Source organism: Pseudomonas sp. DSV-1, assembly GCF_035830915.1.
Taxonomy (GTDB): domain Bacteria; phylum Pseudomonadota; class Gammaproteobacteria; order Pseudomonadales; family Pseudomonadaceae; genus Aquipseudomonas.
On the sequence record NZ_JAYMYG010000001.1, the window covers coordinates 1,021,209 to 1,133,826 of the forward strand.

Annotated in this window: 111 protein-coding genes and 3 tRNA genes (2 of these 114 only partly in view); 70 read left to right on the forward strand and 44 right to left on the reverse strand. The window is 57.7% G+C overall.

Annotated features, from left to right (window positions below; all coding sequences use genetic code 11):
- From VSQ83_RS04830 to recX, 5 genes are all read left to right on the forward strand, one after another.
- A protein-coding gene (locus tag VSQ83_RS04830) for a LexA family transcriptional regulator (RefSeq protein WP_133075826.1) crosses the window boundary here: on the forward strand, window positions 1-39 show its 3' end. Its footprint begins 696 nt before the window's first position; only the last 39 of its 735 coding nucleotides appear in the window; its start codon lies beyond the left edge, outside the window; its stop codon occupies window positions 37-39.
- Between the two features lie 275 nt (window positions 40-314).
- The gene (locus VSQ83_RS04835; RefSeq protein ID WP_133075825.1) at window positions 315-659 is read left to right on the forward strand and encodes a phage holin family protein; all 345 of its coding nucleotides are present in this window, start codon (window positions 315-317) and stop codon (window positions 657-659) included.
- Window positions 660-713: 54 nt separating this feature from the next.
- Window positions 714-1,214 carry a CinA family protein gene (locus tag VSQ83_RS04840; protein WP_133075824.1) on the forward strand — a complete coding sequence of 167 codons (501 nt, stop codon included), beginning with the start codon at window positions 714-716 and terminating at the stop codon, window positions 1,212-1,214.
- Between the two features lie 83 nt (window positions 1,215-1,297).
- Window positions 1,298-2,404, forward strand: a complete 1,107-nt coding sequence (gene recA, locus VSQ83_RS04845) for a recombinase RecA (RefSeq protein WP_133075823.1) — start codon at window positions 1,298-1,300, stop codon at window positions 2,402-2,404.
- Between the two features lie 8 nt (window positions 2,405-2,412).
- The gene (gene recX / locus VSQ83_RS04850) at window positions 2,413-2,880 is read left to right on the forward strand and encodes a recombination regulator RecX (protein ID WP_219260777.1); all 468 of its coding nucleotides are present in this window, start codon (window positions 2,413-2,415) and stop codon (window positions 2,878-2,880) included.
- Between the two features lie 70 nt (window positions 2,881-2,950).
- On the opposite strand, the gene VSQ83_RS04855 is transcribed toward recX, so the two are convergent.
- Complete coding sequence (locus VSQ83_RS04855; protein WP_133075821.1) at window positions 2,951-4,066, reverse strand: TIGR00730 family Rossman fold protein; 1,116 nt, start codon at window positions 4,064-4,066, stop codon at window positions 2,951-2,953.
- Between the two features lie 229 nt (window positions 4,067-4,295).
- A complete protein-coding gene (locus VSQ83_RS04860) occupies window positions 4,296-4,706 on the reverse strand; it encodes a PA3611 family quorum-sensing-regulated virulence factor (protein WP_019827851.1) in 411 nt (136 codons plus the stop codon).
- Between the two features lie 220 nt (window positions 4,707-4,926).
- Between VSQ83_RS04860 and VSQ83_RS04865 the strand changes: the two genes are divergently transcribed.
- From VSQ83_RS04865 to VSQ83_RS04875, 3 genes are all read left to right on the forward strand, one after another.
- Window positions 4,927-5,682 carry a tRNA-uridine aminocarboxypropyltransferase gene (locus tag VSQ83_RS04865; protein WP_133075820.1) on the forward strand — a complete coding sequence of 252 codons (756 nt, stop codon included), beginning with the start codon at window positions 4,927-4,929 and terminating at the stop codon, window positions 5,680-5,682.
- Window positions 5,683-5,985: 303 nt separating this feature from the next.
- Window positions 5,986-6,636, forward strand: a complete 651-nt coding sequence (erdR, locus tag VSQ83_RS04870; protein WP_326425490.1) for a response regulator transcription factor ErdR — start codon at window positions 5,986-5,988, stop codon at window positions 6,634-6,636.
- Window positions 6,637-6,712: 76 nt separating this feature from the next.
- Window positions 6,713-7,075 carry a diacylglycerol kinase gene (locus tag VSQ83_RS04875; protein ID WP_133075819.1) on the forward strand — a complete coding sequence of 121 codons (363 nt, stop codon included), beginning with the start codon at window positions 6,713-6,715 and terminating at the stop codon, window positions 7,073-7,075.
- Here VSQ83_RS04875 and VSQ83_RS04880 read toward each other — a convergent pair.
- Complete coding sequence (locus VSQ83_RS04880; protein ID WP_219260776.1) at window positions 7,072-7,998, reverse strand: LysR family transcriptional regulator; 927 nt, start codon at window positions 7,996-7,998, stop codon at window positions 7,072-7,074. The genes VSQ83_RS04875 and VSQ83_RS04880 overlap by 4 nt on opposite strands.
- A gap of 117 nt (window positions 7,999-8,115) precedes the next feature.
- Between VSQ83_RS04880 and fpr the strand changes: the two genes are divergently transcribed.
- Window positions 8,116-8,895 (forward strand): ferredoxin-NADP reductase, encoded by a 780-nt coding sequence (fpr, locus tag VSQ83_RS04885; protein ID WP_019827846.1) that lies wholly within the window; start codon window positions 8,116-8,118, stop codon window positions 8,893-8,895.
- Window positions 8,896-9,015: 120 nt separating this feature from the next.
- Here the strand turns inward: fpr and tsaA are convergent, their stop codons facing one another.
- From tsaA to rimO, 5 genes are all read right to left on the reverse strand, one after another.
- Window positions 9,016-9,711: a tRNA (N6-threonylcarbamoyladenosine(37)-N6)-methyltransferase TrmO gene (tsaA, locus tag VSQ83_RS04890; RefSeq protein ID WP_133075817.1), complete on the reverse strand. Its 696-nt coding sequence runs from the start codon at window positions 9,709-9,711 to the stop codon at window positions 9,016-9,018.
- Between the two features lie 130 nt (window positions 9,712-9,841).
- The gene (locus VSQ83_RS04895) at window positions 9,842-10,303 is read right to left on the reverse strand and encodes a DUF1456 family protein (RefSeq protein WP_095003025.1); all 462 of its coding nucleotides are present in this window, start codon (window positions 10,301-10,303) and stop codon (window positions 9,842-9,844) included.
- Between the two features lie 71 nt (window positions 10,304-10,374).
- Window positions 10,375-11,085, reverse strand: a complete 711-nt coding sequence (locus VSQ83_RS04900; protein ID WP_133075816.1) for an rRNA pseudouridine synthase — start codon at window positions 11,083-11,085, stop codon at window positions 10,375-10,377.
- A 71-nt stretch (window positions 11,086-11,156) separates the two neighbouring features.
- Window positions 11,157-11,621, reverse strand: coding sequence for a GNAT family N-acetyltransferase (locus tag VSQ83_RS04905; protein ID WP_133075815.1), 465 nt, complete (start codon window positions 11,619-11,621; stop codon window positions 11,157-11,159).
- Window positions 11,622-11,725: 104 nt separating this feature from the next.
- The gene (gene rimO, locus VSQ83_RS04910) at window positions 11,726-13,048 is read right to left on the reverse strand and encodes a 30S ribosomal protein S12 methylthiotransferase RimO (protein WP_326425494.1); all 1,323 of its coding nucleotides are present in this window, start codon (window positions 13,046-13,048) and stop codon (window positions 11,726-11,728) included.
- Between the two features lie 124 nt (window positions 13,049-13,172).
- Here rimO and VSQ83_RS04915 point away from each other — a divergent pair, with 124 nt between their 5' ends.
- The 6 genes from VSQ83_RS04915 (at window position 13,173) to yejK (ending at window position 17,328) form a co-directional block, all read left to right on the forward strand.
- Window positions 13,173-14,792: a recombinase family protein gene (locus VSQ83_RS04915; RefSeq protein WP_326425497.1), complete on the forward strand. Its 1,620-nt coding sequence runs from the start codon at window positions 13,173-13,175 to the stop codon at window positions 14,790-14,792.
- A gap of 49 nt (window positions 14,793-14,841) precedes the next feature.
- The gene (locus VSQ83_RS26755; RefSeq protein WP_442800224.1) at window positions 14,842-15,108 is read left to right on the forward strand and encodes a DUF1654 domain-containing protein; all 267 of its coding nucleotides are present in this window, start codon (window positions 14,842-14,844) and stop codon (window positions 15,106-15,108) included.
- Window positions 15,109-15,225: 117 nt separating this feature from the next.
- Window positions 15,226-15,783, forward strand: a complete 558-nt coding sequence (locus tag VSQ83_RS04920) for a hypothetical protein (protein WP_326425500.1) — start codon at window positions 15,226-15,228, stop codon at window positions 15,781-15,783.
- Window positions 15,784-15,793: 10 nt separating this feature from the next.
- Window positions 15,794-16,018, forward strand: a complete 225-nt coding sequence (locus VSQ83_RS04925; RefSeq protein WP_326425502.1) for a hypothetical protein — start codon at window positions 15,794-15,796, stop codon at window positions 16,016-16,018.
- Window positions 16,015-16,296, forward strand: a complete 282-nt coding sequence (locus VSQ83_RS04930; protein WP_326425505.1) for a hypothetical protein — start codon at window positions 16,015-16,017, stop codon at window positions 16,294-16,296. The genes VSQ83_RS04925 and VSQ83_RS04930 overlap by 4 nt, the downstream gene beginning before the upstream one ends.
- 24 nt (window positions 16,297-16,320) lie before the next feature.
- Window positions 16,321-17,328: a nucleoid-associated protein YejK gene (yejK, locus tag VSQ83_RS04935; RefSeq protein ID WP_153367594.1), complete on the forward strand. Its 1,008-nt coding sequence runs from the start codon at window positions 16,321-16,323 to the stop codon at window positions 17,326-17,328.
- Between the two features lie 38 nt (window positions 17,329-17,366).
- On the opposite strand, the gene VSQ83_RS04940 is transcribed toward yejK, so the two are convergent.
- Window positions 17,367-18,005, reverse strand: coding sequence for a BRCT domain-containing protein (locus VSQ83_RS04940; protein ID WP_326425511.1), 639 nt, complete (start codon window positions 18,003-18,005; stop codon window positions 17,367-17,369).
- Window positions 18,006-18,032: 27 nt separating this feature from the next.
- Complete coding sequence (locus tag VSQ83_RS04945; RefSeq protein ID WP_326425513.1) at window positions 18,033-18,737, reverse strand: XRE family transcriptional regulator; 705 nt, start codon at window positions 18,735-18,737, stop codon at window positions 18,033-18,035.
- 103 nt (window positions 18,738-18,840) lie between these two features.
- Between VSQ83_RS04945 and VSQ83_RS04950 the strand changes: the two genes are divergently transcribed.
- The 3 genes from VSQ83_RS04950 to VSQ83_RS04960 are packed head-to-tail and all read left to right on the forward strand — an operon-like array spanning window position 18,841 to window position 20,611.
- Window positions 18,841-19,068, forward strand: coding sequence for a Cro/CI family transcriptional regulator (locus tag VSQ83_RS04950; protein ID WP_326425516.1), 228 nt, complete (start codon window positions 18,841-18,843; stop codon window positions 19,066-19,068).
- Entirely contained in the window at window positions 19,065-19,688 is a 624-nt protein-coding gene (locus VSQ83_RS04955) for a hypothetical protein (protein WP_326425518.1), read from the forward strand. Before VSQ83_RS04950 ends, VSQ83_RS04955 begins: the two co-directional genes overlap by 4 nt.
- On the forward strand, window positions 19,685-20,611 hold the full coding sequence (locus VSQ83_RS04960) for a hypothetical protein (protein WP_326425519.1): 927 nt from the start codon (window positions 19,685-19,687) through the stop codon (window positions 20,609-20,611). The genes VSQ83_RS04955 and VSQ83_RS04960 overlap by 4 nt, the downstream gene beginning before the upstream one ends.
- A gap of 617 nt (window positions 20,612-21,228) precedes the next feature.
- On the opposite strand, the gene VSQ83_RS04965 is transcribed toward VSQ83_RS04960, so the two are convergent.
- From VSQ83_RS04965 to VSQ83_RS04975, 3 genes are all read right to left on the reverse strand, one after another.
- Window positions 21,229-21,480 carry an ogr/Delta-like zinc finger family protein gene (locus VSQ83_RS04965; protein ID WP_153377683.1) on the reverse strand — a complete coding sequence of 84 codons (252 nt, stop codon included), beginning with the start codon at window positions 21,478-21,480 and terminating at the stop codon, window positions 21,229-21,231.
- A gap of 77 nt (window positions 21,481-21,557) precedes the next feature.
- Window positions 21,558-22,394 (reverse strand): phage portal protein, encoded by an 837-nt coding sequence (locus tag VSQ83_RS04970; protein ID WP_326427683.1) that lies wholly within the window; start codon window positions 22,392-22,394, stop codon window positions 21,558-21,560.
- Complete coding sequence (locus VSQ83_RS04975) at window positions 22,279-24,387, reverse strand: terminase large subunit domain-containing protein (protein ID WP_326425522.1); 2,109 nt, start codon at window positions 24,385-24,387, stop codon at window positions 22,279-22,281. Before VSQ83_RS04975 ends, VSQ83_RS04970 begins: the two co-directional genes overlap by 116 nt.
- A gap of 163 nt (window positions 24,388-24,550) precedes the next feature.
- Here VSQ83_RS04975 and VSQ83_RS04980 point away from each other — a divergent pair, with 163 nt between their 5' ends.
- From VSQ83_RS04980 to VSQ83_RS05110, 27 genes are all read left to right on the forward strand, one after another.
- A complete protein-coding gene (locus VSQ83_RS04980; protein WP_138738549.1) occupies window positions 24,551-25,474 on the forward strand; it encodes a GPO family capsid scaffolding protein in 924 nt (307 codons plus the stop codon).
- Between the two features lies 1 nt (window position 25,475).
- Window positions 25,476-26,495: a phage major capsid protein, P2 family gene (locus VSQ83_RS04985; RefSeq protein WP_326425527.1), complete on the forward strand. Its 1,020-nt coding sequence runs from the start codon at window positions 25,476-25,478 to the stop codon at window positions 26,493-26,495.
- Entirely contained in the window at window positions 26,492-27,208 is a 717-nt protein-coding gene (gpM, locus tag VSQ83_RS04990; RefSeq protein ID WP_326425529.1) for a phage terminase small subunit, read from the forward strand. Before VSQ83_RS04985 ends, gpM begins: the two co-directional genes overlap by 4 nt.
- Window positions 27,209-27,307: 99 nt before the next feature.
- Window positions 27,308-27,778 (forward strand): head completion/stabilization protein, encoded by a 471-nt coding sequence (locus tag VSQ83_RS04995; protein WP_326425531.1) that lies wholly within the window; start codon window positions 27,308-27,310, stop codon window positions 27,776-27,778.
- A gap of 41 nt (window positions 27,779-27,819) precedes the next feature.
- Window positions 27,820-28,257 carry a hypothetical protein gene (locus VSQ83_RS05000; RefSeq protein WP_326425533.1) on the forward strand — a complete coding sequence of 146 codons (438 nt, stop codon included), beginning with the start codon at window positions 27,820-27,822 and terminating at the stop codon, window positions 28,255-28,257.
- The gene (locus tag VSQ83_RS05005; RefSeq protein ID WP_326425535.1) at window positions 28,254-28,703 is read left to right on the forward strand and encodes a phage tail protein; all 450 of its coding nucleotides are present in this window, start codon (window positions 28,254-28,256) and stop codon (window positions 28,701-28,703) included. Before VSQ83_RS05000 ends, VSQ83_RS05005 begins: the two co-directional genes overlap by 4 nt.
- Window positions 28,693-29,373, forward strand: coding sequence for a virion morphogenesis protein (locus VSQ83_RS05010; RefSeq protein WP_271351040.1), 681 nt, complete (start codon window positions 28,693-28,695; stop codon window positions 29,371-29,373). Before VSQ83_RS05005 ends, VSQ83_RS05010 begins: the two co-directional genes overlap by 11 nt.
- A gap of 11 nt (window positions 29,374-29,384) precedes the next feature.
- On the forward strand, window positions 29,385-30,500 hold the full coding sequence (locus VSQ83_RS05015) for a DUF2586 domain-containing protein (protein ID WP_326425538.1): 1,116 nt from the start codon (window positions 29,385-29,387) through the stop codon (window positions 30,498-30,500).
- A 6-nt stretch (window positions 30,501-30,506) separates the two neighbouring features.
- Window positions 30,507-30,956: a phage protein gene (locus VSQ83_RS05020; RefSeq protein ID WP_326425540.1), complete on the forward strand. Its 450-nt coding sequence runs from the start codon at window positions 30,507-30,509 to the stop codon at window positions 30,954-30,956.
- On the forward strand, window positions 30,956-31,168 hold the full coding sequence (locus VSQ83_RS05025) for a TraR/DksA C4-type zinc finger protein (protein ID WP_127195793.1): 213 nt from the start codon (window positions 30,956-30,958) through the stop codon (window positions 31,166-31,168). The genes VSQ83_RS05020 and VSQ83_RS05025 overlap by 1 nt, the downstream gene beginning before the upstream one ends.
- Window positions 31,165-31,371 (forward strand): hypothetical protein, encoded by a 207-nt coding sequence (locus tag VSQ83_RS05030; RefSeq protein WP_237147017.1) that lies wholly within the window; start codon window positions 31,165-31,167, stop codon window positions 31,369-31,371. The genes VSQ83_RS05025 and VSQ83_RS05030 overlap by 4 nt, the downstream gene beginning before the upstream one ends.
- Entirely contained in the window at window positions 31,368-31,835 is a 468-nt protein-coding gene (locus VSQ83_RS05035; RefSeq protein WP_326425547.1) for a lysozyme, read from the forward strand. The genes VSQ83_RS05030 and VSQ83_RS05035 overlap by 4 nt, the downstream gene beginning before the upstream one ends.
- Entirely contained in the window at window positions 31,832-32,272 is a 441-nt protein-coding gene (locus VSQ83_RS05040; RefSeq protein WP_326425549.1) for a lysis system i-spanin subunit Rz, read from the forward strand. Before VSQ83_RS05035 ends, VSQ83_RS05040 begins: the two co-directional genes overlap by 4 nt.
- Before the next feature lie 31 nt (window positions 32,273-32,303).
- Window positions 32,304-32,591, forward strand: a complete 288-nt coding sequence (locus VSQ83_RS05045) for a putative phage tail assembly chaperone (RefSeq protein ID WP_326425551.1) — start codon at window positions 32,304-32,306, stop codon at window positions 32,589-32,591.
- A 23-nt stretch (window positions 32,592-32,614) separates the two neighbouring features.
- Window positions 32,615-32,755 (forward strand): DUF6890 family protein, encoded by a 141-nt coding sequence (locus VSQ83_RS05050; protein WP_165878347.1) that lies wholly within the window; start codon window positions 32,615-32,617, stop codon window positions 32,753-32,755.
- Between the two features lie 6 nt (window positions 32,756-32,761).
- A complete protein-coding gene (locus VSQ83_RS05055; protein ID WP_326425555.1) occupies window positions 32,762-34,744 on the forward strand; it encodes a phage tail tape measure protein in 1,983 nt (660 codons plus the stop codon).
- Window positions 34,741-35,058, forward strand: coding sequence for a DUF2590 family protein (locus tag VSQ83_RS05060; RefSeq protein ID WP_326425557.1), 318 nt, complete (start codon window positions 34,741-34,743; stop codon window positions 35,056-35,058). Before VSQ83_RS05055 ends, VSQ83_RS05060 begins: the two co-directional genes overlap by 4 nt.
- Window positions 35,055-36,230, forward strand: coding sequence for a baseplate J/gp47 family protein (locus tag VSQ83_RS05065; RefSeq protein ID WP_326425559.1), 1,176 nt, complete (start codon window positions 35,055-35,057; stop codon window positions 36,228-36,230). The genes VSQ83_RS05060 and VSQ83_RS05065 overlap by 4 nt, the downstream gene beginning before the upstream one ends.
- On the forward strand, window positions 36,223-36,813 hold the full coding sequence (locus VSQ83_RS05070; RefSeq protein ID WP_326425562.1) for a phage tail protein: 591 nt from the start codon (window positions 36,223-36,225) through the stop codon (window positions 36,811-36,813). The genes VSQ83_RS05065 and VSQ83_RS05070 overlap by 8 nt, the downstream gene beginning before the upstream one ends.
- Window positions 36,814-36,821: 8 nt before the next feature.
- Window positions 36,822-38,432: a phage tail-collar fiber domain-containing protein gene (locus VSQ83_RS05075; protein WP_326425564.1), complete on the forward strand. Its 1,611-nt coding sequence runs from the start codon at window positions 36,822-36,824 to the stop codon at window positions 38,430-38,432.
- 19 nt (window positions 38,433-38,451) lie between these two features.
- Window positions 38,452-39,372 (forward strand): hypothetical protein, encoded by a 921-nt coding sequence (locus VSQ83_RS05080; RefSeq protein WP_326427684.1) that lies wholly within the window; start codon window positions 38,452-38,454, stop codon window positions 39,370-39,372.
- Window positions 39,369-39,911, forward strand: coding sequence for a baseplate complex protein (locus tag VSQ83_RS05085; protein WP_326425566.1), 543 nt, complete (start codon window positions 39,369-39,371; stop codon window positions 39,909-39,911). Before VSQ83_RS05080 ends, VSQ83_RS05085 begins: the two co-directional genes overlap by 4 nt.
- Before the next feature lie 2 nt (window positions 39,912-39,913).
- Window positions 39,914-40,618 (forward strand): hypothetical protein, encoded by a 705-nt coding sequence (locus VSQ83_RS05090; protein ID WP_326425568.1) that lies wholly within the window; start codon window positions 39,914-39,916, stop codon window positions 40,616-40,618.
- Complete coding sequence (locus VSQ83_RS05095) at window positions 40,591-41,541, forward strand: hypothetical protein (RefSeq protein ID WP_326425569.1); 951 nt, start codon at window positions 40,591-40,593, stop codon at window positions 41,539-41,541. The genes VSQ83_RS05090 and VSQ83_RS05095 overlap by 28 nt, the downstream gene beginning before the upstream one ends.
- A gap of 1 nt (window position 41,542) precedes the next feature.
- Window positions 41,543-43,255 (forward strand): hypothetical protein, encoded by a 1,713-nt coding sequence (locus VSQ83_RS05100; RefSeq protein ID WP_326425571.1) that lies wholly within the window; start codon window positions 41,543-41,545, stop codon window positions 43,253-43,255.
- Window positions 43,256-43,319: 64 nt separating this feature from the next.
- Window positions 43,320-43,736: a hypothetical protein gene (locus VSQ83_RS05105; protein ID WP_326425573.1), complete on the forward strand. Its 417-nt coding sequence runs from the start codon at window positions 43,320-43,322 to the stop codon at window positions 43,734-43,736.
- A gap of 252 nt (window positions 43,737-43,988) precedes the next feature.
- Window positions 43,989-44,204 (forward strand): hypothetical protein, encoded by a 216-nt coding sequence (locus tag VSQ83_RS05110; RefSeq protein ID WP_326425575.1) that lies wholly within the window; start codon window positions 43,989-43,991, stop codon window positions 44,202-44,204.
- A gap of 356 nt (window positions 44,205-44,560) precedes the next feature.
- Here the strand turns inward: VSQ83_RS05110 and VSQ83_RS05115 are convergent, their stop codons facing one another.
- Entirely contained in the window at window positions 44,561-44,785 is a 225-nt protein-coding gene (locus tag VSQ83_RS05115; protein ID WP_326425577.1) for a HEAT repeat domain-containing protein, read from the reverse strand.
- A 522-nt stretch (window positions 44,786-45,307) separates the two neighbouring features.
- Between VSQ83_RS05115 and VSQ83_RS05120 the strand changes: the two genes are divergently transcribed.
- Entirely contained in the window at window positions 45,308-47,209 is a 1,902-nt protein-coding gene (locus VSQ83_RS05120; RefSeq protein ID WP_133075812.1) for a potassium transporter Kup, read from the forward strand.
- Between the two features lie 167 nt (window positions 47,210-47,376).
- Here the strand turns inward: VSQ83_RS05120 and VSQ83_RS05125 are convergent, their stop codons facing one another.
- From VSQ83_RS05125 to VSQ83_RS05145, 5 genes are all read right to left on the reverse strand, one after another.
- Complete coding sequence (locus tag VSQ83_RS05125) at window positions 47,377-48,657, reverse strand: virulence factor family protein (RefSeq protein ID WP_133075811.1); 1,281 nt, start codon at window positions 48,655-48,657, stop codon at window positions 47,377-47,379.
- Entirely contained in the window at window positions 48,657-51,299 is a 2,643-nt protein-coding gene (mprF, locus tag VSQ83_RS05130; RefSeq protein WP_133075810.1) for a bifunctional lysylphosphatidylglycerol flippase/synthetase MprF, read from the reverse strand. Before mprF ends, VSQ83_RS05125 begins: the two co-directional genes overlap by 1 nt.
- Window positions 51,300-51,558: 259 nt before the next feature.
- Window positions 51,559-51,635: transfer RNA gene (locus VSQ83_RS05135), tRNA-Met, on the reverse strand.
- A 162-nt stretch (window positions 51,636-51,797) separates the two neighbouring features.
- Window positions 51,798-51,874: transfer RNA gene (locus tag VSQ83_RS05140), tRNA-Met, on the reverse strand.
- Window positions 51,875-52,101: 227 nt separating this feature from the next.
- A tRNA-Met gene (locus tag VSQ83_RS05145) sits at window positions 52,102-52,178 on the reverse strand.
- Between the two features lie 289 nt (window positions 52,179-52,467).
- On the opposite strand from VSQ83_RS05145, the gene dinB reads away from it, so the two are divergent.
- On the forward strand, window positions 52,468-53,529 hold the full coding sequence (gene dinB / locus VSQ83_RS05150) for a DNA polymerase IV (RefSeq protein WP_133075809.1): 1,062 nt from the start codon (window positions 52,468-52,470) through the stop codon (window positions 53,527-53,529).
- Window positions 53,530-53,652: 123 nt separating this feature from the next.
- Here dinB and VSQ83_RS05155 read toward each other — a convergent pair whose 3' ends face one another.
- The 4 genes from VSQ83_RS05155 to VSQ83_RS05170 form a co-directional block, all read right to left on the reverse strand.
- On the reverse strand, window positions 53,653-54,606 hold the full coding sequence (locus tag VSQ83_RS05155; protein ID WP_219260772.1) for a hypothetical protein: 954 nt from the start codon (window positions 54,604-54,606) through the stop codon (window positions 53,653-53,655).
- 17 nt (window positions 54,607-54,623) lie between these two features.
- Window positions 54,624-56,339, reverse strand: coding sequence for a proline--tRNA ligase (locus VSQ83_RS05160; RefSeq protein WP_133075807.1), 1,716 nt, complete (start codon window positions 56,337-56,339; stop codon window positions 54,624-54,626).
- Window positions 56,340-56,442: 103 nt separating this feature from the next.
- A complete protein-coding gene (locus tag VSQ83_RS05165; RefSeq protein WP_133075806.1) occupies window positions 56,443-57,987 on the reverse strand; it encodes an AmpG family muropeptide MFS transporter in 1,545 nt (514 codons plus the stop codon).
- Between the two features lie 42 nt (window positions 57,988-58,029).
- Entirely contained in the window at window positions 58,030-58,383 is a 354-nt protein-coding gene (locus VSQ83_RS05170; protein ID WP_133075805.1) for an MGMT family protein, read from the reverse strand.
- 151 nt (window positions 58,384-58,534) lie between these two features.
- Here VSQ83_RS05170 and VSQ83_RS05175 point away from each other — a divergent pair, with 151 nt between their 5' ends.
- Complete coding sequence (locus VSQ83_RS05175) at window positions 58,535-59,548, forward strand: DUF481 domain-containing protein (RefSeq protein ID WP_326398362.1); 1,014 nt, start codon at window positions 58,535-58,537, stop codon at window positions 59,546-59,548.
- Window positions 59,549-59,614: 66 nt separating this feature from the next.
- On the opposite strand, the gene VSQ83_RS05180 is transcribed toward VSQ83_RS05175, so the two are convergent.
- Window positions 59,615-60,373, reverse strand: coding sequence for an SDR family oxidoreductase (locus VSQ83_RS05180; RefSeq protein WP_046808918.1), 759 nt, complete (start codon window positions 60,371-60,373; stop codon window positions 59,615-59,617).
- Window positions 60,374-60,426: 53 nt separating this feature from the next.
- Here VSQ83_RS05180 and VSQ83_RS05185 point away from each other — a divergent pair, with 53 nt between their 5' ends.
- From VSQ83_RS05185 to groL, 4 genes are all read left to right on the forward strand, one after another.
- A complete protein-coding gene (locus VSQ83_RS05185) occupies window positions 60,427-61,152 on the forward strand; it encodes a HugZ family pyridoxamine 5'-phosphate oxidase (RefSeq protein ID WP_219260771.1) in 726 nt (241 codons plus the stop codon).
- Window positions 61,153-61,223: 71 nt separating this feature from the next.
- Complete coding sequence (locus VSQ83_RS05190) at window positions 61,224-61,697, forward strand: FxsA family protein (protein ID WP_019827818.1); 474 nt, start codon at window positions 61,224-61,226, stop codon at window positions 61,695-61,697.
- A gap of 241 nt (window positions 61,698-61,938) precedes the next feature.
- Window positions 61,939-62,232 carry a co-chaperone GroES gene (locus VSQ83_RS05195; protein ID WP_019827816.1) on the forward strand — a complete coding sequence of 98 codons (294 nt, stop codon included), beginning with the start codon at window positions 61,939-61,941 and terminating at the stop codon, window positions 62,230-62,232.
- 49 nt (window positions 62,233-62,281) lie between these two features.
- Entirely contained in the window at window positions 62,282-63,922 is a 1,641-nt protein-coding gene (groL, locus tag VSQ83_RS05200) for a chaperonin GroEL (RefSeq protein ID WP_095038382.1), read from the forward strand.
- A 276-nt stretch (window positions 63,923-64,198) separates the two neighbouring features.
- Here the strand turns inward: groL and VSQ83_RS05205 are convergent, their stop codons facing one another.
- A complete protein-coding gene (locus VSQ83_RS05205) occupies window positions 64,199-66,148 on the reverse strand; it encodes an LTA synthase family protein (RefSeq protein ID WP_326398359.1) in 1,950 nt (649 codons plus the stop codon).
- 202 nt (window positions 66,149-66,350) lie between these two features.
- On the opposite strand from VSQ83_RS05205, the gene colR reads away from it, so the two are divergent.
- From colR to VSQ83_RS05230, 5 genes are all read left to right on the forward strand, one after another.
- Window positions 66,351-67,034 (forward strand): two-component system response regulator ColR, encoded by a 684-nt coding sequence (gene colR / locus VSQ83_RS05210; protein ID WP_019827811.1) that lies wholly within the window; start codon window positions 66,351-66,353, stop codon window positions 67,032-67,034.
- Entirely contained in the window at window positions 67,024-68,304 is a 1,281-nt protein-coding gene (locus tag VSQ83_RS05215; protein WP_133075799.1) for a sensor histidine kinase, read from the forward strand. Before colR ends, VSQ83_RS05215 begins: the two co-directional genes overlap by 11 nt.
- 197 nt (window positions 68,305-68,501) lie before the next feature.
- Entirely contained in the window at window positions 68,502-69,182 is a 681-nt protein-coding gene (locus VSQ83_RS05220; protein ID WP_133075798.1) for a class I SAM-dependent methyltransferase, read from the forward strand.
- Between the two features lie 3 nt (window positions 69,183-69,185).
- Window positions 69,186-69,902, forward strand: coding sequence for a lipopolysaccharide kinase InaA family protein (locus VSQ83_RS05225; RefSeq protein ID WP_133075797.1), 717 nt, complete (start codon window positions 69,186-69,188; stop codon window positions 69,900-69,902).
- A complete protein-coding gene (locus VSQ83_RS05230) occupies window positions 69,902-70,123 on the forward strand; it encodes a hypothetical protein (RefSeq protein WP_133075796.1) in 222 nt (73 codons plus the stop codon). The genes VSQ83_RS05225 and VSQ83_RS05230 overlap by 1 nt, the downstream gene beginning before the upstream one ends.
- A gap of 65 nt (window positions 70,124-70,188) precedes the next feature.
- Here VSQ83_RS05230 and VSQ83_RS05235 read toward each other — a convergent pair whose 3' ends face one another.
- From VSQ83_RS05235 to VSQ83_RS05265, 7 genes are all read right to left on the reverse strand, one after another.
- Window positions 70,189-71,286, reverse strand: coding sequence for a DUF1513 domain-containing protein (locus VSQ83_RS05235; RefSeq protein WP_326425581.1), 1,098 nt, complete (start codon window positions 71,284-71,286; stop codon window positions 70,189-70,191).
- A gap of 14 nt (window positions 71,287-71,300) precedes the next feature.
- A complete protein-coding gene (locus VSQ83_RS05240) occupies window positions 71,301-72,365 on the reverse strand; it encodes an imelysin family protein (RefSeq protein ID WP_133075794.1) in 1,065 nt (354 codons plus the stop codon).
- Window positions 72,366-72,391: 26 nt separating this feature from the next.
- Window positions 72,392-73,819, reverse strand: a complete 1,428-nt coding sequence (locus tag VSQ83_RS05245) for a di-heme oxidoreductase family protein (RefSeq protein WP_133075793.1) — start codon at window positions 73,817-73,819, stop codon at window positions 72,392-72,394.
- Between the two features lie 953 nt (window positions 73,820-74,772).
- Window positions 74,773-76,119, reverse strand: a complete 1,347-nt coding sequence (locus VSQ83_RS05250; RefSeq protein WP_133075792.1) for an imelysin family protein — start codon at window positions 76,117-76,119, stop codon at window positions 74,773-74,775.
- 160 nt (window positions 76,120-76,279) lie between these two features.
- Window positions 76,280-78,331: a putative bifunctional diguanylate cyclase/phosphodiesterase gene (locus VSQ83_RS05255; protein ID WP_133075791.1), complete on the reverse strand. Its 2,052-nt coding sequence runs from the start codon at window positions 78,329-78,331 to the stop codon at window positions 76,280-76,282.
- A gap of 257 nt (window positions 78,332-78,588) precedes the next feature.
- Window positions 78,589-79,185, reverse strand: a complete 597-nt coding sequence (locus VSQ83_RS05260) for a superoxide dismutase (RefSeq protein ID WP_019827796.1) — start codon at window positions 79,183-79,185, stop codon at window positions 78,589-78,591.
- A gap of 197 nt (window positions 79,186-79,382) precedes the next feature.
- On the reverse strand, window positions 79,383-79,985 hold the full coding sequence (locus VSQ83_RS05265) for a LysE/ArgO family amino acid transporter (protein WP_133075790.1): 603 nt from the start codon (window positions 79,983-79,985) through the stop codon (window positions 79,383-79,385).
- Window positions 79,986-80,092: 107 nt separating this feature from the next.
- On the opposite strand from VSQ83_RS05265, the gene VSQ83_RS05270 reads away from it, so the two are divergent.
- Genes VSQ83_RS05270 through VSQ83_RS05280 form a run of 3 tightly spaced genes read left to right on the forward strand, consistent with a single transcriptional unit; the run spans window position 80,093 to window position 82,895 of the window.
- Window positions 80,093-80,986 (forward strand): LysR family transcriptional regulator ArgP, encoded by an 894-nt coding sequence (locus VSQ83_RS05270; RefSeq protein WP_326398355.1) that lies wholly within the window; start codon window positions 80,093-80,095, stop codon window positions 80,984-80,986.
- A 52-nt stretch (window positions 80,987-81,038) separates the two neighbouring features.
- Window positions 81,039-82,037, forward strand: coding sequence for an NAD-dependent epimerase/dehydratase family protein (locus tag VSQ83_RS05275; RefSeq protein ID WP_326425584.1), 999 nt, complete (start codon window positions 81,039-81,041; stop codon window positions 82,035-82,037).
- Window positions 82,038-82,073: 36 nt separating this feature from the next.
- On the forward strand, window positions 82,074-82,895 hold the full coding sequence (locus VSQ83_RS05280) for an ATPase (RefSeq protein ID WP_133075787.1): 822 nt from the start codon (window positions 82,074-82,076) through the stop codon (window positions 82,893-82,895).
- Between the two features lie 51 nt (window positions 82,896-82,946).
- Here VSQ83_RS05280 and VSQ83_RS05285 read toward each other — a convergent pair whose 3' ends face one another.
- Together VSQ83_RS05285 and pobA are read right to left on the reverse strand one after the other, a co-directional pair.
- A complete protein-coding gene (locus VSQ83_RS05285) occupies window positions 82,947-84,464 on the reverse strand; it encodes an MDR family MFS transporter (protein WP_133075786.1) in 1,518 nt (505 codons plus the stop codon).
- A gap of 59 nt (window positions 84,465-84,523) precedes the next feature.
- The gene (gene pobA, locus VSQ83_RS05290) at window positions 84,524-85,708 is read right to left on the reverse strand and encodes a 4-hydroxybenzoate 3-monooxygenase (protein WP_326398354.1); all 1,185 of its coding nucleotides are present in this window, start codon (window positions 85,706-85,708) and stop codon (window positions 84,524-84,526) included.
- A 174-nt stretch (window positions 85,709-85,882) separates the two neighbouring features.
- On the opposite strand from pobA, the gene VSQ83_RS05295 reads away from it, so the two are divergent.
- Window positions 85,883-86,764 carry a helix-turn-helix domain-containing protein gene (locus VSQ83_RS05295; RefSeq protein WP_133075784.1) on the forward strand — a complete coding sequence of 294 codons (882 nt, stop codon included), beginning with the start codon at window positions 85,883-85,885 and terminating at the stop codon, window positions 86,762-86,764.
- Between the two features lie 316 nt (window positions 86,765-87,080).
- On the opposite strand, the gene VSQ83_RS05300 is transcribed toward VSQ83_RS05295, so the two are convergent.
- A complete protein-coding gene (locus VSQ83_RS05300) occupies window positions 87,081-87,986 on the reverse strand; it encodes a LysR family transcriptional regulator (RefSeq protein ID WP_326425586.1) in 906 nt (301 codons plus the stop codon).
- 112 nt (window positions 87,987-88,098) lie between these two features.
- Here VSQ83_RS05300 and VSQ83_RS05305 point away from each other — a divergent pair, with 112 nt between their 5' ends.
- Window positions 88,099-88,980, forward strand: coding sequence for an MBL fold metallo-hydrolase (locus tag VSQ83_RS05305; protein ID WP_326425588.1), 882 nt, complete (start codon window positions 88,099-88,101; stop codon window positions 88,978-88,980).
- Between the two features lie 38 nt (window positions 88,981-89,018).
- Window positions 89,019-89,633: an NAD(P)-dependent oxidoreductase gene (locus VSQ83_RS05310; protein ID WP_326425590.1), complete on the forward strand. Its 615-nt coding sequence runs from the start codon at window positions 89,019-89,021 to the stop codon at window positions 89,631-89,633.
- Between the two features lie 3 nt (window positions 89,634-89,636).
- Here VSQ83_RS05310 and VSQ83_RS05315 read toward each other — a convergent pair whose 3' ends face one another.
- Window positions 89,637-90,689 (reverse strand): Fic family protein, encoded by a 1,053-nt coding sequence (locus VSQ83_RS05315; protein ID WP_133075780.1) that lies wholly within the window; start codon window positions 90,687-90,689, stop codon window positions 89,637-89,639.
- Between the two features lie 138 nt (window positions 90,690-90,827).
- Entirely contained in the window at window positions 90,828-91,718 is an 891-nt protein-coding gene (locus VSQ83_RS05320) for a LysR substrate-binding domain-containing protein (RefSeq protein ID WP_133075779.1), read from the reverse strand.
- A gap of 112 nt (window positions 91,719-91,830) precedes the next feature.
- Between VSQ83_RS05320 and VSQ83_RS05325 the strand changes: the two genes are divergently transcribed.
- The gene (locus tag VSQ83_RS05325; protein ID WP_326425593.1) at window positions 91,831-93,462 is read left to right on the forward strand and encodes a 5-guanidino-2-oxopentanoate decarboxylase; all 1,632 of its coding nucleotides are present in this window, start codon (window positions 91,831-91,833) and stop codon (window positions 93,460-93,462) included.
- Here the strand turns inward: VSQ83_RS05325 and VSQ83_RS05330 are convergent.
- Window positions 93,457-94,386, reverse strand: coding sequence for an AraC family transcriptional regulator (locus VSQ83_RS05330; protein WP_133075777.1), 930 nt, complete (start codon window positions 94,384-94,386; stop codon window positions 93,457-93,459). The genes VSQ83_RS05325 and VSQ83_RS05330 overlap by 6 nt on opposite strands.
- Window positions 94,387-94,704: 318 nt before the next feature.
- On the opposite strand from VSQ83_RS05330, the gene VSQ83_RS05335 reads away from it, so the two are divergent.
- Both VSQ83_RS05335 and VSQ83_RS05340 read left to right on the forward strand, forming a co-directional pair.
- On the forward strand, window positions 94,705-95,019 hold the full coding sequence (locus VSQ83_RS05335; RefSeq protein ID WP_133075776.1) for a putative quinol monooxygenase: 315 nt from the start codon (window positions 94,705-94,707) through the stop codon (window positions 95,017-95,019).
- Between the two features lie 34 nt (window positions 95,020-95,053).
- Complete coding sequence (locus tag VSQ83_RS05340; RefSeq protein WP_133075775.1) at window positions 95,054-95,287, forward strand: hypothetical protein; 234 nt, start codon at window positions 95,054-95,056, stop codon at window positions 95,285-95,287.
- 52 nt (window positions 95,288-95,339) lie between these two features.
- On the opposite strand, the gene VSQ83_RS05345 is transcribed toward VSQ83_RS05340, so the two are convergent.
- The 5 genes from VSQ83_RS05345 to VSQ83_RS05365 form a co-directional block, all read right to left on the reverse strand.
- The gene (locus VSQ83_RS05345) at window positions 95,340-95,960 is read right to left on the reverse strand and encodes a flavin reductase family protein (RefSeq protein WP_133075774.1); all 621 of its coding nucleotides are present in this window, start codon (window positions 95,958-95,960) and stop codon (window positions 95,340-95,342) included.
- A gap of 149 nt (window positions 95,961-96,109) precedes the next feature.
- Window positions 96,110-96,523, reverse strand: coding sequence for a heme utilization protein (locus VSQ83_RS05350; RefSeq protein WP_326425595.1), 414 nt, complete (start codon window positions 96,521-96,523; stop codon window positions 96,110-96,112).
- Between the two features lie 347 nt (window positions 96,524-96,870).
- Complete coding sequence (locus VSQ83_RS05355; RefSeq protein WP_133075773.1) at window positions 96,871-98,193, reverse strand: MFS transporter; 1,323 nt, start codon at window positions 98,191-98,193, stop codon at window positions 96,871-96,873.
- Window positions 98,194-98,491: 298 nt separating this feature from the next.
- Window positions 98,492-99,826 (reverse strand): sigma-54-dependent transcriptional regulator, encoded by a 1,335-nt coding sequence (locus VSQ83_RS05360; protein ID WP_326425597.1) that lies wholly within the window; start codon window positions 99,824-99,826, stop codon window positions 98,492-98,494.
- Window positions 99,827-99,829: 3 nt separating this feature from the next.
- Window positions 99,830-101,584, reverse strand: a complete 1,755-nt coding sequence (locus VSQ83_RS05365; RefSeq protein ID WP_219260744.1) for a sensor histidine kinase — start codon at window positions 101,582-101,584, stop codon at window positions 99,830-99,832.
- A gap of 136 nt (window positions 101,585-101,720) precedes the next feature.
- Here VSQ83_RS05365 and VSQ83_RS05370 point away from each other — a divergent pair, with 136 nt between their 5' ends.
- The gene (locus tag VSQ83_RS05370) at window positions 101,721-108,338 is read left to right on the forward strand and encodes an NEL-type E3 ubiquitin ligase domain-containing protein (protein WP_326425600.1); all 6,618 of its coding nucleotides are present in this window, start codon (window positions 101,721-101,723) and stop codon (window positions 108,336-108,338) included.
- Window positions 108,339-108,349: 11 nt separating this feature from the next.
- On the opposite strand, the gene VSQ83_RS05375 is transcribed toward VSQ83_RS05370, so the two are convergent.
- The gene (locus tag VSQ83_RS05375) at window positions 108,350-109,093 is read right to left on the reverse strand and encodes a 4'-phosphopantetheinyl transferase family protein (protein ID WP_133075769.1); all 744 of its coding nucleotides are present in this window, start codon (window positions 109,091-109,093) and stop codon (window positions 108,350-108,352) included.
- 126 nt (window positions 109,094-109,219) lie between these two features.
- Between VSQ83_RS05375 and VSQ83_RS05380 the strand changes: the two genes are divergently transcribed.
- The 3 genes from VSQ83_RS05380 to VSQ83_RS05390 all read left to right on the forward strand — a co-directional run.
- Window positions 109,220-109,897, forward strand: coding sequence for a response regulator (locus VSQ83_RS05380; RefSeq protein WP_019827760.1), 678 nt, complete (start codon window positions 109,220-109,222; stop codon window positions 109,895-109,897).
- A complete protein-coding gene (locus tag VSQ83_RS05385; RefSeq protein ID WP_133075768.1) occupies window positions 109,894-111,240 on the forward strand; it encodes an ATP-binding protein in 1,347 nt (448 codons plus the stop codon). The genes VSQ83_RS05380 and VSQ83_RS05385 overlap by 4 nt, the downstream gene beginning before the upstream one ends.
- 394 nt (window positions 111,241-111,634) lie before the next feature.
- A protein-coding gene (locus VSQ83_RS05390) for a dicarboxylate/amino acid:cation symporter (protein WP_019827758.1) crosses the window boundary here: on the forward strand, window positions 111,635-112,618 show its 5' portion. The gene runs 351 nt beyond the window's last position; the window shows 984 of its 1,335 coding nt (coding positions 1-984); its start codon is at window positions 111,635-111,637; its stop codon lies off the right edge, out of view.

The following is a 112,618-nucleotide window of genomic DNA, read 5'->3' on the forward strand; positions in this document are numbered from 1 at the left end:
CTCGGGCATGTATTCTGGTGGGGCATGTACGCACGCTGACCCTCGCATTTAAGAAGCAACCCACAAGTCAGTGGGTTTTTTTTCGTCATCAAAAAGACCATTCACGCCGTAATTGTTGGCTTTTTCCGGCTTGCTGAAATCATCCGAATAAATATATGCACTGGTGCATTGACTGTATATCCATACATGCATAGTCTTTGCTGCATGGCGGTCCACGATGTAACTCAAGCAGGGATGTGGCGTAACAGAGGGCGCCCGCTGTACAGCCCGAGCCAGAAATTGGCGCTTATCAATAAGGACACAGGAGTGATGACATGATTAATGAGCCGCAGGTTTTGCTGGAAATGCCGGTTTTACTGGTCATCCTTCTTGCCTTGGTGGGCGGTGTTTTTGGTGAGATGTGGCGGGCGGACAAGGACGGAGCAAGCGGATGGTTGCTGTTGCGGCGCCTGGCGCTGCGTTCGGGGGCATGCATGGTGTGCGGTGTGTCGACCTTCATGCTGCTGTACTCGGCAGGGATGTCGATTCTGGCGGCCGGGGCACTGGGGTGCCTGACCGCGCTGGCCGGTGCGGATGCGGCCATCAGCCTGTACCAGCGCTGGGCCGCCAGGCGGCTTGGGGTCGATGGTTCGGCTGGCGACTCGCGGATCGAGCCATAGCAGACGCTATTTTGGTGTAGGTTATGGCGCAGACGCGCCCATCAGGAGAGGACCGTGGACCGAATATCTCAACTTGCGACTGAACTTGGGCTGCTGTTACAGGCTCTTAATGCCCAGGTGACGACCGCCGAATCCTGCACCGGCGGCGGCATCGCTGAAGCCATCACCCGCATCGCCGGCAGCTCCGCCTGGTTCGAGGCGGGATTCGTGACCTACTCCAACCAGCAAAAAACCAGGCAACTGAATGTCCCCGAGCCCTTGTTCACTCAGGTGGGAGCGGTCAGTCGCGAGGTGGTTGAGGCGATGGTGCGTGGTGCGCAGGTGCAAAGCGGGGCTCGATTTGCCGTCGCCGTGAGTGGCGTTGCCGGCCCGGGTGGCGGTTCGCCAGAGAAGCCGGTCGGCACTGTCTGGCTGGCGTGGGGCGATGGTGATCAGGTGACGGCCGAGCGCAGGCACTTCCCCGGTGATCGCGAAGAGGTCCGCCAGCAAACGGTGATTGCCGCTCTGGAAGGCTTAATACGCCGAACGGTACGAGAAATAAAAAATGAGGGGTAGGCGATCGTTTAACCCTGTGGAATAATACTGGCTACTTATACAGTTATCGGCCGTCGGGCCTTATTGATTACGAGAGGACTTTAATGGACGACAACAAGAAGAAAGCCTTGGCTGCGGCCCTGGGTCAGATCGAACGTCAATTCGGCAAGGGTGCCGTGATGCTGATGGGCGACCAGGAGCGTCAGGCAGTTCCGGCGATCTCCACGGGCTCCCTGGGTCTGGATATCGCACTGGGCATTGGCGGCTTGCCAAAAGGCCGTATTGTTGAAATCTACGGTCCAGAGTCGTCGGGTAAAACCACGCTTACCCTGTCCGTGATTGCACAGGCGCAAAAGGCGGGTGCAACGTGCGCTTTCGTCGACGCAGAGCACGCCCTTGACCCTGAGTACGCTGCCAAACTGGGCGTAAACGTTGATGACCTGCTGGTTTCCCAGCCTGACACCGGCGAACAGGCACTGGAAATCACCGACATGCTGGTGCGTTCCAATGCGGTTGACGTGATCATCATCGACTCCGTTGCTGCACTGACGCCAAAAGCTGAAATCGAAGGCGACATGGGCGATACCCACGTTGGCCTGCAAGCCCGTCTGATGTCCCAGGCGCTGCGTAAAATCACCGGTAACATCAAGAACGCCAACTGCCTGGTTATCTTCATCAACCAGATCCGCATGAAAATCGGCGTGATGTTCGGCAGCCCGGAAACCACTACCGGTGGTAACGCGCTGAAGTTCTACGCTTCGGTACGCCTGGATATCCGTCGCACCGGCGCCGTGAAAGAAGGCGATGTGGTAGTAGGCAGCGAAACCCGCGTCAAAGTGGTCAAGAACAAGGTGGCACCGCCATTCCGCCAGGCCGAGTTCCAGATCCTGTACGGCAAGGGCATCTACCTGAACGGTGAGATGATTGACCTGGGCGTGTTGCACGGCTTCGTTGAAAAAGCCGGTGCCTGGTACAGCTACAACGGCAGCAAGATCGGTCAGGGCAAGGCCAACTCCGCCAAGTTCCTGGACGACAACCCTGATATCAAGGATGCGCTGGAGAAGCAGCTGCGTGAGAAGTTGCTGGGGCCAAAGACCGACGCTGAGCTGGCAGAAATGAAAGTCATGCCAAAACTGAGCAAGGCTGCCAAAGAAGCTGCAGCACTGGCTGAAGCTGAAGAAATGGAAAACGCTACCGACAGCGATAACTGATAGACATCATGATCGCCGTTCTGGATACCCCCGTCGCAGTGCGACGGACTGCAATGGACCTGCTCGCGCGACGCGAGCACGGTCGAGTCGAGCTGACGCGCAAGCTGCGTCAGCGCGGGGCTTGCCCCGACATGATTGACGCCGCCCTTGACCGTCTGACGGAAGAGGGGCTGTTGTCCGAGTCTCGTTATCTCGAGAGCTATATCAACTACCGTGCCGGTTCAGGTTATGGCCCTTTGCGAATTCGCGAAGAGCTTAGCCAGCGTGGCCTGGTGCGTGGGGATATCGAGGAGGCGCTGCGAGAGTGTGGTTTCAACTGGCAAGAGCAGCTGGAAGATACCTGGCGCCGCAAGTTTTCCGGTCAGTTGCCTGTCGATGCGAAGGAACGTGCCCGCCAGGGGCGCTTTTTAAGCTACCGAGGGTATCCGCTTGAAATGATCGGCCGCTTGTTGAGCGGCCGAGAGTTTGAAGACTGACAGCCGCTGTGGGAGCGAGCCTGCTCCCGAAGTTCGTTCGCGAGCAGGCTCGCTCCCGCAGGGTGTATTTTCAGTCCGCTACGGATGCGGGCTGTGAGGACGTAATCGAACGGTCAACTGTCTCCCAGTTTTGCGGCAGGTTGATAAAATCGACCAGTTCGCGCAACCGCCCCTGATTGCGCCCGCTAAATGCAAAGCCCAGGCAGGTAAGGTGGTTGAACTTGGGGTCTTCATGCTCAAAGCTGCAATATCCCTGTTGATGGAAACCATCACTCAAGCAAATATCGGCAAAGTCTTTCTGTATCGCCTTGAGCGCCAACGCGCTGAGAGGTCGCTTCATGCGGATGACAAAGGTCTTGTTCAACCATCGGCTTGAATGAAAGTTGCTGTAGAACTGGTTGATTTCAGCAAGCGCCTCTTCAGCGCTATGTACCAAGCGCATCAACTTCAAATCGTTGGGCAGAATGTACTGGTGGGCCTCCAGTTGGTTGTGAATGAAGTCCAGCGCCCCCTGCCAAAACGAACCGCCTGGCACATCCAGCAAAACTACCGGTACCAGCGGGGTCTTGCCGGTCTGCATCAGTGTCAGCACCTCCAGCACTTCATCCAGCGTGCCAAAGCCGCCCGGGCACATCACCAGAGCATCTGCTTCCTTGGTGAAAAACAGTTTGCGGGTAAAGAAAAAGTGAAACGCCAGCACATTGGGAGTGCCGTTGATGGTGGGGTTGGCCCGTTGCTCGAAGGGCAGGGTGATGTTGAAACCCAGGCTATGGGCCAGGCCTGCACCTTCATGGGCTGCGGCCATGATGCCCGCACCGCCGCCGGTAATGACCATGATGTCGGACTTGGCCAGCACGCTGCCCATTTCCCGGGCCAGCGCATAGAGCGGGTGTTCGATAGGGGTTCTGGCCGAGCCGAAGACTGTGACTTTGCGTCGCCCCTTGAACTGCTCCAGAGTTCGAAAGGTTTTTTCGAGCTCGCGGATGGCTTGCAGAGTGATTTTGGCATTCCAGCGATCAAGATCGTCGTGGGCCATGCGCAACACGGTCAGCAACATTTCTCGGTAAAGCGCCCGGTTCGGGCTGTCGGGGGCGACCCGTTGCAGTTGCTCGTCGACTTCATGAGCAAGATCCAGCCCCTGTTCCTGGAAGTGCAGCGTCAGGGTGTCATTGGATTGATCAGGCATGTATTTCTCCTTCTACACAACATCCTTGAAGGCGCCGCAGGTGGGCAGCCGCAGAGACACAGAGTGTCACCATGATGGTTCGATGATGGTCCCGGTATGTCTTGGCTGGCAATAGCTAATTGCCTGACCTACATGGAGTTTGGTGCGAGGAGGTCATGCGGGGGAACGTAGTGTCGAGGCCTGTGGCAGGCTCATGCGCCGTACCGGGAGGTACGGCGTGTCAGTGAGGTTACTTTTTGCGCTGGCAGTTTTCAGCCCGAAAATCCTGGATCAGGACCGGACTGTTGGTTTTGTATTCCTTGAAGCTGTAGCGCAGCGTCGCACCTTGAGCCATCAGGGTGCGGAAACCTGCGTTGCTGCAAACACTGCGACCCAATTGCGGGACTGTTTCTTCAGGATTGGAGCGCATCTGGGCGGACAATGTAGGACTGGCCTCCAGATTGTTGATCAAAACAGTACCGTCTACCGTAAAGCCTTTGTCCAGCAGGTCCGCATTGATAGCCCGTGGTTTGCCTTCATTGCTTTTCGCGGCAACCTTGAGCAGGGTTTTGTTCAACTCAAAATCCTTGAGAGAAGCCGCTTGTGCAGCCAGAGGCAGTGCAAGCATAAGAGCGACGGTCGGAATGATATGGCGCAGCATGAAACTCTCCTGATTTCAGTGACCCAGGCTTAGACCGGCCACATATCTGTGCGTTCAGTGGCGCGGGAGTATAGGTCAGCATGAGTTGGCAGGAAATGCCAAAGGTCATGGATTCGCGCCCTGTTACTGCGCCTCTGTTAAACTTGCCGCCTTTCTCTTGTGAATCCGTTGGTGTGCCAATTCTGGCAAATGGACGGTTGGCGCCTTTAAGTAAAAATCCATGACCCTGACGACCTTTCCCCCGAATTCTGTAGCCCGTTTACGAGACGAGCGCGAAGAGGAGAGCACCAAGCCTTACCTGGCGCGTGGCTCACGAGCCCCGCGTTGCCATACCTGTCGCGTGATTGAAAGCCACTGCCTGTGCAACTGGCGGCCAAAGGTCAGCACGCGCTCGGGTGTGTGTTTGGTCATGACTAAAAAGGAAGTGTTCAAGCCCAGCAATACAGGTTGGTTGATTGCGGACGTAGTCAGCGACAACTTTGCCTTTATCTGGTCGCGAACCGAGACCGACGATGCACTGCTGGCATTGCTGTCCGATCCGCAGTGGCAGCCATATCTGGTGTTTCCCGGTGAATACGTCGCCCCTGAGCGGGTAACGCACACGGTGGACCTGGACAGCAGCAAGCGCCCGCTGTTTATCCTGCTGGATGCAACCTGGACCGAGGCCCGCAAGATCTTTCGCAAAAGCCCGTATTTCGATGCCTTGCCTATTTTGAGCCTGCTGCCTGAAAGGCTGTCGCGCTACCGGCTGCGGCGCTCCACACGAAGTGAGCATCTGTGTACCGCAGAAGTGGCCAGTTTATGCCTTGAGCTGGCCGGCGATACCGAGGCTTCAAGTGCGCTGGATGCCTATTTCGATGTGTTCAGCCAGCATTACCTGGACGCGAAAAACCAGCTGCCGATGAATGAATCCAGCGTCGCACACCAGGAACTGGGCGTTTTTGTAAAAGACCTTCCCCGGAATCGGGCTCAATAGACTAAAGAAGTAGCGCTACACTTTTCCGGCAGATGCAAGCGAGTGCCATTGTTCGTATTTGGATGATGGCGCCGTGATAGCTTCCCCTTGGACCCAGGCGTCAGGTTTTCAACTTGACCACCCCCGTTTCGCTGGGCATGCTTGGCGCCGATTCGGCTGAAGTAGCTGCTAAAACACTTATATTTGCCGACGTTTAGCGTAAATCGCGCCCTTTGACCCCTAGTCTTTGAGCTATTGCTCGAGTTGCCTTAGCGAGTGCTGGAATTCATCAGGGCTCGCCTGAAAAACAGGATCATTTAAAAAATGGCCACATACGAAATCCTGATTGCCGACGACCATCCGCTGTTTCGCAGTGCCTTGCACCAGGCTGTGAGCATTGGGCTGGGCTCTGATGTTCGCCTGGTTGAGGTTGCCAGTATTGCTGAGCTTGAAACACAGCTGGCAATCAAGGCCGATTGGGATCTGGTGCTGCTCGACTTGAACATGCCGGGCGCTTACGGTTTCTCCGGGCTGGTGTTGTTGCGTGGTCAATACCCGCAGATCCCGGTAGTGATGGTTTCAGCTCAGGAAGAAGCCTCGATCATGGTGCGGTCGCGGGAATTTGGCGCCAGTGGTTTTATCCCAAAATCCAGCTCGCTGGATGAAATTCAAAACGCCGTGCGCGCAGTGCTGGATGGTGATGTGAGCTGGCCGCCCCAGGCGTTTGAAGAAGTTCAGGTGTCGGCTGAGGCCAAGGCCGCCAGCGAAGGCCTGGCCAGCTTGACTCCACAGCAGTTCCGGGTGCTGACCATGGTGTGTGAAGGTTTGTTGAACAAGCAGATCGCCTATGAGCTGAGCGTTTCCGAAGCAACCATCAAGGCCCACGTGACAGCGATTTTCCGCAAGCTGGGAGTTCGCACGCGAACCCAGGCCGCGCTACTCTTGCAGCAACTTGAATCAATTTCGAGCCATTAACCTGCGAGCCTTCACGCTTTTTTGACGAGGCGTGAACTAGCGTCCCTTTCTCATTTTTTTGCGCAGTTGCCTATCTATGTCGCCTTTCAAGGGTAAAACCGGATTTAAACGGATTTTGAATGCCAGCGGTTACTCGCTGGACGGTATGCGCGCAGCCTTTACTGGCGAGGCGGCTTTTCGGCAGTTAGTGTTGCTGAACGTGATATTGATCCCGCTGAGCTTCCTGCTGAATGTGAGCCGGGTAGAGCGGGCCTTGCTGATCGCTGTATGCCTGTTGGCATTGATTGTGGAATTGTTGAATTCGGCGATTGAGGCAGTGGTTGACCGTATCTCCCTCGACTTGCACCCGTTGTCGAAAAATGCCAAGGACATGGGCAGCGCCGCCCAGTTTGTGGTGCTGACCATGATTGCCGTGGTATGGGCGGTCATTCTGCTTTAAGCGATGGTCGGTAATACGATCTCGTCGCTGCGCTGAACCCCTGCGGTGAAGGCGCGGCACAGTTCCAGAAACTCGCGCATGGCAGACGTCTGATACTTCTTTTTGTGCCAGATAAAGAAAAACTGTCGGGCCAGATCCAGGTCAGGTGTTTCCACGGCGACCAGGCTGCCGCGGCGAAAAGCGTCGCGCAACGCCAGGCGTGAGATGCATCCAATGCCCAGTCCCGACTCCACCGCCCGTTTGATCGCTTCAGTGTGCTCCAGCTCCAGGCGAATATTGAGCGCAGTTTGGTGATGGCGCATGGCTTGATCGAACGTCAGGCGGGTGCCGGAGCCCTGCTCGCGCAAAATCCAAGCTTCACGGGTCAACTCTTCCAGTGTGGCGTGACCACGAACCGCCAGCGGATGCTGCGGAGCGCAGAAAACCACCAGTTCATCCTCTACCCAGCTCTGGACTTCGATGTCCGGATGGGCGCAATCGCCTTCGATCAGACCCAGGTCAATTTCGTAATGGGCGACTTGTTGCACGATATGGGCTGTATTTTGAACCACCAGCTTGACCTGACTTTCAGGGTGCGCCTGCATGAAGCTGCCTATCAGCAGGGTCGCCAGATAGTTGCCGATGGTCAGTGTGGCGCCCACGGTCAATGAGCCAAAGCCGGATTTGCCGTTGAGCAGGTCTTCGATTTCCTTGGCCTGATCCAGCAGGGCGACGGCCTGAGGCAGCAGTTGGCGGCCCAGAGCATTAAGGCTTAAACGCTTGCCCGCACGGTCGAACAGCTGGCAGCTGGTTTGGCGCTCCAGCTCGGTAATCGAGGTACTGGCAGCAGATTGTGAAAGGGCCAACAAACCAGCAGCGCGAGACACGCTCTCTTGTTGGGCGACGGCAACGAACACCTGGAGTTGTCTGAGAGTAAATCGCATATCGATATAACCGATAACCCTTATCTTGATAATTCAGTTAACAGATATTGTCGCCGCCATTAGAATGCTGTGCAATCGCGCCCATAGTCAGCGCAGGCGAAATTAGGAGCCCCGTACATGAGCAACATGAACCACGAACGTGTCCTCAGTGTTCATCACTGGAACGACACCCTGTTCAGCTTCAAGTGCACCCGCGACCCGGGTCTGCGCTTCGAGAACGGTCAGTTCGTGATGATCGGCCTGCAACAGCCCAACGGCCGTCCGCTTATGCGTGCCTACTCGATCGCCAGCCCGAACTGGGAAGAGCATCTGGAGTTCTTCAGCATCAAGGTGCCGGATGGCCCGCTGACCTCCCAGTTGCAGCACTTGAAGGAAGGCGACGAGATCATCATCAGCAAAAAACCTACGGGTACGCTGGTGCTGGACGACTTGAAGCCGGGCAAGCATCTGTACCTGCTCAGCACCGGTACTGGCTTGGCGCCATTTATGAGCGTCATCCAGGACCCGGAAACCTACGAGCGTTTCGAAAAAGTGATCCTGTGCCACGGCGTGCGTTACGTCAATGAAGTCGCCTACCGCGAGTTCATCACCGAGCACCTGCCACAGAACGAGTTCTTCGGCGAAGCGCTGCGTGAAAAGCTGATCTACTACCCAACCGTGACCCGCGAGCCGTTCGAGAACGAAGGCCGTCTGACCGATCTGATGCGCAGCGGCAAACTGTTCAGCGACATCGGTCTGCCTCCAATCAACCCGCAGGACGATCGTGCCATGTTGTGCGGCAGCCCGAGCATGCTCGACGAAACCAGCGAAGTGCTGAACAGCTTCGGCCTTAAAGTTTCGCCACGTATGCGTGAGCCGGGTGACTATCTGATCGAGCGCGCCTTCGTCGAGAAGTAAACCGCACCGATCAAAAAAATGTGGGAGCGGGCTTGCTCGCGATTGTGGAGTTCCAGTCACCGCACAGGTGTCTGAAAGACCGATATCGCGAGCAAGCCCGCTCCCACATTGCGTTTCAGATCACTGCTTGGGAATTACCTCAAGCACCCGGATCGTGCCGGGTTCAGGGTAATGCCAGCGTACGTCCAGATCCCAGAACTGCGCGCCGTACTCTCGTTCGGGGGTGGGCGTCTGGTAGGCCGGGCGCGGGTCTTGCGCCAGGCATTGCTCAATCAGTGCCACCAGCGGCTCCTGGAGGCGTAGAGCCTGTGTATGAGCCTGTTGCAGGGCCGTATCGGCCCATGCCACGGGAATCAACACCGGTGCCGCGCTGGCCATGCCATTGCTGGCATCGGCAATGATGTCCGCGTAAGGCACATAGGGTTTGATATCGAGAATCGGCGTGCCGTCGAGCAGGTCGATTCCTGAAATCCACAAGCGATTGGCTTCAACCTTGTCCAGCTTGACCACAGACTGACCGATGCCATTCGGGCGGTGGGTGGCGCGGGTTGCAAACACTCCCATCGACTTGTTGCCGCCCAGCCGTGGCGGGCGTACTTTTAGTCGGGGTTTGTCTTCGAGCGCTTGATGGAACACGAACAAAAGCCAGACATGGCTGACCTGCTCCAGCCCTTGCACCGCATCGCCCTGATCGAAAGGCGCGACCAGTTCCAGCACGCCACGGGCGGCCGGAGCCAGTTGCGGCTGACGGGGGATCGCGAACTTCTCCTTGAAGCAGGAGCGCACAAATCCGATGGGGGAGACGGTATAGGTCATCGAAAGAAACCTTGTAGTCGCTGCCGCAGGCTGCGATGGGCTGCGGCAGCGGCCCTTGGTAGATAAGGACTTGAAGATCTTTCAGATCTTATCGCAGCCTGCGGCAGCGACTACAAAAGCGATAGTGTTTTCAGTCGCGAACGCGCAGGGTCAGGCCTTTCAGGAAGTTGCGCAGCAACTGGTCGCCACAGGTGCGGTAGTTGGTGTGGCCGAACTTGCGGAACAAGGCGCTCAGCTCAGGCTTGGATACCGGAAAACCAGCAGCCTTGAGGATGGCGTGCATGTCGTCTTCCTTGAGTTCGAAGGCCACGCGCAGTTTTTTCAGGATGATGTTGTTGGTCACCGGCAGCTCAACAGGCATCGGTGCACGGCTTTCGTCCTTGCCGCGCTTGAAGATCACCAGGCCATCAAGAAAGTGCGCCATCACGTCGTCAGGGCAACGAACAAAACCTTCTTCTTCGTCTTTTTTCAGGTAGGTCAGTACGTCTTCCTTGGTGACTTCAAGACCACCAAGCTTGATGATTTCGACAACCTTGTTGTCGCTGATGTCGAGCATGTAGCGCACGCTACGCAGTACGTCGTTATGAATCATGTGGGTAATCCTGATATTCAGCAGTGAGCACCGCAGGCATTGCTGCGGTGTCGAAATGTTCGGTGTGGGGCTTAGAACTTTTCTTTGGCGCTCATGTAGCGCCATTGGCCAACGGGCAATTTACCCATCGACACGCCACCAATACGGATCCGGCGGATAGAGATGACCGTCAGGCCGACGGCCTGGCAGAAGAGTGCAATGACCCCCGGCTGCGGATTTTTCATCGCAAAGCGCAGGCGGTTTTCACTCTGCCAGCTGGCCTTGACCGCGGGCAGCTCGCGACCCTTGTAGGTCATGCCATGATTGAGGCGGTTCAAACCGTGGGGTGCCATCTCGCCAGAGACTTCAACCACATACTCCTGCTCGATCTTGTTGGCATCGGCCGTCAGCTTGCGCACGATTTTCCAGTCTTGAGTAAACACCAGCAGGCCGCTGGCGTTGGCTTGCAGCTCGTTGCCAACGCTCAGGCGCAGGAAGTGGCCTTTTAGCGGGCGCTTGCCGAAACGGTGCTCCTCGCTCAGGGTTTCAGGGCCGATCAACGCCAGGGCGCTGTCAGTGTCCAGGCCCGCCGGGGCGTTCAACAAGATGGTCACCGGCTCTGGCGCAGTAGCCTTGGCCTCTGGGTCCAGCTCGACTTTTTGGTTGTCGACCTTGAATTGCGGCTCGTCGATGACTTCGCCATCTACCGTGACCCAGCCACCTTCAATGAACAGTTCGGCCTCACGGCGGGAGCAGCCGACGAGTTCGATGAGGCGTTTGGAGAGACGTATCGGTTCAGACATGACAGGGGCCGTATAGGAATTGGGCGGCTATTGTACCCGCCTGGCGCCGGTTAAGCCCGGCAACATTTGCCTTATGCACGTGCTGGGCGTTTATACCGCAGGTGCAGCAATGGATACGGTTGGCCCAGGCCGTCTTTTTCGCAGCGCCCGGTGACCTCAAAACCTTGCTTGAGGTAGAAGCCAATGGCTTGCGGGTTCTGCTCGTTGACGTCGAGGCGCTCGGCATTCAGTTCGTTGATGGCGAACATCAGCAGGCACCTGCCTATGCCTTGGCCCCGGTAATCGGGGTGGATAAACAGCATTTCCACCTTGCCTCCCGCTACGCCCGCAAAGCCGGTTATGCGTTTGCTGACGGGATCCTTGCAGCAGATCAGCATCACGGCATCCAGGTATTGATCTTTGACCAGACCCCGTAACAGTTGGATATAGCTGTCAGGCAAAAAGTCGTGGGTAGCCCGTACCGATGCTTCCCACACGTCGGTCAGTTCATCGAAGTCTGTAAGGCGTGGCGTATGAATAACCCATTGTTGTTGCATCAAGCGTGTCTCCTGACACAGGTTGGGATAGCGATGGATTAACGATAGTCGTAAAAAAAGCCCTGGCGCGAGTGCGGCAGGGCTTTTTGAGAGGCAGTTGCGGTTTAGATCACTTCAGCCCACAAGTCATACTCGTCGGCGTCGGTGACGCGACACATGATCTTGTCGCCCGGCTTGATGTCTTTTTCGGTAGCGATAAACACGTTGCCGTCGATTTCCGGTGCGTCGAAGAAGCAGCGGCCAACAGCGCCTTGCTCATCAACTTCGTCGATCAGGACTTCGATTTCCTTGCCGATTTTCATCTGCAGGCGTGCGGCGCTGATGGCCTGTTGGTGGGCCATGAAGCGGTCCCAGCGATCCTGCTTGACGTCGTCCGGCACGATGGCCGCGTCCAGCAGGTTGGCGGGGGCGCCTTCTACTGGCGAGTACTGGAAGCAACCCACGCGATCCAGTTGCGCTTCGGTCAGCCAGTCGAGCAGGTACTGGAAGTCTTCTTCGGTTTCACCCGGGAAGCCGACGATGAAGGTCGAACGGATAATCAGGTCCGGACAGATCACGCGCCAGTTTTTGATGCGGGCCAGGGTCTTGTCTTCAAACGCAGGGCGTTTCATGGCCTTGAGCACTTTGGGGCTGGCGTGCTGGAACGGGATGTCCAAGTACGGCAGGATCTTGCCGGCGGCCATCAGCGGGATCAGTTCGTCAACGTGCGGGTACGGGTAAACGTAGTGCAGGCGGACCCACACACCCAGCGAGCTAAGCGCTTCGCAGAGTTCGGTCATGCGGGTCTTGACCGGGGCGCCGTTCCAGAAACCGGTACGGTACTTAACATCAACGCCGTAGGCGCTGGTGTCCTGGGAAATCACCAGCAGTTCTTTTACGCCAGCCTTGACCAGGCGCTGGGCTTCGTCGAGGACGTCACCCACCGGACGGCTGACCAGCTTGCCGCGCATCGACGGGATGATGCAGAAGCTGCAGCTGTGGTTGCAGCCTTCGGAAATCTTCAGGTAGGCGTAGTGACGCGGCGTCAGCTTGATGCCTTGAGGCGGCACCAGATCGATCAGCGGGTTGTGATCCTGGCGCGGTGGCACCACCTGGTGCACGGCGTTGACCACTTGCTCGTACTGCTGCGGGCCGGTCACGGCGAGCACGCTTGGGTGCACGTTGCGGATGTTGCCTTCTTCGACACCCATGCAGCCGGTCACGATGACCTTGCCGTTTTCCTTGATGGCTTCACCGATCACTTCCAGGGATTCAGCTTTCGCGCTGTCGATGAAGCCGCAGGTGTTGACCACAACGACGTCAGCGTCCTGGTAGGTGGAGACGACGTCGTAGCCTTCCATACGCAGCTGCGTAAGGATGCGTTCGGAGTCGACCAGCGCTTTCGGGCACCCTAGTGATACAAACCCTACACGTGGATTATTACTCATATACTCATAGCCTGCAGGGTTCGCCCTGGTCGAATTTCGTGGCGCGCGATTCTAATCGCTGATCAAAAAATGCGCAAAAGCAATTGTTGCTATTGGTTGTTGTTCTCATTTATGGGTGGAAGTATTGAAGGCAGGTATCGGCAAGGTATTTAGTTATCTTCGTTTCTCAGACCCTCGTCAGGCAGCTGGCAGTAGTGCGGATCGCCAGCTTGCCTACGCTGCAACTTGGGCAGCTAAGCAGGGTATGGAGTTAGATGCCACGCTCACGCTAAAAGATGAGGGGTTATCTGCCTACCACCAGCGTCACGTAACGCAGGGGGCATTGGGTGTTTTCCTTCGTGCGATCGAGGACGGTCGAATCGCCAGCGGATCAGTTCTGGTCGTTGAGGGTTTGGATCGCTTGAGCCGTGCTGAACCTATCCAAGCCCAGGCTCAGTTGGCCCAGATCATCAATGCAGGTATTACAGTCGTTACCGCCAGCGATGGCCGTGAGTACAACCGGGCAAGTCTTAAGGCCCAGCCAATGGACCTGGTCTATTCGCTCCTGGTGATGATACGGGCGCATGAGGAGTCCGACACAAAGAGCAAGCGTGTAAAAGCGGCTATCCGTCGGCAGTGTGAAGGGTGGATGGCTGGCTCATTCCGTGGGTTGATACGCAATGGTAAAGACCCGCAATGGTTGCGTTGGAGCGAGCAGGGTTGGGAACTGATCCCTGAGCGCGTCAGCGCTGTACGTCGAGCTTTGGAGTTGTATCAGCAAGGTCTTGGTGCTGGGCGTGCAGCCAAAGTGATGCACGAAGAGGGGTACGAACTGTCCAGCTGGGGAGTTTCTGGTCAACAAGTTTACCGACTCATCAAGCTACCAGCTTTGCGCGGGGCCAAGCGGCTGGCAGTGGATGGGGAGGCTTACATGCTCGAGGAGTATTACCCCCGGATTCTTTCCGACACGGAGTGGGCCGAACTGCAGCATCTGGCTGGCCAACGTCATCGACGCCGTGGGGCTGGAGAGATACCCGGAATTATTACCGGCATCGGTCTCACCTATTGCGGTTACTGCGGTACCGCATTGGTGGCTCAAAACATCATGCACCGTCGGCGTGCGGACGGGAGCCTTTCCGATGGTCATAGACGCTTGCACTGCACTTCATACAGTAAAAGAGGAGGCTGCTCAGCAAGTGGCAGCTGCAGCGTAGTGCCAGTCGAGCGTGCGCTACTTAACTTCTGTTCGGACCAGCTTAACCTGCAGCGTTTGCTGCAGGTGGGCGACGATGGGCAAGGCATTCGCCAGCAGCTGGTGGTTGCCCGAGCAGCAGTAGAAAAAATCACTAAGCAGCTCGGCAAGATCACAGAGGCGCTTTTGGATGATGACAGTGGCGCAGCTCCCATCGCATTTGTACGCAAGGCACGCGAGCTGGAAGCGCAGCAGGTCATTGCGGAACAGAAGGTCGTGCAGCTGGAATACGGATTGGCAGCAGTGTCTGGGACTTCACAACCAGCGCAAGCAGAGCGATGGGAGGAGCTTTCGGAGCTGGTCTGCACTGACGATTACACTGCGAGAGAGAAGGTTCGCCAGTTGGTCATGGATACGTTCGAGCGGATTGTCATCTACATGAGGGGTCTTGAACCAGACGGCCGAAAAGGCCAATTCATTGATGTGCAGTTGCTCTCTCGCACGGGACAGCAGCGGCTGATTCAAATTGATCGACGCAGTGGCGAGTGGGTATCAAGTGAAGATTGGGATTAAGGTCGGCCTGTGTTACTGTTCATATATACAGTGATAGCTAGGTGCCGTTATGGTTTTTCATCCCGTTCCCCTTTTTCATTCGTCCACACATTACGAAGAACTGAGTCGACGAGTTCATCGACAGATTAATAGTTCGGCCGCGCAGGCTTCACGACGGACGATAATTGTCCGGCAGTCCGGAGAGCGGATAGGTGATTGGGATAAATTTATCGAGCAACTGGACTCAGAGGAAAGCGTGCGAGTAACTCGTCTGGATGAGGGTTCTGTGTATTTGAACTGGACCAACCAGCACTCTGGCTGCTATGCCTGCGGTTAATTAATGTTTTATTTAATAACCCGCGGGCATTGACTCATGCTTAGCCTGCGGCTAACGTATCTCCATTAGTTCAGGTGAGCGTTTCTAGCGATCCTGATCGCAATGGAGGCTCACCACATGTACACCCTCATCCTTTCCCCTGATGCTCGGTCACAGCTGGCCGGGCAGGTCACTCAGAACGGCACCTTTATTCACTCACTTCACGCCGGAAACGGGGTGATCTGCGCTATGGCCTACGTGGTGATCGAACAGTGCGCCAATACCGTATCCGTGCGGGTCGAATTGGGCGATAGCGTCAACAGCACCACATTAATCCACCGTGAAGATACTGCTGAGCAGGTCGCCCTTTTCTTGGAAGAACTGGCAAACGGTGTTTCTCTGGGCAGCGTGCCGGAGGTCGACGAGCACCTGGTGGTGGGTGATGTGGAATCAGTGCTGCGTGACGCGGTTCAACTTGGTCAAGGTACCTACTACCTTCCTGCTGACGGGGTCGAACAACTTGGCCTTTTGCTGCGTCCCAGCTGTAGCGATCCTGCGCGCACAGTCTTTCGCTTTGAGTTGGACAGTGTCGGGCTGACCCTACCGCTGCTGCTGCCCAGTGATCGGGTGCTGGCCTACGAGCTGCTTTCTGGTTGCGTGCAAGAGCTGGTTGCCAACTACCGCTGCGCGGCTTGAGGGGGCGACTATGACTATGACCATCACTATTTCGGAGCCGGACACCAAGCGATTGTTCGACCGAAGCATTGCCGGCTACAGAAGTGCAAATACTGACCTCGATGTAGCCATCAATAACGAAAACTGGGGTGCGATAAATATTGCGCAGAGCAATCGAGAACTGCACGCCAACACTATCGCGCTAATCGTAAACATGTACGCAGACACCACAGCAGAACAAGGGGCACGGCCATGATCGGTATTCCCAAAACAGGCACCCTGGAACATGGCTTTATCAGCGCCAATGTCACTAGCGGTTACCAGTTCACTACCATCGACGGTCGCCCAGCGCGACTGGCTATCATCGACGACCAGGGCAATGTCGTTGAGTCCGGCGATGCAGTGGCACGGGAAGCGTGGAACGTGTGCATTGCTGTGATTAAGAACTTCAAGATTGGCCAGGGCCATATCGTGGTGCATAGCGCACCACCAGGCTTAGCCAAGCGGAAAGCACCGAAACCCAATCGTCTTTAATTCCTAATCACGAGAATTACCTCCATGCCTATTCGCCACATGACCATGCACATGATCGACAAAAAGCCCGACGGCCTACCCGCGATCCTTCATATCCGTGACTCCGAACTGCCGGTGTCGACTGCGACTGAAAGCCTGATGTCGGACCTAAACGAAAGCTACAACGCGAAGGCTGGCAAGTCGTGGGGCTTTTTCCATGTTGAGTCTGGCGCATACCCATTCAGCGGGTGGTTGGCCAAGTATCTGGCCGGTACCGAAGACTTCACCGCGTTTAGTCGTGTAGCGGTGGAGCACCTTACAAAACTGATGGAAGAATCCAACCTTTCTGTAGGTGGCCACGTACTGTTTGTGCATTACCAGCAAGGCATGACCAATTACTTGGCCATTGCCTTGTTGCATCAAAGTGAGGGCGTAACTGTTAGTGAGGATCTAGACGTTGCCCCATCGCGACATCTGGATCTGAGCAAATTGCACCTGGCTGCACGGATCAACATTTCCGAGTGGCAGAACAACAAGCAGTCCAAGCAGTACATTTCCTTCATCAAGGGCAAGAACGGGCGCAAGGCTACGGATTATTTCCGTGACTTCATCGGGTGTCAGGAGGGTGTCGATGCACCTGGTGAGACGCGCACGCTGCTCAAGGCATTCAGTGACTTTGTTGAAAGCGAAGATTTGCCCGAAGAGTCTGTTCGTTATCGCACCAAAACTCTGATCGATTACGCCACCACCATGGCCAAGCTGGGTGAGCCAATGGGGCTGGAGGAGCTTTCGGGACTGATCGACGAAGAGCGGCCTAAGGCTTTTTACGATCACATCCGAAACGTGGACTACGGCCTGTCGCCAGAGATCCCGGCAGACAAGCGAACTATCAACCAATTTCGACGATTCACTGGCCGGGCCGAGGGCCTGTCGATCAGCTTCGAGTCGCACCTGCTGGGGTCGAAGGTTGAGTTCGACGAAGAGGGCGGGACGCTGACCCTGCGCGGGTTGCCGAGCACGCTGATGGATCAACTCAAGCGTGCCAAAGCCTAACGCTGGCCCCCTACGCCGGTACTTTGGCAGATGGTCAATTACCCCAACAGCACGCGCTGCCAGTGTTCTTCACCAATGATGGCGATGGGCATGCCTTCCTCACGCAGCTCTACCGCGCGGAGAATTTTGGTGCCGTAGCTGCTGTGTAGCCATTGCTCATTACCGATGCTGCCGACTACCAGGTAGTCAACCTTCTTGCTGACGCCGGGAGCGATATTTGCACCAAGTTCGCGCACTAGACGCTCGCATTCCTTACGCGGTCCAAAGGCCATGGTGCCGGTAAATACGAATGCGCGGCCCTCACAGACGATGTTGGGCTCTGGTCGGTTAAGAGGCAGGGGGTTGGGGGTGCTGTAGGCTTTGGCAGTGGGACCCGCAACACTGAGGCCGGCGAAGCCACGGAGGGTATCGAGCAGCTCGGCAGATTCTTCTGCGTCCAGCTCGCCGTCTTGGAGCATCAAGTTGATGCGTTTATACAGCAAGTTGATCACTGGATCATCTAGATGTGCCAACTGAGTTTCGATCCATTGACGCAGGAACTTGGCCTCGTCAATGGTAACTACGCCGTCAGCAGCGATGCCCGCGGCCAGACCAGCTAGCACGTCGGCGCTACGGCGATCCATGCGATCAGCATTGAAGAAACGGCTGTTCTTAAACTCGTTGTGCAGATCAGACATTATTCACGTTCCTTGTGGGGAGGTGGACTACATGCCGGTTATCTTGGCGTCAATCGCCCGGCCGGTGATTTCCCAAGTTCCATCTAGTGGAACGGTCTTGTACTCGGGGTTTAGAGGGACTAAATAGCCGACACCAGCGTCCTGAATATATTGCTTGAACGTGTGCTCACCGCTGACGGTGTGCTGGGCAATGTAAAACTTGCCGCTGATGAGATCAAAGCCCTCGGGACGGATCAGGATCGGGGTGCCTTCCGGAAAGCTTGGTGGCGTGTCCGATGTCATCGACCTACCTTTAACTTTCAGCCAATAGCCATGCGGGCCGGCATTTTCGGTAGAGCTCAACCATTCGTCGGCAATGCCAGTTGGATAGCTGTTTGAGGATTCTAGTCTTTCACCTGCAGCCACCCAACTGATTAGAGGGTACTCCCTGGCTTCTCGATGCGGCTGAAGCATTGGGCTGACGTTGGCCATCTCTGCAATTTCGGCAGCTAGGCGCGGGCTGAAGCTTTCAATTGGTTCTTTAAGCAGTTTCGCCAGAGTTGCGGCAAAACGAGCATTCAACGGGTTTATGCCCTTCAAATAGTGATTGACCGAAACTGGTGTAATGCCAGCGGCGTCAGCAATTTTTCTTTGATTGAGCTTGAGCGCGTTCTTTTTCGAGAGATAGAGATCGTGTGCTGCTTTGCATTCAGCAAATAGTGCCTGGGGGAGAGGTTTTTTTTTGGTCATCATAAAAGTATAAGCCGCTAGCTAATGCTAAAGATTAGCTAGCGGCATTGATAAATAGTATGTCTGCGGTTAATATCCTGCCATTCATCACGTTGAGGTGTGTGGCATGGAAAACGTTCCCTTGGATGACTTGGTGTCCAGGTTAGGGCAGGCACGAGTGGCGCGGGCACTTGGTGTCAAGCCTGCATCAATTGCAAAGGCTATTCGCACGCGTCGAAACATCGTGGTTACGGTTAATGACGACGGCTCATGCATCGCTAAAGAGATCCGCCCCTTTCCATCCAAGGCGCAAGGCCAAGACGTTGCTGAGGCTATAAGCAGTAGCCCTGTATGACTATGTCCAATTCAGGACAACAGACCATCTCCCGTGATCAGGTACTTGTGGCTCATGCCGCCGAGATGATTGCGCGTACGGGATTCAGCCAGGATGACTTCGCCCAAGCGCTAAGCAGCCATTTGCACCGTCTGATTCCCGAAAAGGCCACCTGCAAGGATGTGCCTGACTTCAAGGAGTTGGCGAAGGGCAACGACACTGCGGCCTTCCTAAGAGCATCAGGGGCCTGGCTGCGGCGTGTTGGCCGTTGGCTCAGTGGTGAAGTTGACCTGCCGAGTTGGCTTGAAGAGGCTTGGGTTGATGCTCTGGAAGGTGACTTTCAGGAGTCCTGCCTAAACGAACTGGCCAGCCGCCACGGGCTGAGTGGTGCGCGTGCGCTGATCGGCGACGCCAACCCTGTTGGGGTGTTCGGTGCATTGGTTGCACGTCTAGGCAATACAGTCGCCCTGGGTAGCGAAATCCTGGCTGATGGTCGAATCGACATCGAGGACTTGAACAAGCTGCCTGAGTTTGTCGATCGCTTGCGTTCGGTCGAGGCCCGCTGCAGCGAACTGCGTTCGCGTGCTGAGGACGTGCTGCACGAAGATCCCGTCCTTCACCAGGTGAATGCGCCTCTGTGAATCTCCAGGATAAGGACATCAAATCGCGAACGGCAAGCAGCCGCACGGACAGCCCCAAGAAGGGCCGGCCTGCTGCTGTCCATCGCGACAAGAAAGATCCTCACGCAGCGCTCCGAGCCCCAATCCGAGCGCCGCGGTACTCAGCCCCGCGCCGACTGACGAGCCAGCAACTGAAAAACCCGCTCCTGCGCATGGCATTCTCGAGACTGAGCCAAATCGGCGACCTGCGCGGGCAGTACCTGCGCGACCTGGACACGATCCACGGTGGCCGCCGCACTCGCTCCGAGAAATACGACGCCCTGGCCAAGGCAGCCGAGCAACTGTTGCTGCGCTTGGACTTGGCCACCGGCGTGCTGGGATGGCTGGATATTGAACGAGGGCAGTACTTCCTTAACACCCAGTGCGGTGTAGCTGAAGACTGCGATATGTCCCCTGCGTCTCTTAACCGGCTCATGCACAGCTTGGACTTGGCCGGATATGTCTATCGACGCATCGAGAAAGTGCGGTTGGATGAAAAGGATGAGGCTGGACTTAACCTGGTGCGGACCCGCGTCCTGGTGCGCTTCACTGAAAAGTTCTTTGCTGACCTTGGTGTTCGCTACCTTTGGTATCGGGCCAAGAAGGCCGCGATCAAGCGCAGGGAGAGGGAATTACAACAAGTCAGCGGGCTTCGTGCGGCACGTCAAGAAAAGGCATCCCTGGAGGAGTTCCGCAGGCAGCAATCCCGTAGCAATTGGGAAAAGAGCGAGACGCGCAAGGCGGCTCACGCTCATAGCGAGTCAGAAATACTGACCCCGTCTCGCGGGTCAGGCAGGGGCGCCAAACCTGCCCTTGAACCTGACAAGAGCTCAGGCGGACTGGGCGAATCCATGGCGCGGCTACTGCGCAACGTCCAGGTCAAGAAAGACACCCCCCCGAAGTAATCGCATCCCTTGCGAGGCCAGGCTACGTCTGGCAGTCGAAAAAACCTATCCCTACCATCTGAATTCTGCCGGCATGCATCGTCATGCAGGCCTGCGGGTACTTTTACGCCCATTTTTCAGCGTCATTTCCCGGCGCCGCCGGCGTGCGGCCCGGGCATCCAAGAGCCCTTTTAATTAAATGGAATTTTAAACCCTACTCAGCATCCCCAAAGGGTAAAAAAAAGAGGTTTCCGAGGTGTCCACAGGGTCAGTGTGTTGGGTACCAGATGATGCCTCGCGCACTTCGCGCCAAGGCGCGGCGCGAGAACACGTCGCGGGCTACGCGCCCGCCCCGCGGCAGGGCGGTGCCCTGCACCCATGCCGGATACCCTGCACTCCGTGCCGGGGATCCAACGGGCTCAAAGCGGTAATTGGGCGCGCCGAGGCGAGGTGTAAATTTCACTGGCAGTGGTCGCGGGCTCGATCGGGCGGCGCGCCTGCTATTTCTTGGCGCGATGTTGCCTGACTACGGGCCGCTGCGCGGGTACCGCCGCTTTACTATGTGGGCTATTCAGCTGGGATTGTGTAGGCGGCTTATATGCCTGCGCTGCAGGCATGGTTGCGCAAGGATACGATTGTCACGTTGCCCCCAGTTGATCGAACAGCTCTCTTTGTTTCGCCCTGGGCATATCTTTCAAACGGTCAAATAGGAGTTGATCGACGGACTGAGCTGACGGGCTCAATGTATGTGAGAACTCAACAGTGGCAACCCATGTATGGCCGCATGTCACCGAATTGCATCGGCAATAGATCCGCGCAAACTGCAATGTCAGATGATCCGGTTTAGTTATGTGGCCCTTGCCCCCACATTCTTTGCAATAGACCCGCATAGCTCCCTCCCCAGGGCATTCTATTAGCCACTATTTTGCCACAGCGTGTATGTATAAACAGTTGTTTCGGCGCTGTTTTACTGGCTGGTGACCGTCGGTGGTGCCCTCCATGAAATCCTTCGATCCTCCCGTAGCGTCTCGTTCAACTGATCAAATAACTGACAGATCGGGCGGATCTCGTTGCTGGTGTAGACCCGATCAATCTTTTCGATATCGCCAAAGCCGGCGCTGTTTTCCGGGATGATGCCGGCCAGTGCGGGGTTCATACGCCAAGCGGCGATCACGTCGTTGCGCGTTATGTTCTTAACCTTCTCCAGTTCGTCTTTGGCCTGGAAGTCCCCGACTGGGATGATCTGGATGGCGTTTTCCTTGCCGTTGGGGATGTTGACGAACATCGAGCGGAAGTTACCCACACCTTTGCTGGAGCTGATCTGGGCACGCAGATTGTCTTCGTCCTCCTCGGTCAGATCCGGGTCGTTGGTGTAGAAGATGTAGCCCGCGTGCGCGCCGTTGCTGTAGTAGCGCCGGCGGAAAAGGGTGGCCGCTTCGTTGAGCAGTAGCGCCTGCAGACCGCCCAGGTAGTCCGGGATGCCATAGATGTTCTGTTCCACGTCGTAGTCCATGACGTGCTCGATCTCATCCTGTTCGAAGTCCATAAACTTGTTGTCCGGCAGTAGCATTCTGAAACCGCCGTCTACCTTGACCCGCATATTGATCGCGGAAAGATGCTGCAGCTCCAGGACTTCACCGAAAGCGTTGATATCCCGGTAGAAGTACGCTTCGCCAAACACCATGTAGTCAAGACCTGCGCGGCCCATGGTTTGAGCGCTGCAGCCCTCCGAAGGAATGAACTCTCGCAACAGCAAGTTGCGTTTGAACTTCGGAATGGCGCCGTGGTGTGCGTTGGCCCGCAGCAGTTTGGCCAGACCCGTGCGTGACACCGGCGGCTTGTAGATCTCGCCGTCGTCGCTGGGGAAAATCCCCAGGTACTCGCCGATGTTGCCGCTGAGTACCTGTTCTGGTTCCCCGAACGTAAACGCTCGCATGGCCTGTTTTTGCTGCTCTCGTTGCTGAGTGACCTGCTGCTTTTTGCGTCGTGGTTTGGGCATTGCTTTCGCTCGTCAGGTAGCGGCTACGGCGCCGCTTGTTCGTGTTCAGGGGTTCGTTTGCCAGGGCATGCATGATTGCCCAAGCAATATCGGCGTGACCGGTGGCTTCGGTACGCGAGGCGCTGTAGGTGATTTGGCCGCTGCCGGTGGTGCCGCGCTTGATGGTCAGGAATGACTGGGCGACATCCGTCCAGCCGGCATCCCACTCGATCCGGCTGCCTTGGATCGTGTCCTGCGCCTTGAGAACCAGGGTGTTTTTTGTTTCCAGGCTGTAGTGAATCGGCGTTGTTCGTGGGTAGAAGTCACGCACCAGTTCGAATACGCCATAACCGATGCCGGTTATATCGATGCCTATGTGTTGCACGTTGAAGCGCTCGGTAAGTTTCTTGACCTCTCCGGCCTGGAACTTGAACGACTGCCCGCGCCAACTGTGCTTCTCCAGAATGCGGAATTTCGCCCCGGGCTCCAGCGGTGGCGCGATGACCACGCACGTTGCGTCATCCCGGGTGCGGCTTGGGTCGTAGCCGATCCAGACGGGGCTGTTGCCGTAGGGGCGGTCGTCGTCGGGCTTGTAGTCTTCCCACAACGTCAGGTCGGAATAGCAACGCTCCAGGTCTTTGAGGCCGAACGCGCTTTGCGAACTGTCGATGAACTTGCAATAGAACAGTTGTTGGAACTTGTCCTCGTCGTACTCCATCTGCAGCTGCGCGAGGTCGAACAGATCGCAGCCACCATCAATGGCATCCTGGATGGTGATGGTCTTGCGCCATTGGCCGTCCGGACACAGAGCACCTTGGGCGTATGCCGCTTCGGTAGGCCAGGTGCCGCCTGCCTTCTTGCCGCGCTTGCTGTTACGGAACTCTTCTCCTGACCAAAACGGGTATGCCTGGTGTGACACCGCACTGGGCGTCGAGAAGTAGGTTTTGCGCCACTTCTTGTGTGTACCCATGGCGCTGGCCACGGTGCTGAGTTTTTCGAAGTCACGGATCCAGAAGTATTCGTCCACATACACGTGCCCGTGGTAGCCCTGGGCGGTGCTGCTGTTGGTGCTGAGGAAGCGCAGCTCGGCGCCGTTGCTGAGTACGATCGGGTTGCCGGTAAGCTCGATGCCAAACCACTTCTGGGCAAACTGGATTATGTAGCTGCGGAAAATCTCCGATTGCGATCGGCTGGCCGACAGGAACACCTGGTTGTCGCCAGTCAGCACCGCGTCCATGAAGGCTTCGCCGGCGAAGTAGTAGGTCAGGCCGACCTGACGACTTTTAAGGATGTTGCGGATCCTGCAGGTGAGCGGGTTTTGCTTTGCGGCGAACAGCTCTTTTTGGTAGCCGTACATGCTGCCGATGAACTTATCCAGGAAGTCCACTTCGGTCAGGCCGCTGATATCGTTCTTGGCCTTCTTCTCCCGCTTCTTGTCGCCACTGTCCCTACGACTGGAGCGCTCCCCACGCGAGCCCTGACGGCGTTCCTGGGGTTCTGCCGGTTCTTCTGCGTTTGTTGTCTGTACCGGTTTGGCGGCTTGTTTCAGAAGGCGCTCGCGGACGGACGTCAGGCGATCCAGTTCGTTCAGATCGTCTTTGGTCAGGCTACCGGCCTTGTCCAGCAGGAGAGTGATTCTCCGGCCTACTGCGGTCAGCGGTTCTTCATCCGACAGCATGTCTTCCCAACCGCCCTGGCGAATCCAGTAGTAGACGATCCGAATGTTGGGCAGGTTGAGTTGCGCCTGAATTTCCTTTGCCTTACAGCGGCGCAGAAACAGGCGTTTGGCGGCTTCTTTAACTTCGGTCGAGTAGTACATAGGCCGCAGTCTATGCGGCGAAAACGCTTGAAACGCGAGGTTAAAATACGCGTTCTTCTGATATTTATAAAATCAGAATGCAACAGAATCTAATCGTTTGTTTGGAGCTCAACGGCTCCATATCGTGGCGGCTCAAATCACCGATTGAGCGCAGTTATCGCCTATGCCCCGTTCCCTTGTTTCGTACTGGAAACGTGTCGCCACCAGCGGCCCGACCGTTGATGGTCGCGTCATCCTTCCCCAGGAACTGCGTGATATCGCTGATACCTACAAGCCGTCTCTTTACACCGCAGTGATCTGGTGTGACCACGAACGCTGGTCAGGTTCCCACGGGACTGTATTCGCTGTGCGCCTGTTGGAAGAGGGAGAGGACATTGAGCCTGGTCAAGTTGCCCTGGAAGCACAGCTCAAACCAAACGACCGACTGCTTTACCTGAATGACCAAGGCCAAAAGCTGTTTTCCAGCATTGAAGTCACTCCGGATTTTCGTGGCACTGGCAAAGCCTACATGACCGGTATAGCAGTCACGGATGAGCCAGCCAGCGTCGGTACTCAAGAACTCTATTTCTCAAAAAAAACCAACAAGTCCGCGTTCTACGCAGCCTCTGTAGAGCTGGGCGACTTGAACGAAGAAAAGCCACAGGGCGAGGTGAACAAGCTGATTGGTGCGCTCACCAACCTGTTCAAGCGTTTTTCCCTGGACAACAAACCCGCCGAAACCCCCTCAACTTTCACTGAGAGCAAAACCCCTATGGATGAAGCTACCGCAACGGCTCTAGCAGCCCTGCTGGAGCAGCTGTTAATCGTCGCTGCCGGTATTAAGGCAGTAATCGATCCGGCTGTTGAAGACGCCCCCGATCCCGATCAGGAGCCGATCGACAACGTGAGTGCGGCAGTAGACGAAATCGTCACCACTGCCGAGGAAGAACGTGAGTTCCGCCGCAATGGCGGTGTGTCGAACAAGGCTGTGATGGCTGCTCTGTCGAATCTGGAAAAGCAGTTCACAACTTTGCAGAACACCGCTACCGGTCGCCAGTTGCCAAAAAACACTGGTCCAGCTGCGACCATCAAAAAGCGGGTGTTCTGACATGGCCCAGCCACTTAGCGCCAAGGGCGCCAAGCAATACGCAGCGTTGCAGGTAGCGATCGCCGAAACTTACGGTGTTGAAAGTGCCCGCCGCATGTTCAGTGTAGAGGCGACAATCGCTCAAGAACTGAACGACGCGATCACCGCCAAGGCTGACTTCCTGCAGCGTATCAACGTCGTCCCGGTCAGTGAGATCAAGGGCGAAAAAGTTTTCATCGGTGTTAATGGCCCGGTCACTGGCCGGACTAACACCAAGACTACCGATCGCGAAGCCAAGGATTCCTCGGCGCTGGAAAACACGCTCTATGAACTGGCTGATACTCAGTCGGACGTTGGCCTGCCGTACGCCAAGATCGACGCCTGGGCGAAGTTTCCGGACTTCCAAGAGCGCTATTCCGCTGCTGTGCAAAAGCGTATCGCCCAGGATCGCATTGTTATCGGGTTCCACGGTACCAGTGCGGCAACCCAGACCGATCTGGCAGCAAATCCAAAGCTGCAGGATGTAAACAAGGGTTGGCTGCAGCAGTTGCGTGAGCAGGCTCCGCAGCAGGTTCTCAAGGAAGGTGCTGTTGCTGGAAAGGTTACCTTGGGCGCCGGCGGAGACTACGCCAACCTGGATGCACTGGTACACGACACCAAGCAGATGGTCGATGAAGTCTTGCGCGAGGATGGTGACCTGGTCGCGATCATCGGCAGTGATCTGTTGGCTGCTGACAAGGCCAAGCTGTACACCAAACAGGGTGACACCCCGACCGAAAAAGAGCGGATCGAGGACGCCCAAGTCATTGCCACTTATGGCGGTCTTCCAGCGTTCAGCGTGCCGAACTTCCCGGTAAACGCCGTGCTGGTCACCAGTTGGGACAACCTGTCGATTTACTTCCAGGACACCAGCTGGCGTAAGCAAACCGTGGAAAACCCGAAACGCTCCCGCGTCGAGGACTACAACAGCCGCAACGAAGGTTATGTGATCGAGCAGTTGGAAAAGATCGCACTGACCGAAAACGTGGAACTCGCAGCGTGAGCCTGGCACTGGCGCACAAGCGCAGCACCTTGGCATTGGGTAGCGCTGCAGTAGCGGCTGCTGCAGGCGCACCGGTGGCGTATTCGCCTGCCGATGCCCTGAGTAGCCCAGCCAATGCCCGCAAGCATCTGATGCTGCAGGAAGCAGCCTTGGACCAAGACCTTGAGCGCGTGAGTGCAATCAATGGGATGGCCATGCGTCAGGCGCTCAAGCGTGACGAGCTTTTGCCCAAGTACCAGGACTATGTGCAGCGTTATTGCGCGTCGGGTTTGAACTTCCCGAATCGCGTCCTGGTGCAGGTAATGATCTGGCTGTTCGATACCGAAGAGTTCGAAGACGGCATGGAGCTGGCCCACTTCGCGATCGGGCAGGGGCAGCAGATGCCTGAGCGATTTAAACGCGACATTCAGACCTTTGTTGCTGACGCCGTGTGCGATTGGGCCTATGCGGAATACAAGGCCAAGCGCAGTCCGGAGCCTTACCTGTCCGACTTGTTGTCACTTGTTGACGGTGAGTGGGAACTGACGGAACAGATCCCTGCCAAGTATCACAAGTTAGTGGGTATCCGTGCCATGGAGGACAAGGACTGGGGGCTGGCTCTGCTGCACTTCAATCGTGCCACTGAGTTGCATCCGAGCATCGGCGTGGGTGTACGCGTTGAAAACTGCCTGCGCGCCTTGAAAAAACAACAGGCCAAACCGGCCACCGAATAACCGACTACCCCCCCCGGCGAGAAACTGTGGATGTGAGCCAGCCATTTATGGCCCTGTCCCACTGAAACAGTTTTCCCGCCCCTATTCGAGCGGCCAGCGATGAGCTTTTCAGGTAACCCCACCACGTCTGTGGAGCAGCGGATCGAGAACGATGGCTTCTGGCCTGACCTCTCTCTGACTGAGTTTCAGAAGGCCTATCGCCTTCCAGGGGAATACCTGGTTGAAACGCTGGTCGACGGTTTAACCACGGCGATGATCGAGGTCGACGATGACCTGGCTGGCGTGAAAACCACACTGCAGGCTGCAGGCTTATTGAACCTTGAGGCTGCTGCAGGTGTAAGTACCCCCGCCGAATGGGCCTATGCCTACAAAGTGAAGCTGTACAAGCGCGCTGTGTATTGCCGCGCCAAAGCCAACCTATTGACCCAGTTCGCCACCATCACCCGCCGCGAAAGCGCCGAGAACACCGGCAAGGAAGCCCCGGAGCGTGGCGAAACCTTCCTTGAGTTCAGCCAGCAGGCCGTTCGTTCGCTGCAGGGCCGTGGCCGCATCACGGCGGTGCTGCTATGAGTCAGCCAGTGAAAATCGCATACCTGGAAATTTCCCCACGGATGACTGGGAAAACCGCGCGTCTGTGCAAGTTCGCCAACGACCTATCAGCCGCCGGGCAAACGGTTATTTATGTTTGCCCTCGCGGCCTGGCACCTGAGCTGCGCGTAGAGATGCCTACCGTCACTGTTCTGGCTGATGGTCAGCCGGTGCCGGAGACGCTAGATCAGACGAATGCGATCTGGTTTTACGACGAATTCGACTGGCTTAAATCCACAGTTGTGCGTCCAGGCGGTTACTACGCCACCACCGCCGCCCATCTGCGTGACCTCGGTGCCACCGACCCTGACGACATGCTGATGAAGCTTGTGAAGGCCAACGGCTATCTCGTTGAGAGGCATCTGTGGCCGCACGGTGATCGCGAGTTTGTCCGTGATCACCGTGCGTGCATGTCGGCCAAAGCCTTCCGCTTGAGCATTCTGGGGGAGTTTCTGTCGTGATCAAACTCATCGCCCTGACCCAGTATCTGAAAGAGCGCCAACTGGTGCTTCCGGAACAGCTCGACAGCTGGACCGACCAGGTGAACCTGGAGCTGATTTGGAAACCTGACGTCGACGGCATGCGCATGGGCGATATGCGGTACAGCGCGACGATCGCTTTCGAGCGTTTCGCCGATCACCCGGGGCGTCTGATGGCGTTGGTGGGGAGCTGGCTTGAGGTCAATGACCCGAGCCGCGATCGCGACGAACTACCAGCGCCGAAGTTCGAAATCAGCATGCTCGACAACGTCCTGTCCGATGTGGACATCACCCTGGAGTTCAACGAACCGCAGTACCTGGCCGAGGATCCAGCCGGCGAGATCGAGGCCTTCGGTAAGACCTGGGCATTTGTCCCGTTCGACCTTTGGATTGCCGAGCACGGCGAGGTGGGCAGCAATGGCCGCTAATCCGCTCGACCTCGATGTCAGGGGGTTGCTCAGTGTCGACGCCCAACTGGCCCTGCTTGAGCTGCCGCCCCAGCTGCGCCGCCGGCTGCTGAACAACGTCACCAAGCGTGTGCGCTCGATGAGCCGCAAGCGTGTGCGTGAACAGCAGAACCTGGACGGCACCCCCTTCGCTGAGCGCAAGGGGTCGGCCAAGGGCAAAAAGAAGATGGAAGCCGGGTTGGCCAAGCTGCTGCAGGTCACCCGTGTCAGCTCCGACGAAGCGGAACTGGGCTGGAAAAACGCCCTGACTCGCTGGGTCGCATCACAGCAACACAACGGGGCCAGCGAGCGGCGTACCGCTGCACAAATGCGCCGCTGGAACAAAGTCCCGCCCGGTATCGCCTGCACGGACAAACAAGCCAAGCGCTTGCGCCGTCTGGGCTTCCGCACCCGGCAGAAGGGCAAAAAAACACTGACCCGTCCCTCGGTAGCGTGGATTCAAGAACATGTGAATTACGCCAAGGCCGGTCTGTTGATCCGCATTTTGAACGATGAACGAACCGAGTCGTCGGGCGCGCAAAGCTGGGACATCACCTTGCCAAAACGCCAGTTCCTCGGTGTGAGCAGCGGCAACGAAACCAGCGACCTGGTTAACCAGGTCTTTCAACAAATCCTTAATTCACCCCGCTAGCGAGGCACTGCATGGCACTCGGCAAAGTCAGCGTTAACAATCTCAATCTGGGCCAGGGTGCCGTGACTGAGATCGAACGCTATTTCCTTTTTATCGGCACCGGCGCTAAGAGCGTCGGCTCGCTGATCCCTTTGAATAACGACAGCGATCTGGACGTCTCGTTGGGCCTTCCGGCCAGTGATCTGAAAACCCAGATCACTGCCGCCAAATTGAACGGCGGCGATCGCTGGGCCTGCTTGGCAGCGCCGATGGCAGCCAATGGCGACTGGGCCGAAGCGCTGGAGAATGCCCAGCAGCAGGGTTTTTCGGTCGAGGCCGTGGTGATCACCACGCCGGTGGAGGAAGGCTCAGATCTGTCGGCCATGCATGACGCGGCGATCGAGCTGAATAACATCTACGGCCGTCGGGTTTTCGTGATGGCGGCGAGTGCCGGTATCACTCCGCTGCAGACTTGGGATCAGTACCTGGTCGAGCAGCGGGCTATCACCGCAGATCTTGCCGCGCCGCGTGTCCTGGTCGTGCCTCAGTTGCACGGCAATGACCTGGGCGTACTGGCCGGTCGCTTGGCGAATGCTGCCGTGAGCATTGCCGACACCCCCATGCGTGTGGCGTCCGGCGCTCTGTTAGGTCTGGGCCCCGTACCTGTCGACCTCGACAAAGTGCCGCTGCCATCGGCGATCCGTGCCGAGCTGGACAAGGCGCGCTTCTCGGTCTCACAGACCTATCCGGATTACCCGGGCGTGTTCTGGGGCGACGGCAACATGCTCGATGCGCCGGACAGTGACTTCCTGGTGGTGGAGTACTTGCGCCTGGCTGACAAAGCCGCACGTCAGGTGCGCCCGCTGCTGATTCGCCGCGTCGGTGATCGCCGACTCAACAACACCCCCAACAGCATGACTGCTGCTGTCAGTGCGTTTATGAAGCCGTTGCGTCAGATGGCCAAGTCCGCCACGTTCGCCGGCCAGGTGTTCCCAGGTGAAATCGAGACGCCCAAGGATGGCGACATCGTCCTGGTATGGCTCAGCAAAAAGAAGGTCGAGATCTACATCAAGATCCGGCCGATCGACTGCCCGAAAGACCTGACGGCCAACATCGCCCTCGACCTTTCCACCGACGATTCGGAGTAATCCCCTATGTCACGTATTGGCGGCAAGAACTTCGACGTGAACCTGGGCGATCTGCTCATTCACGTTGAAAACTGCACCCTCGATGTCACGGACAACACCGCCGTGGCACAGAGCCGGGGCGTGCCTAACGGGCACGTAGACGGCGACGTCTCGGCCAGCGGTGAAATGGAATTCGACACCAGCAACTTCAACCTGTTGATCGAAGCGGCACGCTCTGCCGGCAGCTTTCGTGCACTCGAACCTTTCGACATCGTATTTTTCGCCTCGACACCCTCCGAAGAGTTTCGTGTCGAGGCGTTCGCTTGCAAGTTACGGGTGTCGAGCCTGTTAGGCATCACTCCGAAAGGCGGTGAGACGTCCAAGCACAAGGTGCCGTTTGACGTCACCAGCCCGGACTTTATCCGCATCAACGGCGTGCCGTACTTGGCCGCTGAAGAGATCGAGGGCTTGCGCTGATGTCTTGCCCGTTCGATCGCGCCCAGGCAACGGAGCAACGCCAACGTGACCAAGCGATTGCCGTCCAGTTGGCCCAGTCGCGCCCGAGCGGGCCAAGCCGTAACGAATGCCTGGACTGTGACGGTGAAATCCCTGCAGCACGCCAGGCACTGGGCGGGATCCTGCGTTGCGTGCCATGCCAGACCATTTTTGAGAAAGGAGCTCTCCGATGAGCACGAATCAGGCCGCTCAGGACACTGCCATTGCCTTCGCCAAGGCGGCACCGGCAATCGGCGTGGCCGCTACCGGTGCGACAGGTGCTGTCGACTGGTCAGCGGTCGCTTACATGCTGACCGCGCTCTACATGGTGCTGCAGATTGTTCTGTTGGTCCCTAGATACCGCCAGATGCTGCGCGACTGGAAGAGCAAGCCATGAGCCTGCGCAACAAGATCGCCATTGGCGCGTTAACGGGTGTGCTGGGCATGACCGGCGCACTGGTGACCTGGTTCGAAGGTCGCTCACTGGTGGCCTACCTCGACCCGGTGGGCATTCCAACTATCTGTGAAGGCGTCACCCAGGGCGTAAAGCTTGGCGATCGGGCCACGCCGGCACAGTGCGATCAGTTGCTGCAGCGTGAATTGCGTATCGCACTGACCGCGGTGGATCGCCAGGTGCGTGTTCCGCTGCCTGATACCCGGCGCGCTGCCCTCGGGTCGTTTGTTTACAACGTCGGTGAGGGGCAGTTTTCCAGCTCGACACTGCTGCGCCTGTTGAACAGCGGTGATGTACGGGGCGCTTGTGCCCAGCTGTCGCGCTGGATCTATGCCGGCGGCAAGCAACTGGCCGGATTGGTCAATCGCCGCGCCGCCGAGCGCGAACTGTGTGAGGTCGGCCTATGAATTCGCTCATCACCAACTTTCTTTCGTTACTGGTGTTCTTGGCTGCTTTTGCTTTTTTTGACCACCTCATCGATGAGCGCAACAAAGCTCAGCTGGAGGTGGCCGGACTACGCGAAGCGGCCCGTATCAGCGGTGAAATGCTGGCTGATCGCGACGAAAACGACCGTACCCGAACCGAGGCACTGAACCATGCACTGTCTGAAAACAATGATCTGCGCCGTTCTGTTGACGATGGCCGTCAGCGGCTGCGCGTCAAAGCTATCTGCAGCAGCCCCAAGCCCGACCAGACCGGCGCCGGCGGCGTGGCTGATGCAGGCACCGCCGAACTCGCAACAGACGCTCGACCGGATTATTTCACCCTCAAAGATCAACTCGCCCTGAGTCGAGAAATGATCCTGGGCCTGCAAGACCACGTCCGCAGGATCTGCCTGCGTTAACCGTTACCCCAACCCTGACTGGATAAAAACGATGACTGAACGCCGCGAAATCACCCTGGAAATTGGTGATAAAGAATTCACTTTCACCCTGACCCCGCAGGACGTGACCAAGTACTTCAATGGCCTGACTGCCAACAACAAGGTGTCGCCGGCCAACAACCTGTTGGTCAACACCGTCGACCAACAGGAGCGCGCCACGCTGAAGCCCTTGCTGGTCAACCCGGTGATGGTGATGCAGCTGGCCGGTGCGCTGCTGGAAGAGTACGGGCCAGACGTTGAAATCATCGTAAAAAAGCCCTCGAACACGCAGAGCGACTGAGCGAGGACGGGCTGGGCCAGCTGATGGCCCTGACCAACCGCTGGCTGCCCGGGGCTGAACCCTCAATCGAGAACATGGGCACGGCCAAGTGGCTGGAAGACGAACACTGGAAACGCATGGAAATCGCGGTGGCCAACGCCATCGCTCTTGCATTGAACGGGTAACGACACATGGCAGATCGCAGCGCCCGCCTGGCCTTTATCTTGAGCCTGACCGACAAGATCACCGCGCCGTTAGGCAAGGTTAAAACCAGCTTTTCGGACTTGGCAGAGCAAGGTCAAAACAACATCAAGACCATGGGCCTTGGGCTCGCGGGCATGGTGGGCGCGGGTGTTGCGATTAGCCAGTCCCTGGAACCGGCGTTGGAGATGAACCGTGCCCTGGGCGAAGTTCGTTCACTGGGCGTGGCCGAGGACGCGCTGACCGCGCTGAATCAGAAGGCTTTAGAGTTCTCGGTGGCTTACGGTGAAAACGCCCGGGACTTTGTTGCGTCGGCGTACAGCATCGAGGGCGCCATCAAAGGCCTGACCGGCTCACAGCTGGCCACCTTCACCAACACCAGCAACCTGTTGGCCAAGGCGACCAAGTCCGACGCTGAGACCATGGGGGCCTACGTCGGCACCATGTACAACCTGTTTAAAACCCAGGCGGATGCCATGGGCAAAAGCGAATGGGTCGAAAAAATGGGTGGCCAGACGGCATTGGCGGCTCAACTGTTCCGTACGGACGGCGCACAGCTCAAGGATGCCTTCAAGGAAGTGGGCCAGATTGCGAACACGGCCGGCGTTGACCTGGCCGAACAGTTCGCGGTGATCGGTACGTTGAGCAGCACCATGGAAGGTGGCGACGCCGGTGGTCTGTACAAATCGTTTTTCGAGAACATCGGCGCAGCGTCCGAAAAGCTGGGGATGAAATTCAACGACCAGAACGGCCAACTGATGCCAATGGCCGACATTTTGGCCAAGCTTGAGGGCAAGTTTGGCGACCTGAACAGCGCCGCCGCCGGGGCCAAGCTGACTGAGGCCTTCGGCGGCGAAGGTGCGCGAGTCATTACCGCCTTGTCCAAAGACACCGACCGCTTCAAAAACAGCCTGGATAAGCTGGGCAAAGTCCGGGGCCTGGAGGACGCCGCGAACATGGCCAAGGCCATGGTGGATCCGTGGCAACAGTTTGCGAAGGCCGTTGAAGCACTGCGCATTGCGTTCGGTCAGGCACTGATTCCGATCTTGGCGCCTTTAATGGACCGCCTGGTCGGTATCGCAGGCACGCTGACGCGCTGGACTCAGTTGTTCCCCAATATCACCCGTGTGGTTGGCATCACCGTGTTGACGATATTGGGGCTTACGGCGGCGATGGCGGCTATGACGTTCCTCGTCGGGCTGAGCAAGATGGTTTGGCTGTCCCTGGTCGTCGTCTGGCAGGTGCTCACGTGGACCGGCTGGAAAAGCATTGCCATGTTCCTGTACCACGCCGTCATGGTCACCGCGTTTGTCGCCGGCATGATCCTGATGGTGGCGTGGATGGGGCTGGTAAAAGGCGCCATGTTGCTCTGGCAGGGCGCGATCTGGCTGGTCAACGCTGCCATGTACGCCAACCCGGTGGGGCTGATCATCGCGGGTATTGTCGCCCTGGTCGCGATCGTCGGCGCCGCAATCTATTACTGGGACGACTTGAGCAGCGCACTGATGAACACGGTCGCGTTCAAGTGGGTCAGTGATCAGCTCTCCGCGCTGTCGGACTGGTTCGGCTCAATGGGCGGCTGGTCAGGCATGGCCAAAGCCGCCTGGGACGGCATCGTTAGAGTCTTTAGCCAAGCCATCAACGGCTTGATCGAGATGATGAACAAGATCCCGGGCGTGAACATCGAAACCCGCTTTGGCGATCTGCCCCAGGTGCCCGGCTCCGAAGCGGCGATAAGGGCGGCAGACACCGCCAGTTCAGCGCAGAAAGCCCAGCAGACTATCAACGCGGCAATCCCCAGCCTTTCGCCCTCACGGCCTTCGGCTGTGCCTCCGGGTGGGCTGCTGACCAGCATCCAAAACACCAGCAGCCAGGACAAGGCCATGCGTGTTGAGAAGGTCGAGATCCACACGGCCAAGCCCATGAGCCCGCTGGAAATGGAAAACGCGATAGCCATGGCGGTGGGCGGATGAGCCTCTATATCGATCTGTTGATCACCCATAACGACCTGACTCTGGATCCCTCAAACCAGCCTTTGCTGGTGGACGATCGGACCAGTATCGCCCAGGACATCGGCCACATGATCCGCGAAAGCGGGTTGCTAGTGACCTTGGTGGCCGAGCGTGATCGCTTCCGTCGAGCCGACTGTATTCAGCAACTGGAGCTGCTGGTGGAGGCCGACGTGCGCCTGGTACCGGGCACGGTGCAAATTCTTGAAGAGGAGAAGGGCAGGTACCTGTTGGTGGCTAAAACCGTTGAATTTGGATCTGTCGAGGTAACGCTGTGAGTGATGTGGACTTTAAAAAGGCGCTGAGTGACGCCGGGATACCGACCACAGAAGCCAAACTGCGTGCGGCCTGGGAACTGGAAGTGGTCGCCCAGGGCAGCAAGGTGAGCAACACCAGTGCCTGGTCGCCGTTCTGGCGGGTGATTACTGCGCTGGTGACTAAACCTGTCATGTGGCTGATCGAGTTCATCGCCGGCACCGTTTTGCCGAACTTCTTTGTTAAGACCTCCACCGGTGCCTGGCTGGATATGTTGGCCTGGGCAGTCAACGTCACTCGCAAGCCTGCGACCAAGGCCGAAGGGCTGCTGTTGTTCACCCGTAGTGCGCTGGCCGGTTTGTTGGAAGTGCCCGCCGGTACGCGCGTGCAGTCGATTGCGATCAACGGCAATGTGTACGAACTAGTGACGGTGGCAGCGGCCAGCTTTGCCGATGGCGAGTCGCAGATCCGCGTACTGGCCCGTGCCAAACAGGCGGGCAGCGGATTCAATCTCGCACCAGGTTACTTTTCGATTCTGCCGGAACCGGTGCCCGGAGTGGTCCAGGTGGTGAACGCTGACAGCTGGTTGACCCAGCCCGGCGCCGATACCGAGCCCGACGATGAGCTGCGTCTGCGCGTGCGCAACCAGTTCTCGGCGGTCAACCAGTGGCACACTGACGCGGTCTATCGCGCCATGATCTCGGTCTTTCCGGGCGTGCAGCCGGATGGCGTCTACTTTGAGCACAACGCGCCTCGGGGGCCCGGCAGTGCCAATGCATTTGTGCTATTTGAAGCTGATTCGCCGGCGGACACCTTTCTGGCCGAGATCAACAGCTATATCCGTGACCAGGGCAACCATGGCCACGGTGACGACCTGCTGGTGTTGGAGATGCCCGCCACGCTGCACACCGTGAGTGTTACGGTCTGGACCAAGGCAGAGGTAGGGGTCGAGCGTTGGCCAGCGTTGAAGGCTGACATCGAGTTGTTTATCCGTGCCGCGTTTCGCGAGAGCACGGCCAGCGACTACCAGCCGACGCTAACCCATCCCCAGTCACGCTTTTCTTTCAGCCGCCTGGGCGAGGAACTGCACCAACAATTCGCCGGGATCGAGTCGCTGCACTTCGACAACGTCGACATCATTTCAGAGCTGACCATCCCACGCCTGTCCGGGGTTGAGGTGGCGCTGAATGCTTAAGTTGAGCCTGCCTTTTTGGCTCGACGGGCCGGAGCTGGCCAAGCTAAAAGCCGCCGCACAAGCCTGGTGGGGCAAGGCCGAGAGCTGGCTGAACTGGCCGCTGTTGCAGATGGACGCCGAGAACTGCCACTTGAGCGTGCTCGATCTGCTGGCCTGGCAGCGTGACATTCAGCGCTTCCACGGCGAGCCCGAAAATCTGTACCGCCTACGGGTGAAGTACGCCTTCATCAATGCGGTGGATGCCGGCAGCACCGCCGGCATGGTTCGCATTTTCGAGCGCCTGGGCGTCGGTTATGTAGAGATCCAAGAGCGCTTGCCCGACCTCGATTGGGACGTGGTGCTGCTGCATCTATCCGACACGCAACTGAGCGAAAACCCGGTGTTGCTGCGTGTGTTGATGCAGCAATACGGCCGCACCTGCCGGCGGTACGACTTCGTCACGATCACCCCGGTGAAATTGAACATCGGTGTGGCTGACTTCAACGACGACCAGCAGACCCTGATTGCCACGCTGGACGATAGCGCAAGCCGATTGGTCGTAATCAACGAGCTCGCAATTCTCACCTTTTTGAACCCACTTTAGGAGCCCCCATGGGAGCTAGCATTACCCTTGCCGGCGAGAGTCTTATTGCCCAAAAGCAAGGCGCTGGGGAGAAGCTTGAGATTGCTCGCTTCGTTCTGGCTCTTGTACCTGGTCTTGATCCGAACGCACCGGTCGATCGCGCAGCTGGAAAGCCGCCGGCGGCTCAAATCGTCTTCACCAAAGTCTACGACCGCAAAGGCTACGTTAGCCCCAACCAGGTGATCTATAGCCTGATGGTCGGTTCAGATGTCGGTGACTGGGACTTCAACTGGATCGGCCTGGAAGCCGCCGGCGGCGAATTAATGGCCGTCGCGACCGTGCCGGTGCAACAGAAGCGCAAGAACATCCCACCGCTGCAGATCGGTAACAACGTCACCCGCAACTTTTTGGTGGAGTTCAACGGTGCCCAGGCTCTGACGGGCATCACCGTCGACGCCAGTACCTGGCAGCACGACTTCACGGTTCGGTTGAACGGTATCGATCAGCGCGAGCGCATGAGCAATCGTGACGTGTTTGGTCGTGCCTGTTTCCTGGCTGACAGCCTACAGCTGGAACGCAGTTTTGGTCTGTACCAGGTCAAAGCGGGTACTGCTTACGTTGAAGGGGTCCGTGTCGATCTGGTGGAGCCCGTTCACGCGCAACTGCCGGCGTTGCCAGTAAAAGCCTGGCTTGACGTCGCACTGGCCCGGGAAGGCAGCGAAACCGTTGCCACTTGGAAAGTGGTGTTTGGTGAGGTCAAAACGGACTACGTCGACAGCAACGGAACAGCCCATTACGTGGTGGAGCTGGCCAGCGTTGCGGTCTCGGGAGAGATCACGGACCTGCGCGAAAGCGTGCCCATCACCGGTGCCCTGGTCAAACAATACGCTCTGCGCAATGGCGACTACGAAAACCTGCGCGCCCGGGCCACGACCAAGGACGACGTAGACCTGGGTAATCTGCCCAACGCCAAAAGCGACGACCCTGGAGCTGACAGCAGCGAGATTCTGGCCACGACCAAGGCGCTCAAAGCGTTGCACGAGCTTATTGCTGACGAAGCAGTAGGGGAAATCTTCACGGTTGCGATGGACACACCTCCGACTAGGTCGTTGCGCGCCAATGGTGATGCAGTATCCCGTACGGTTTACGCCAAGTTGTTCGCCAAGATCGGTACCACCTACGGCGCTGGTGATGGTGTCAGCACTTTCAATCTGCCTGACCCACGGGGACTTCATCCTCGCTTTCTGGATGATGGCCGGGGAATCGATATCGGCCGTGTTCTGGGTAGCTACCAGGCTGACGATATGCGCAGCCACAACCACAACGGCAGTTCTGCCAGCGCTGGCGGCCATACACACACTGCTTCAAGCGACACCCAAGGCGCACACAGCCACAACGTTCACTATGGCAACGTCACTCCGGATGGCTCTGACCTTGGCACTCCTGGCGAGCCACGAAACCCGATAAACGGGACCGAGCCCGCTACTGTTGCAACCACCACCACTACGGCCGGCGAGCACGCACACAACATCACCATAAATTCCGGGGGCGACCACTCGCACGCTATCACCATCACCTCCACGGGTGGCACAGAAACACGCTCGAAAAACATCGCCTTCCTTGCGTGCATCAGGTGCTGAGACTGCCATGAACATCAATATGACCTGGGCACCCATCACCCTGCGCTGGCCGGAGCAGTCCACCCAGTGGTTGAGCGACCTCGATGTTGCCAAGGGCTTGGCCGGCAGCGAGCTGGCCAGCACCGGGCAGCGCCTTGCCTCTCTGACTGACTTGGCCACGACCTCACCCGGGCCAGTCGGCGCCGCTGCAGAAGCCGCCGTGGCTGCTGGCCGTGCCGGTCTGGCTGATGCACTGGGCGAAGTGCCGGCCTGCCTGGTGGTGACGCCGTTTCAAAGTGGAGTGGGGCAGGGCCGCGGCTATCAGCGCTACCTTTCGGCGCCGAACTTGCTGCAGCAGCTGGGCGAGAAACTGGAAGACACCGGCGACGACAGCCGCCCAGCGGGCTTGCAATACGCCCTGGTGGTGATGTTCCTGGGCACGCGCTACGACAAGTTCGCTGCGACCTTGGCCCGGTTCAATGCCGTGTTGCCCATGCCCGACCTGCAGCGCGCCGAACGCCGGGCGAAAAACCTGTTCGCGCTGGACGCTGAAAAGTGGGAGCTGCCCACCGCCGGCACACTGCCGCGCTGGGGGGCGTTGCCGCTTGAGCGTTGCACCGTGACCAAGGCAGCCACCCAGGCCCTGAACAGCCAGCTGTCGGCACTGGAGAGCTACGCCGACAGCTCACCCATGGCTGACATGGCCAAGATGGCCACCCGTAAAGCCAGCCAGGCACAAGCACAGGCGCAGAAACTGGCCGACCTCAAATCGATGTTCACCGGCGGCGCCGCTGACGACAGCATGCGCGCGCGGTTGATTGGCCCAGGCAATGCCGCCGAGTTGCGCCGGCAACTGCTGCAGGGCGATGCACCAGGTCACGAATGGGGATTGTCCGCTGGGGTGCTGCTGGTCGGCTCCCTGAAAGGGCTGAGCTTTGTCCGCGAGTTGGTGGGCCTATGACCTTATTGCTCGATGGCGAACAGGTGCGTGGCAAAAACATCAAGGTCACGGCCAACCTGCGGATCGAAAGCGACGACCTGTCCGGCCAGACCAGCAACACCGACTCCGCGCACAAAGGGTTTAAGCCAAAAACACTGGCGGTCACGCTGCAGATTCCCTTCGTCGACAGCACGTTTTTGCGCAACCTGATGCGCCTGGCGGAAGCGACCGGCAGCGGTGGCCAACTCAAAACCTACCGGGTCGTCAACGACACAGCGTCCGCGTTTGGCGTGCGCCAGGTGCAGTTCACTGACGGCGTTAGCGCCCGGGAAGACGACACGCTGCGGGCCTGGCTGGTGCAATTCACCCTGTCGGAAAAGCTCTCCAATCCTGAGCGGGTAGAGACGCGCCGAGCGGGCCAGGGCGTGACCCAGCAAGGCGCCCCGGGGCAATCCGTGACTGCACCAGGTGCAGGCGAAAACGGCGAGCCGGGGCAGGAACTGACCGGCTTTGAGGCCACCCTTAAAAAACTGGATAACTACCTGGGCGGTGTCTTGTGAGCATGAAACTGCACAAGGTGCTGACCATCGGAGGGGTGGTTTATCCCCTGGTCAGCGATGACGTGCGCCTTGAACTGCGCACCCCGGGCCGGGCCACGCTGACCATCCAAGCAGCAGCGCCGGTGAAAGGGCTGGTGACGCTCGATATCGGCTACAACGACAGCCCGCTGCAGCGCCATTTTATTGGTTACGTCGAGCGCTGCACCCCGTCCAACGCGGTCGAGCAGGTGCTGTTCTGTCGCGAGCTGGCCGCGATCCTTGCCAACCCGCTGCCGCTCAACCTGCGTCATGCCGATCTGGGCACGGTACTGGCCGAGATCAACCAGAAAACCGGGCTGAGCTTTCGCGTTCCAGACAAGGCTTACGCCAAGGTCAAGGCCCCGTTCTTTTACAACCTGGCTGCCGGTTACCAGGCCATGGACAGCTTGCCCCGGGTTTTCGGCATTGCTGACTTTATGTGGCAGCAGCAGGGCGACGGCGAAGTGTTTGTAGGCAGTTGGGCTGACAGCTTCTTTGGCGCCCGCTCACCGTTGCAGCTGCCGGTCGAGCTGTTCAACGACTACCAAAACAACCAGAGCGCGATGATCGCGGCCCTTCCCGGGTTGCGACCAGGTGCATCCATCAACCAAGGCGAGCGCATCACCCAGGTGACGCTCACCGGCAACCAAATGGCGATCCGATGGAAGAAGCAATCCGCCGCAGTGTAGAGCGGCAATTTCCCGAACTCACCGGCGGTTACCACCTGCCACGCTTTGCCCGGGTTATCGGCGTGGCGGATGCTCCGGCCAGTGCCGGGATCTGCGACGACTTTCGCCCGCGCTATGCCGTGGATCTGCAGCTGCTGGACGAAAACGACGAACCGGACCCGGCGTTGCCGGTACTGGCCGGCGTGCCGCTGCCGCTCTCTGTGGGCGGCGATGAGATGGGGTTCCTGGGCTTTCCCGAGGAAGGCACCCGGGTTGTCGTGTGCTTCGCCTACGGCCTTCCGAGCAAGCCCTACGTCCAGACCGTTCTCCCGCACGGGTTGAGTCTGCCCAAGGTGCCCAAAGGCGACCAGGTGTGGCAACACAGCGAAGCCGCGCAGCAACGGGTTGACGCCGACGGCAACTGGCTGCGCCAGACCGATGGCCGGATCCGTGACAAGTCCATCGATCGGGAGGTTGAAAGCCTAACCAATGTCGAACGCCATCAGAGCAGTACGGTGGAGATCGATGACCACTCGAAAGAGTCAGTCGGGGGGATCAAGTCGATTGAGGCGCTCGGCGCGCTCAAGCTGCTGTCGGGCGGATCCGTGAGCCTTGCGGCACTGGACGATTTGCATCTGGCCAGCGGTCGTGACCTCAACCAGGTAGTTGCTCAAAAACTCAACCTGAGCGTGGGCGGCGAGTTGTTGGAACGGATCATGGGCGCCCGCAAAAGTGTGGCACCCACTAGCTGGATCGGTTCTGAGAGCGTGAACGTGCTGCAGGTGTTGTGTGACGTGATCGATCTGGTGATCCAGATGAACACCGACATCGCCGGCCACCAGCACGCGTCGAGCCCCATCCCCACCAACGCGGCGAGCTTCGCCGGTCATGCCGGTACCGGCACACAACTCTCTGGGCAGTTGAAGCCCATCACTGGAGCATAATTTGGAACTCAAGAACTTTTTTGCCCAAGATGACCAGGGCAACATCCTCGGTGGTGCAATTTGTTATTTGTATCAACGAGGGACTGAAAGCCTTGTGAGTGAACTGCAGGCCTCCAATGGCTTGGCTTTGGACAACCCTTTTGCTGCTGATCAGCACGGCCTTATCCAGTTTGCAGTGCCGAACGGCATCTATGATCTGCGGGTGGTAAAGGGTAGCCGAGATTATCGGCTTCAAGTGCAGTGCAATGACGTCACTGAGACTGCTGAAGCAGCTGAAGGTGCCGCCCGAGCATTAGAGGAAAAACTCGCTGATCCGAGCAGCGGAGCGGGGATAGTCAAATATAAGAACCATGGCCTGGCCGGCATCGCAGGTATAGAAAGCGTAGATGTAAATAAGAAGCTTACCGAAACCGTCAGCTTGTATGACTTTAGGGCAAAGGGTGGTGGCCTGGATGATTCGGTGCCGTTACATGATGCTCTTTCTTGGGTCTATGGCGGCGATAACAGAACACTCCTGCTGCCTCACGGTGGTACGTTCAGAGTCCCAGAGAAACTCAATATCCCAATCACCGGGATGGTGAGGAATTGCCACCTCACAGGTTATGGCGCCACCCTACTATTTGAAGCCGCTGGTGGCATCAAGGTATACCCTACCGGGACCGGCTTGCTCAGTGAGCTGACCGTGAAGGGGATCCGTACTGGGGGCGGAGTAAAAGCTTTTGAATTTGTGGCTGACGACGATTTAAATTTTATCTACAACTTGGTCGTTGAAGATTTAGATGTTAACGGGTTTTCCGAATCTGGCTTGGTTATGGGGGGGAACGTATTCGAAAGCTCGATTAGAGATTACTCAGCATCGTCCCTCAACGCTACTGGATACTGTATCCATCTGCGCAACGTCGGTGATGGAATTGTGTCCTCGGTTGATGTTTGGGGCGGCAATACTCGGGGTGGTAAACATGGCCTGTTTGTAGAGAATCCGGTCAGTGATGTGGGGATTTATGGCGGCACTTATCTCCAAGCCTTGAACGAAGGCGTGCGCATTGATAACGCCATCGGCACAACGGTTTTCAGGGCTCACGTAGAGCACAACTGGCGCTCTGCTGGCAGCTTGGCGGCAGGTGGTGCAGGGCTGCATATGTCTGGCCGCGGTACGATCATTGGGGTGGTTGGACAAAACAGCGCAACCACCTTCCAGCAATACGTGGTATCCGCGTTTGCCAATGACATCACCGTGATGGGGGGCGGGGCGGGTGGCACCTACACCAAATACGGCCGCTATCAGCAAAGTCCTGATGGGACATTAGTGCTGATTGGTGAAGCTGCTTCAAATTATGACGTTGTTAAAGATACGCAGCTGTTTCCTACTCAGATTGCGTCGATGATTAAAAGTAAGAGAGTTGCGAAGACTGAAAACTTACGAGATTTTTTCTCGGTAGTTTCAATTGATTTGAACCGAGGAAATTTCATCCGAGTTAAAGAAATGACCGGCCCCGTGCAAATTGCCAACCCAACTAACAGGGCAGGCGTAACGGGCGAGGAAATTATGGTCGAGTTAGTACAGGATGCGACGGGGGGCAGGACCGTTAATTGGGGTGTTGATTTCGCTGAAGGCATGACCGCAATCAACGGGGGGGCATACCGAAGTAATCGTTGGACGTTTGTGTGGTCTGGCGGAAAGTGGAAACAATCAACCTTCGCGTCCACGTTTTGACGCGTCCCTATTATTCCTCCCGAATGCCTGCCCTGTGCAGGCTTTTTTACGCCTGGAGAAAAGTATGAAGTACTACCTGATTAAACTCGCGGAAAGCCTGCCTAATGGGTTTGGCGGCACGGCTCAGGGGCCGCTGATAAAGCTACTGGCGAAATACCAACATGACGCTGGTTTGCTCGAGCACGAAAAAACGCATGTGCGGCAGTGGTATGCCGTGCTGGCTACTGGGTTGCTGCTCTGCACGCTGCTGACGCTGCTTGTCTCGCCATCCCTCTGGCCGCTGTATGGGCTGGCACCGTTCCTTCATCAGCTGCTGTACAAGTTCATTCGGCCGTACCGGCGCTGGTGTGAGGTGAAGGCCTACCGCAAGCAAATCGCTGTTGGTGGCTACACCGGTAATGACTTTGCAGTATCTGCCCTGGTTGAGAAGTACGACCTGGGCCTGTCCGTCGATGAAGCAAGAGCGCTGCTTATCGACTGAGAGCTGTACTCTCGAGCCTGCCCGCCATTCGCGGGCTTTTTTATGTACGTAGGAAATGCAGAAGGCCCGCGACTTAGCGGGCCTTATCTTTTGATTGGTTGTTCTTAGTATCGTTACCCTCTAATTATACGCCTGTGAGTAAGCTGTTGGGAGTGCTTTTGCGTTCACCCTGAAAATATATCTGATCGGACTCAAATGCACCGGTGCGGGCTTTGCCAGGGCCTGAGGCGGATCATATGCACCTGGTGCGGCATGGATTTGCTCGATTGGCCGGAAGGCGATGAGAGCGGGCTGAAAAATCGTCACGGGAAGAAAAATTTCAAAGAAAAAGCACTTATCCCCCTCCCGCCGACGGGCCTTGCGTCCTTTTTTTGTGCAAATCCGGATGTAGTGCAAACGATCCTGCAGCCCAGGCGGGCCGTGGGGCTCTGCAGCCGATCGGCAATTGCACAGAATGTAAAGTTTTGAAGGGAAGTGCAGCGCGGTTGCACAGCGGCCCATGGGGCGGTCACAGAGTGGGTTGCGGCCAAGTGCCCGGAATCATTGGGCGAAAAAATGGAAAACCAGCGTAAAGGCTTACTTTCAAAATGGGCCCTTCTCATGGAACTGCGCCGCAGGTCGTTGATGGCTGAATTGCACCAGATGGCTAGAGGTCAAGTAGAGCCTGGCCTACAGGGAAACTTCAAAGAATCGACTGTTTGCACACCCTAGCCAATTGGTAGAAGCAGCAAGTGAATTGACGTCGGAGAGTTCGCGCTGTTCAAAAAGCCACCCAGTTAGTGGCTTTTTAAATTTTCTCAGGCTTAAGGCTATTTCGGGCCTTGCTATTTACGCGTCGCCACACCTACAGCTCGACCGAGTGCCTTAGCAGCAGCAGCACGCACAGCTGGCGGGTACGCGCTGCTTTTCATAACAGTGTCTAAGGCTTCTCTTGCTGCCGTAAAGCCGGTATAGCCCAAGCCTTCTGCTGCGCCAACCCGCACATCTGGTGGGTAGGCACTACTCTGCATAACTGTAATCAGAGCTTTGACTGCATCCAGGTTTTCCATATGACTCTCCCTATGACATGAAGGGGGAGTCTACCGTTTGCCTTCTTGAATAGGGAGGCGAGTGGCGAAATCAGTAGGGGAAATAAGGGAAAGCTAAATTATAGTTTGGCTATCGTTCGGGCAACCCAGGGAAACAAAGCCAACCTTCGGGTTGGCTGGCTTGGTGGTAACGGTGGACATGGCGAACCTCGGTATGTAGTGACGTTACATGCCCGTAAAGGCTGCACGACGAACGGGCGCTTTGGGCCTGCTGGCGCTCTGTTGAAATGATCAACCAAGCGGTAACAGGCTCTTGTGCGCCTCTGATCAAAAAAAGTGCGCAATTTTAGCTATGGTCAACGTACTTGACCAGCGTTATACGGGGATTTACGACGAGTGCTGCGCTATGCTGCGCGCCGTCGCGAAAACAGGGTTTTCAATCACCCGAATTTCGTGGATCAGATTCGCAAAATCAGCGCATGCTGCTGATCAAATGTAGCGCAAACCATTAAGAAACGCGGTCCATGGTCGTAGGGGTGGTTGATGGGGCAGGCAAGTAGTCAGGCGGCAGAAGACGGTCACTCAAAGGCCAGGCCCATAGGGATGCTGGTTGCAGCGGTCGGCGTGGTGTACGGCGATATTGGTACCAGCCCCCTGTACACCCTCAAGGAGGTGTTTTCCGGCGGGTATGGAGTGCAAGTCAACCATGACGGTGTGTTCGGAATTCTGGCGTTGATTCTGTGGTCGCTGATCTGGGTGGTCTCGATCAAGTATGTGCTGTTCATTCTGCGGGCAGACAACGAAGGTGAGGGCGGCATAATGGCCCTGACCGCATTGGCGCGGCGTGCTGCTTCGCCCTATCCCAAGCTGCGTTCGGTGTTGGTGATCCTGGGGCTGATCGGTGCTTCGCTGTTTTACGGCGATAGCATGATTACTCCGGCGATCTCGGTATTGTCAGCGGTCGAAGGGCTTGAACTGGCGTTCAGCGGGCTGGAGCGCTGGGTCGTGCCGCTGGCCCTGATCGTGCTGGTGGCGCTGTTTTTGATCCAGCGCCGTGGCACAGCCACTCTGGGCAAGCTGTTCGGTCCGATCATGGTGCTGTGGTTCGTCGTGTTGGGCGGGCTCGGTATTCATGGCATCGCTCAACATCCTGAGGTGCTCAATGCGCTGAACCCCGTGTGGGGCGTGCGTTTCTTCGTCTCGCACCCCGGTATGGGCGTGGCCATTCTGGGCGCCGTGGTGCTGGCGTTGACCGGCGCTGAAGCGCTGTATGCCGACATGGGCCACTTTGGGCGCAAGCCGATTGCCCGGGCCTGGTTCATCCTGGTGTTGCCTGCGTTGGTGCTCAATTACTTCGGGCAGGGTGCTCTGCTTCTGGAAAACCCCGAGGCTGCCCGTAACCCGTTCTATTTGCTGGCACCCGCCTGGGCGCTGATTCCTCTGGTAGGCCTGGCCACGCTGGCCACGGTGATTGCCTCCCAGGCAGTGATTTCCGGGGCCTTCTCCCTGACCCACCAGGCGATTCAGCTCGGTTATATCCCGCGCATGCATATCCAGCACACCTCCAGTGCCGAGCAGGGGCAGATTTACATCGGTGCGGTGAACTGGTCGCTGATGGTCGGGGTGATTTTGCTGGTACTGGGATTTGAATCCTCGGGGGCCCTGGCGTCGGCCTACGGGGTGGCGGTGACCGGCACCATGCTGATCACCAGTATTCTGGTGTCGGCGGTGATGCTGTTGCTGTGGAAGTGGCCGCCGATTCTGGCAGTGCCTGTACTGATTGGCTTTCTGTTGGTGGACGGTCTGTTCTTTGCCGCCAACGTACCCAAAATTGTGCAGGGTGGGGCCTTCCCGGTGCTGGCGGGGATTGTGCTGTTTATCCTGATGACCACTTGGCGTCGCGGCAAGCAACTGCTGGTGGATCGCCTTGACGAAAGTGCGCTGCCGTTACCGCTGTTTATCAGCAGTATCCGGGTGCAACCGCCGCATCGGGTTCAAGGGACTGCGGTGTTTCTGACGGCCCGTCCGGACGCGGTGCCCCATGCGCTGTTGCACAACCTGCTGCATAACCAGGTGCTGCACGAGCAAGTGGTATTGCTGACGGTGGTCAACGAAGATTCGCCCCGGGTCCCTGCTTCGCGGCGTTTCGAGGTGGATTCGTATGGAGATGGCTTCTTTCGGGTGATCCTGCACTTTGGTTTCATGGACGAGCCGGATGTGCCTGAGGCGTTGAAGCTGTGCCATCTCGATGAGCTGGATTTCAGCCCTATGCGTACCACTTACTTCCTTAGCCGGGAGACGGTGATTGCGTCCAAGCTGGTGGGTATGGCGCGTTGGCGAGAAGGGTTGTTCGCGTTCATGCTCAAGAACGCCAACAGCAACTTGCGCTTCTTCAAGCTGCCACTTAACCGGGTTATCGAGCTGGGGACCCAGGTCGAGATGTAGTCGCGTTCAGGTCGCCAATAAAAAGCCCCGGCTCGTGAGAGTCGGGGCTTTTTTGTGCAGGAGGGAGGCGTTTTTGTGGGAGCGGGCTTGCTCGCGATACAGGCGCCGCGGTTTGCCTGATAAACCGCAGCGCACCCATCGCGAGCAAGCCCGCTCCCACAGGTTGCTTACTCGGCAGTCGTCTGATGCTTCTTGATCAGGTCTACGAGGCGCTGGGCCAGGGCCGGGTAGTTTTCGTCGAAGTGGTGTCCGCCGGGCAGTTTCAGGCTTTCGCCTACGGCTGTCTTGGCGGTGCAGCCGCTTTCATCCACCTCTTCTGCGCCATAGATGCATACCACTTTGCTGGCAGGCAGCTTGGACATTTCCTCGCCCGTATCGGCTTCAGCGCCGGCTTTGCCGAGCCAGCCATCGACATGGATCTCAAAGCTGCCACTGCGGGCAAATGCCAGGAGCATGATGGCGTCGACCCGCTTTTGCTCGGCTTCAGGCAAGCGATTGTAAGTGGCAGGCAAAACGTCAGCACCAAACGAGTAGCCCACCAGTACAAAGCGCTGGGTGCCCCACTTCTGACGGTAATGCTGCATCAGTTCGGTCAGGTCGGTGGCGCTTTGCTCGGGTGTTTTGTGCTGCCAGTAGTAGCGCAGCATGTCGATGCCGACCACCGGGTAGCCGATCTTGGCCATTTCACCGGCCACATCGCGGTCCAGGTCTCGCCAGCCACCGTCACCGGACAGGAACAGGGTTACGGTGCTGTTTTGCTGGCCTGCGGGCACTTCGACCACCGGCATGCTCAACCCGCCGTTTTCATCGCCTACCAGTATTTTGCGCAGTTCGTTGCTCAGTACCTGCGGGTAATGAATGTCGTAGTCGCTGATGCTGGTCTGAGCGTTTGGTTGATCACGTACGAACGCAGCGCTCGGGTCGTCAGGGTTGTCGTTCCAGGCCACCAGCCAGTTGCCGTGGGCAGCGGTTTTTGGAACGGGCAGGGCGCAGCCGGGCTCTTCAAGTTTGAAACCGACCGACACGGCCTGGGCCTTGTCATTGGTCTGCTCGGCCAGCCAGCGCCAAGCCAGGGTTGCACCCGGACCGATACCGCTGACCAGCGTCGCTGGGCCCTTGAGTTGTTGCAGTGCAGTTTGCAGGGCTTGCTGCTGCAGGGTGCAATCATCTTTGGGCAGAATCACCTGCACGACCTGTGCTTTGCCGCCACGGCTCAAGGCCACTAACTGCTTGTCATTGAGCGCTTCTTCGGCGGGGGTGGCGATCACCACCCGGGCCAGGGCTTTCTGACCGGGAGTGACGTTGGTCAGGGTCGAGCCATCGGTTTGACTCAGGTGTTCAATTGTTGGCTCAGGCGCGGGGCGATTCCAGAACCAATAGCCGCCTGCAGCCAGTGCGACCAGAACTATCAAGGCAAGCAACAAAAACCGCCAGGAACGATGTTTCATTAACGTTTCACCAATCCAGTCAAGCCGCCTGCAATCAGGGCGGCGGTATCAGCCAGCGCTACCAGCGGATCAAGTCCGGCGGGCACGGCCATGTAACGAGGTTCCCAGTCGGGCTGGAATTTATCTTTGAAGCGGCGCAAACCCTGGAAGTTGTACAGGTGCTCGCCGCGCTGGAACAGCATCGACCCCAGACGCTGGGTCAACGGTGCGCCGCGTCGGGGTTGCAGGCCGGACAGAGGTACCATTCCCAGGCTGAAACGTGCGTATCCATGCTTTTTATAATGCTGAATCAAACCCACCATCATGAATTCCATGGTCAGTTTTGGCGCTTCGGGGTGCGAGCGCATCAGGTCGAGGCTCGACAGCTCATGGCTGTGGGTTTCAAGCAGGTTGGCGAAGGCTACCGGCTTGCCTTCAAAGCGAATAATTGCCACGCGAAAGTGCTTGATGTAGTCCTCGCTGAAGCGACCCAGGGAGAAGCCTTTTTCCCGTACGTTTTTGCCGGTAAGCCAGGCATCCGAAATGGCCTTGAGTTCATCCATCGGGGCCTCACCCGGTTCGTGGATTTCCAGTGACAGACCGTCACGGGTGCCACGGTTCCAGGTGTAGCGCAGGTCTTTCATCTCTTTGCCCTTGGCTTCGAGATCAAAGCGGTGCAAGTCGACCCGGGCTTCTTCTCCGAGCTTGATCGCGGTCAGGCCAATGTCCATGTAAAACGGCAGGTTCTCGGCGCGGACCTGATAGAACACGGGGCGGGCGTGAAAGGTGTCGCACAGGTCGCGAAATTGCCAGATCAGCTCGGCACGCTGCTGGGGTGGTCCAATCGGGTCGTACAGCGCTACCAGGCTGCGCCCGCGGCGGGCGTACATCAGGAAGGCATTTTCATCCGGGTGGAACAGCAGGGCCTTGTCGCCGGTCAGGGCCAGGCCACCATCGGGCTGGTCGGAGGCCAGGATGATTTTCCCGGCTTTTTCCAGCTCTGCGGCATCGGGCAGGTGAATCACCGGGCGTGCGGTACGCAATAGCCAGGTCAGCGACACGATCACCAGCAGCACGGCTGCGCCCAGCAACGAGCGCAGGCCCCGTGGGGCGTCCGAGTCGAGGGTGAACTGCCACCACAGTTGATGGCTGTAAGGAACGTCCTGATAGGCGAACAGCAACAGCCAGATCGAGGCGCCCAGCACGCAGACACTGGCCACCAGATACAGGGGTGAAAACGGCAACTCGGTCAGGCGGCTCGGACGGTAAAACGAGCGGCGGAACAGCCCCAGCAGGCTGGCGGTCAGGACCAGGATAGTGGCTTCTTCCCAGTCAAAGCCTTTGAGCAGGGAAAGCACGGCGCCGACCAGCAGCAGAATCGTGGTCAGCATCCAGGCAGCGGACAGGCGCCGGCGCAGGCCTTGGGCAAGCAACAGACACAGCACGCCGATAAGGCTGGCGCCAAAGTGTGATGCGTCAATCAGGCGGTGCGGGATCAGAAAGCCGATGTGCTCAAGGCGTGTGTCAATTTCGGGAGTGGCCCCGGAAAACAGCAGCACCACGCCGGACATAAATACCAGGACCGCCAGAACCGGAGCGGCCAGGCCCGAGGCAACCCGCAGGCTTTGTCGGGTATGGATCAGGCGTTGGGCTTCGTTCAGCAACAGCAGCAGGCAGGCAATCAGCAGCGGCAGGATCACATAGATCATGCGGTACAGCAGCAGGGCAGCCGCCAGAGGTGCTGCGCCGAGTTTGTCGGCAAAGGCGGCCAGCAGGATGGCTTCGAAAACCCCGACACCGCCGGGCACGTGGCTGAGTACGCCAGCAGCCAGCGCCAACAGATACACCAGCATAAAGGCGCCAAAAGGTGGCGCTTCGGGTAGCAGCAAATACAGCACGGTGGCCGCTGCAGCGACGTCCAGGGCTGTAATGACTAATTGCAGGAAGGTCAGGCGCGGGCTTGGCAGGCGTAATGTGCGACGCCCGGCCTTTACCAGCAGGTTGTCCGGGATCGGTTGCTCAGGAAGGCGGCGGCGATAGATGCCCAGTGCCAATAACCCGAACAGGGCCAGAACTGCGAAAGCAATTGCACCCAGTATATAAGCAGGGATGTGCAGGGCTGCGGAGGCGGCGGGCAAGTTGCTCAACGTTGCCAGTGCTGCCAGTGGCGGCAAGGCACAGCCCAGTGACAGGCTGGCGAACAGCGTCATGTGGGCGACTTCTGATGCGCCTACGCCATGACGTGCATACAGGCGATATCGCACGGAGCCGCCGGACAGCAGCGACAGGCCGATGGCATTGCCGATGGCAAAGGCGGTGAAGCCGCCCAATGCCAGGGTTTTAGGTGGCAGCTTGACCCCGGCATACCGGCTGGCGGACCACTCATACCCCAGCAGTATCACAAAGCCCACGGCAGTCGCGGCCACTGCACCGAGGAGGGCGGGCTTGGGGACTTCCAGGATCGAGTCGTGCAGGGCGTACAGGTCAAGTTCGCTGAGCAGGTGGCGACAGGCAATCAGTGCTATCGCAAACAGCAACAAAGTGATTGCCAGACCAATGGGTTGGCGATACTTGCTCAGCAAATCCAGCCAGCGCAAACGAGTTGCGGCAATCGGGTGGGCTGCTGTGACGGCTTCTTTAAGTTCTGGCGAATTATCGGGCATCAATCACCTCGTGGATCGTGCGCGATAGGATGGAGGCATAGGCTCAAGTTACCAATCCTTTTGGTGAAAATATTTCTAAATATGTTTGGCTGTTTGCCTGAGGTTCAGGTTGGGCCTGTACAAAAAGGGTAATTATTGCCAGACAGCATAGACGACGGGACTTTCAGGAATATGACGTTGAGCGTCAATAACCGTTTTCCCCATACTTTTCGAGCGCGCACAAAAAAGGCCACTCTTTCGAGTAGCCTTTTTTGATGTTTGGTTGCGGGAGCCGGATTTGAACCGACGACCTTCGGGTTATGAGCCCGACGAGCTACCAGACTGCTCCATCCCGCGTCTGTGTGGGCGCATTCTACAGAGGATCGTGCGGGTGTCAACCTTAAATGTCGTAAGCGGTTGAAATACCCGGTTTTAATTCCTCCGGCTCGTGACGTGCAGAAGGCGGGTAAAACACCCGGGCACAAAAAAGGCCACTCTTTCGAGTAGCCTTTTAATGTTTGGTTGCGGGAGCCGGATTTGAACCGACGACCTTCGGGTTATGAGCCCGACGAGCTACCAGACTGCTCCATCCCGCGTCTGTGGGGCGCACTCTACAGTGATGAGTGGGGGAGTCAACCTTTAATGCATAAATGACCTGAATAAGATCAAAACAGGCCTGTTTTTGGGTTGGGGGCAGTTCGGTCTGTAGCAGCTGCCGAGGAACGAAGGCTGCGTTCGGCGGCGAAGCCGTCGCAAGTCAGGCGAGCTACAAAACAGGCGCGCACAAAAAAGGCCACTCTTTCGAGTAGCCTTTTTCGATGTTTGGTTGCGGGAGCCGGATTTGAACCGACGACCTTCGGGTTATGAGCCCGACGAGCTACCAGACTGCTCCATCCCGCGTCTGTGGGGTGGATTCTACAGCGATCCGCTGGGCTGTCAAACCTTAATTTAGAAAAATTCGTTCTGCGTCAATTGGTTAGATAGAAAATCCGGTTATAAAAAGGCCTGCAGGCCATGTTCCATATGGGGTGTAGCTCTATTGACGGGCAAGATTCGATTGAAAAAACAAATTCAATGGCGATATTTCCCACGTCTGTCGGGGAGAGTCGAGACCACTGGTGCTATATACAGTTGGTGGTGACATACTGGCAATCCGCATTGCCTACTCCCCTGAAGAACGTCGCCTTACATGACGCAGCGCAAAATCATCCACGTCGACTGTGACTGTTTCTATGCCGCTATTGAGATGCGCGATGACCCGAGCCTGGCAAACAAGCCGATGGCAGTCGGGGGTTCGGCTGACCGTCGGGGGGTAATCTCGACCTGTAACTACGAGGCGCGGGCTTATGGTGTGCGCTCGGCGATGGCGTCCCGGCATGCACTCAAACTGTGCCCGGATCTGATCATCGTTAACGGCAGGATGGATGCCTATAAAGAAGCGTCGAAAGAAATCCACGGCATTTTGCGCGATTACACCGACTTGATAGAGCCGCTGTCATTGGATGAGGCTTACCTGGATGTGTCTGATAGCCCGCATTTTTCGGGCAGTGCCACGCGCATTGCCCAGGAAATTCGGCGCAGGGTCTCCAATCAACTGCACATCACCGTCTCGGCGGGTGTAGCACCGAACAAGTTTCTGGCCAAAATTGCCAGCGACTGGAAGAAGCCCAATGGGCTGTTCGTCATTACTCCGGATCACGTTGAAGATTTCGTGTCGGCGTTGCCAGTCAACAAGTTGCATGGCGTGGGCAAGGTCACGGCGGACAAGCTGGGGCGGTTGGGGATTGAGACCTGCCTGCAGTTGCGTGACTGGAACAAACTGGCACTTGTGCGTGAGTTCGGCAGTTTCGGTGAGCGATTGTGGGGGTTGTCGCGGGGGATTGATGACCGTCTGGTGCAGAGCGACAGTCGACGTCAGTCTGTTAGCGTGGAAAATACCTACGATACCGATTTGCCGGATCTGGCCAGTTGCCTGGAAAAACTACCGGAGTTGCTGGAGACGCTGACTCGCCGCATTGCGCGTATAGACAGCAGTTATCGTCCAGGCAAGCCGTTCGTCAAAGTCAAATTCCACGATTTTACCCAGACCACGCTGGAGCAGTCCGGTGCCGGGCGTGACCTTGAGAGTTATGAGGGATTGTTGAGCCAGGCGTTTGCACGCGGCGCCAAGCCCGTTCGATTGCTCGGGCTTGGCGTGCGTTTGCAGGATTTGAACAGCGGGTTTGAGCAGCTGGAGCTGTTCAAGGGGTAGGCAAATAACTGTAGTCGCTGACGAGGTACGAGACTGCGATGAGGTGGGGGGCGAGGCAGCCCCAGAACACGAAGAGCCTGCGGCCCTTCTCGCAGCCTGCGGCAGCAACTACAAGGGCATGTGTCAGCTGACGCCCGGATCCGCCACCAGCCGCCCGGCATCCTTGGTCAGAGAATGAAGGAACTCACGTTGTAGCTCGGGATCGTTGCGTGTGAGTTCGATCAGGCTTTGTTCCAGCTCGCTGGCTTCTTCTTCCAGTCCCAGTTCTGACAAGCGCTTGACCCGATGTACCCATTGGGTGACGTCGTCGCCCTCCAGGTCGTCGTAAATCAGGTTGTGCGCTTCAAGCAGCTTGCCACGCAGGTTGCTGCTGATCGACAGGGTTGAGTTCGAGTGGGTCTCGTCCTGAGCGTCTTCAACCATGATGGTCAGCTTGCCGATGTGATTGAGGTCTTGCTCGGCAAAAGGGCTGTCCAGCAGGTTGAGGCGCAATACACCGTTGCGATCAGTCGTCAGCTCATGAGTCTGCTTGCCAGCCTTGACCACAACCGGGCGTTCCGACCAGGGCAAGCTTGAATACTCCAGGCGCTTGTCGCGCTGAACATCATCAATACCGGCCAGGTTCTGTTCGGCGCGACCGTGGGACTGCACGTTCATTGCAGGGTTGATGCCCGCAAAGCCGTAGTTGATCCAGTCTTTGGTCACGCTGTCAGGAAGTTGCCCGAACATGAACACGTTAAGCACATTGGCACCCACCCCTGCGACGATAGCCACCGCCCCCAGCGGAATCTCATAGACTTCGCGCCAGGGCTGGTACGGGGTGTAGCGGTCGTAATGGCGCGTGACATCGAACTCGGTGACCTCAAAGGTCTTCTGTTCATTGATGCGCACACGGCGTTGCGGCAGCTCAAGCACTGCTGGCGAGCCAACATCGATCAGGAGGCTGTGGGCGAGCAGCTTTCGCTCGATTCGCTCCTCGTGCTCACTGCGTTGCGACATGTGATTGGCACAGCCGCTCAGCAGCAAGGTGCCGCACATGGCGGCACCTGCGAGGGTTAAGGTACTTCGCTTGAACATGACGCCTCTATCTGGTTTCAGCGAGCGATACGGGCTTGAAGGAAGGCAAGCACATCAGCAACGGGCAGGGCTTGAGGCTCTGCTTCGGTGCGGCTCTTGTATTCCAGATTGCCTTCTGCAAGGCCACGGTCACTGACCACGATCCGGTGAGGGATGCCGATCAGTTCCATGTCGGCGAACTTGATACCCGGGCTGGTTTTCTTGTCGCGGTCGTCCAGTAGCACTTCAAAGCCTGCGGCCGTCAGTTCGGCATAGAGCTTGTCGGTGGCTTCGCGTACGGCTTCGGTCTCGTAGCGCAGTGGAACCAGTGCGACCTGGAAAGGTGCCAGGGCATCGCTCCAGATAATGCCGCGCTCGTCGTTGTTCTGCTCGATGGCTGCTGCCACGACGCGGGAAACACCGATGCCGTAGCAACCCATTGCCAGGGTTACCGGCTTGCCGTTTTCGCCCAGCACTTGGCACTTCATCGCTTCGCTGTACTTGGTGCCCAGCTGGAAGATGTGACCCACTTCGATGCCGCGCTTGATTTCCAGTGTGCCCTTGCCATCCGGGCTCGGGTCGCCAGCGACCACGTTGCGCAGGTCGGCAACGGTCGGAACCGGCAGGTCGCGTTCCCAGTTCACGCCGAAGTAGTGCTTGTCATCGATGTTGGCGCCCACGCCGAAGTCGCTCATCAATTCGACCGAACGGTCAATGATGCACGGCAGCGGCAGGTTCAGCGGGCCCAGGGAGCCTGCACCGGCGCCGATGGCGTCACGTAGTTCTGCGTCCGAAGCCATGACCAGCGGGCTTGCTACCAGCGGGTGGTTGCCAGCCTTGATTTCGTTAAGTTCGTGATCACCGCGAATAACCAGAGCGATCAGCTTGCCTTCTTCGGCGGCGTGAACAATCAGGGTCTTGACGGTTTTTTCGATGGCCAGGTCATAGCCATCGACCAGTTGGGCGATGGTCTTGGCATCTGGCGTGTCGACCAGGCGCAGCTCCTGGGTGGCAGCAGGGCGCGAGGTTTCGACTGGAACGGCTTCGGCTTTTTCGATGTTGGCCGCGTAGTCGGAACCATTGCTGAACACGATGTCGTCTTCGCCAGACTCGGCCAGAACGTGGAACTCGTGGGAACCGGCGCCGCCGATGGAGCCGTTGTCAGCTTCAACCGGACGGAAGTTCAGGCCCAGGCGGGTGAATACATTGCAGTAGGCCTGGTGCATGCGGTCATAAGTGACCTGCAGCGAAGCGTTGTCGACGTGGAAAGAGTAGGCGTCCTTCATGATGAACTCGCGGCCGCGCATCAAGCCGAAGCGCGGGCGGGTTTCGTCACGGAATTTGGTCTGGATCTGGTACAGATTGATCGGCAACTGCTTGTAGCTGTTGAGCTCGTTGCGGCACAGGTCGGTGATGACTTCTTCGTGGGTCGGGCCTACGCAGAACTCGCGACCATGGCGATCTTTCAGGCGCAGCAGTTCGGCGCCGTATTCTTCCCAGCGACCGGATTCCTGCCACAGCTCAGCTGGCTGGATGCTCGGCATCAGCACTTCAAGAGCACCTGCAGCGTTCATTTCTTCGCGAACAATGGCTTCGGCCTTGCGCATGATCCGCAGGCCCATGGGCAGCCAGGTGTACAGGCCGGAAGCAAGTTTGCGAATCATGCCGGCGCGCAGCATCAGCTGGTGGCTGATAACGACCGCATCGGAAGGCGTTTCTTTCTGTGTGGCGAGCAAATATTGGCTGGTGCGCATGGTTAGTCGTGGCCGTTGCTGATGACTAGAAATGACCTCGCATTGTACGGGCGAGATCAGTTTGCGTACAGCGCGGGCGGGGGAGAGTGCTTCCCCCGCAGATTTATGGCTGTTTTTCGAGGTCTACAGCGGGCTTCTGGCGGGCCCGGCGGCTTTCCTGAAACCAGTGCAGGCTGATCAGCAGCAAGGTAGGGATGCCCATCAGTGCCGTGATGATAAAGAAGTTGTGATAGCCGAACTTTTCCACCAGAACCCCTGAATAGCCGCCCATCAGGCGTGGCAGCAGTAGCATGATGGAGCTGAGCAGGGCGTACTGGGTGGCCGAAAACTTGAGGTTTGTCAGGCTGGACAGATAGGCGACGAATGCAGAGGTGGCGAGGCCGGAGCTGAAGTTGTCGAGAGAGATAGTGACGATCAGCATGTCCAGGTTCGGGCCCATGTCTGCCAGCAACATAAATAGCAGGTTGGTGCTTGCTGATGCCGCCCCTCCAATCAGCAGGATCGGCAAAATGCCGAAGCGCACGATAAGCAAACCGCCCATGCCAGCGCCAACGAGGGTCATGATCAAGCCGAAAATCTTGCTGACCCCGGCGATCTGGTCCTTGGTGAACCCTTGGTCGATATAGAACACGTTGGCCATCACGCCCATGACCGTGTCAGACATGCGGTAAGTGGCAATCAGGCCCAGCAGCAGAAGGGCTTGCCAGCGATAACGCAGGATAAAGTCATTAACCGGTGTCAGGACTGGCGCCAGCCCGCGTCGTCCAAAGGTCGAGAGGCACAGCACCGTGAGCAGCGTGTACAGGATGGCGCGCAGAAATGCCCTGTCTTCAAGCACCAGTGTCATCGGGCTGACGCCCTCGAACAGGACGCCTGCAAAATCGGTGTTGTAGAGCTGCGTGAACATCGCCGGTACTGAAACAAGCAAGACGATCAGTACGAATACAGACGCCAGCTGATGGCCAAAACTGTAGCGCCCGGCCGACAGTTGGGTGCGCAGCGGTACCGGGGGCTCGCGCATGAACAGGGTGGTGAGCAGTGCTGGCACCATGAGCAGGCCGAACAGTACATAAGTACCGGTCCAGGCCGAATGTTTGTAGTTAAAGCCCGTCGAGCCGAAGCCCTCGGCAAAGAACAGGGCGCCTGCGGTGGCCAGCAGGGCTGCCACGCGATAGCCGGACATATAACTGGCAGCGAGCGCAGCCTGACGATTGTCTTCTGCGATTTCCAGGCGGTAGGCATCGACGGCGATGTCCTGGGTCGCCGAGGCGAAGGACACGACCACCGCGATGGCAATCAGCCAGGAGAGGTGTTTTTGCGGGTCGCAAAAGCCCATGCCGATCAGGCCCAGGATCACCAGCGACTGCGACAGCACCAGCCATGAACGACGCCTGCCAAGTTTTCCGAGCAGCGGTAAACGCCATTGGTCCAGCAGCGGGGACCACACCCATTTAAAGGCGTAAGCCAGACCGATCAGGCTGGCATAGCCAATGGTTTCACGGGCCACACCGGCTTCGCGCAGCCACACGGAGAGCGTTGAAAAAACCAGCATGTACGGCAAACCGGCGGCAAAACCGAGCAGTAACAGCACAAGGGTTGAGGGGCTGGAATAGGCAGCTAGCGCTTCGCGCCAGGTTTTACGGGGCATGGACTGGAGTCTGCCTCTGGTTGCGGAAACAAAGGGCGCACTCTAACCGCAGTGCTCTATCGGGCGCCAGCCATGACGTTGCATATCCACGCGATTATTCATGATGCTCAGGCCCTCGGCGCGCAAACGCGCACGCTGTTCATCACCGGACGGGCTACCTGCTGGCAAACTGATACGGCCACCAGCGGCAAGAACCCGATGCCAGGGCAGGCGCGTGCCTTCAGGGAGTTGGCTGAGCGTTCGCCCAACCCACCGTGCAGCTCGACCCAGACCAGCCAGTTCGGCAAGCTGGCCGTAGGACACCACATAACCTGCGGGCACCATCATCAAGGTTGAATACAGTGCTGTACGGCGAATTTCGGCGGGGCTTTGAGGGGTGTCGATGAGTGTGCTCACGGCGGGCTTCTGGTCGGCGGAAAGGGGGCTTGCGCTGTTAACTCAACTATAGAAGGAACTCCAGCACAATGAGCCGGTCTTTCTTTCTCAAGGGCGTGTCCATGGGGATAATGCCGGCATTCTTTCGCACTCCTGAGTTTCGCATTTGCTTATGCTGTCCAGAACCCTGTTATGCCTTGCTGCCCTGAGTCTTACTGCGCCCGTGCTTGCCGATACGGTGTGGTTGAAAAATGGCGACCGTCTGACCGGCAAGATCAAAGTATTCGACGGTGGCAAGTTGCTGATCCAGACCGAATACGCGGGTGCCGTGCCCATTGACTGGAAACAGGTCAAAACCCTTGAGAGTGATCAGGAACTGCTGGTCAAGCAGGATGCCTACACCGGAGAGAAAGCCAAGTCGTTGCAGGCAGCCGAAGATGGCCACGTAACCCTGGCCAATGGCGAAGCGCCGAAAACCGTAGAGCTGGCCAGTATTCAGCAAATCCTCAAGCCCAAGCCAGTGATTGAAGACCTGGTCTGGAAAGGCAATGTCGATGTGGCGCTGGACTACAAGCGGGCCGACAAGGATACCGACGATTACGACATCGACTTCAAGACCACTGCTCGTCACGGTGCCTGGCGCCATCATGCAGAAGGCGAATACAACCGCGAGTTTCAGAACGATGTTGTCACGACGGACAACTGGACTGCCGAATACGCGCTTGACCACTTCATTGATGAAAAGTGGTACTGGCAAGGTCGTCTGACTTATAACCGTGACCGGGTCGAAGACGTTTCACGCCAGCGCACGATCGGTACTGGTCCGGGCTATCAGTTCTGGGATGACGAGCTGGGTGCGTTCTCCCTGGGGTCGCTGATCAACCGCACGGACTATGAATATTCTGACGGCAAAAAAGATAACTTCTATTCGCTGGCCATGAAGTGGGATTACAACCGCTACTTGCTGGGCAAGACAGTGTCGATCTTCACCAATGGTGAGTTGGGCAAGTCGCTGGAGAGTACGTCGGACTACAGCCTCGATTCCGAAATAGGCTTGCGTTACAAGGTGACCGAGTGGGCATCGCTCAATCTCAAGGCCGAGAAAGACCTGATTGGTGGTTCAAGCGGCTCTGATAACTCCCTCAACAAGACTCGCTACACCATGGGGTTTGGCGTGACCTGGTAATAGCTCACACCGTGGCCGCTGCGAAGGAACGCAGCTTCGTTCCTTCGGCAGCGGCTACAGGTTGCTCTAGATCCGCAAGCCGCCATCAAGCTCCAGAATCCGCCCGGTGTAGTAGTCGTTCTCAAAAATGTAGGCCGCGGAATGGGCGATTTCTTCAACCTTGCCCATGCGCTTCAACGGGATGCCGGAAGTCATCTTTTCGAGGGCTTCGGGTTTCATGCCCAGGGTCATTTCGGTTTCGATAAAGCCTGGGGCAATCCCGGCCACCCGAATGCCGTAGCGTGACAGCTCTTTGGCCCAGGTCACCGTGGCTGCGGCAACTCCGGCCTTGGCTGCCGAGTAGTTGGTCTGGCCTACGTTACCGGCGCGCGAGATCGACGAAATGTTGATAATCGCGCCCTGACTGTTGAGCTCGATCATTTTTGCCGCGACCTCACGGGTGCACAGGAAAACGCCCGTCAGGTTGACGTCGATCACCGCCTGCCATTGCGCCAGGCTCATCTTGGTCATCACCCCGTCCTTGACCTTGAGCAGCAGTCCGTCGCGCAAAATGCCGGCGTTGTTTACAAGACCATTGATCGCGCCAAAATCTTCTGCAATCTGGGCAACAGTTTGCGTAACCTGTTCTTCATCTGCGACGTTACACAGGTAAGCGCGGGCCTCTACACCGTGTGCCTGACAAGCTGCGACCGCCAATTCAAGCTTTTCCGGATTGAGGTCGACCAGTGCCAGCCTCGCGCCCTTGGCAGCCAGATACTCAGCCATTGCACGGCCCAGCCCTTGGCAGCCGCCAGTGATAATGATTACTTTGTCTTTTAGTTGCATGGGTGCCCTGATCTCGACCGTTATCGACGGATTTTTTATTAAGGAGTCATAAGTTGAGCGTTGAAGCTGCCAAGCATGCCCGAGAATTACTGCTCAAGGAATACCGCGGAGCCCTGTCGACCCAGTCCAAGGCCATGCCGGGTTTCCCCTTTGGTTCCGTGGTGCCTTATTGCCTGGATGAGCAGGGGCGCCCGTTGATTTTGATCAGCCGTATTGCCCAGCACACCCATAACCTGCGCAAGGACCCCAAGTGCTCGCTGATGGTAGGCGAGCGGGGGGCTGAAGATGTCCAGGCCGTTGGGCGCCTGACGTATCTGGCCGAAGCCGAGCAGTTGACCGAGGCTGCAGCGATTGCCGCCGCAGCTGAGCGCTACTACCGCTATTTCCCTGAGGCCAGGGGCTATGACACGGCCCATGATTTCGACTTTTGGGTGCTTAACCCGGTCAGGCACCGTTATATAGGTGGTTTCGGGGCTATTCACTGGCTGGATCAAGTCACGCTGGCCAACCCCTTTGCCGGGCAGGTCGAGGTGCGCATGGTGGAGCACATGAACGCCGACCACGCCAACGCCATCGAGCATTACGTCAAATTGACCGGTCTACCGCTAACAACGCCAGCTACGCTGGTGGGTATCGACAGCGAAGGCATGCATTTGCGTATCGGTGAAGGCCTGCATTGGTTGGGCTTTCCCGAGCCTTGCAATACTTCGACACAGGTGCGCGAAGCGTTGGTTTTATTGGCGCGTGCAAGTGAATGGCCGAAAAAACAGACGACCTGACCTTGAATTTTCACAGGCGCGCCGTCATCTAGGTTTGGTTGGAAGATATTCTTCCGGAGAGGAATCATTTGATGCGCGCTTTTCTATTGCTCTTTCTGTTATTTCCAGTGCTAGAGCTGTACGTCTTTTTCAAGGTCAGCACCGCTATCGGGTTTTTCCCTGCGTTGCTGCTGATCATTGCCGGCTCCATGCTGGGTGTTCTGGTGGTTCGCGTTGCAGGTCTGGCCACTGCGCTCAGAGCGCGCGAAAGCCTCAATCGCGGCGAGCTGCCTGCTCAGCAAATGCTTGAAGGTCTGATGCTGGCCCTGGGTGGCGGCCTTCTGGTGCTACCGGGCTTTATCAGCGATGCGGCCGGTCTGTTGTTGCTGTTCCCGCCGGTTCGTCGTTTCCTGGTCAACCGTCTGCGCAAGCGTGCAGAAGAACAAGCCATTCGCCAGCGTGCGTTTGCCGATGACTTCGAGGCTGCAGCTCGCCCTCGATCCCAGCAGCCTTTGGGGCGTGAGCCGAATGTGATCGAAGGCGAGTTCGAGCACCGCGACAAATAAGGCTTTGGCGTTATCAACACGGCACCTTGGGTGCCGTGTTTGTTTTTCGGTCAGGCACAAGGTTAAAAATTTCATGGGCGTGCCCTTGTAATAAGTGGATGCGCCCTTATGTAACGGACACCGCAGGGTTTTACTGGCAACAGCACATCCCTTCAGCGAATAGCACCCGGCATTTCCGGATTTGCAAACCCCGCCGGTATTGACACCGGCCGATGAACACCACAATTAGGAGAGATCGACAATGAAGCTTCGTCCTCTGCATGACCGCGTCGTAATCCGTCGCAGCGAAGAAGAAAAGAAAACCGCTGGCGGTATCGTTCTGCCGGGTTCTGCTGCCGAAAAAGCCAACAGCGGTGAAATCCTCGCTGTCGGTACTGGCCGCGTTCTGGACAACGGTGAAGTACGTGCGCTGGCCGTGAAAGTGGGTGACAAGGTTGTGTTCGGCCCTTACTCCGGCAGCAACACTGTGAAAGTCGACGGCGAAGACCTGCTGGTTATGGCTGAGAACGAAATTCTCGCTGTAATCGAAGGCTGATCTCCCGCTCCTTTTCCCGTTACTACAAAGTATTTAAGGAAGAACGAACATGGCTGCTAAAGAAGTTAAATTCGGCGACTCCGCCCGTAAAAAAATGCTGGCCGGTGTAAACGTCCTGGCTGACGCAGTAAAAGCGACCCTGGGCCCTAAAGGCCGTAACGTGATCATCGAGAAGAGCTTCGGCGCTCCGACCATCACCAAGGACGGCGTTTCCGTTGCCAAAGAAATCGAGCTGAAAGATCGCTTCGAAAACATGGGCGCGCAGCTGGTTAAAGACGTTGCCTCCCGTGCCAACGATGACGCTGGTGACGGTACTACCACTGCAACCGTTCTGGCTCAATCGATCGTCAACGAAGGCCTGAAAGCCGTCGCTGCCGGCATGAACCCGATGGACCTGAAGCGCGGTATCGACAAAGCGACCATCGCCATTGTCAAAGAGCTGAAATCCCTGGCCAAGCCATGCGCTGACAGCAAGGCGATCGCTCAGGTAGGTACCATCTCTGCCAACTCCGACAGCTCCATCGGCGACATCATTGCCGAAGCCATGGAAAAAGTCGGTAAAGAAGGCGTGATCACTGTTGAAGAAGGCTCGGGCCTGGAAAACGAACTGTCTGTTGTTGAAGGCATGCAGTTTGACCGTGGCTACCTGTCCCCGTACTTCGTCAACAAACCAGAAACCATGACTGCCGAGCTCGACGGTCCGCTGATCCTTCTGGTCGACAAAAAGATCTCCAACATCCGTGAACTGCTGCCAGTTCTGGAAGCTGTTGCCAAAGCCGGTCGCCCACTGCTGATCGTATCCGAAGACGTTGAAGGCGAAGCCCTGGCGACTCTGGTTGTGAACAACATGCGCGGTATCGTGAAAGTCGTTGCTGTTAAAGCACCTGGCTTTGGTGATCGTCGCAAGGCAATGCTGCAGGACATCGCTGTTCTGACTGGCGGTACCGTTATCTCCGAAGAGATCGGTCTGAGCCTGGAAAGCGCTACCCTGGAACACCTGGGTAATGCCAAGCGCGTTACCGTAACCAAAGAAAACACCACCGTTATCGACGGTGCTGGCGTTGAAGCTGACATCCAGGCTCGTGTGACTCAGATCCGTGCTCAAGTGGCTGATACCACTTCGGACTACGACCGTGAAAAACTGCAAGAGCGTCTGGCCAAGCTGTCTGGCGGCGTAGCAGTGATCAAGGTTGGCGCTGGCTCTGAAGTAGAAATGAAAGAGAAGAAAGCCCGCGTTGAAGACGCCCTGCACGCAACCCGTGCAGCCGTTGAAGAAGGCGTGGTACCTGGCGGTGGCGTGGCACTGGTTCGCGCTCTGCAGGCAATCGCTGATCTGAAAGGCGACAACGCTGATCAGAACGTTGGTATCGCACTGCTGCGTCGTGCTGTTGAAGCACCTCTGCGCCAGATCGTTGCCAACTCCGGTGACGAGCCAAGCGTAGTTGTCGACAAAGTTAAGCAGGGTTCGGGTAACTACGGTTACAACGCAGCCACTGGCGAATACGGCGACATGATTGAAATGGGTATCCTTGACCCGGCTAAAGTGACTCGTTCGGCTCTGCAAGCGGCTTCGTCGATTGCCAGCCTGATGATCACCACTGAGGCGATGATCGCTGAGATCCAGGAAGACAAACCAGCTGGCGGCATGCCAGACATGGGCGGCATGGGTGGTATGGGCGGCATGATGTAAGCCAGCCTTACCCCGTTACGCAAAAGCCCCGCCTGAGTCATCAGGCGGGGCTTTTTTGTGGCTGGTCGTTATCTGGCAGGTATTGAGAAAAGTACACGTCTGATACTGTGCGTCGTTCGCCATCGCGAGCAAGCCCGCTCCCACGACAGATCCTGTCAGCATCCAGTCTTGGGTTTACCCCCAAACCAGTGGGAGCTGGCTTGCCTGCGATGGTATCAGCCGCAGGTTGACTGACACTGCGCGTCGCCTCAAGCCCGCTCCCGCAAAAGCGATGGTTTACCGCTGGGAAAGCTGCTCCGGGATTCCCTGCGTTGGCTTCCAGCCCAACAATTGCTGTTTATAGCCGTGGCTGGCGCCCTGATAGTAGGCAATCGCCCGTTCAATCAACGGATCGGTCGCCGGTACGCGGGACTCAACACTGGTGGTCAACGCTTCGTCGTGGCGACGCAGGCCCTGACGCGGGCTGAGAATGGCCAGGTCTTTACCGTCAAACAAACCCAGGTGCTGGTAGTTGCCCACTACCACCCGTGGTGGCAACGGATTGTCCTGGAGCAGGTTGCGACCGAAGAAAGTCGACTGGTAGTCCAGGTTCAGCAAGCCGAGCAAGGTTGGGGCAAGATCGATCTGGCTGGCCAGTTGCGCGTTTTCCCGCGCTTCGATCAGTTTGGGCGCATAGATAAACAGCGGGATCTGATAGTTGGTGATCGGCAAGTCTTCCTTGCCCGCACTGCCTGCCGTGTGATCGGCCACGAACACAAAGATCGTGTTATCGAACCAGGGCTTTTTGCGCGCTGCGTCCAGGAATTGGCCGATGGCGTAGTCGGTGTACTTCACTGCGCCGTCGCGACCATTACCCGACTTGATGTCGATCCGGCCTTCCGGGTAGGTGTAGGGGCGATGGTTCGAGGTGGTCATCAGTTGCAGCAAAAAGGGTTTTTGTTGCGCATAGTCTGCATCGGCCAGCTTCAGGGTTTCGCGGTACAGGTCTTCATCGGCCATGCCCCACGCGTTCTTGAAGTGGATATCGGCTTCATTCACGCTGCTTTGGTCAACCACGCGGTAACCGTTGCCACTGAAAAAGGCGTTCATGTTGTCAAAGTAACCGCGTCCGCCATAGACGAACACGCTGTCGTAACCCACACCTTTAAGCTGCTGGCCCAGGCTGGCAAAACCGCTTTCACGGCCGATGCGCTTGACGATGGAGCGCCCCGGCGTCGGCGGAATGGCCAGGGTGATGGCTTCCAGGCCGCGGTCGGTGCGGGTGCCGGTGGCATAGAAGTTATTGAAGTACAGGCTTTCCTTGCGCAGTTGATCCAGATTTGGCGTCAGGTTGCGACCATCGCCGTTGCTGCCCAGGTATTTGGCGCTGAAGCTTTCGATCGTCACCAACACAATGTTGGGCTGACGCGCAGTGCCCGGATTGTCGATATTGCGACGGATATCCAGCGGGTCCTGGCCAACAAACGTAGCGTTGGGCTCCGTCAACTCTTTGCGCAATTGTTGGGCCACCACGTCGGTCGGCAAGCTGGCATAAAACTGCTGGTAATCCAGCTCGTTGTTACGGAACGCGGCGAAGAACTGATACGGGCCATTGCTTGCCAGTTCATGCTGATAGGCATTGCCACCCTGACCCCGTGGGCCGTCCTGATCGAGCAGTTGCAGGCTCAGGCCAGCTACCAGCAACAGACTGGCGAAGGCAGCGATGCGAGAGCCAAAGGTTGGCAGCGGAGCATTCATGGCCGCGTTGAACGGTTTGCGCAGAACAAGGCTCAACACAATGGCAGTCAGGGCAATGGCACTGAGCAGTATGCCAATGGGGTAGGACTCCAGTACGTTGTTCAGCACTTCATCGGAATAGACCAGATAGTCCACGGCGATAAAGTTGAAGCGCACGCCGAACTCATCCCAAAACAGCCACTCGGCGACGGCCGTGAACAGTATGGCAAACAGACTGACGGTCAGCAGGCCTTGCAGAAACCACTGATGGCCTCGACGACGCCACAGGCCGGGCGGGCATAACAGCAGGTACAGGCCCAGAGGCAGGGCGGCATAGGCCAGAAAGCCGAGGTCATAAAGCAAGCCAATGCCAAACACCGGAAGCCAGTTGTTACCAGCCTCTCCCAGGTGGGTGACCAGCAGAACGCCTCGGGTAATTAGAAAAGTCGCCAGCCAGCAGCCAGTCAACAGAAGGAGGTAGCGCATTGGCGCAGTGTGCAGCAGACGCATTGTTGTTTTTCCTTAAACGCGAGGGTGCGGGAGTGTGCGGGCGCCACTGTATTGAGTTTGTGAACCGATAGTAAAAAAAATGTCATTTTTGCAGATGCGACAACTAAATTGTCTGTGCGCCCTGCGGTGCTGGCCCTGCGCGGTTCTTGGCCTTAAGCTGCGCGGGCCAAGACGGCCGTAACTGTGAACGGAGAGAATACCCATGCGAATTCTATTGGTTGAAGACAACCGCGATATCCTCGCCAACCTGGCGGACTATCTGGGGCTCAAGGGCTATACCGTTGACTGCGCCCAGGATGGTTTGTCAGGTTTGCACCTGGCGGCCACTGAGCACTACGACCTGATTGTGCTCGACATCATGTTGCCGGGTATCGACGGCTATACCCTGTGCAAGCGCCTGCGTGAAGACGCTCGTCGCGATACGCCGGTGATCATGCTGACTGCCCGCGACCAATTGGACGACCGCCTGCAAGGCTTCAAGTCCGGTGCCGATGACTACCTGCTCAAGCCGTTTGCCCTGTCCGAACTGGCGGCGCGGATCGAGGCGGTATTGCGTCGCGCCCAAGGCGGAGGTCGACGGGAGTTGCAGGTCGCGGAGCTGCGTTACGACCTCGATACCCTCGAAGTGACCCGTGAAGGGCGTTTGCTCAAGCTCAACCCGGTGGGTCTCAAACTGCTAGCGGTATTGATGCAAAAAAGCCCTCACGTGCTGCGCCGCGAAGTTCTGGAAGAGGCCCTTTGGGGCGACGACTGCCCAGACAGCGACAGCCTGCGCAGCCATGTGCATCAATTGCGCCAGGTGATCGACAAGCCTTTCGACAAGCCTCTGTTGCAAACCGTGCATGGTGTTGGCTACCGCCTCGCCGAGCTTCGCGATGGAGTTTAAGCAAAGCCTTTCCCAGCGGATCATCATTGCCTTTGCCTTGATGAGCGCCCTGGTGGCAGGGACATTTGCGGTGGGCATTATCGCCACCGTGCATCTGGTTGAAGAAAAACTCATATCGGCCGGTCTGGGCGGTGATTTGCAGCGCCTGTTGCTGATGGACAACGGCGCAGAGTGGAACCACAGGCCTAAACCGAGTCAGCTGTTTTATTTCAGTGGCGGGCGTGGCGATTTTGCTTTGCCCAAGGACCTGCGCCATCTGGACCCGGGATTCCATGAGGTATTTCGCGATCAGCTGTCGTATCACGCGATGGTTGAAGTGGTCGATGGCCGGCGTTATGTCCTGCTGCAAGACCAGAGCGATTTTGAAGAGCGTGAGCGCGTGCTGTTTGCTGTGGTGGTGGTCGGTTTTGTCCTGGCCCTGGCATTGGCCGTCTTCCTGGGCTGGACGCTTGCACGTCGCGTAATGGCGCCGGTGGTGCGTCTGGCGCGTCAGGTTCGCCATCGAGATCAACTGCTGGGGCTGGCCCCGCCTTTGGCCCCGGACTATGCCGCTGATGAAGTGGGCGAGCTGGCCGTGGCGTTCGACGCTACCCTGGGTCGCCTGCGCGACACCCTGACCCGCGAACGTCTGTTTACCAGTGACGTAAGCCACGAATTGCGCACCCCGCTGATGGTACTGGCCAGCTCCTGCGAACTTCTGCTGGAAAGCCCGTCGCTGGATCAGCGCAGTCGCTCACAGGTCGAGCGCATATCCCGTGCGTGCGAAGAAATGCGTGAACTGGTGCAGACCTTCCTGATGTTGGCCCGCGCGCAACATGAAGATGCCAGCATGTCGCCCACGGTCACGCTCACCACCGTGGCCGAAGGCCTGATCAGCCTGTGGCGAGAGCCCATCGAGGCCAAAGGCCTTGAATTGATTTACGAACCCGGCAATCCGCTGGATACGCGCTATAACGCGACCTTCCTGCACGCGGTGATGGGCAACTTGCTGCGCAATGCGTTGCACTACACCGATAAGGGCTTTATCCGGTTGACCCTGGAGCCCAGCGGGTTTGTGGTGGAAGACAGCGGCGTTGGTATCCCGGAAGAAAAACGCCAGGCCATGTTTCAACCCTTTGTGCGCGGTAGTGAAAAACGTGGCGAAGGGCTGGGTCTGGGGTTGTCGCTGGTGCAGCGAATCTGCGATAGCCAGGGCTGGCGCGTGACCCTCACCACAATGGAGCCAAACGGCTGCCGTTTTCGCGTCGAGCTCGGCCCGCCCGACGCCTGAAGTCCTTCCCGCGGCCTGCGTTCTGCAGGCCGCTTTACGTCATGGTTGATTCGTATATGGCCCCGCGCCAGTATTTGCGCGATGTAAAACCCTGCAACATTTGTGTGGGACGCATAGACGGAATTTTCACCTGATGATGACCTGACGCTTACGTTCTCCTGAATAAGGTAGCGCCTATATGCTTCAGGAGCACCGTCATGAATCCCATCATCAAACTCAAGTTCTCAGAAAAGTATGACCAGCAGCACGCGGCCGAATACCTGATCAAGCACCAGGATGGTCTGGCTCGCCGTCTCTCGCACAAGCGCGATGAGCAACTGGCCCGCCGCGCTCTTCACCTGGCCGGTGAACCTCGGGTTGTCCTGGATTTGCCCTGTGGCGCCGGGCGTTTCTGGCCGTTGCTGGCGCAAATGCCTAACCGGGAAATCATTGGCGCCGACAACTCGGCCTCCATGCTGGAGGTCGCGGCACTGGCGCAACCGGCCGAGGTGGTGAAACGGGTACGGCGCTTGCAGACGTCTGCATTTGAAATAGATATGCCGGACAACTCCGTTGACAGTATTTTTTGCATGCGTCTGCTGCACCATATTGGTGATGCAAGTCACCGGATGGCTCTACTGCGCGAGCTTCATCGTGTCAGCCGGGACAGTTTGATCATTTCGCTCTGGGTGGACGGCAATTTCAAGGCCTGGAAACGCAAGCGTCTTGAGCGTGAGCGCGCTGTGGAACAAGGGCAGGAGGGTTACCAAAACCGCTTCGTGTTACCAGCTGTTACAGTGGAGTCTGAGTTTAAAAAGGCTGGTTTCGTCATTCAGGATCATTTGGACTTTATTCCGCTTTACGCGATGTGGCGGGTTTACGTACTAAGAAAGAGATAATTCATGACCGTTGATTTTGTACAGCAATCCCCCTCTGCGACTGAAGACCGATTTGAGTTTTACTGGAATCAAAAAGGCGAATGGGTTGAAGAGCCCAACCAGCGTCGCGGTGGCGAGAGTGGTGTACAACGCATTCACGATGCCAACGAGCGTTTGCTCTATGTAAAACGTCAAGTAGGGCACACCTACCGCAGCTGGCGCTATCCGTTGGGTCGCCCGACGGTATTGCGTGAACGCGATGCGTTACTGGCCATGAACCGGCTATCGGTTGGCGTGCCAGAGCTGGTGTACTGCGGGGCCCGGCAAGGGGCAGACAAGCAGTGGCGAGCATTGCTCGTAACCGTCGCTCTGGACGGCTTTGTTGAAATCGACAACTGGTATGCCGCTGGCGAGCGTGAGCGTTGGGGGGAGGCGGTACATGATCGTGTACTTGAGGCCATTGGCCAGACCCTTGCGCGCATGCATCTGGGCCGCTGGCAACATGGCTGCCTGTACGCCAAGCATGTGTTTGTGCGAGTGACAGGGCAGGGTGAAAACCCACAGGTAGAGGTGGCTTTGCTGGACCTTGAAAAAAGCCGGCAACGACTGACTGCTCATAAAGCAGCCTCCCACGACCTTAAGCAGCTTCGCCGCCATTCGTCGTGGAACGCCACGGAGTGGGACAGACTGATCTACTTTTATAAGACGGTGTTTGGCAGCGCCATCAAAGGTTTACGGTGATGAAGCGAGAAATAGCACGAAGTTTGTTTCTGCTGGGAGCTCTGGTCATTGCTGGCGTGGCAGTGGCCGCATGGGAACAGCCAGTGACCCAAGTGTTAAGTGGGCCCCCGACAGGGGCTCACTGCCCGCTGCCGCGGGTAGTGAAAGTGGCAGTAGCGACAAAGCCCGATCACGATCTGCTGCTGTTCATGTTTGGAATGAGCCAAGGGATGAAGAAGTAACGGCAAAACCCCTGTAGCCGCTGCCTCGTTCCTTCGGCAGCGGCTACACAGATTTTTGTCATCTGCTACATCACATGCAGATGGTTGTCCCACAGCCCGGACGGTAGATCCAATGGCTTGGCGCTCAGATCGCTCTGACGGCAATCATAGAATCGGCAACGGCCCTGGCCGGACGTCACCACAAATCCATCCTGTACCGCACCCACCCCCGCACAGTCCGGCAATGGCGCATCCAGACGCAAGGTACCGCTGTCCAGATCCCACACGAAAAATCGATTGCCCCGCGGAGCGGTCAGCGCAACCAGCCGCAATTCACTGTGGACCGCGACACTGGCCGTGTAATGGCCCATGGCACGCAGTTGCTGCTCGGCCACCGGAAAGGGCTCAAATGGCTGGCCAGGACGCTTGATGGCCAACAATTCGGAAAGCTCATGGGCGTCGCCCATGAATTGCTGGCAGGCGACGATTGTGCCGTCACTGGCGATGCCCAAATGGCGCACGCTGTTCATCTGCTGGCTCAGGGTTTCCTTGCTGAGCAAGGTGCCGTCGCGTTGCATCAGCACCAGGCTGGGCTCCATCGCATTCAGGTTCATCTCGACCCGGCTTTCGGCTTCGGTGCGAATGCCGCCGTTGGCCACCACCAGCGTTTCACCGTCAGGCATCCAGGACACTTGATGCGGACCCACGCCGTGGGTAGGGATTTCGCCACTGTGGACCAGACGTGCGCCCTCAAAGCGATAGACCCCCAGCAAGCCACGGCCCGGGTCAGAGGTGTCGTTTTCGGTGGTGTAGAGCCACTCGCCATCTTTGTGGATGACTGCGTGGCCATAGAAGTGGCGGTTGGGCAGGGAGGTCAGTGTTTGCAGCAACTGCCCGTCTGCGAGGTTGATCAGGTAGCTTTCGGTGCCGGGGCGCCGTGCTACAAACAACGCAATGGGCAGTGTCGGGTGGTTGATGATGTCATGGCAGCGCTGGCCTACCTGCGTGCTAAAGACCTGAGTGCCATCCAGGCGATAACCGACAGCAAAGTGATTGCCGTCCACATCGTCGCGGGCACTCAAGAGCAAGGGACTACGGTCTTTTTGCTTGAACAGGGACCAACCGCCCAGCGTGATCGCGCTGAGCAGTAAACCGCCGAGCTTGAGAGCTTGCCTGCGCATCATCGAACCCTCCTTCATCAATCGCCGTCGTTGGCGTTAAAGCCCAACTGGATGCCCAGCGCTTTGGCCAGCTCGCCTTCGTGCAGGCGATGAACCACGTTCAGGCTGTCATAGATAGCGTTCAGTTGAGCGCGCCCGGCGTCGTCTGCCAGCAGCTCATTGAGTGTGCGCTGGTTGTCATTGAACAGCTTGAGCGAGGTTGCATAGGCCGCATCGATCTTGTCAGCCAACGGTTTTTGCTCGGCAGGCAACAGGCTGCGCAACCCTTTGTTGTCGACACCCGCCCACACGCTCTGAGCGGCAGAAAGGCTGGCGGCCAGGCTTTTGAGCGATGACTCGCTGCGCCATGCATCAGCCTGGAATGGCTGCGGAATGCCCTTGCTCTGACGGCCCATTGGGGTGCCGAGTTTTTTCTTCAGGGTATCGAGGGCCGTGACCTGTACACGCAGCACATCTGCAATGGCTTCGTGGGAGTCGGCATAACGCTGGTTAGGGAACTTGCTCATTTGCGCGAGCATGCCATCGGTGCTGTTCCAGCTGGCGAGGATTTCTTCGGCCAGTTGCTTCTGACGTTCGCCAATGGCGGTCAGCAGCGGGCAGTAGCGCGCTTTTTGCGAATCGTCAGCGAGGTTGATATTGCTGTCGAACAGAATGTATTCGTAAGCCGACAGGCCTTGCACCACAACGCTGGATTTGGCCAGGGCTGCTGCATCGATCTGTGGCTGGGCAATCACCAGTTGCTCAACCTGACGGCCGACCAGATTCTTTTTGTCTGGCCAGAACTGTACCTGCCACGAACGATTGCCTTCGGCCAATGGCCCGATCAGCAAAGGCTGCAGCTCGGCCCAGGCTTTTTGCGCATGCAGAAAGTCGGCTCTGGCAGTCTCCAGGTTTTCCTTGCCTTGGCAGTAAGCCAGTGCGCTGACGGCCAGTTGGCGGTCGGCTTCAACCCAGCGGCTGTACGTCGGCAAGATCACTTGCTTGGCGATGGCTGCCGAGGTGACGGCCTGAGGGTCTTGTGGTGAGCATGCGGCCAGGGCGATAGCGGCAAGGCTGGTGAACAACAGCTTGGGTCGAAACATGTCGGGGTCCCCGATCTTGTAAAGCGTTAAAGAGAGTTCAGGAACGCCAGCAACGCAGCGCGCTGCTCGGCATTAAAGCGTAAAACCTGCTGCTTGGCCGGTTCGGCTTCGCCGCCATGCCAGAGCACGGCTTCCATCAGATTGCGAGCACGTCCATCGTGCAAAAACTGAGTATGACCACTCACTGCCTGGGTCAAACCAATGCCCCACAACGGTGGCGTGCGCCAGTCGCGGCCGGTGGCGGCGAACTCGGTGCGGTTGTCGGCAAGGCCGGGGCCCATGTCGTGCAGCAGCAAGTCGCTGTACGGGCGAATGACCTGATTGGCCAGTTCGGGCTCGGCAGCGTTGGCGGATGTAGTGAACACAGGGGTGTGGCATGAGGCGCAGCCCGCCTGGAAGAACAGGTTTTTACCGGCCAGCACCTGGGGCGCGCCGACATCACGGCGGGCAGGTACGGCCAGGTTACGGGTGTAGAACTCCACCAGGCGCAGGATGTTGTCGCTGACCTCGGGTTCGCCATCAGGGCCGTTCCCGTTGGGCGCTTCGAGACAGGCGGTTTGAGCCTTGGTGCAATCATCGAAGGGTCTCAAGGAGGTCGTGAGCCCCATATCACCAGAAAAGGCGTGAACATTTTGTTGATTGAGGTTCGGTTGGCCCGCTTTCCAGCCAAATCGACCCAGAACCGTCTTTTGCTGCGCGTCATCCCAGACCCAGTTGGGGCGCCCGGCGATGCCGTCACGGTTTTTGTCCTGTTCATCGGCATTGGCCAGGATCGCCTCGTTCGGGATGGCTTCGAGCAGCCCCAGGCCTATCATCGGCGGCGCGATGCGAGCCGAAAAGCGTGTGTCGGGGTGCATTGGGCCATAACCCAGCTGGGTGATCTGCAGCGTGGGTTTGCGCAATTCGACTTCAGTGCCGTCCTTGAAGCGCACGGTAACGGGTTCGTAGTCGACCCGTACCTTGCCCTCGGGAGCTACGCCGGGTACGGACATGTCCTGCAACTGACCGCCATAGACCGGCTCGGGGACGATACCGGCCTGCTCGATGAGCGTGGCGTAAGCGGGATCGTTGGGGATCGATAACCGAACCAGCATCGACACTGAGTTCTTTGCGCCGGGCGCTGGCGGGTGGCCGCGGCCATCCTTGATGTGGCAGTTTTGACAGCCATTGGTATTGAACAGCGGGCCCAGGCCATCACGTGCGGTGGTGGTGGACGGTGCTATGACCCAAGGGCTGCGAAAGAAACTGTTGCCGACGCTGAAATCCAGACGCCGGGTGGGCGAAAGGTTGGCCGAGGGCATGGAAAACGCATTGTGATCGGTTTTACGCACCGTAGCAGCCCCGCCGGAGCGGGCTTCGCCGGGCTCGGGTTTGGTAAAGCGCGGGGCATCATCACAACCGCCAAGGCCAAAGGCCAGTAGCAGCAGGGACAGGCGAAGAGGCAACGAAGGCATCAAACGTCCAGATCAGTGAGCTAAATCGAGGGCGCAAAGTTTATCAGGGAAGGTGAATTGAAATAAGAGGGATTAGCGTTTGGATTGATATGTGGCAAGCAAGCTCATGGGAATGGGCTTGCTTGCGATGGCAGCCAGTGCGGTCTGGAGGTTAAATCCTGCATGGCATGGTAATACAATAGGTATTTCCCACGGAGTAATCAGAGATGAACGATATGAGGTGTTTTCTTTGAATACTATGCTCTCCAAAAAAACGGAGCAAATATGAAAATACTTATAGTCGTGTTTATAGCGGGTGCGATTTCTGGCTGTGCAAACGGCCAGTTATTACCTAAAGCATACAGTCCGGAACTTGCTTATAAGTGCCAGACAGATCCGTATGGTAATTATTGTCTGCACCCGCCATCGGTAATTAAGAATTAATGATTCCGCAAAGGGTAGGCCAAGATTGGGGGCTGGTGAGTTAAAACTCCCATAGGGTGAAGGGCACTCCGTCCGGTAGGATATTGATCACTTTGAATGTTCTTTTCTCATGCGATCGGGTGTATGTCCAGGCAGTGTCCTGTATAGGTTTGCTGTGAACCTGATTGCTATCGGTCGACCAGGCAACAGCTTTATTCTCTTGAGTTAACAAGTTTCCATCTAGTAGTAGTGTCAATCTAAAACGCTTTTTCGGATATGAGATGTTGTCCGGTGGGCATCATTTTATTTGGCGGCAGCAAGGGCGTGTCGCTGGCTTGGAATGGAGTGTAATTAATAGCTATGTTTTTGGCTTTGATTTAGTCAAGTTTAAGGGCGGTGATGGCTATGTATTTATTATTTACAGAGGCGTTAGCAGTTTGACTGCGAATGCGTTATGTCTGTTTTGCAAAAGCACTTCTGTATAAGGGCGAAACCCACAAAAAAGGCGACCCGAAGGTCGCCTCATTGTTCACTCACTCAAACCCTGCAGATCAAAACTCGTGATCGGCGTTGTCCGGGTTCAGGTCGCTGATGCCCAGCTTGCCAGCGGCTTGCTCGATGGCACCGGTTTGCTTGACCAGGGCAGCAATGGCATCACGAACCACCTGGTTGCCCGCTGCGTTATCCGCTGCGATCAACTGGTCGTAGTGCTCGCCCTTGTTGGCGCGGTCAACCATGACCTGGATCTTGGCTTCTGTGTCGGCCAGATCGGACTTCAGTGTCGCGTCTGCAGCCGGGTCAATCACGACCACCAACGACGACAGGCTTGGGCCGGTCATTTTAGTGCCGTCAGCGCGCAGGTACTCGCCCAGGTACACGTTACGAATGCCCTTGGCATCGTAGAAGTGCGAGTTGTGGGTGTTGTCGCTGAAGCAGTCCTGCTCGTCTTCAGGGGAGTTGGCTTCCAGTGACACTTTCATACGCTCGCCGGCCAGTTCGCCCAGCGACAGGCTGCCCATGCCGAACAGCATTTTGCGCAGACCGTTTTGTACCGGCTCGGCTTCAAGCGTGGCGCGGTAGTTGTCGGCAACGTTGGGTGCCCAGTTGCCGACCATTTCGTCGAGGTCGTTAACCAGCAGTTGGGTCACGGCTTTCAAGTAAGCGCGACGGCGTTCGTTGTGGCCGCCAGTGGCGCCTTCGCCTTCCAGGTAGTCGGAAGCAGGGCGGTTGCCTGCACCCGGGCCTGTGCCGTTGAGGTCCTGGCCCCACAGCAGGAATTCGATTGCGTGATAACCGGTAGCCACGTTGGCTTCGGAACCACCCAGCTCGTTCAGGCTGGCCAGGGTTTCCGGAGTGATTTCGGTGACGTCGACCTTGTCTTCGCCGATCTGAATCTGGGTGTTGGCGATGATGTTGGCGTTGGCACCCGGGTTGCCCAGTGCGCCTGCATAGTTGGCGTCAACGTAATCGATCAGGCCTTCGTCCAGCGGCCAGGCGTTAACTTGGCCTTCCCAGTCATCAATGATGGTGTTGCCGAAGCGAAACACTTCGCTCTGCAGGTAAGGCACACGGGCTTCAACCCATGCAGCGCGAGCGGCTTTCAGAGTGTCGTCGTTGGGCTTGGCCAGGAACGCATCGATAGCGGTTTGCAGTTTTTTGGCAGTGCTTTCAGCATCGCTGTATACGGCGTGAACCATGTCGGCGTAATGCGCAACGACGGCCTTGGCGGCAGCTTCGTCGACTTTGGCTGCGCTGATGTCAGCGGCTGGCGTCGCGGTGCTGGTGGCGGCTGCTGGCGTAGGGGCTGCGGCGGTTTTTTCCTTGTCCTTGTCGCCACAACCGGCGAGTGAGATAGCAATGGCCAGCAGACTGGCGGTTGCCAGAGGCATACGAATCATGGCGAAAATCCTGCTTCGAGAGGTGGGACAAGCGTGCGGCTGCACGCGAAACTGCCACATAATGCGAAAGATATGCATTTTGTGTAAAGAGATACTGTTGGAAATATTTCTTATTTACCGCAGGCCGCACCGGGTCTTTGCCGATTTTTGAAATATGGTTTTACATATTGGCGGCCTTGTCACGTTTGGCCTGCTTCAGATAAGCGACCAACTCCCGCGAGCCAAGGGGTTTGCTGTACAAATAGCCCTGGCCTTCATGGCAGCCTTCGCCGATGACGTAGGCTTCCTGATCAATGGTTTCAACCCCTTCGGCAATCACCTGCATGCCAAGGCTTTTACCCAGCTGGATGATGGCGCGCACGATAGTGGCATCGTCGCCGTCGTCGATCAGGTCCTGAACAAAGCTTTTATCGATCTTGATTTTGTCCAGCGGCAGGCTTTTGAGGTAACTCAATGACGAATAGCCTGTGCCAAAATCATCAATCGCAATCAACGCGCCGGAGCGGCGAAGGCTCAGCAGGTGTTGGGCGGCAGTGCTGATATCTTTCATCAGGCTGGTTTCGGTGACCTCCAGTTCCAGGCTGCGCGGCGGCAAGCGGTGGCGCTGCAGGAGGTTGTTGACCACTCGCGGCAGTTCGACGTGGTGCAACTGCACCGTGGACAGATTGACCGCCATGCGCAGTTCGCTGAAGCCTTGATCATGCCATTCGCGCAGTTGGCGGCAGGCTTCGTCCATTGCCCATTCACCGATGGCAATGATGCTGCCGTTTTTCTCGGCCAGCGGGATAAACAGATCGGGAGGAACCAAGCCGTGTAGCGGGTGCCGCCAGCGCAACAGGGCTTCGACACCGACCACCCGGTGGTCGCTGTAACGAATTTGTGGCTGGTAGACCAGGGAGAGCTGGTTGCACTGCAGGGCTTCACGAAGGTCTTTTTCCAGCTCGCGCATACGCCGCATCTCGCGGTCCACGCTGGCAATATAAAACTGATAGCGGTTGCGCGAGTAACTCTTGGCCAGCGTCATGGTTTGCTCGGCTTTTTGCAGCAACTTTTCAGTGGTGTCGCCATCTTCGGGAAACAGCGTGATACCGATAGTGGCGCGCAAGCGGATGTTTTGCTGGTCAAGACAGAAGGGTGATTCAAGGTCATCCAGAATACTCTGGGCCAGTTCGGCAGCTTCGTAGGGCTGTTCGATATGGGCCTGAATCAGCGCAAACTGATCGCCACCCAGGCGTCCCAGAGCGCCCAGGCTTCCACTGTGGGCGCGCAAGCGATCGGCCAGAGCCTGCAGCAGTTGATCTCCCGCTTGATAGCCGAACTGCTCGTTGATGCCTTTGAAGTCGTCCAGCCCCACGCAAAGCACAGCGACGCGGCGTTGCAAACGGCCAGCATCGGTCAGGATCTTGCCTAATTGCCCCTGCAACTGCTGGCGATTGGGCAGGCCGGTCAGAAAGTCATACTGGGCCATGCGCAGCAAGGAACTTTCAGCTTCGTGACGCAAACGGTTGTTGCGTTCAATGGATGCGAGCAACTGGTTGGAAGTGTTGACCCAAACACCCAGTTCATTGTGCTCGTGACCTTTGAGCAGGGGGATCACGTGCTCGCTGGGGCGGTCCGGATTAATACTGGTCAGGTGGCCGATGACTTTGGAAAGCGGCTTGGTCAGCAGCCACTGATACACCGAATACAGCACCAGCCCCATCAGCAGGGCACGCAACAGTCCGGAGAGCAGCATGACCGCTGAATCGGCCAGTAACCCTTCGCCGTAACTGGCGGTGTCGAGCGTGATGCTCAGGTCGCCGTAGTACTCGCTGTAAGGCCCCTTGCCTACTAGAGGAATACTGAACGTGTGCTCCTGACCCAGAATCATGTCGGTCACCCAGCGGCTGGATGAGTGTTGCAGCGCCCGTGATTTTTCGGCGAGGGCCGTCTCATTGGGATGGCCGATGGACGCGTTGCGCACGGCTCCATCCTGGAACATGCCTTCGATGACCTGCATGGCCATGTCGCGGTCCAGGCTATACAGCGCTTGAGTCGACGGGTCGCGAAACATGTCCAGGATACGTCCGGCATCTACCGTGACGGCTTGTCGAACCCGGTAGGCGTCAAAGACAATTTGCGCGCAGCTCAATACTCCACCTACGACCACTGCTGACAGCAGTGCGATGCGGAGCAACTTCAGTGACAAGCTGTTCTTGAATTGCAGCTTCAAAGCACTATTCCCTGTTCCTTGCCGGTATTGCCTGTGGCCTTGTAGGTTGACGATTCACGACAGGTGCGAAAGCAATAAATCCACAACGCTCACAATCGCTACTGTGTCGGTATTTTCACTTCGAACTTGAGGTGCGCTATTAAAATACACAACGCTTTCATACTAGCTGGCCCGGACTCGGCGAGCGGCTCTTTTGAAACTTTAAATCAGACCAAAAAAAACCCGGCAATGCCGGGTTTTTTTACCTGGAGTCAGGCTCAGGCAGTGAAGGCTTTACCTTCGAACTGCTCAGCGACGAACTTCCAGTTAACGAGGTTCCAGAACGCCTCAACATACTTCGGACGTACGTTGCGGTAGTCGATGTAGTAAGCGTGTTCCCAAACGTCGCAGGTCAGCAGCGGGGTGTCGCCGCTGGTCAGCGGGTTGCCGGCGCCGATGGTGCTGGCCAGGGCCAGGGAACCGTCAGCTTTCTTCACCAGCCAGCCCCAGCCGGAACCGAAGGTGCCGATGGAGGTTTTGCTGAATTCTTCTTTGAACTTGTCGAACGAGCCGAAGGCAGCGTTGATGGCATCCGCCAGCGCGCCGGTTGGTTCGCCGCCGGCGTTTGGCGCCAGGCAGTTCCAGTAGAAGGTGTGGTTCCAGACCTGAGCGGCGTTGTTGAAGATACCGCCCGAAGAGGTTTTAACGATCTCTTCCAGGGTTTTGCCTTCGAACTCGGTGCCTGGCACCAGGTTGTTCAGGTTCACGACGTAGGTGTTGTGGTGCTTGTCGTGGTGAAACTCCAGGGTTTCTTTGGAGATGTGCGGCTGCAGGGCATCGTGTGCGTACGGCAGCGGCGGCAATTCGAAAGCCATGATGATTCTCCTAATCAGGTCAGTTGCGATGAGCGCAAGGCCGATCACGGGCGGCCAAACACGCGCCGATGAGTTTTTACTCTTTGCGGCGCAGGGGCTGGATCATAGCACCGGGGTGAAGGCATAACCACGCGACAACTGTGTGGGATAGACGTTTCAGCACTTTTGGCGATGTTTTTTGTGACCTGCGCGCGGGCTCAGCCAGAGACGATCAACTGCACCGCCACCGCATACATCATCACCGCCACCAGCAGGTCCAGCACACGCCAGGTATTTGGCCGTGCCAGCCACGGCGCCAGCCATGCGGCGCCCAGTGCCAGGGTGAAAAACCACATCAGCGAAGCACTCGCCGCGCCCACTACATAGGCCCCTGGCACGCTTTGCTGCGCGCCGAGCGAGCCAATCAGCAAAACCGTATCCAGGTAAACATGGGGGTTGAGCAGGGTGACGGCCAGCGCGCTGAGCATCACGGCCTTGAGCGAGCGTGCAGTCTGGCCGGCGGATTGCTCAAGGCTCGACTTGGCGAACGCACGACGCAACGCCTGCGTGCCGTACCACAGCAGGAACACCGCGCCACCCCATCGCGCCACGCTGAGCAACAACGGGTTCTGCGCCAGGAGGGTCGCCAGGCCGAAGACCCCGGCCGCCACCAGCAGGGCATCGCACACTACACAAAACGCGGCCACGGGCAGGTGGTGTTCACGACGCAGGCTTTGTGCGAGGACGAATGCATTCTGGGTGCCGATGGCCATGATCAGGCCGAACGCGACCAACAGGCCATTGAGGTAGCTTTGCCACATAAGAATTACTCGTCGTGTGCAGGCGGGAGAAGGTTGTTGCTGGCTATTGTCCGGCCCTTGGATGTATAAGAAAAACCAATATTGTTGATCGCTCATTAGGAAAACTGATGTTCGACTATAAATTGCTCTCGGCCCTGGCCGCGGTAGTAGAACAAGCCGGGTTTGAACGGGCCGCTCAGGTACTGGGTTTGTCACAATCGGCCATCTCCCAGCGCATCAAGTTGCTGGAAGCGCGCATCGGTCAGCCGGTGCTGATCCGCGCCGCGCCACCGACGCCGACCGAGATTGGCCGTCGCCTGCTCAACCATGTGCAACAAGTGCGCTTGCTGGAGCGTGACCTGCAAAGTGCAGTGCCGGCGCTGGATGACGAGGGGCTGCCCGAACGCCTGCGCATTGCCCTGAATGCCGACAGCCTGGCCACCTGGTGGGCACCGGCGGTGGGTGATTTTTGTGCCGAGCAGCACCTGTTGCTGGACCTGGTGGTTGAGGATCAGACCGTTGGCCTCAAACGCATGCGCGCCGGTGAAGTGGCTGCCTGCCTGTGTGCCAGTGAGCGGCCAGTGGCCGGGGCCCGTAGCGTGCTGCTGGGCGCCATGCGCTATCGGGCACTGGCGAGCCCGGCTTTTATTGCACGGCATTTTCCTGAGGGTGTGAGCCCGGCGTTGCTGTCAAAAACACCAGCCCTGGTGTTTGGCCCGGATGATTTTCTGCAACACCGCTACCTGGCCGCACTGGGCGTAGACGGTGGATTCGAACACCATTTGTGCCCGTCCTCCGAAGGGTTTATCCGTTTGGCCGAGGCGGGTCTGGGATGGGGGCTGGTCCCGGAGTTGCAAGTGCGCGAACAGCTTGAATGTGGACGTCTGGTGGAGCTTTTGCCAGATAAACCCATCGACGTGCCACTGTACTGGCATCATTGGCGTAATGGCGGACAACTGCTGAGTCAACTGACTGAACATTTATCTCGTTCGGCAGCCCGCTGGTTAGTGCCTTTGGCCTGATAACCGGCGTTTAAAGAGCAAGCAGCAAGAATTACAGCATTTGGAGTGATTGATGAAGATTCTGGTCACCGGCGCGAGCGGCTTTATCGGTGGACGCTTCGCGCGCTTTGCCCTGGAGCAGGGCTTTGACGTGCGGGTCAGCGGGCGACGGGCTGAGGGTGTTGAACACCTGGTGCGGCGTGGGGCTGAATTTATCCCGGGTGATTTGACCGATGGCTTGCTGGTGCGTGACCTGTGTGTCGATGTCGACGCTGTGGTGCATTGTGCTGGCCATAGGGGCGCCTGGGGGCGTTATCAGGACTTCCACCGTGACAACGTGCTAGTGACCGAGAACGTGGTTGAGGCCTGCTTGAAGCAGCGGGTGCGCCGCCTGGTGCATTTGTCCTCTGCATCCTTGTACTTCGATGGCCGTTCCCACACCGACCTCACCGAAGAACAGTTGCCCAGGCGTTTTCGGCACCCCTATGCCGCGACCAAAAACCTGGCGGAGCAAAAGGTGTTCGGTGCCCAGGAGTTCGGCCTTGAAGTGATTGCCCTGCGTCCGCGCTTTGTCACGGGGGCCGGGGATATGAGCGTGTTCCCGCGCTTGTTGAAAATGCAGCGCAAAGGTCGCCTGGCCATCGTGGGCAACGGCCTGAACAAGGTCGACTTCACCAGTGTGCAAAACCTCAACGAGGCGTTGATGAGCAGCTTGTTGAATACGGGTTCGGCCTTGGGCAGGGCCTACAACATCAGTAATGGCACGCCCATCCCGTTGTGGGATGTGATCAATTATGTGATGCGCCAAATGAACGTGCCGCAAGTAACCCGTTATCGCGGCTACGGCCTGGCCTACAGTCTGGGCGCGCTGAGCGAAGTCGGCTGCAAGCTGTGGCCGGGCCAGCCCGAACCGTCACGTTCGCGTTTGGGCGTGCAGATCATGGACAAAGACTTTACCCTCGACATCAGCCGTGCCCGGCATTACCTGGACTACGACCCCAAAGTCAGTCTGTGGGCCGCACTGGATGAGTTCTGTGGCTGGTGGAAAGCTCAGGAATCGCCGTACCGATAAATGCTTATAACTGAGCGCTATTTTTGAAGGTTTACCATGCGTAACGATGCCCGCGACGACTTTGAACATGTCCCGACCTTGCGCGCCGATGCCCATGATCATGATGAGCTGGCGCCCACGGACGCTGCTCGTGAGCGCACCACGGTTTATTCACGCAATACACCGGTGATCAAGGTCAAGGGTCCGAGTACCGGGCCTTTGTGGACGTTGATCTGTGCCTTGCTGCTTGCCGTGGGCGGGCTTGCCTGGTGGAGCTTTCAGCAGATCTCGCTGATGGAGCAGCAACTGGTGGCGACCCAGGAAAGCTTTGCCCGCATCAGTGAAGATGCGGCGGGGCGGTTGCAGGCCATTTCCGGCAAGGTGGTGGCCAGCGAGTCGAGCATCAACAATGGCAGCGAAGCCCTGAAGTTGCAGATCAAGCAGCTCGAAGAGCAGCTTCTTGAGCAGAGCAAACGTCAGCAGGGTGTTGTGGCGGGGCAGCAGGGCGAGCTGGATCAGCGCTTTGAGCAGATCAATGCGGCGATGGTGCTGCAGGTGACGGCGCAAAAAGAAACCCAGGCCAGGCTCGAAGCCGAGTTGAAAGCGTTGGGTGCTGAGTTGTCGACGCTCAAGACCGGTGTCGCGCAACAGGCTGTAGACGTGGCCGCCCTGAAAAAACAAGGTAATCCGAGTGTGGCGCTCGAGCGTCTGGAACAAGACATGATCGTGCTCAAGAGCGAACTGGAAAACCGCCCGGCACCTGCCCAAGGCGCCAATGCAGCGGAGTTTGACGTGTTTCGCGCCCAGATGACGCGCAACATCAATACCCTGCAAAGCCAGATTCAGAACTTGCAGAAGCAGATCAGCGCCCGCCCGTAAATCGCAACACTGAACGTGTGGGAGCGGGCTTGCTAGCCCCCACACGTCCCACTACTTCGCCTTGTCTTCACGCCCACGCAGCACCTGATTGGGCATCGCCAGCGCCGCAGCCAGCCCCAGCAACGACACCGCAGCGCTGATGGTCAGCAGGTGGCGGAAAGTCAGCAGCAGTTCTGCCCGCAGGCTATCCAGCGCGGGGCCCTGGACCGCGTTCAGGCTGTCGAGCAACACATTCCCCGAGCTGCCTTCACCGATCAAGGGTTGCCCCATGACCGGTGACAGTATCGAGTCGTGCAGCAACGCCAGCAGCAGGGCCGACATCAAGGCGACCCCCATAGCACCGCCCAAGGCGCGAAACAGATTGGTGGTGCTGGTCGCCACGCCAATGTCTTGCTGCTGCACCGAGTTCTGCGCGCCCACCAGCGAGGTTGGAAACTGCATGCCCGAAGCGATCCCGCTGAAAAGCATGAATACGGCGCTCAACAACTCTGCGCTTGGCGGGCTGAAAGCCATTCCCAGGATGGACAGGGGCATCAGCACGGCACCGGCTAAAATCATCGGTTTGTAGCGTCCGGTTACCGAAGTCCTGCGCCCGGCAAAATAGGCCCCGATCGGCAAGCCTATGGCCAGAGGCAGCAGGTGCAGGGCCGCGCTGTCGGCCCCCGCGCCGGTGATGCTCTGATAACGCAACGGCATGAGCACAATCAGGGAAATGGCCTGGAAGCTGGTGAAAAATACCGTGCACCAGCACAGCACCGCATTGCGATTGGCAAACAGGTGCATGGGCAGCAACGGTTCAGTCGTGCGACGTTCATGCCACACAAACAGCCCCAGCGCGATCAGTGCAACCGCCAGAAACCCGGCGACCTGATCATCGCGCCAGCTATGGCCCTGGCCGATAAACGTGATGCTCAGCAGCAGCGACGTCAGGCCCACGATCATCAGCATCGTGCCCAAGTAGTCAATAATCGGCTTGCGTTGCGGGACAGGTAGCCCGACCAGCGTGCGATAGGAGATCCACCAGGCCGCGAGACCCAGAGGCAAATTGATTAAAAATACCCAGCGCCACGACAGATACTCGGTCATGTAACCGCCCAGTACCGGCCCCGCGACGCTGGCCAGTGCATACATGCTGCTGAAGTAGCCCTGATAGCGACCCCGTTCGCGTGGTGGAACGATGTCGCCGATGATCGCCTGGCTCACCGATATCATCCCGCCAGCACCAATCCCCTGAATGATCCTTGCCAGGACCAACTGCTCCATGTTCTGCGCGAGCCCGCAAAACAGCGAGGCGAGGGTAAAGAGCCCCATGCCGAACAGCATCAGGCGCCTGCGCCCGTACAAGTCGCCGAGCTTGCCGTAGATTGGCACGGCCACTGTCATGGCCACCATATAGCCCGAAATCACCCACGCGAGCTGACTGACATCTTTGAACTGGGCGGAAATGGCGGGCATGGAGACGGCGACAATGGTTTGATCCAGTGCTCCCAGGAAAATCGCCAGCATCAGGGCGATCAGGATGCTGCGAATTTCAGGCTTGGTCTGGGGTGGCTGATTCAAACTGGTCACGAAAACACCTGTGGGCGGCAAACCTATGGCGGAATGCCGTTAGTCTACTCGATAGCCTGCTATTCGATAGCCTCGTAAGGGAGCCCCACGTAATTTTCTGCAATGGTCGTGCGCCCCGCCCGGGAGTCGACGAAGTACGCCAGTTCACTGTCAGTAATACGCTGGCTAAAGCCGTCACTGTCGGGGAAACGGTGCAACATCGATGTCATCCACCACGAGAACCGTTCAGCCTTCCAGACGCGCCTCAGGCACACCTCGGAATAGCGTTCCAGCAGATCGGTGCGACCTTCGCCGTAGACCTTGAGCAGAATATTGAACAGTGTGCTCACATCGCTGGCGGCCAGGTTCAAACCCTTTGCTCCGGTCGGCGGCACGATATGCGCGGCGTCGCCCACCAGAAACATGCGCCCGAACTGCATCGGCTCGACCACAAAACTGCGCAGTGGCGCGATGCTTTTTTCGATGGACGGCCCGGTGATCAAGCGCTCAGCCAACGCCTTGGGCAGGCGGGTTTTCAGCTCGTCCCAAAAGCGTTGATCAGACCAGTCCTCGACCTTTTCCTGTACCGGGACCTGCAGGTAATAACGGCTGCGGGTAGCCGAACGCTGGCTGCACAGGGCAAAGCCGCGTTCGTGTTTGGCATACACCAGTTCGTCGTTGACCGGCGGCGTATCGGCCAGTACGCCGAGCCAGCCGAAGGGATACACACGTTCGAAGATTTTCAGGACATCACTGGGAATCGACTGACGCGCCACGCCGTGAAAACCATCGCAGCCGGCAATGTAATCGCAGTCCAGGCGCCAGCTTTCGCCCTCTTTATCGAATGTGACGTACGGCGTATCGGTTTTCATCCCGTGTGGTTGAACGTTGCTGGCGCTGTAGAGGGTCTGCGCCCCGGCTTCCTCCCGAGCGGCCATCAGATCGCGGGTCACCTCGGTCTGGCCGTAGACCATCACTGTTTTGCCGCCGGTCAGGCCTTTGAGGTCGATATGCACCTGACGGTTATCCAGGGCCAGTTCAAAGCCGTCATGGACAAGCCCTTCAGCGTCCATGCGCTGACTGACACCGGCCTGGCGCAACAGGTCGACCATGCCTTGCTCTAGCACTCCGGCGCGAATCCGCCCCAGGACGTATTCGCCGGTCTGGCGTTCGATGATGACGTTATCGATACCGGCGTTATGCAGCAGTTGACCCAGCAGCAGGCCTGAAGGACCGGCGCCGATAATAGCGACTTGAGTTCTCATTATTGTTCTCTCGCGCAGCCTCGTCCGCAGGGAACGAGTGGGTTCTTATTAATTTATGCTTGTATTTTTCGCTTGCGAGAGAAGCAATAGAAGGTGATTAACACGTTAATACCGGTACTTTTCGCTAATCGGTGCGATTATCGGCTTTCAGGAATAACTTCAGAGCGGGCGCCCATGAATCCTTCAATCCCGGTGTTCAAGCTGTACGGCGAGCAGCAGGACTGGCTTGGCCCCGACCTGTTGCACTGCGAAACCATCTCGCTGCGCAGCCGCGTCCACGACTGGGAGATCCATCCCCATCGGCATGCCGACCTGTGCCAGTTGCTCTATGTCCACACGGGCAGGGCGCGGGTTGAAGTCGAAGGCCAGTTTCATGTTCTGGAGCAATCCGCCATCCAGATCATCCCGCCGCTGTCTGTACACGGGTTTCAGTTTTCGCCGAACGTTGAGGGTTTTGTACTGACGCTGGCGGCTCCGTTGGTGGCTCAACTGCAAGCGCAGCTGGGCGGATCAGTGAGCTTGCTGCAACGGGTCGCCAGTTACCCGGCTGGCAAGGATCGCGATTACCTCAACAACCTGTTCAGTGAGCTGCAAAGTGAGTATGTCGGCGCGCAACCCGCCCGCGACATGCTCTTGCAATCGCTGATCAGTGTGCTGCTGGTGTGGGTCACTCGCCAGGTGATTCAGCGCCGTGAAGCCAAGCAGGTGCCATCACGGGGGCGTGAGTACCTGAGCGTGTTCAATCAACGGGTCGAGACACAGTTTTGCGAGCAACCGAATGTCGAGCAACTGGCGCATCAGGTGGGCATTTCAGTGGCGCACCTGAACAGTATCTGCCGCGAGCTGGCGGGGCAGTCGGCGTTGCAGATCATTCATCAACGGATTTTGCTGGAGGCAAAGCGGCATTTGATTTACACGCCGATGACCATCAGCGAGGTGGCTGACAGTCTGGGCTTTGCTGACCCGGCGTATTTCGCGCGGTTTTTCCGGCGCCTGAGCGGAACATCACCCAGCGCCTTTCGAACAGGTCGGGCTGACGGCATCAGCCCGACCTGATGCTCCGGGGCTTCCTTACCTCAGAGCGCTGAACATGGCATTGCAGTGCGCGCCATTGCAACTGGCGATCAATCCGGATGCTTGCCGGGTTTGCTCAGCGCGGTAGCAAGCGCCTGCAAACAGTACAGCGGCAGCGAAAACGACAAACACGGTCATGCATCTTGTTTTTGTTTTAGTAGTCATGGCATTTGCTCCCTGACGTCACAGACTTGAGGCTAGTTCAGACTTAGGTTCTTGCCATGCCAGTTGTACGAGGGGTTGTGCCCGATTTCATCCTTCAAATGGACTAGATGCGCCAGCGACTACGGGGCTCGGTTTACAAGTCTTTATCCCACGCCGGTTCATCGGTGAAGCGTTCGACGAGAAAGTCGAGCATGCTGCGCAAGGTTGCAGGCATGTGTTTGCGTGAGGCATACACCGCGTAAATGTTCATCAGGCGCGGTTCTGCTTCGGGCAGCAGGCGCACCAGTTCACCGCGTTGCACATACACCCCGGCCTGGTAGCTGGGCAGCAGCGAAACCCCCGCACCCGCCAGAGTGGCGCTCAACAAGGTGCTCGCTTCGTTGGCGCTGATGTTGCCTTGTACCGGGACCGACACGTCCTCACCGTGGTGGGTGAAGTGCCACAGGCTCTTGCCGTAGTAGGAGTGGGTCAGGCAGTTGTGTCGGCTCAGTTCGTCGACCTGCTGCGGCGCCGGGCGTTCGCGCAGATACGCCGGGGATGCACAGAGCACCGAGCGACAAACGGTAAGCTTGCGGGCGATCAGGTTCGGGTCCAGGTCATTGCTGGTGCGAATCGCCAGGTCGATGCGCTCGTCTACCAGATTCACCGTGCGGTCGAGCATCTGCAGATCAATGCTGACCTGCGGATAAAGCCGTACGTAGTCAGTCACTGCCGTAGCCAGTTGCGCCTGTCCGAACGAGGTGCTGACACTGATGCGCAACAATCCCCGTGGTGCATCGGTGGGCGCATCCACGGCGGCCTGCATGTCGTCAGCCAGCTCCAGCAGTTGTCGGCAGCGGGGCAGAGTCTCATTGCCCGCAGCAGTCAGGCTCAACTTGCGCGTGGTGCGGTGCATCAAGCGTGCACCTACCCATTCTTCCAGCTCCGCCAGGTAGCGTGACACCACCGGGCGTGACAGATCCAGATGATCGGCCGCCGCTGACTGGCTGCCGAGGTCGACAACGGTAACAAACACACGCATTGCAATAAGACGATCCATGATCTGCCCGATATCTGAAACAAACTATGTTCAAGCATCGCATTTTTAGTTCGCGATCGTGCAACTAAGCTCTGTCTATCGCCGACCCTGGCCACTGACTCAGGAATCACCCATGACTGGATTTTCGACCCTTCGCCGTTTTGTCCTCAGCGCTGTTGTGCTGGGCTTTGCAGCCCATGCTGCCGCTCAGGCACCGTTGACCCTGGACGTGTACAACCCTGGAGAGGCGGCGATTTTCCCCGTGTCTTCGGTGCTGGTCAGTGGTGACAAGGACGCCATTCTGGTCGATGCCCAGTTCGGCAAGGCCCAGGCCCAGCAGGTGGTCGACAAGATTCGCGCCAGCGGCAAAAACCTCACCACGATCTACATCAGCCACGGCGACCCGGACTACTACTTTGGCCTTGAAACCCTGACCCAGGCATTCCCCGACGCGAAGGTCGTGGCCTCGGCGCCGACGGTTGCACATATCAACGAAACCAAAGATGCCAAGCTGGCCTTCTGGGGTCCGAAAATGGGCGCTGATGTTCCGGGCAAGGTGATCGTGCCGCAGGTTCTCAAGGGCAATACCCTGGACCTTGAAGGGCGTGAGCTGGATGTGGTCGGCCTCACCGGGCGCCAGCCGGATCGCACTTTCGTATGGATTCCATCGCTTAAAGCCGTGGTCGGTGGTGTGGTAGTGGCCGACAACCTGCACGTATGGATGGCCGACACCAAGACCCCGCAATCGCACAAACAGTGGCTGGCCACCCTCAAGCGCATCGACAGCCTGCAGCCGAAAGTCGTGGTGCCGGGTCATTATCTGGGTGAAAGCGATCGCTCGTTGAAGGCCGTGTATTTCACCCGCGACTACATCAAGGCGTTTGATGAAGAAGCCCTCAAGGCCAGCAATTCGAGCGAACTGATCGCCGCCATGAAAAAACGCTACCCGGACCTGGGCGAAGCGTCTTCGCTGGAGCTCAGTGCCAAAGTGGCCAAGGGCGAAATGAAGTGGTGAAAGATCCCAACGTTATTCCCAACACACTGGAGAGCGTCATGAGCAAAATTGCAATTATCGGAGCGACTGGTCGTGCCGGCAGCCAACTGCTGGAAGAAGCCCTGCGCCGCGGTCACAGCGTTACGGCCATTGCCCGCAACGCTTCCAAATTGAGTGAGCGTGCCGGTGTCGTGACCAAGGACGTCGACATCAACAATGGCCAGGCCCTGCAAGACGCAGTGGCGGGGCATGACGTGGTGCTCAGCGCGGCGCATTTTTCGACCCAGCCAGCCTCGACTATTATCGATCCGGTAAAAAAATCTGGCGTTAAACGCCTGCTGTTTGTTGGCGGCGCGGGTTCCCTGTTGTTGCCTGATGACAGCAAAGTCATCGACAGTCCGGGCTTTCCCGAAGAGTACCGGGCGGAGGCCTCGGCTGGCTGTGTGTACCTCGACATCCTGCGCGCCGAAAAAGACCTGGACTGGAGTTTCCTGTCGCCGTCTGCCGAGTTTGTCGAAGGTGAACGCACAGGCACGTTCCGCCTGGGTGCAGACCACCTGCTGATCAGCGCTGAAGGCAAAAGCTGGATCAGCTTTGCTGACTTCGCCATCGCCATGCTGGATGAAGTCGAACAACCCAAACATTCCCGCCAGCGGTTCACAGTGGGGTATTGAGCCTTACGGTTGGGGGCAACTGCGCCATTTCGCGCTTCGCCCCTTACCTGTGGATTCGATCAAGCCTTCAGCTTTCAACGTTCGTAACACCAGGCGCACCGTGTCGCGGCTCGTGCCCGGGCACGCAAGTTCGATGTCACTGATTGAAAACGGCAGTGAACGGTTCAATACGGCAATACGGACACGGCTGCTTTTGTTGCCGTGTTTTTTCTCAATGGTTCCCACTCGGGCTTCAAACTCTTTGTAAGCCTTGATGAGTGCGCCCCAAAAGTAATTGAGCCAGGGCCCTGCATCATGTTCACCCGCGTGCCAGTTGACCGAGCTGGCTTCCAGGGTCTCGTAATAGCTCTCCTTGCTGTCTTCAAAAATACGCTCAAGGCTGATGAAACGACCTACGGCGTAATCAAACTGATAGAGCAGTAACAGGGTCAGCAGGCGGGCAACGCGGCCATTCCCGTCTGCGAAGGGGTGGATACACAAGAAGTCCAGAATGCACAGGGGAACCAGAACCAACGGATCGGCCAGTTTTTGCTCGTTGGCGCTGTGATAGCGGGCGAGTAAATCATTCATGGCCATGGGTGTCAGGTGAGCAGGCGTCGGTGTAAACCGCACCCTGAGACTCCCGTCGGGATGGCGTTCAATGATGTCATTGTTGGTTGATTTCCAGTGACCTCCCTCTTGTGGCAAGTAACGATAAAGAATCGTATGCAACTGGCGCACCGTGCCCTCTGAGACGGGCATGGCATCGCAGGCTTCGTGTATCAGCGACAGGGCGTCCCGATAGCCGGCAATCTCCTGCTCGGAGCGGCTTTTAGGTTGGGCGTTTTTGACCATCAGGGATTTCAGGCGAGTGGGCGAGACAACAACGCCCTCCAGACGGTTGGATGATTCGGCGGACTCGATCATTGCTTGCTGTCTAAGCCCTGCAAGTGCCTCTGCCGATTGCGCGACAAACAACGTTTGCTTGCCCCGGTACTCGCCCAGCGCTCGTAGAGTAGAAAGCTGCAGGCCGTCATAACGAAGCTTGGTCAGAAGTTCGACGGTGAGCGAGTGCATAAGCTTCCTTCTAAATAGGGTAATTTCGAGACTTAAATGGGTTGTTAATGACTGTTTTTACCCTTTTTAAGTATCGATTACCCTATTTAAACTGTTACAGGGATTTTTGTAGCTTCAGGTTTTCCGTGGCGTATTAATTCACGGCTGATCAGTATCCCTAGCCTGTTTCACCAGCCAATCCAGCAATTCGCGCAGCGGTGCGGACGGTTCGTTGCGCGCAGAACACACCAGCAGGTAGGCGGCGCCGGTCCGTACTTTGAAGTCAAAGGGCATGGCCAGTCGGCCAGCCTTGAGGTCATCCCCTATCAGTGACCAGTCGCCTATGGCGACACCGTTGCCCTGGGCGGCTACGGTCATGGCCAGATCCAGGGTGTCGAAGTACTGGCTCTTGCAGATCATCGACACATCTCCCCCCGCCGCAGCCAGCCAGTTGATCCAGTCCTGTTGATCACGGCTGGGGTGCAGCAGGGTGTGTTGTGCAAGGTCGTTCAGGTGGTTGATGGCGTTGCTGCCGTCCAGCAGATGCGGGGCGCATACCGGGGTCAGCTGTTCGTCGAACAGGTGCTGGCCTTCGCGCTTGGGCCCCGGCTGCGGGCTGTAGACCACGGCGGCATCGAAAGCCTCGCGACGAAAGTCCACCCCGTGCTGCACGCTGCTGGTCAGTTCCACCGGCACGTCGGGGCGCAGTTCTTGCCAGTGCAGCAACTTGGGCAGCAGCCAGCGCAGCATGCAGGTAGGGGCCTTGATCTGCAGCGGGGTACGGCGAATGTTGGCGTACTCGACTGCCTCGCCGATCATGTCGAACACCTGCCCGATCCGCGGATACAGCGCCTGGCCTTGTTCGGTCAGGCTCAGGCCGCGAGCCTGGCGATGAAACAGCGCATACCCCAGGTGCTCCTCAAGCCCGGCAATTTGCCGGCTCACCGCGCCCTGGGTGATGTGCAACTGCTCACCGGCACGGGTGAAGTTGCAACATTGAGCCGTAATCAAAAAAGTATGCAGCGCGGGAAGTGGCGGTAGGCGTTTCATCAGTGGTCAGCCATGAGTCCAGGACATGGCTAGTATGAGCACGTTTGCGTTGTGCGCACCACAGCCGACCGCTTCAATGGTTCATTCCCGAACAAGAAGAGGAGCAGGACACATGGCGACGTGCGGCGAAGTATTGGTCAAGTTGCTGGAGGCGTACGGGGTCGAGCAGGTGTTCGGCATCCCCGGCGTACACACCGTTGAACTGTACCGCGGGCTGGCAGGGTCCAAGATCAGCCACGTCACCCCGCGTCACGAGCAGGGTGCCGGTTTTATGGCTGACGGCTATGCCCGTACCAGCGGCAAGCCCGGTGTGTGCTTCATCATTACCGGCCCCGGCATGACCAATATCACGACTGCGATGGGCCAGGCTTATGCGGATTCGATTCCGATGCTGGTGATTTCCAGTGTGCAGTCGCGCAGCCAGTTGGGCGGGGGGCGTGGCAAGTTGCACGAACTGCCGAATCAGGGAGCGCTGGTGGCTGGCGTGGCGGCGTTTTCCCACACCCTGATGTCGGCGGCAGAGTTGCCGGGCGTGCTGGCGCGGGCATTTGCGCTGTTTCAGGCCGGTCGCCCACGGCCTGTGCATATTGAGATTCCCCTGGACGTACTGGTGGAAAACGCCGACGCATTGTTTGCCAGTCACCCTGTCAGCATTGCCCGGCCAGGGGCTTCGCCTGCTGCCATCGAACAGATGAGCCAGCGGTTGATCCATGCCAAACGGCCGTTGATTCTGGCGGGTGGCGGCGCGATAGAGGCGGGCCCCGCGCTGCTAAAACTGGCGGAGCGACTGGGCGCCCCGGTGGCCCTGACCATTAATGCCAAGGGCATGCTGCCTTCGGATCACCCCCTGTTGATTGGCTCGACCCAATCACTGGTTGCGACACGGGCGCTTGTGGCCGAGGCGGACGTGGTGCTGGCCATTGGCACCGAACTGGCCGAGACCGATTACGACGTGACCTTTGCTGGCGGTTTTGAGATCCCTGGCGCCTTGTTGCGCATCGATATCGACCCGGATCAGACCGTGCGCAACTACCCGCCCACCCTGGCCCTGGTAGCCGATGCGAACCTGGCCGCCCAAGCCTTGCTGTCGAGCCTTGCTCAAGTGCCGCCACGGCAGGCGGACTGGGGCTCAGAGCGGGTCAGTCGCCTCAAGGCGCAACTGGCCACTGAATGGGATGCGCCGACCCGGGCCCAAACCCATTTCTTGCAGGCTGTGTTCGATGTGCTGCCGGATGCGGTGTGTGTAGGTGATTCAACCCAGCCGGTGTACACCGGCAACCTGACCTTCAACCCCGGGCAGCCGCGTCGCTGGTTCAACTCATCAACCGGCTACGGCACCCTGGGTTATGCCCTGCCAGCGGCAGTCGGTGCCTGGTTGGGTCGTCGGGCAGAGGGGAAAGCGGGTGGCCCGGTCTTGTGCCTGATCGGTGATGGAGGGTTGCAATTCACCCTGGCTGAACTGGCCAGTGCAGTTGAGGCACGCACACCGATAATCGTGTTGCTGTGGAACAACCAGGGCTACGGCGAAATCAAAAAATACATGCTCAATCGCGCCATCGAGCCCGTGGGCGTCGACATTTATACCCCGGACTTTATCGGTGTGGCCAAGGCGTTGGGGTGTACCGCGCAGGCGGTCGAGGGTGAAGCGCAATTGCGCGCAGCCCTGGCCAGTGCCGCCGACCGCCAGGGCCCCAGCGTGATTGAAATCGATGAGTGGCACTGGCAGCAATCGCTCGCGCTATAGGCTCATGCGCAGGCGCGCCAGATCCCGCACCGGTGGCGCGCCGAACTGACGGCTGTACTCGCGGCTAAATTGCGACGGGCTTTCATAGCCCACGCGATAGCCCGCTGCCGATGCATCCAGGCCCTCACTGAGCATCAGCCGCCGCGCTTCGTTGAGGCGCAATTGTTTTTGGTACTGCAGTGGGCTCATGGCGGTCATGGCCTTGAATCGATGATGCAGCGTCGACACGCTGAGATTGGCCTCCCGTGCCAGGCTGTCGATGCGCAGCGGCTGTTCAAAGTTACCGTTAAGCCAGGAAATCGCCCGGCTGACGCGATGGTTTTGACTATTTTCGCTGGCGATTTCATACAGGCGGTGGCCCAAGGGGCTGCGCAATAGCCGGTACAAAATCTCACGGCGAATCAGTGGCGCAAGCATGGCGATATCTTTGGGGGTGTCGAGCAGGCGTGTCAGGCGCAGCAATGCGTCGAGCATCGGCGGGTCAATGGGCTCAACGTAAAGGCCCCGTCCGGTCGGTCGCGACGGCACGCCCATGGGGCCCGCATCGCTGATCAGGGTGGAAATGTCCGCAGGATCAATATCCAGACGCAAGGCCAGTACCGGGTGTTCGGGGGATATTTCCAGCACCCTGCCGCTGATCGGCATCGACACAGACACCACCAGATAATTGAGCGGGTCGTAGGCGAAGTATTCATCCGCCAGCCGCACCTCTTTACGGCCCTGGGCCATGATGCACAGCGCGGGTTTGGGCAGGCTGGGGGCAAAATCGCTGGGTTGGCTGTAACGGGACACAAACAGCGCCTCGACACCGGTATCGAACGAGCCGTCTTCAGGGGCGTGGCGGTAAATCAGGTCTGCCAGTTCCACGCGCTGTTTTTCAAGTGCGGGGTCGAGCGCGGGCCGCGGCGGTTCCAGCAGTGACATAGGTCGCATCCTCATTAAAGCAACAGGGCAGGTACAGCTTAAGTTTGTGCAAGGCCAAGGGGTAGCCGATTTCTGCCGTTGTCTTGCCTGATCCTGTCATTGCCAGCGCTCATGTGCCTGCCAAACCCGTTGCAGACGTACAGCCTTGCTCAAAAAGCCAAAGGCGAGGCAGACGGTTCAAGTGCGCAATCAGAAGGGGAAATAACGAGGTTTTGCAGAATCGTGCAAGCCTGGGGCAGGAATCGACTAACGGTCACGGGTGCTGGCCTCTAAGCTTTGAACCTCTCCCTAACACCCTTTTCCTTTGTGGAGGCCAGCATGCCCCAGTCCAATGCCGTCAGTCATATGACCCTGGTTCGCGCCCGCGCAGGGTGTTCGGTCCAGGTCCAGGCGTGCCTGAGCCAACTGATTGAACCGACCCTGCAGACGCCCGGTTGCCTGCACTTCGCCTTGCAGCATTGCCAGAGCGATCCGCTGCTGTGGCAGGTCGCGGGCTATTGGCAGGATGAAACCTCGATGCAGGCGTATTTCAACTCATCGCTCATGGATGTTTACGGCGTGCTGGTCTACCAGCACGTGGTGGATAGCCTCGATTTCAAGACCTTCAACGATGCGAGCGGGTTGAACAGGTAGAATGCCGGTTTTTCCATTGGCCGGGAGTTGAAGCATGGCGCGTAAAGAGTTTGCACATTTTGAAGCGGTATCAGCCGTGGTTCCGGTTGAACCCGGGATTTACCACGCAGCGATTGCAGTCAAAGCCTTGTATGAAGGTGGAGCGCCGCGCTTTCACAAAGTACTGATCGAGCAAACGTTCAAAACAGCGACCGCCGCCGATGCTGCTGCCGCGCAACAACTTGAAGCCCTGCAGGGCGTCACTGAAGACGCCGAACTGGTCTGGTAGTTGTAGGTTTGTTGAGGTTTGGTTGTGGCCCACAACCAAACCTCAACAGGCCCTAACGCGGGCGATGCATTTTGAACAGTGCTTCGGGGCCTAGCTGGAAGTAATCCGCCGGGCCGCCACCGCGCAAAATCGGTTCGGCGGCTGCGGTGTCGTAAATCCCGTCTTTAAGCAGGTGTCTGGCGATATGTACAGCCACCACCTCACCCAGAATCAGCCAGCTTGGCACCAGTGCCTTGTCTGCGCGTTGCAGCTGGATGATCTGCGTGACCTTGCACTCAAACGATACCGGCGTTTCGGCCACGCGCGGCACACTGATCACCCGCGAAGCAGCAGTTGTCAGGCCTGCCAGTTCGAACTCATTCACCTCGGGGCCGACCATGGCGCAGCTTTGGTTCATCGCTTCGGCCAAGGGACGTGTGGCCAGGTTCCAGACGAACTCGCCGGTTTGCTCGATGTTGTTGAGGCTGTCTTTGCGGCCCACACTGCAAAACCCGATGATCGGCGGGATGTAGTTAAACGCGTTGAAAAAGCTGTAGGGAGCAAGGTTCAGCCGGCCTTGGGCATCCTGAGACGAAATCCAGCCAATCGGACGCGGGCCAACGATGGCGTTGAACGGATCGTGGGGCAGGCCGTGGCCTTGGGAGGGTTCATAAAAATGAATATCGTCATGCATGGGAGTAGTCCGCAAACGGCTGATATAGAGCCCCTATAGTGCAAGGCCTTGGGGCTGATTACAAAAGCGGCTACGGGTTTTCGCAATTTTCTTTCCCCCAGAAACGACTAAGCCCGGCCAGGGCCGGGCTGAAGTGCCTCCTTCAGGTGTTAGCTGAAAAGGGCGCCATTGGTGCGATCGTAACCATCCGAGGCAAAGGTATCCGAATGGGTACGGCTGAAGCCGTCTTCTGCGAAGGTGGCCGAGCCAGTTTTGTCGAAGCCGTCTTCTGCGAAGGTAGCCGAACCAGTTTTGTCGAAACCGTCTTCTGCGAAGGTAGCCGAGCCGGTTTTGTCGAAGCCGTCTTCTGCGAAGGTGGCCGAGCCGGTGTTGTCGAAGCCGTCTTCGGCAAAAGTAGCCGAGCCGGTGCGATCAAAGCCATCAGCGGCAACGGCGGCCGAACCTGTGCGGCTGAAGCCGTCTTCAGCAAAGTTCGACGAGTGAGTACGGTCGAAACCATCGGCGGCAAAAGCATTGAAAGCCAGGGCAGAGAAGGCGGCAGCGAGGATCAATTTGGTTTTCATGATGAAGCTCCTTGTTTCGTGTTTGAGATGTTCAGTGGGTATGGGTTTAAGACTACGCCGATTAATTTGATTAAAAAGCGCAAAAAATAGCGATAAATAATCGATTTACTCGATATGTACGCCTGCGCAAAAACAGGCCAACGGGTGTCTGCTCTTGCGTTTGGTGACGATTCACATCAGCCAGCGATAGAGGTCTTGCTGAAATGGATAGTGGCCTAACAGAGTTAACTGACTATTAAGTCAGATAACGCTGACGCACTTAACAGAGAGGGAGGTGCTTTGGAGGGGGCAGGCAGGAAGGTGTTGCAGATGCAACCAGCCCCGTGTGGGGCTGGTTGGGGCGGGGCTTAGTCTGTTTCGATACGCGAGTGCTTGCGGGTGTCTTTCATGGTGGCGTAAACCGCCAGAGAGCAGGCGATACAGGCAGTCACGTACCAGTAGTAACCGGTTTCCATGCCTGCACTCTTGAACCACAGCGCAATGTATTCAGCGGTACCGCCGAAGATCGACACGGTCAGCGCGTAAGGCAAGCCTACGCCCAGTGCGCGGATTTCTGTCGGGAACAGTTCAGCTTTCACCACGGCGTTGATCGAGGTGTAGCCGCTGACAATGATCAACGCGGCCATGATCAGGAAGAACGCGCCCCACCAGGTGGTGATGGTGTGCAGGGTGGTGAGGATTGGCACGGTGAACAGGGTACCCAGCACGCCGAAGGCGATCAGGATTGGACGACGTCCGATCTTGTCCGACAGAGCGCCCACCAGTGGCTGTATGCACATGAACAGGAATAGTGTGGCGGCCGAAATGGTGGTGGAGTCAGAAATGCTCATCCCCACCGTGTTCACCAGGTATTTCTGCATGTACGTGGTGTAGGTGTAGAACGCCAGCGTACCGCCCATGGTCAGGCCGACGACGGTCATCAGCTCTTTAGGGTGGCGCATCAGGGTGCGCATGGCGCTTTCTTTAGGCTTGACCCGGACCTTTTTGAACGACTCGGTTTCTTCCATGCCACGACGCAGATACAGCGCGACCACGGCGCACAGGGCACCGATCACAAACGGAACGCGCCAGCCCCAGCTGTACAGCTGTTCTTCGGTCAGGGTCTGTTGCAGAACGATCAATACACCCAGGGCGATGAGCTGACCCGAGATCAGTGTCACGTACTGGAAGCTGGAGAAAAAGCCACGACGCTCCTTGGTCGCCATCTCGCTCAGGTAGGTTGCCGAGGTGCCGTACTCGCCACCCACGGACAACCCTTGCAGCAAACGGGCGAAGACCAGCAGCACCGGTGCCCACACGCCAATGGTTTCATAACCTGGCGACAGGGCGATGACCAGCGAGCCGAAGCACATCAGCAGCACCGAAGCCATCAATGCGGCTTTACGGCCTTTGCGGTCAGCGTACAGGCCCATCAGCCAGCCGCCGATCGGGCGCATCAAAAAGCCTACGGCGAAGATGGCCGCGGTATTGAGCAATTGTGCGGTGGTGTCGCCCTTGGGGAAAAAGGCCTTGGCGAAGTACAGCGAGAATGCGGCGTAGACGTACCAGTCGTACCACTCGACCATGTTGCCGACGGAGCCACTGAAAATCGATTTGATACGGCTTGAGGTGGTCTTTTCTTTGGGGGCCGCAGACGCGGACCCGGCAGGCAGGGTGCTGGAGTTATCCATTGAATGGATCCTTCTTTCATTGTTTTTTTATAGCGCGTCAAAACGCGAGCTTGCAGGGCTATAGCAGGAGTTGTGCCAAGGCTGCAGGGCCCGGTTTACAAGGGGAGAGGGTGGTGGGTGAGCGAGAATCCGCTGGTTTGCGGGTGCGTCATAGGCAAGAATCCGCCTATCTGACAAGCGTTGCAGGCCCTGACTCTTGTGGGAGCAGGCTTGCTCGTGATGGCATCACCGCGGTTTACCTGAACCACCGCGCCGTCCGAATCGCGAGCAAGCCCGCTCCCACAGAGGCAGGAATCGCTTAACTGCTTCCCAAAAACGCCTCGCGCATCAGCCCATGACGCTGCATTTTTTCATTGAGGGTACGGCGCGGCAGTTGGAGTTCATTGAGCACTGCCTTGATATCACCTTGATGTCGGGTCAGCGCAGCACGCAGGCATTGCGCCTCAAAGGCTTCCTGTTGCGCCACCAGTGATTGCCCTGTTTCAGGGTCGTCCAGTTGCGGTTCGCTCAAGCCCAGTACGTCCCGCTCGGCAACGTTGGCCAGTTCGCGCACATTGCCCGGCCAGTCGTGGCTCAGCAAACGGGACAGTTGTGGCCCGCTCAGCGGTTGTGCGCTGCGCCCCAGGCGTTCGCCGGCACTGTGTGAAAAGGCGTCGTACAGCAATGGAATATCTTCTCGGCGCTCGCGCAACGGTGCCAGGCGCAGTTGCGCCACGGTCAGTCGATAGGCCAGGTCTTCGCGAAAACGCCCGGCGCGGGCTTCTTCGAGCAAGTCAGGTTTGGTGGCGGCAATCACCCGCAGGTTCACGCTGATGCTCTGATTGGAGCCCAGGCGCTCCAGCTTTTGCTCTTGTAGCACCCGCAGCAATTTGGCTTGCTGGGCCAAGGGCATGCTTTCGATTTCATCCAGAAACAAGGTCCCGCCATCGGCGTACTCCAGCTTGCCGATGCGCTTGCCCAGCGCTCCGGTAAATGCCCCGCTTTCGTGACCGAACAGCTCGGCTTCAAACAACTGCTCGGGGATTGCGGCGCAGTTGAGCGCCACGAAAGGTTTGTCGGCACGGGGGCCAAAATCATGCAGGCAGCGGGCGACCAGTTCCTTGCCGCTACCGGTCTCGCCACGAATCAACACATTGACCGGCAGTGGCGCCAGCTCCAGCACCTGACGGCGCAAGGTCTGCAAGCTGCGCGATACACCCAGCAAGCGCCCGTCGATCAGTTCGCGCAGGTCAGCCTGTTCGTGCAAACGACGGTTTTCGAGTACCAGTTGGCGTTTTTCCAGGGCTCGACGCAGGCTGCTCAGCAGTGCTTCGGGGCTGAAGGGTTTTTCGAGAAAGTCGTAAGCACCCTCGCGCATGGCTTCGACGGCCATCGGGACATCACCGTGGCCTGTCAGCAAAATCACCGGCAAGTCCGCATCCAGTTGCTGCAAGCGGGTCAGCAACGCAAGGCCGCCCATCCCCGGCATGCGCACATCACTGACAATCACCCCGGCAAAATGCGCAGGCAGTTGATCCAGGCAGTCTTCGGCGCAGCTGAACAACTGCACTTCAAAGCCGCTCAGGCTCAGCCATTGCTCCACGGCATTACGAATACTGGCCTCGTCATCGACCACGATCACCGAGTTGAGCATGTTTCACATTTCCTGTGCGATGGGCAGCGTCAGCGTGAATTGTGCGCCATCGGCCCGGTTGCAGGCGGTCAAGCGACCGCCGATTTCGTGAACAATGGCGTAAGACACCGCCAGGCCCAAACCTAATCCGTCACCCACCGGTTTGGTGGTGAAGAACGGATCGAAGATTTTACCCAGATGTTCCTCCCTGATCCCGCCCCCGCTGTCGCTGACCGTCAAGTGCCACAGTTGTTGATTAGCCTCGATGCGGATTTCCAGGTGTTTGCGCGGTGTGTCGAGCATGGCGTCAAGGGCGTTGCGCAGCAGGTTGATCAACACTTGTTCCAGACGGATCGCATCGCCGCGTACCCAGGCCGGGCGAATCAGATTGATCGTCAGCTCTATGGCTTCTTCCTGAAGGCGCGGCTCCAGCAACTGCAGGGCCTGATCGACCACGGTTGCCAGGTCCAGGCGCTCGCGCAAACCGCTGGGGCTCTGGCGGGCGTAAGTCTTTAAATGGCCGGTGAGTGCGGCCATGCGCTTGAGCATCTGCTCCAACGGGTCCAGGGCTTTATAGGCATCGTCGATACGGCCGTGATCCAGCAACAGACGCAAGGTCGCCAACTGCATGCGCTGGGCGGTCAGGGGCTGGTTGATCTCGTGGGCCAGCGCCGCCGACATTTGCCCCAGTGCCGCGAGTTTGGCTGATTGCACCAGGCTATCTTGCGCAGTACGCAAATCCCGGGTGCGGGCTTCGACCAGTTGCTCAAGCTCCTCACGATTGCGCTGGCGCAAACGCCCCAGTCGCCAGCGCTGGAATAAAAATAGCCCCAGAAATACCAGCGTCAGCCACAGGCCAATCGCCGCCAGTGCGGCATTGCGACTGTCTTCCGCGGCGGTCACGGGACGGCGTAGCAGGTGCAGCGTCCAGCCTTCTGCGCTCAGTGGCAACGACCCCCACAGATAATCTGCCTGGCCGTTGGGTCCGTCGACGCGGGTCAGGGAGCTGGCTTCATCAAAGCTGCGCAGGGTGTGGGTCTTCATCAGCGTCAGGGGTTGATCGTGGTACTGGCGCGTGGCGGAAATTTCGCTGCGATCGCTGTCACTCAACGGTCGCAACAGGCGATAGCGCCAGCCGGGTTGGTTGGCAATAAACACAATGCCCCGGGCGTCGCTGACCAGCAGGGTGTCGTTGCCGTGGCTCCATTCACGCTCCAGTTGCGGGAATTCAAGCTTGACCACCATCGCCCCCAAAAACCTGCCGTCGGCATCGAGCACCGCGCTGGACAGGAAGTAACCCGGTATTCCGCTGGTCACGCCCACGGCATAAAAGCTGCCGCTGCCCTGGCTGCGGGTCTGCTTGAAATAGGGCCTGAAGCCATAGTTATGGCCCACATAGCTGTTGGAGGTATTCCAGTTGCTGGCGGCGACAGCCAGGCCGGTGCTGTCGAGCAACTCCAGGGTGGAGGACTGGGCCGCACCGTTGATGCGTTCGAGCTTTTCATTGAGTGCGGCCTGTTCGTGCGCGGTCAGGGGCTTGCTTAAGGCCGTCACCAGCTCCGGGTCCAGTGCCAGTACAGCGGGCAGGGCGCGATAGCGCTCAATCAGCGTGTGCAGCGAGTTGGCATACAGGTTCAGTTGTTCAGGCCCGCGGCGGGCGCTCTCTTCCAGCGCATGACGTTCGGCCTGGCGCATCGCCCAGCCGCCAGCCAGAGCCGCTCCGGCCAGAATCAACAGGCAATACAGCGTCAAACGCAGGGTGCGAGACGTCACAGGCATAGTGGCAAACCGCTCGAATGGCAGGGCGCGAACCATATCATGACGCCAGTACCTTGCAGGAGACGGGATAACTATCTACCGCCGCGCAGGTTTTGCTCAGGGATATGTTGGCTTTCAACCCAGCGGAATCCTAGCCATGACGACGAGTTTACCCCCTGTACGCGGTCGAGCACCGTTGCTGTTGTCCAGTACGCAATGGGCGCAAAAAGAGGCGCTCACCTATCTGTCTTCAGTTGTCGAAGCCAACTTCAATGGCCTGAGCGAGGCGCATAAATTCAGTTATCCCGTGCTCTATCGCAACGCGCTGGCATCCCTCAAGGCGGTTGAGGACGAGATCACGCGGATCAAGGCCGACTTCAAGTCAACTCATCTGGCAGCACTCACTCATGAGCTCAAGGAGCTGCTGGGCGTTGATGTCGACCCCGAGCAAGCGCGGCTCCATACCCGTTACCGTGAAAATATCGAAGAGGACCTGCTTGAGTACATGACCCGCATCAGCGGTTCACCGTCTGCTGCCCGTGAGCCCAAGTTCACCTTCAGTCCCGGACGTACGCCGCGCGCACTGGAAGAGTCCAGGTTTATTGAACATGTTCGCGTGGTGTCGCTATGGGATGCCGCGTGCGAGAACTTCAGTTACAGGACTGACTCGGTATTGCTCAAGCCCTACAGCTTTGAACAAGCCAGTTACATCGACTATACCGCCGGTTTGAGGGGCAGGCCTGCCGGGCCGTTTATCCAGATTGTGCGAAAACTGGATCTGGGTGCGAAGCTCAAACAGTTGCTTGATGGCGCAACTGCGCAGGATGGCTCCTTGACGCAGCGGGTGGTTGCAGCGGCCAAAGCCGGCTTTGAGTTCGATTTGCTGGAGGCTTACCGCAACAGTTTTGTGTCGAAGGTCAACCTTACCGATTACGAGCGTTTGCTCAGCATGTTGAAGGGAGACGCTGAGCCGCACATATGGCCGGTTTCAATGGGTCTCAAACCCGTGATACCGGAGAAGTTCATCAGACACCCGGGAGGTACAGAAGAAGACTCAAAATTGCTCTTTCACGATGAAAACTACCTGGACTTCTCCGGGCGCGGCGAAATTTCGCTCCCTCTTTTCCTGATCAAGGTTCCTGAGGTGTCTGGTGTTTTCAGCTATTTCCCACAACGCCTCGGCGGAGCCCTTTTGTGGCACAAAAGCGTAGACAGCGGCTTCAAGCACTTTTTGCAGCAACTCAGGCAGGACCACAGCAAAGGTCAGCTTGGCTGGTTTGTCAGGCATCTGGGGTTGAAAGACCTGGGAGGCTTCAACAAGCTGCTGAGTGACGAGCCAAGGCCCCAGGGCATCACCTGGCTCGCGGGTGTTCTGCATGATGCTTTTCGCAGTACGTTTCCCGAGCCAGACCTGGACAGTCTGCAACTGTATGTCGAAATCGGCACAAGCGGTTCTCAACCATTGGCCAAGAGAGTTGGAGAGCGGCAGACAGCGCGGTTTCGTGACAACTTGAGCCTGTTGGCCACTAGCAAGTCGGCACTGGATTGGCAGGCTTTCAAAGAGGCATTGTCTGACATAGGCAGTGAAGTGCTGACGATGCTCACCACCCCCATGCCCGGAGGTGTATCGGGGCTCAATACAATCATGCAGGCCGCCATATTGGGTTCCCTGGCCTACAGCCTTGTGCAAGGCGTGAAGGAGGCGAGCCATGGAGAGGTCACGAACTTTGCCGGTGCATTGGCCGACAGCGCCGACTTGTTGATCAGTGCCCGCTTGGTGGGTGTGGCGGCCAAGGCTTACCGCCAGCGTATGCAAGGCCTGTGGGCCACTCTTGGTCAGCCGCGCAAGGTCACCCATCAGTCGGGTGGCGTCGAGTTGTGGCGGCCGCAGTTGAGCGCGTACCCGCACCTGCAGGCAGACGCACTCGATGGCCGGGTGCCCAACGCTGAGGGTTTGTATGACATCGATGCAAAGCGGTATGCCAAGGTTCAGGAGGGCGACAAGGCCTTGGTGGTAGAAGTCACCCATGACGCGCAGTCCGGTCTTTACGTGCTTAAAACCGATAATGCGCAGGCATTCAGGCCCGCGGTGGCGTTTGACCCCGGTCAGCAGGTCTGGCGCCTTGCGCTGGAGGATGTTCAGGGGCTGGACGACAAGCACCTGCTGCAGCGCATGTTGGCGCTGGATTTGCCTGATTCTGCTCCAGGTGACATAGAGCGCATGCTGAGCATTACCGGCACCAGCCGTGAACAGCTTGAAAACACATGGCAAGGTCAGCTTATTCCAGGCCCGCTGGCCGATGGCGTGCGTCGGCTTCAAGCTGACCGACTGATTGAGCAAATCAAAAGCGACTTTCCCCAGCGCGGCGAAATGCCTGTCAACGCTGACAGCGCAGTGTTGTGCATGCTGACACAGCTGAAGCTTTGGCCCGGGGAGACGGTGCTGGATGTGTTCAATCAGCAGGGGCATCTGGTTGAGTCGTATGGCAAGGATTATCAGCCCGGCACCCCTGTAAACCATATTGAAATCAAGCGCCTGGATCACGGTACGTATGTGGCTAGGCATGATGTCACCCAGGGCAGTGCCCAGGTCGAGCAATTGTTCACGCTGATTCTCGACCAGTTGCCCGAGGCTTCACAACTGGGCCGCGAGAGCAATCCGGACCTGAGCAAAGCAGGGCGAATTGCTTCGATACGTTGGCAAATTGCCGACCTGGCCCGAGAGGATAAGCCACTCCTGTTCAAGGCATTGACAGCGCTTTATGGGCACAAGCGCAACGATCCGATTGCCCGCTCAGACCCTGCCAAGAAGTATTTGCCTTTGCTGTACCCACCCCTTTCGGGTACCACGACGCCATTGCTGGCCAAACTTCATCAGCTTAATGCCTGGATGTCGGTGGAGAGCCTTGAACCGTTATTGGCTGCGCACCCTTTTACCCCCTCTCAGGTCACACAGGCTCTTGAGCAAGGCATGCAGCCTTTGGCGTTTGCCCGTGCAGCAAACCGCCTGCGGACACGGCTGCGGGTAGACCTTGCACTGGACGGGATCTATCACCGGCGGGCCTGGAGCCCTGACATCGATTTATGGACCCGAGAGTTCGCAACAGGGGTTTTGCGCGACAGGCTCAACCGCAGGTTGGTGGTCACGGATGTGAGTGCCCCAGCCTCAACGGATGGCTACAGCCCCACGGGGCCTGATGATCCAACCATCGTCCTGCGTCAGACTAAGGCTGGCACCTTCGAAGTTTCTGATTTTCGTCGCGGTGGCACAGTGACCATCAGTTCAACCCCTGACAGCTTCTACCTGGCGATCAACTGGGTGTTGCGAGAAAGTGAACGTTTATCGCTGGGTATGGATGGCGCTCGGGTATCGGGTCTGCGCCAGGCAGTGGGTGATGCAATGCTCGCCCGGCGACAGCCTGATGGCACCGTTAATCTGTGGGACAAGACCACTTTCCAATATGAGCGCAAAGAGGTTGTGCTGCGCGATCAGGCACCCGGTGAACTGGGTCTTTATCGTATCGATGATAAAAATTACCTGTCGCTGCATGGTTCTGTTTATCAGGTCGACTTCGACCCTGTGATCAATAAATGGCGCATGAAGCACCCGAATAAAATCGGGGTCAACGAACCGACTCTGGAGCACAACTACAACGGTGCATGGCGCCAGACAATCGAGAACCCCCTGCAGTGGGAAGGGCTCAAATTGCTGCGCCGGCTGCGAGCCCGGCCTGAATCCATCAGTGATGAAATGGGCCATAAAATCATGGCTGTGAGCAATACCAGCGAAGGTGTATTGCGTCAGATTCACATGAACAACCTCGCACCCCCGCCCTTGTTGGTGGATACCTGGAAGCGCTTCGAAATCGAAGCCGAGATTCAGCGTTTCGTAAAACAAATGCAGGCACACCATTCCCTGTCCGAAGCCCGCAGCGATATTCATCTGTTGCTGATGCAGAATTTGCCCGGCTGGCCTGCGGACAAGGTACTTCAAATTGTCGACTTGCAAGGTAATACGCTGCAGGAATACGGGGCCGACCTGAGCAACACCGCACCTCGGATCAGTGTGACGATCAATGAGACCGATAACGCCAGCCTGTTGCTGCGCGCGCTGCTCTCGCGCATGAATCAGGCCGATACATTGAGCCTGCTGGGCGAGTACCACCCCTCTATCGAGGAGCGCATGCTGGCGCTGGCTAAAAAAGTTGCCGCCCATGCGCTTGCGCGCCAGGCCCCGGTGTTCAAGTCACTCTATGGGCGCCTGGAGCGCAGTTCGGATCCGCACGTGAGACTGGTTCAAAAAAATTATCCAGATCTTCCCAAAAGCATCATCGAACATTTGCTCCGCCACACCTCCGCCCCCGAGCGAACCAACTACTTCGATAAAGAGATGATTGCCCCGCGTTTTTCGGAGCAGGTCGGCTGGACGGCCAGAGAGGTGCGGCTGGCCCGCGCTTACGAAGGTTTGTATATCGGGGCCACGGCAACTGCGGACAGTGAAATGCTCACACTGCGCATGCTGCAGTCCTTGTCGGGCTGGCCAGCGGGCGCAAGGCTTGAGGTTCGCCGCAATGGTGTCAATGGTCAGTTGCTCGACAGTATCGGTGCCGCTGATGCTGACAGTTCACGGGTGTTGGTCAAGACAGGTAACCAGTATCAGGCCTGGTCGCCAGACGGGCAGGCACTTAATGCACCGTCTGCAACCGACAACAATTTGCTGTCCTCCATTTTGTATTCACTCACCCCGGCAGAGCGTGCGGCCATGGATGTCCCGGACGTGGGTGACACGGCAACGCTGGCTAAAAAAATCAGTGATCAGGCGATCAAGGACCGGATAAATGTCCAAGCCCTGTTGGGGTTGGAACCACCTGCACCGCCGCGCAAACCGCCGATGGACCTGGGCAGGTCGTTCATCGCTTATCCACTGACAATCAGCATGGGGGGCTCGGACCACTCTCTGTATTTGATCCGTGAAGCACAATATCTGTACCCCACATGGAGCTATCACAAGATTGTCGACTATCTGGACGCATTGGGCGGTACTGAATCTTCTCGGCGTGCCCATGTGGCGGTGAGCCGGGCGCAGTTCGAGACCATGCAGGTTGAGCTGGATGGGTGGGCGCAAATCCAGCTGTACCCTAGCGGTACTTCTCATATGGCGATGGCAATGCCGGGCCACAGGCTCCAGGTGTGTGAGCGAATCTTGCAGGCCTGGCGCAGGGAAACCCAGATAGCCCGGGACAATGATGGCAATGTTATTGGGCCCATACTCGACTTTTATGGCCTTGATGTGGGTGACCTGCCAGCACTGACAGGCAACTTGAGTCATATCCGGGTACTGCGAATGGACTGCATGAATTTGCGCAGCGGTTCTGGAGAGTTTCTGAATGGTTTTCCGCATTTACACACGCTGAGCTTGTCTGGTAACCGTCTGCGCGATATTCCTTCAGCGATTGCAGGCATGACTCAGTTGAGGTCACTCGACCTGTCGGGCAATCGCCTTGTACTGACCTCCGACAATGTTCAGCGGCTTGCGTCTTGCTCAATGCTTGAAGTATTGAGCCTGGAAAACAATCCGCTAGGAATTGCACCCGATGTGAGTCAGATGTCCGGCTTGCGCACCTTGAACCTGCAAAACACAGGGATTACTCAGTGGCCCAACGGGTTATGGGCACTGACTCAGGTTCGATGGGCCAACCTTCGCAATAACCTGATTCGCGACATTCCAGATGCCGTTTTCAGCGCCCCTCCGACAACTACGGCCAACAGCGTTACCAGTGTTTCCGGTAACCCGATTTCTGCACAAAGCCGTGACCGGATCATCGCTTACTGGGTCCAGGGCGGCAGTGACTTTGGCTATGGTCCATCGATTGCCCATGCCATTGATCATGCTCAGGCACAGGCGTCGGTAAACGATGTTGCGCCGTGGCTGCCCTTGGGCCTGACCGGTGCGCAAAAGCAGGCCAGGACGCAGCAGTGGGCGTTGTTGCGAGGATCCGGGGGGGCAGCCAAGGATTTTTTTGAAACCCTGGCTTTATTCGCCACCAGTCAAAACTTGATGGTGCCTGCCGTGTGGGAGCAACTGACAAATCGGGTGTGGGTACTCGTTGATCAGATGCTGGCGAACACGCAACTGCGTGATGCGCTGCTGACCCGGGTCTTTCGTGAAGAGCGAAGCTGCGGTGATGGTGCCATGGTGCTGTTTGAGAACATGGAAGTAGAAGTGCTGATTCATGAAGCTCTGAATAATACAGGTCAGGCCCAGCGCGAAGCGGAGCTTTTCAAACTGGCCAAACGGCTATTCCGTTTAAGGCAGGTCGACCAGGTTTCAGATGCCGAAGTCCGCAGGCGGGTCGCGGCAGGCGGTAATCCTGATGCCGCTGAAGTCATCCTGTTTTATCGGGTGAAACTGGCAGGTGACCTTGATTTACCGACCCGTGCGCGGTCTATGTTGTACGAGTCCACGGCAGGGGTTTCTGATCAACAAGTCACCGAGGCCAGAGACAGTATTCTGGCTATGGATGGTAGCCCGGCGTTTATGCATTCGATCATGTACGAATCGTTTTGGCGCCGTTTTCTGGAAAGCACACACGCAGACCGTTTCGCTGCCATCGAAGCGGATTATCAGCGGGACTACAAACAACTGGCCGAAGAGCCGGGGCTTTCAGATCAGGTGGAGTTGCAAAGAGGAGCAGCGCTTACAACCGACCGGGATCAGAGAGTCAATGTGCTGATCGAGGAGCTGACGCTTAAGGCCTATGAGTCCAGTGAGTAATTGAGCTGCAGTCAGGCGACAGGGGGCGTGCCCCCCCTGATGGCCACTACCGTCAGCAACTGCCCTTCAAGCAGGCAAAATTGTGCGTCCAGCTCACGGCCCTGTTGCCATTCGGGTGACAAGTCGGTGAGCAGGCGCAGGCGCACCAGGCCTTCTGGGGTCCAACTCAGCACTTCAGCGTGCTCAAAGTAGAAGCGCTTTTGCACCAGCGGGTACAACGCCTTGAACAGGCTTTCCTTGACTGAAAACGTCAGCGTGATCAGCAGCGCAATCTGCTCTGCAGGCACGCTGGCCATGCGTGCAAGCTCATCGGGGGTGAGGATTTCCTTGGCCAGACGCTGGGCGCGCTCGGTAGTGAGCAGTTTTTCCAGATCGATGCCCAGCCCCTGCCATTCACTTTTCAGGGCCACCAGTGCCCCGGCACGGCCATTGCTGTGGGTGATGGCGCCACTGATATGGGCCGGCCAAATGGGCGCGCGGTCTTCACCCATGCCGGGCGTGGCGCAGGTGCCATCCAGTTGCAACAGGGCTGCGCGGGCGCAAAGACGCCCGGCCAGAAATTCAGCTTGGCGTTTGGCCACTGAGCGTTGAATACTCGCAGGCATCTCAATGGCACTGCGGGCAAAATCGTCGTCTTCAAGCTGTGCAGGGATAAAGTCGGTACTGAGCCATACACTGGCGGGCAGTATGTGCGGCAACGGCCAGTCAGCGCGCAGCGGCGTGCAGCAGGCAGGCAAGGCGGGGAGTCGGTTCATGGCAGGCATTGTGCGGGGCTTGGTACGGCTGTGCAATTGTTCAGAGTATGTTCAGGGCGCACGACATACTGTGTGCAGTCAGGGACACACGTCCTTCGAGACGCGGATTTTGCTTGGGAGAGCGCGATGAAATTGTTGGTGGTTGAAGATGAGGCGTTGCTGCGCCATCACTTGCAAACCCGACTGAGCGAAAACGGCCATGTGGTCGAGGCCGTTGCCAATGCCGAAGAGGCGTTGTATCAGAGCGAACAGTTCAATCATGACTTGGCCATGATTGATCTGGGGTTGCCGGGAATGAGCGGGCTGGAGCTGATTCGCCAGTTGCGCGCACGGGGCAAGACGTTCCCGATCCTGATTCTGACGGCTCGCGGCAACTGGCAGGACAAGGTCGAAGGGCTGGCTGCCGGCGCCGACGATTATGTGGTCAAGCCGTTTCAGTTCGAAGAGCTGGAAGCACGGCTCAATGCTTTGCTGCGTCGCTCCTGTGGCTTTACCCAGTCGACTATCGTGGCAGGTGCGCTGGTGCTGGACATCAACCGCAAGCAGGCACTGCTCGATGATGAGCCGCTGGCGCTGACGGCCTATGAGTACCGCATTCTGGAGTACCTGATGCGCCATCACCAGCAAGTGGTGGCCAAGGACCGCTTGATGGAACAGTTGTACCCGGATGACGAGGAGCGTGATCCGAATGTGATTGAGGTGCTGGTAGGGCGCCTTCGTCGCAAGCTTGAGGGGGCAAATGGCTTTAAACCGATCGATACCGTGCGTGGCCTGGGGTACCTGTTCACCGAGCGCTGTCGATGATTCGTTCGCTACGCGTTCGATTGATGTTGGCGGCCACGTTGTTGGCCGTGTTGTTTATGCTGGCGCTGTTACCGGCCATGCAGGGGGCGTTCAGTCTGGCCCTCAAGGACGCCATAGAGCAGCGTTTGGCGTCTGATGTCACCACGTTGATTTCGGCTGCCAAGGTCGAAAAAAACCATCTCAAAATGCCCGTCCTGTTACCGGATGAGCAGTTTGACCTGCCGGACAGTCGCGTTCTCGGCTATGTCTATGACCGCGAGGGGCACCTGGTGTGGCGCTCGCGGGCAACGCAAGAAGAAACCATCAACTACAAACCGCGCTATGACGGGCGAGGCAACGAATTTGCGAGCATTCGCGAAGCCAATGGCGAAGAATTTTTTGTCTACGACGCCGAGGTGAAGTTGCTCGGCGGCAAGAGTGCAGCCTTCAGCTTTGTTGCCTTGCAACCGATGCGTGAATACAACCTGACGTTGGCAGGCTTGCGCGAAAACCTTTACCTGGGGTTTGGCGCAGCATTGATTGTGCTGCTGGCATTGCTATGGATTGGTCTGACGTGGGGGTTACGCGCCTTGCGACGTTTGAGTCAGGAACTGGATGAAATTGAAACCGGCGAACGGGAAAGCCTCAGCGAGCAGCACCCTCGGGAGTTGCTGCGTCTGACCGGCTCGTTGAACCGTTTGCTGCAAAGCGAGCGCGAGCAGCGTACGCGTTATCGCGACTCGCTCGATGACCTGGCCCACAGCCTGAAAACTCCCTTGGCGGTGTTGCAGGGTGTGAGCGAAAGCATGGCCCAGCGCCCTGCAGAGCGCGAGCAGGCCTGGGTGCTGCAAAGCCAGATCGAGCGCATGAACCAGCAAATTGGCTATCAGTTGCAGCGTGCCAGTTTGCGCAAAAGCGGCCTGGTCCGCCATCAGGTCGAACTGCTGCCGGTGGTGCGCAGCCTGTGTGACACGCTGGGCAAGGTGTATCGGGATAAAGGGGTGAAGGTCAGTTTCGACATTCCGGAGCTGAGCCATGTACCGATCGAGCAGAACGCCTTGCTGGAGTTGCTGGGTAATCTGCTGGAAAACGCCTACCGGCTGTGTCTGAGCCAGGTGCGGATCAGCCTGCACCGCAATGTTCACGGTATTGAGGTCTGCGTTGAAGACGATGGCCCGGGGGTGCCGCCCGATCAACGCGCGCGGATCCTGCAACGCGGCGAGCGCCTGGACCGTCAACATGCGGGGCAGGGCATCGGGCTGGCTGTAGTCAAGGACATCATAGAAAGCTATGACGCCACCCTGACGCTCGAAGACTCGTCACTGGGCGGGGCGGCTTTCCGGATTCATTTTCCGACCGAGTGAAACCCATGTGGGTGCGAACTTGCTCGCGATGGCATCTCCACGGTCATTCAGACAAACCGGGTAGCCTGCATCGCGAGCAAGCCCGCTCCCACGAGATTTCGGATACAGACAATCAGGCGGATATCCGCCATCTCATCCGCTTCAAGTTGCCCAATGGGCGGAATCCCGCCAAGTCCTTTCCTTGAAAATCAAACCGCAATTTCCTGCAGGGGCATGTGCTATGGGCCTTTGAGGGGCTTTTGCCCAATGTGGCCCACGGCTTGCAATAAGTGCGAGAGGTCTGCCGGTAGAGCAGCTCCAACAACAAATCCCTCCAAGAAGGAGGGTTCGCGCTTTGGGTATCGCCAGTCTCAGACGGAATGATGACTGAGTGATGCACTTGAGGAACTTTGCAATGACGACTCGTCAGCCACTGTACAAATCCCTGTATGTGCAAGTGATCTTAGCGATCGCTATCGGCATCTTGCTGGGCCATTTCTACCCTGAAACCGGTGTTGCACTTAAACCGCTGGGTGATGGTTTTATCAAACTGATCAAAATGGTCATCGCGCCCATTATTTTCTGTACGGTGGTGAGCGGTATTGCCGGCATGCAAAGCATGAAGTCGGTCGGCAAGACCGGCGGCTATGCGTTGCTCTACTTTGAAGTGGTGTCGACCATTGCCCTGCTGATTGGCCTGATTGTGGTCAACGTGGTTCAGCCTGGCGCGGGCATGCACATTGACGTGTCGACCCTGGACGCCAGCAAAATTGCCGGTTACGTGTCGGCAGGCGCAGACCAGAGCATCGTAGGCTTTATCCTCAACGTGATCCCGTCGACCATTGTTGGCGCCTTCGCCAATGGCGACATCCTGCAAGTGCTGATGTTCTCGGTGATCTTCGGTTTCGCCCTGCATCGCCTGGGTGCCTACGGCAAGCCGGTACTGGACTTCATCGACCGCTTCGCCCACGTGATGTTCAACATCATCAACATGATCATGAAGCTGGCGCCAATCGGTGCGCTGGGTGCGATGGCCTTCACCATCGGCGCTTACGGCGTAGGCTCGCTGGTTCAGCTGGGTCAGTTGATGATCTGCTTCTACATCACCTGCGTGCTGTTCGTGCTGATCGTGCTGGGCGGTATTGCCCGCGCTCACGGTTTCAGCGTTCTGAAACTGATCCGCTACATCCGTGAAGAGCTGCTGATCGTACTGGGTACGTCCTCGTCGGAATCGGCCCTGCCACGCATGCTGGTGAAAATGGAGCGTCTGGGCGCGCAGAAGTCCGTGGTAGGTCTGGTGATCCCGACCGGCTACTCGTTCAACCTCGACGGCACTTCGATCTACTTGACCATGGCGGCCGTGTTTATCGCTCAAGCGACAGACACTCATATGGACATC

Coding starts and splice junctions, on each gene's coding strand:
- VSQ83_RS05180 (WP_046808918.1), bottom strand. CDS start 60,373: ATGCAACTAAAAGACAAAGTAATCATTATCACTGGCGGCTGCCAAGGG.
- VSQ83_RS05370 (WP_326425600.1), top strand. CDS start 101,721: ATGACGACGAGTTTACCCCCTGTACGCGGTCGAGCACCGTTGCTGTTG.
- VSQ83_RS05045 (WP_326425551.1), top strand. CDS start 32,304: ATGACTGAACGCCGCGAAATCACCCTGGAAATTGGTGATAAAGAATTC.
- VSQ83_RS05245 (WP_133075793.1), bottom strand. CDS start 73,819: ATGCCTTCGTTGCCTCTTCGCCTGTCCCTGCTGCTACTGGCCTTTGGC.
- VSQ83_RS05300 (WP_326425586.1), bottom strand. CDS start 87,986: ATGGATCGTCTTATTGCAATGCGTGTGTTTGTTACCGTTGTCGACCTC.
- VSQ83_RS05025 (WP_127195793.1), top strand. CDS start 30,956: ATGTCTTGCCCGTTCGATCGCGCCCAGGCAACGGAGCAACGCCAACGT.
- VSQ83_RS04860 (WP_019827851.1), bottom strand. CDS start 4,706: ATGCTGCGCCATATCATTCCGACCGTCGCTCTTATGCTTGCACTGCCT.
- VSQ83_RS04945 (WP_326425513.1), bottom strand. CDS start 18,737: ATGATGACCAAAAAAAAACCTCTCCCCCAGGCACTATTTGCTGAATGC.
- VSQ83_RS05380 (WP_019827760.1), top strand. CDS start 109,220: ATGAAATTGTTGGTGGTTGAAGATGAGGCGTTGCTGCGCCATCACTTG.
- VSQ83_RS04995 (WP_326425531.1), top strand. CDS start 27,308: ATGAGCTTTTCAGGTAACCCCACCACGTCTGTGGAGCAGCGGATCGAG.
- VSQ83_RS05155 (WP_219260772.1), bottom strand. CDS start 54,606: ATGTTCAAGCGAAGTACCTTAACCCTCGCAGGTGCCGCCATGTGCGGC.
- VSQ83_RS05335 (WP_133075776.1), top strand. CDS start 94,705: ATGCCCCAGTCCAATGCCGTCAGTCATATGACCCTGGTTCGCGCCCGC.
- VSQ83_RS04950 (WP_326425516.1), top strand. CDS start 18,841: ATGGAAAACGTTCCCTTGGATGACTTGGTGTCCAGGTTAGGGCAGGCA.
- VSQ83_RS05235 (WP_326425581.1), bottom strand. CDS start 71,286: ATGATGCGCAGGCAAGCTCTCAAGCTCGGCGGTTTACTGCTCAGCGCG.
- yejK (WP_153367594.1), top strand. CDS start 16,321: ATGCCTATTCGCCACATGACCATGCACATGATCGACAAAAAGCCCGAC.
- dinB (WP_133075809.1), top strand. CDS start 52,468: ATGACGCAGCGCAAAATCATCCACGTCGACTGTGACTGTTTCTATGCC.
- VSQ83_RS05330 (WP_133075777.1), bottom strand. CDS start 94,386: ATGTCACTGCTGGAACCGCCGCGGCCCGCGCTCGACCCCGCACTTGAA.
- VSQ83_RS05020 (WP_326425540.1), top strand. CDS start 30,507: ATGTCACGTATTGGCGGCAAGAACTTCGACGTGAACCTGGGCGATCTG.
- VSQ83_RS05295 (WP_133075784.1), top strand. CDS start 85,883: ATGAATCCTTCAATCCCGGTGTTCAAGCTGTACGGCGAGCAGCAGGAC.
- VSQ83_RS05315 (WP_133075780.1), bottom strand. CDS start 90,689: ATGCACTCGCTCACCGTCGAACTTCTGACCAAGCTTCGTTATGACGGC.
- VSQ83_RS05115 (WP_326425577.1), bottom strand. CDS start 44,785: ATGGAAAACCTGGATGCAGTCAAAGCTCTGATTACAGTTATGCAGAGT.
- VSQ83_RS04985 (WP_326425527.1), top strand. CDS start 25,476: ATGGCCCAGCCACTTAGCGCCAAGGGCGCCAAGCAATACGCAGCGTTG.
- VSQ83_RS05050 (WP_165878347.1), top strand. CDS start 32,615: ATGGCCCTGACCAACCGCTGGCTGCCCGGGGCTGAACCCTCAATCGAG.
- VSQ83_RS05085 (WP_326425566.1), top strand. CDS start 39,369: ATGACCTTATTGCTCGATGGCGAACAGGTGCGTGGCAAAAACATCAAG.
- VSQ83_RS05355 (WP_133075773.1), bottom strand. CDS start 98,193: ATGGATAACTCCAGCACCCTGCCTGCCGGGTCCGCGTCTGCGGCCCCC.
- VSQ83_RS04930 (WP_326425505.1), top strand. CDS start 16,015: ATGATCGGTATTCCCAAAACAGGCACCCTGGAACATGGCTTTATCAGC.
- VSQ83_RS04920 (WP_326425500.1), top strand. CDS start 15,226: ATGTACACCCTCATCCTTTCCCCTGATGCTCGGTCACAGCTGGCCGGG.
- VSQ83_RS05365 (WP_219260744.1), bottom strand. CDS start 101,584: ATGCCTGTGACGTCTCGCACCCTGCGTTTGACGCTGTATTGCCTGTTG.
- VSQ83_RS05250 (WP_133075792.1), bottom strand. CDS start 76,119: ATGATTCGTATGCCTCTGGCAACCGCCAGTCTGCTGGCCATTGCTATC.
- VSQ83_RS05055 (WP_326425555.1), top strand. CDS start 32,762: ATGGCAGATCGCAGCGCCCGCCTGGCCTTTATCTTGAGCCTGACCGAC.
- VSQ83_RS04965 (WP_153377683.1), bottom strand. CDS start 21,480: ATGCGGGTCTATTGCAAAGAATGTGGGGGCAAGGGCCACATAACTAAA.
- VSQ83_RS04865 (WP_133075820.1), top strand. CDS start 4,927: ATGACCCTGACGACCTTTCCCCCGAATTCTGTAGCCCGTTTACGAGAC.
- fpr (WP_019827846.1), top strand. CDS start 8,116: ATGAGCAACATGAACCACGAACGTGTCCTCAGTGTTCATCACTGGAAC.
- VSQ83_RS05165 (WP_133075806.1), bottom strand. CDS start 57,987: ATGCCCCGTAAAACCTGGCGCGAAGCGCTAGCTGCCTATTCCAGCCCC.
- VSQ83_RS05385 (WP_133075768.1), top strand. CDS start 109,894: ATGATTCGTTCGCTACGCGTTCGATTGATGTTGGCGGCCACGTTGTTG.
- VSQ83_RS05280 (WP_133075787.1), top strand. CDS start 82,074: ATGCGTAACGATGCCCGCGACGACTTTGAACATGTCCCGACCTTGCGC.
- VSQ83_RS05095 (WP_326425569.1), top strand. CDS start 40,591: ATGGAAGAAGCAATCCGCCGCAGTGTAGAGCGGCAATTTCCCGAACTC.
- erdR (WP_326425490.1), top strand. CDS start 5,986: ATGGCCACATACGAAATCCTGATTGCCGACGACCATCCGCTGTTTCGC.
- VSQ83_RS05320 (WP_133075779.1), bottom strand. CDS start 91,718: ATGAAACGCCTACCGCCACTTCCCGCGCTGCATACTTTTTTGATTACG.
- VSQ83_RS26755 (WP_442800224.1), top strand. CDS start 14,842: ATGGTTTTTCATCCCGTTCCCCTTTTTCATTCGTCCACACATTACGAA.
- recA (WP_133075823.1), top strand. CDS start 1,298: ATGGACGACAACAAGAAGAAAGCCTTGGCTGCGGCCCTGGGTCAGATC.
- VSQ83_RS05305 (WP_326425588.1), top strand. CDS start 88,099: ATGACTGGATTTTCGACCCTTCGCCGTTTTGTCCTCAGCGCTGTTGTG.
- VSQ83_RS05325 (WP_326425593.1), top strand. CDS start 91,831: ATGGCGACGTGCGGCGAAGTATTGGTCAAGTTGCTGGAGGCGTACGGG.
- VSQ83_RS05040 (WP_326425549.1), top strand. CDS start 31,832: ATGAATTCGCTCATCACCAACTTTCTTTCGTTACTGGTGTTCTTGGCT.
- VSQ83_RS04975 (WP_326425522.1), bottom strand. CDS start 24,387: ATGTACTACTCGACCGAAGTTAAAGAAGCCGCCAAACGCCTGTTTCTG.
- VSQ83_RS04940 (WP_326425511.1), bottom strand. CDS start 18,005: ATGTCTGATCTGCACAACGAGTTTAAGAACAGCCGTTTCTTCAATGCT.
- colR (WP_019827811.1), top strand. CDS start 66,351: ATGCGAATTCTATTGGTTGAAGACAACCGCGATATCCTCGCCAACCTG.
- VSQ83_RS05015 (WP_326425538.1), top strand. CDS start 29,385: ATGGCACTCGGCAAAGTCAGCGTTAACAATCTCAATCTGGGCCAGGGT.
- VSQ83_RS05350 (WP_326425595.1), bottom strand. CDS start 96,523: ATGAAAACCAAATTGATCCTCGCTGCCGCCTTCTCTGCCCTGGCTTTC.
- VSQ83_RS05265 (WP_133075790.1), bottom strand. CDS start 79,985: ATGTGGCAAAGCTACCTCAATGGCCTGTTGGTCGCGTTCGGCCTGATC.
- VSQ83_RS05205 (WP_326398359.1), bottom strand. CDS start 66,148: ATGCGTCTGCTGCACACTGCGCCAATGCGCTACCTCCTTCTGTTGACT.
- VSQ83_RS05230 (WP_133075796.1), top strand. CDS start 69,902: ATGAAGCGAGAAATAGCACGAAGTTTGTTTCTGCTGGGAGCTCTGGTC.
- rimO (WP_326425494.1), bottom strand. CDS start 13,048: ATGAGTAATAATCCACGTGTAGGGTTTGTATCACTAGGGTGCCCGAAA.
- VSQ83_RS05225 (WP_133075797.1), top strand. CDS start 69,186: ATGACCGTTGATTTTGTACAGCAATCCCCCTCTGCGACTGAAGACCGA.
- VSQ83_RS05175 (WP_326398362.1), top strand. CDS start 58,535: ATGCTGTCCAGAACCCTGTTATGCCTTGCTGCCCTGAGTCTTACTGCG.
- VSQ83_RS05110 (WP_326425575.1), top strand. CDS start 43,989: ATGGATTTGCTCGATTGGCCGGAAGGCGATGAGAGCGGGCTGAAAAAT.
- VSQ83_RS05260 (WP_019827796.1), bottom strand. CDS start 79,185: ATGGCTTTCGAATTGCCGCCGCTGCCGTACGCACACGATGCCCTGCAG.
- VSQ83_RS04925 (WP_326425502.1), top strand. CDS start 15,794: ATGACTATGACCATCACTATTTCGGAGCCGGACACCAAGCGATTGTTC.
- VSQ83_RS05160 (WP_133075807.1), bottom strand. CDS start 56,339: ATGCGCACCAGCCAATATTTGCTCGCCACACAGAAAGAAACGCCTTCC.
- VSQ83_RS04955 (WP_326425518.1), top strand. CDS start 19,065: ATGACTATGTCCAATTCAGGACAACAGACCATCTCCCGTGATCAGGTA.
- VSQ83_RS05190 (WP_019827818.1), top strand. CDS start 61,224: ATGCGCGCTTTTCTATTGCTCTTTCTGTTATTTCCAGTGCTAGAGCTG.
- VSQ83_RS04835 (WP_133075825.1), top strand. CDS start 315: ATGATTAATGAGCCGCAGGTTTTGCTGGAAATGCCGGTTTTACTGGTC.
- VSQ83_RS05105 (WP_326425573.1), top strand. CDS start 43,320: ATGAAGTACTACCTGATTAAACTCGCGGAAAGCCTGCCTAATGGGTTT.
- VSQ83_RS04900 (WP_133075816.1), bottom strand. CDS start 11,085: ATGTCTGAACCGATACGTCTCTCCAAACGCCTCATCGAACTCGTCGGC.
- VSQ83_RS04880 (WP_219260776.1), bottom strand. CDS start 7,998: ATGCGATTTACTCTCAGACAACTCCAGGTGTTCGTTGCCGTCGCCCAA.
- VSQ83_RS05070 (WP_326425562.1), top strand. CDS start 36,223: ATGCTTAAGTTGAGCCTGCCTTTTTGGCTCGACGGGCCGGAGCTGGCC.
- VSQ83_RS04905 (WP_133075815.1), bottom strand. CDS start 11,621: ATGCAACAACAATGGGTTATTCATACGCCACGCCTTACAGACTTCGAT.
- VSQ83_RS05270 (WP_326398355.1), top strand. CDS start 80,093: ATGTTCGACTATAAATTGCTCTCGGCCCTGGCCGCGGTAGTAGAACAA.
- VSQ83_RS05125 (WP_133075811.1), bottom strand. CDS start 48,657: ATGAAACATCGTTCCTGGCGGTTTTTGTTGCTTGCCTTGATAGTTCTG.
- VSQ83_RS05215 (WP_133075799.1), top strand. CDS start 67,024: ATGGAGTTTAAGCAAAGCCTTTCCCAGCGGATCATCATTGCCTTTGCC.
- VSQ83_RS04980 (WP_138738549.1), top strand. CDS start 24,551: ATGCCCCGTTCCCTTGTTTCGTACTGGAAACGTGTCGCCACCAGCGGC.
- VSQ83_RS05310 (WP_326425590.1), top strand. CDS start 89,019: ATGAGCAAAATTGCAATTATCGGAGCGACTGGTCGTGCCGGCAGCCAA.
- VSQ83_RS04855 (WP_133075821.1), bottom strand. CDS start 4,066: ATGCCTGATCAATCCAATGACACCCTGACGCTGCACTTCCAGGAACAG.
- VSQ83_RS05375 (WP_133075769.1), bottom strand. CDS start 109,093: ATGAACCGACTCCCCGCCTTGCCTGCCTGCTGCACGCCGCTGCGCGCT.
- VSQ83_RS05345 (WP_133075774.1), bottom strand. CDS start 95,960: ATGCATGACGATATTCATTTTTATGAACCCTCCCAAGGCCACGGCCTG.
- pobA (WP_326398354.1), bottom strand. CDS start 85,708: ATGAGAACTCAAGTCGCTATTATCGGCGCCGGTCCTTCAGGCCTGCTG.
- mprF (WP_133075810.1), bottom strand. CDS start 51,299: ATGCCCGATAATTCGCCAGAACTTAAAGAAGCCGTCACAGCAGCCCAC.
- VSQ83_RS04875 (WP_133075819.1), top strand. CDS start 6,713: ATGTCGCCTTTCAAGGGTAAAACCGGATTTAAACGGATTTTGAATGCC.
- VSQ83_RS05220 (WP_133075798.1), top strand. CDS start 68,502: ATGAATCCCATCATCAAACTCAAGTTCTCAGAAAAGTATGACCAGCAG.
- VSQ83_RS05360 (WP_326425597.1), bottom strand. CDS start 99,826: ATGCTCAACTCGGTGATCGTGGTCGATGACGAGGCCAGTATTCGTAAT.
- VSQ83_RS05060 (WP_326425557.1), top strand. CDS start 34,741: ATGAGCCTCTATATCGATCTGTTGATCACCCATAACGACCTGACTCTG.
- VSQ83_RS05090 (WP_326425568.1), top strand. CDS start 39,914: ATGAAACTGCACAAGGTGCTGACCATCGGAGGGGTGGTTTATCCCCTG.
- tsaA (WP_133075817.1), bottom strand. CDS start 9,711: ATGACCTATACCGTCTCCCCCATCGGATTTGTGCGCTCCTGCTTCAAG.
- VSQ83_RS05075 (WP_326425564.1), top strand. CDS start 36,822: ATGGGAGCTAGCATTACCCTTGCCGGCGAGAGTCTTATTGCCCAAAAG.
- recX (WP_219260777.1), top strand. CDS start 2,413: ATGATCGCCGTTCTGGATACCCCCGTCGCAGTGCGACGGACTGCAATG.
- VSQ83_RS05275 (WP_326425584.1), top strand. CDS start 81,039: ATGAAGATTCTGGTCACCGGCGCGAGCGGCTTTATCGGTGGACGCTTC.
- groL (WP_095038382.1), top strand. CDS start 62,282: ATGGCTGCTAAAGAAGTTAAATTCGGCGACTCCGCCCGTAAAAAAATG.
- VSQ83_RS05030 (WP_237147017.1), top strand. CDS start 31,165: ATGAGCACGAATCAGGCCGCTCAGGACACTGCCATTGCCTTCGCCAAG.
- VSQ83_RS05000 (WP_326425533.1), top strand. CDS start 27,820: ATGACTGGGAAAACCGCGCGTCTGTGCAAGTTCGCCAACGACCTATCA.
- VSQ83_RS05240 (WP_133075794.1), bottom strand. CDS start 72,365: ATGTTTCGACCCAAGCTGTTGTTCACCAGCCTTGCCGCTATCGCCCTG.
- VSQ83_RS04895 (WP_095003025.1), bottom strand. CDS start 10,303: ATGATTCATAACGACGTACTGCGTAGCGTGCGCTACATGCTCGACATC.
- VSQ83_RS05120 (WP_133075812.1), top strand. CDS start 45,308: ATGGGGCAGGCAAGTAGTCAGGCGGCAGAAGACGGTCACTCAAAGGCC.
- VSQ83_RS05010 (WP_271351040.1), top strand. CDS start 28,693: ATGGCCGCTAATCCGCTCGACCTCGATGTCAGGGGGTTGCTCAGTGTC.
- VSQ83_RS05195 (WP_019827816.1), top strand. CDS start 61,939: ATGAAGCTTCGTCCTCTGCATGACCGCGTCGTAATCCGTCGCAGCGAA.
- VSQ83_RS05035 (WP_326425547.1), top strand. CDS start 31,368: ATGAGCCTGCGCAACAAGATCGCCATTGGCGCGTTAACGGGTGTGCTG.
- VSQ83_RS05340 (WP_133075775.1), top strand. CDS start 95,054: ATGGCGCGTAAAGAGTTTGCACATTTTGAAGCGGTATCAGCCGTGGTT.
- VSQ83_RS05080 (WP_326427684.1), top strand. CDS start 38,452: ATGACCTGGGCACCCATCACCCTGCGCTGGCCGGAGCAGTCCACCCAG.